Source organism: Cupriavidus oxalaticus, from assembly GCF_016894385.1.
GTDB lineage: Bacteria > Pseudomonadota > Gammaproteobacteria > Burkholderiales > Burkholderiaceae > Cupriavidus > Cupriavidus oxalaticus.
The window spans coordinates 1869196-1984538 of record NZ_CP069811.1 but is presented as its reverse complement, the minus strand read 5'-3'; the positions used below and the strand labels follow the sequence as shown (position 1 = coordinate 1984538).

Annotated in this window: 93 protein-coding genes and 1 pseudogene (2 of these 94 only partly in view); 68 read left to right on the top strand and 26 right to left on the bottom strand. The window is 67.5% G+C overall.

Features of this window, described 5'->3' with window-relative positions; all coding sequences use genetic code 11:
* A protein-coding gene (locus JTE92_RS08655) for a sensor histidine kinase (protein ID WP_084254780.1) crosses the window boundary here: on the bottom strand, positions 1 to 400 show its start. 923 nt of this gene lie to the left of the window's left edge; the window shows 400 of its 1323 coding nt (coding positions 1-400); the start codon lies at positions 398 to 400; the stop codon falls past the left edge of the window.
* Positions 401 to 409: 9 nt separating this feature from the next.
* Entirely contained in the window at positions 410 to 1714 is a 1305-nt protein-coding gene (cqsA, locus tag JTE92_RS08650; protein WP_063241293.1) for an alpha-hydroxyketone-type quorum-sensing autoinducer synthase, read from the bottom strand.
* A gap of 468 nt (positions 1715 to 2182) precedes the next feature.
* Between cqsA and JTE92_RS08645 the strand changes: the two genes are divergently transcribed.
* From JTE92_RS08645 to JTE92_RS08610, 8 genes are all read left to right on the top strand, one after another.
* Complete coding sequence (locus JTE92_RS08645) at positions 2183 to 3118, top strand: dioxygenase family protein (RefSeq protein WP_063241294.1); 936 nt, start codon at positions 2183 to 2185, stop codon at positions 3116 to 3118.
* A 41-nt stretch (positions 3119 to 3159) separates the two neighbouring features.
* The gene (locus JTE92_RS08640) at positions 3160 to 3909 is read left to right on the top strand and encodes an SDR family NAD(P)-dependent oxidoreductase (RefSeq protein WP_063241295.1); all 750 of its coding nucleotides are present in this window, start codon (positions 3160 to 3162) and stop codon (positions 3907 to 3909) included.
* Between the two features lie 49 nt (positions 3910 to 3958).
* Positions 3959 to 4843: a beta-keto acid cleavage family enzyme gene (locus JTE92_RS08635; RefSeq protein WP_063241296.1), complete on the top strand. Its 885-nt coding sequence runs from the start codon at positions 3959 to 3961 to the stop codon at positions 4841 to 4843.
* 42 nt (positions 4844 to 4885) lie between these two features.
* Positions 4886 to 5863: a quinone oxidoreductase family protein gene (locus tag JTE92_RS08630; RefSeq protein WP_063241297.1), complete on the top strand. Its 978-nt coding sequence runs from the start codon at positions 4886 to 4888 to the stop codon at positions 5861 to 5863.
* Positions 5860 to 6201: a cupin domain-containing protein gene (locus JTE92_RS08625; RefSeq protein WP_063241298.1), complete on the top strand. Its 342-nt coding sequence runs from the start codon at positions 5860 to 5862 to the stop codon at positions 6199 to 6201. Before JTE92_RS08630 ends, JTE92_RS08625 begins: the two co-directional genes overlap by 4 nt.
* 100 nt (positions 6202 to 6301) lie before the next feature.
* Positions 6302 to 7405 carry a porin gene (locus JTE92_RS08620; RefSeq protein WP_063241299.1) on the top strand — a complete coding sequence of 368 codons (1104 nt, stop codon included), beginning with the start codon at positions 6302 to 6304 and terminating at the stop codon, positions 7403 to 7405.
* A 41-nt stretch (positions 7406 to 7446) separates the two neighbouring features.
* Complete coding sequence (locus JTE92_RS08615) at positions 7447 to 8439, top strand: tripartite tricarboxylate transporter substrate binding protein (RefSeq protein ID WP_063241300.1); 993 nt, start codon at positions 7447 to 7449, stop codon at positions 8437 to 8439.
* 425 nt (positions 8440 to 8864) lie between these two features.
* On the top strand, positions 8865 to 9902 hold the full coding sequence (locus tag JTE92_RS08610; RefSeq protein ID WP_063241301.1) for a LacI family DNA-binding transcriptional regulator: 1038 nt from the start codon (positions 8865 to 8867) through the stop codon (positions 9900 to 9902).
* A gap of 29 nt (positions 9903 to 9931) precedes the next feature.
* Here the strand turns inward: JTE92_RS08610 and JTE92_RS08605 are convergent, their stop codons facing one another.
* The gene (locus tag JTE92_RS08605) at positions 9932 to 10840 is read right to left on the bottom strand and encodes a LysR family transcriptional regulator (RefSeq protein WP_063241302.1); all 909 of its coding nucleotides are present in this window, start codon (positions 10838 to 10840) and stop codon (positions 9932 to 9934) included.
* A gap of 141 nt (positions 10841 to 10981) precedes the next feature.
* Here JTE92_RS08605 and JTE92_RS08600 point away from each other — a divergent pair, with 141 nt between their 5' ends.
* The 3 genes from JTE92_RS08600 (at position 10982) to JTE92_RS08590 (ending at position 15113) form a co-directional block, all read left to right on the top strand.
* Positions 10982 to 12586, top strand: coding sequence for a sulfatase family protein (locus tag JTE92_RS08600; protein WP_063241303.1), 1605 nt, complete (start codon positions 10982 to 10984; stop codon positions 12584 to 12586).
* Positions 12587 to 12618: 32 nt separating this feature from the next.
* Positions 12619 to 13647 carry a Bug family tripartite tricarboxylate transporter substrate binding protein gene (locus tag JTE92_RS08595; RefSeq protein WP_232353430.1) on the top strand — a complete coding sequence of 343 codons (1029 nt, stop codon included), beginning with the start codon at positions 12619 to 12621 and terminating at the stop codon, positions 13645 to 13647.
* Between the two features lie 188 nt (positions 13648 to 13835).
* Positions 13836 to 15113 (top strand): YihY/virulence factor BrkB family protein, encoded by a 1278-nt coding sequence (locus JTE92_RS08590; RefSeq protein WP_063241305.1) that lies wholly within the window; start codon positions 13836 to 13838, stop codon positions 15111 to 15113.
* A gap of 57 nt (positions 15114 to 15170) precedes the next feature.
* Here JTE92_RS08590 and JTE92_RS08585 read toward each other — a convergent pair whose 3' ends face one another.
* The 3 genes and pseudogenes from JTE92_RS08585 to JTE92_RS08575 all read right to left on the bottom strand — a co-directional run bounded on the left by JTE92_RS08585 (position 15171) and on the right by JTE92_RS08575 (position 18853).
* Entirely contained in the window at positions 15171 to 16703 is a 1533-nt protein-coding gene (locus JTE92_RS08585) for a sensor domain-containing diguanylate cyclase (protein WP_063241306.1), read from the bottom strand.
* Positions 16704 to 16834: 131 nt separating this feature from the next.
* The gene (locus tag JTE92_RS08580) at positions 16835 to 17824 is read right to left on the bottom strand and encodes a LysR family transcriptional regulator (RefSeq protein ID WP_063241307.1); all 990 of its coding nucleotides are present in this window, start codon (positions 17822 to 17824) and stop codon (positions 16835 to 16837) included.
* A gap of 22 nt (positions 17825 to 17846) precedes the next feature.
* A pseudogene (locus tag JTE92_RS08575) lies at positions 17847 to 18853 on the bottom strand (Bug family tripartite tricarboxylate transporter substrate binding protein).
* Positions 18854 to 19014: 161 nt separating this feature from the next.
* Between JTE92_RS08575 and JTE92_RS08570 the strand changes: the two are divergent.
* The 6 genes from JTE92_RS08570 to JTE92_RS08545 all read left to right on the top strand — a co-directional run bounded on the left by JTE92_RS08570 (position 19015) and on the right by JTE92_RS08545 (position 27016).
* Complete coding sequence (locus tag JTE92_RS08570; protein WP_063241308.1) at positions 19015 to 19821, top strand: IclR family transcriptional regulator; 807 nt, start codon at positions 19015 to 19017, stop codon at positions 19819 to 19821.
* Between the two features lie 61 nt (positions 19822 to 19882).
* Positions 19883 to 22048: an acetate--CoA ligase family protein gene (locus tag JTE92_RS08565; protein WP_063241309.1), complete on the top strand. Its 2166-nt coding sequence runs from the start codon at positions 19883 to 19885 to the stop codon at positions 22046 to 22048.
* 92 nt (positions 22049 to 22140) lie between these two features.
* Positions 22141 to 23139 carry a Bug family tripartite tricarboxylate transporter substrate binding protein gene (locus JTE92_RS08560; protein ID WP_084254778.1) on the top strand — a complete coding sequence of 333 codons (999 nt, stop codon included), beginning with the start codon at positions 22141 to 22143 and terminating at the stop codon, positions 23137 to 23139.
* A 199-nt stretch (positions 23140 to 23338) separates the two neighbouring features.
* Positions 23339 to 24661, top strand: a complete 1323-nt coding sequence (locus tag JTE92_RS08555) for a DUF1254 domain-containing protein (RefSeq protein WP_063241310.1) — start codon at positions 23339 to 23341, stop codon at positions 24659 to 24661.
* A gap of 13 nt (positions 24662 to 24674) precedes the next feature.
* Positions 24675 to 26012, top strand: a complete 1338-nt coding sequence (locus JTE92_RS08550) for a DUF1254 domain-containing protein (RefSeq protein ID WP_063241311.1) — start codon at positions 24675 to 24677, stop codon at positions 26010 to 26012.
* A 2-nt stretch (positions 26013 to 26014) separates the two neighbouring features.
* Entirely contained in the window at positions 26015 to 27016 is a 1002-nt protein-coding gene (locus tag JTE92_RS08545) for a tripartite tricarboxylate transporter substrate binding protein (RefSeq protein ID WP_063241312.1), read from the top strand.
* A 37-nt stretch (positions 27017 to 27053) separates the two neighbouring features.
* Here the strand turns inward: JTE92_RS08545 and JTE92_RS08540 are convergent, their stop codons facing one another.
* The gene (locus JTE92_RS08540; RefSeq protein WP_063241313.1) at positions 27054 to 28307 is read right to left on the bottom strand and encodes an alkyl sulfatase dimerization domain-containing protein; all 1254 of its coding nucleotides are present in this window, start codon (positions 28305 to 28307) and stop codon (positions 27054 to 27056) included.
* Between the two features lie 351 nt (positions 28308 to 28658).
* Between JTE92_RS08540 and JTE92_RS08535 the strand changes: the two genes are divergently transcribed.
* The 7 genes from JTE92_RS08535 to JTE92_RS08505 all read left to right on the top strand — a co-directional run bounded on the left by JTE92_RS08535 (position 28659) and on the right by JTE92_RS08505 (position 35657).
* Positions 28659 to 29876, top strand: coding sequence for a CaiB/BaiF CoA transferase family protein (locus JTE92_RS08535; protein WP_063241314.1), 1218 nt, complete (start codon positions 28659 to 28661; stop codon positions 29874 to 29876).
* Positions 29873 to 30553: an enoyl-CoA hydratase/isomerase family protein gene (locus JTE92_RS08530; RefSeq protein WP_174544886.1), complete on the top strand. Its 681-nt coding sequence runs from the start codon at positions 29873 to 29875 to the stop codon at positions 30551 to 30553. Before JTE92_RS08535 ends, JTE92_RS08530 begins: the two co-directional genes overlap by 4 nt.
* A 13-nt stretch (positions 30554 to 30566) precedes the next feature.
* Positions 30567 to 31790 carry an acyl-CoA dehydrogenase family protein gene (locus JTE92_RS08525; protein WP_063241315.1) on the top strand — a complete coding sequence of 408 codons (1224 nt, stop codon included), beginning with the start codon at positions 30567 to 30569 and terminating at the stop codon, positions 31788 to 31790.
* Between the two features lie 31 nt (positions 31791 to 31821).
* The gene (locus JTE92_RS08520; RefSeq protein WP_063241316.1) at positions 31822 to 32976 is read left to right on the top strand and encodes an acyl-CoA dehydrogenase family protein; all 1155 of its coding nucleotides are present in this window, start codon (positions 31822 to 31824) and stop codon (positions 32974 to 32976) included.
* A 93-nt stretch (positions 32977 to 33069) separates the two neighbouring features.
* On the top strand, positions 33070 to 34101 hold the full coding sequence (locus JTE92_RS08515) for a Bug family tripartite tricarboxylate transporter substrate binding protein (protein ID WP_116386919.1): 1032 nt from the start codon (positions 33070 to 33072) through the stop codon (positions 34099 to 34101).
* A gap of 111 nt (positions 34102 to 34212) precedes the next feature.
* The gene (locus JTE92_RS08510) at positions 34213 to 35247 is read left to right on the top strand and encodes a porin (RefSeq protein ID WP_063241318.1); all 1035 of its coding nucleotides are present in this window, start codon (positions 34213 to 34215) and stop codon (positions 35245 to 35247) included.
* A 113-nt stretch (positions 35248 to 35360) separates the two neighbouring features.
* The gene (locus tag JTE92_RS08505; protein ID WP_232353431.1) at positions 35361 to 35657 is read left to right on the top strand and encodes a DUF2917 domain-containing protein; all 297 of its coding nucleotides are present in this window, start codon (positions 35361 to 35363) and stop codon (positions 35655 to 35657) included.
* On the opposite strand, the gene JTE92_RS08500 is transcribed toward JTE92_RS08505, so the two are convergent.
* Positions 35626 to 36558 (bottom strand): LysR substrate-binding domain-containing protein, encoded by a 933-nt coding sequence (locus tag JTE92_RS08500; protein WP_063241320.1) that lies wholly within the window; start codon positions 36556 to 36558, stop codon positions 35626 to 35628. The two genes, JTE92_RS08505 and JTE92_RS08500, sit on opposite strands and share 32 nt — an antisense overlap.
* A gap of 197 nt (positions 36559 to 36755) precedes the next feature.
* Between JTE92_RS08500 and JTE92_RS08495 the strand changes: the two genes are divergently transcribed.
* A complete protein-coding gene (locus JTE92_RS08495; RefSeq protein WP_063241321.1) occupies positions 36756 to 38054 on the top strand; it encodes an MFS transporter in 1299 nt (432 codons plus the stop codon).
* Positions 38051 to 38191, top strand: a complete 141-nt coding sequence (locus JTE92_RS08490) for a hypothetical protein (protein ID WP_157096937.1) — start codon at positions 38051 to 38053, stop codon at positions 38189 to 38191. The genes JTE92_RS08495 and JTE92_RS08490 overlap by 4 nt, the downstream gene beginning before the upstream one ends.
* 19 nt (positions 38192 to 38210) lie before the next feature.
* On the opposite strand, the gene JTE92_RS08485 is transcribed toward JTE92_RS08490, so the two are convergent.
* Positions 38211 to 38942 carry a GntR family transcriptional regulator gene (locus JTE92_RS08485; RefSeq protein ID WP_063241322.1) on the bottom strand — a complete coding sequence of 244 codons (732 nt, stop codon included), beginning with the start codon at positions 38940 to 38942 and terminating at the stop codon, positions 38211 to 38213.
* A 261-nt stretch (positions 38943 to 39203) separates the two neighbouring features.
* Between JTE92_RS08485 and JTE92_RS08480 the strand changes: the two genes are divergently transcribed.
* The 6 genes from JTE92_RS08480 to JTE92_RS08455 all read left to right on the top strand — a co-directional run bounded on the left by JTE92_RS08480 (position 39204) and on the right by JTE92_RS08455 (position 46761).
* The gene (locus JTE92_RS08480; protein ID WP_063241323.1) at positions 39204 to 40523 is read left to right on the top strand and encodes an NAD(P)/FAD-dependent oxidoreductase; all 1320 of its coding nucleotides are present in this window, start codon (positions 39204 to 39206) and stop codon (positions 40521 to 40523) included.
* Positions 40524 to 40618: 95 nt separating this feature from the next.
* Positions 40619 to 41947: an MFS transporter gene (locus tag JTE92_RS08475; protein ID WP_063241324.1), complete on the top strand. Its 1329-nt coding sequence runs from the start codon at positions 40619 to 40621 to the stop codon at positions 41945 to 41947.
* A 45-nt stretch (positions 41948 to 41992) separates the two neighbouring features.
* The gene (locus JTE92_RS08470) at positions 41993 to 42901 is read left to right on the top strand and encodes a dihydrodipicolinate synthase family protein (RefSeq protein WP_063241325.1); all 909 of its coding nucleotides are present in this window, start codon (positions 41993 to 41995) and stop codon (positions 42899 to 42901) included.
* Positions 42901 to 44409 (top strand): aldehyde dehydrogenase, encoded by a 1509-nt coding sequence (locus JTE92_RS08465; RefSeq protein WP_063241326.1) that lies wholly within the window; start codon positions 42901 to 42903, stop codon positions 44407 to 44409. Before JTE92_RS08470 ends, JTE92_RS08465 begins: the two co-directional genes overlap by 1 nt.
* A gap of 208 nt (positions 44410 to 44617) precedes the next feature.
* Positions 44618 to 45577, top strand: coding sequence for an aromatic amino acid DMT transporter YddG (yddG, locus tag JTE92_RS08460; RefSeq protein ID WP_169834850.1), 960 nt, complete (start codon positions 44618 to 44620; stop codon positions 45575 to 45577).
* Positions 45578 to 45621: 44 nt separating this feature from the next.
* Positions 45622 to 46761 carry a porin gene (locus JTE92_RS08455; protein ID WP_174544887.1) on the top strand — a complete coding sequence of 380 codons (1140 nt, stop codon included), beginning with the start codon at positions 45622 to 45624 and terminating at the stop codon, positions 46759 to 46761.
* A gap of 118 nt (positions 46762 to 46879) precedes the next feature.
* Here the strand turns inward: JTE92_RS08455 and JTE92_RS08450 are convergent, their stop codons facing one another.
* Entirely contained in the window at positions 46880 to 47500 is a 621-nt protein-coding gene (locus tag JTE92_RS08450; RefSeq protein ID WP_063241328.1) for a hemerythrin domain-containing protein, read from the bottom strand.
* A gap of 938 nt (positions 47501 to 48438) precedes the next feature.
* Here JTE92_RS08450 and fdnG point away from each other — a divergent pair.
* From fdnG to fdhE, 4 genes are read left to right on the top strand one after another with little or no spacing between them, the layout of a single operon-like run.
* Positions 48439 to 51531, top strand: a complete 3093-nt coding sequence (gene fdnG / locus JTE92_RS08445) for a formate dehydrogenase-N subunit alpha (protein WP_218017957.1) — start codon at positions 48439 to 48441, stop codon at positions 51529 to 51531.
* On the top strand, positions 51528 to 52418 hold the full coding sequence (gene fdxH, locus JTE92_RS08440) for a formate dehydrogenase subunit beta (protein WP_063241329.1): 891 nt from the start codon (positions 51528 to 51530) through the stop codon (positions 52416 to 52418). Before fdnG ends, fdxH begins: the two co-directional genes overlap by 4 nt.
* 13 nt (positions 52419 to 52431) lie before the next feature.
* Complete coding sequence (locus JTE92_RS08435; protein WP_063241330.1) at positions 52432 to 53097, top strand: formate dehydrogenase subunit gamma; 666 nt, start codon at positions 52432 to 52434, stop codon at positions 53095 to 53097.
* A complete protein-coding gene (gene fdhE, locus JTE92_RS08430; protein WP_063241331.1) occupies positions 53094 to 53993 on the top strand; it encodes a formate dehydrogenase accessory protein FdhE in 900 nt (299 codons plus the stop codon). Before JTE92_RS08435 ends, fdhE begins: the two co-directional genes overlap by 4 nt.
* Positions 53994 to 54013: 20 nt before the next feature.
* Here the strand turns inward: fdhE and JTE92_RS08425 are convergent, their stop codons facing one another.
* Positions 54014 to 54532, bottom strand: a complete 519-nt coding sequence (locus JTE92_RS08425; RefSeq protein ID WP_063241332.1) for a MarR family winged helix-turn-helix transcriptional regulator — start codon at positions 54530 to 54532, stop codon at positions 54014 to 54016.
* Between the two features lie 274 nt (positions 54533 to 54806).
* Here JTE92_RS08425 and JTE92_RS08420 point away from each other — a divergent pair, with 274 nt between their 5' ends.
* The 6 genes from JTE92_RS08420 (at position 54807) to JTE92_RS08395 (ending at position 61834) form a co-directional block, all read left to right on the top strand.
* The gene (locus tag JTE92_RS08420) at positions 54807 to 56828 is read left to right on the top strand and encodes an NADPH-dependent 2,4-dienoyl-CoA reductase (RefSeq protein ID WP_063241333.1); all 2022 of its coding nucleotides are present in this window, start codon (positions 54807 to 54809) and stop codon (positions 56826 to 56828) included.
* 42 nt (positions 56829 to 56870) lie between these two features.
* Positions 56871 to 58514, top strand: a complete 1644-nt coding sequence (locus JTE92_RS08415; protein ID WP_063241334.1) for an AMP-binding protein — start codon at positions 56871 to 56873, stop codon at positions 58512 to 58514.
* Between the two features lie 42 nt (positions 58515 to 58556).
* Positions 58557 to 59324, top strand: a complete 768-nt coding sequence (locus JTE92_RS08410) for a glucose 1-dehydrogenase (RefSeq protein ID WP_063241335.1) — start codon at positions 58557 to 58559, stop codon at positions 59322 to 59324.
* A gap of 17 nt (positions 59325 to 59341) precedes the next feature.
* Positions 59342 to 60160 (top strand): 2-ketocyclohexanecarboxyl-CoA hydrolase, encoded by an 819-nt coding sequence (gene badI / locus JTE92_RS08405; RefSeq protein ID WP_063241336.1) that lies wholly within the window; start codon positions 59342 to 59344, stop codon positions 60158 to 60160.
* Entirely contained in the window at positions 60157 to 60927 is a 771-nt protein-coding gene (locus JTE92_RS08400; RefSeq protein WP_063241337.1) for an enoyl-CoA hydratase-related protein, read from the top strand. Before badI (JTE92_RS08405) ends, JTE92_RS08400 begins: the two co-directional genes overlap by 4 nt.
* Positions 60928 to 61039: 112 nt before the next feature.
* Positions 61040 to 61834 (top strand): enoyl-CoA hydratase-related protein, encoded by a 795-nt coding sequence (locus JTE92_RS08395; protein ID WP_063241338.1) that lies wholly within the window; start codon positions 61040 to 61042, stop codon positions 61832 to 61834.
* Positions 61835 to 61943: 109 nt separating this feature from the next.
* On the opposite strand, the gene JTE92_RS08390 is transcribed toward JTE92_RS08395, so the two are convergent.
* The gene (locus JTE92_RS08390; RefSeq protein WP_198065809.1) at positions 61944 to 62840 is read right to left on the bottom strand and encodes a polysaccharide deacetylase family protein; all 897 of its coding nucleotides are present in this window, start codon (positions 62838 to 62840) and stop codon (positions 61944 to 61946) included.
* Positions 62837 to 63541: a GNAT family N-acetyltransferase gene (locus JTE92_RS08385; RefSeq protein WP_169834851.1), complete on the bottom strand. Its 705-nt coding sequence runs from the start codon at positions 63539 to 63541 to the stop codon at positions 62837 to 62839. Before JTE92_RS08385 ends, JTE92_RS08390 begins: the two co-directional genes overlap by 4 nt.
* A gap of 125 nt (positions 63542 to 63666) precedes the next feature.
* Here JTE92_RS08385 and JTE92_RS08380 point away from each other — a divergent pair, with 125 nt between their 5' ends.
* Together JTE92_RS08380 and JTE92_RS08375 are read left to right on the top strand one after the other, a co-directional pair.
* Complete coding sequence (locus tag JTE92_RS08380; RefSeq protein WP_063241340.1) at positions 63667 to 64605, top strand: GSU2403 family nucleotidyltransferase fold protein; 939 nt, start codon at positions 63667 to 63669, stop codon at positions 64603 to 64605.
* 338 nt (positions 64606 to 64943) lie between these two features.
* Positions 64944 to 65342: a VOC family protein gene (locus JTE92_RS08375; protein WP_063241341.1), complete on the top strand. Its 399-nt coding sequence runs from the start codon at positions 64944 to 64946 to the stop codon at positions 65340 to 65342.
* Positions 65343 to 65472: 130 nt separating this feature from the next.
* On the opposite strand, the gene JTE92_RS30770 is transcribed toward JTE92_RS08375, so the two are convergent.
* Entirely contained in the window at positions 65473 to 65970 is a 498-nt protein-coding gene (locus JTE92_RS30770; RefSeq protein ID WP_354006099.1) for a hypothetical protein, read from the bottom strand.
* 870 nt (positions 65971 to 66840) lie between these two features.
* Here JTE92_RS30770 and JTE92_RS08370 point away from each other — a divergent pair.
* Both JTE92_RS08370 and JTE92_RS08365 read left to right on the top strand, forming a co-directional pair.
* Positions 66841 to 67026, top strand: a complete 186-nt coding sequence (locus JTE92_RS08370; protein WP_063241342.1) for a hypothetical protein — start codon at positions 66841 to 66843, stop codon at positions 67024 to 67026.
* A gap of 234 nt (positions 67027 to 67260) precedes the next feature.
* A complete protein-coding gene (locus JTE92_RS08365) occupies positions 67261 to 68157 on the top strand; it encodes an EamA family transporter (protein WP_063241364.1) in 897 nt (298 codons plus the stop codon).
* A gap of 19 nt (positions 68158 to 68176) precedes the next feature.
* On the opposite strand, the gene JTE92_RS08360 is transcribed toward JTE92_RS08365, so the two are convergent.
* The 3 genes from JTE92_RS08360 to JTE92_RS08350 all read right to left on the bottom strand — a co-directional run bounded on the left by JTE92_RS08360 (position 68177) and on the right by JTE92_RS08350 (position 71484).
* Entirely contained in the window at positions 68177 to 68869 is a 693-nt protein-coding gene (locus JTE92_RS08360; protein ID WP_063241343.1) for a GntR family transcriptional regulator, read from the bottom strand.
* A gap of 126 nt (positions 68870 to 68995) precedes the next feature.
* Positions 68996 to 70597: an OpgD/OpgG family glucan biosynthesis protein gene (locus JTE92_RS08355; protein ID WP_063241344.1), complete on the bottom strand. Its 1602-nt coding sequence runs from the start codon at positions 70595 to 70597 to the stop codon at positions 68996 to 68998.
* A gap of 131 nt (positions 70598 to 70728) precedes the next feature.
* On the bottom strand, positions 70729 to 71484 hold the full coding sequence (locus tag JTE92_RS08350; protein WP_063241345.1) for a TerC family protein: 756 nt from the start codon (positions 71482 to 71484) through the stop codon (positions 70729 to 70731).
* A 196-nt stretch (positions 71485 to 71680) separates the two neighbouring features.
* Here JTE92_RS08350 and JTE92_RS08345 point away from each other — a divergent pair, with 196 nt between their 5' ends.
* The 9 genes from JTE92_RS08345 (at position 71681) to JTE92_RS08305 (ending at position 83664) form a co-directional block, all read left to right on the top strand.
* Positions 71681 to 72658, top strand: a complete 978-nt coding sequence (locus JTE92_RS08345) for a 2-dehydropantoate 2-reductase (protein ID WP_063241346.1) — start codon at positions 71681 to 71683, stop codon at positions 72656 to 72658.
* Between the two features lie 283 nt (positions 72659 to 72941).
* The gene (locus tag JTE92_RS08340) at positions 72942 to 73661 is read left to right on the top strand and encodes a GntR family transcriptional regulator (protein WP_029047003.1); all 720 of its coding nucleotides are present in this window, start codon (positions 72942 to 72944) and stop codon (positions 73659 to 73661) included.
* Between the two features lie 270 nt (positions 73662 to 73931).
* Positions 73932 to 75164 (top strand): formyl-CoA transferase, encoded by a 1233-nt coding sequence (gene frc / locus JTE92_RS08335; protein WP_063241347.1) that lies wholly within the window; start codon positions 73932 to 73934, stop codon positions 75162 to 75164.
* Between the two features lie 230 nt (positions 75165 to 75394).
* The gene (locus JTE92_RS08330) at positions 75395 to 76177 is read left to right on the top strand and encodes a fumarylacetoacetate hydrolase family protein (protein WP_063241348.1); all 783 of its coding nucleotides are present in this window, start codon (positions 75395 to 75397) and stop codon (positions 76175 to 76177) included.
* A 140-nt stretch (positions 76178 to 76317) separates the two neighbouring features.
* Complete coding sequence (locus JTE92_RS08325) at positions 76318 to 77880, top strand: Re/Si-specific NAD(P)(+) transhydrogenase subunit alpha (protein WP_063241349.1); 1563 nt, start codon at positions 76318 to 76320, stop codon at positions 77878 to 77880.
* 25 nt (positions 77881 to 77905) lie between these two features.
* On the top strand, positions 77906 to 79303 hold the full coding sequence (pntB, locus tag JTE92_RS08320; protein WP_063241350.1) for a Re/Si-specific NAD(P)(+) transhydrogenase subunit beta: 1398 nt from the start codon (positions 77906 to 77908) through the stop codon (positions 79301 to 79303).
* Between the two features lie 740 nt (positions 79304 to 80043).
* The gene (oxc, locus tag JTE92_RS08315) at positions 80044 to 81783 is read left to right on the top strand and encodes an oxalyl-CoA decarboxylase (protein ID WP_063241351.1); all 1740 of its coding nucleotides are present in this window, start codon (positions 80044 to 80046) and stop codon (positions 81781 to 81783) included.
* 42 nt (positions 81784 to 81825) lie between these two features.
* Positions 81826 to 83076 (top strand): formyl-CoA transferase, encoded by a 1251-nt coding sequence (gene frc / locus JTE92_RS08310; RefSeq protein WP_063241352.1) that lies wholly within the window; start codon positions 81826 to 81828, stop codon positions 83074 to 83076.
* Positions 83077 to 83226: 150 nt separating this feature from the next.
* Positions 83227 to 83664 (top strand): PAS domain-containing protein, encoded by a 438-nt coding sequence (locus JTE92_RS08305; protein WP_063241353.1) that lies wholly within the window; start codon positions 83227 to 83229, stop codon positions 83662 to 83664.
* Between the two features lie 214 nt (positions 83665 to 83878).
* Here the strand turns inward: JTE92_RS08305 and JTE92_RS08300 are convergent, their stop codons facing one another.
* A complete protein-coding gene (locus JTE92_RS08300; RefSeq protein WP_063241354.1) occupies positions 83879 to 84397 on the bottom strand; it encodes a hypothetical protein in 519 nt (172 codons plus the stop codon).
* A 54-nt stretch (positions 84398 to 84451) separates the two neighbouring features.
* Here JTE92_RS08300 and JTE92_RS08295 point away from each other — a divergent pair, with 54 nt between their 5' ends.
* Positions 84452 to 84628: a hypothetical protein gene (locus JTE92_RS08295; RefSeq protein ID WP_157096938.1), complete on the top strand. Its 177-nt coding sequence runs from the start codon at positions 84452 to 84454 to the stop codon at positions 84626 to 84628.
* Positions 84629 to 84761: 133 nt separating this feature from the next.
* Here JTE92_RS08295 and JTE92_RS08290 read toward each other — a convergent pair whose 3' ends face one another.
* Positions 84762 to 85067, bottom strand: coding sequence for an HAD family hydrolase (locus JTE92_RS08290; protein WP_063241355.1), 306 nt, complete (start codon positions 85065 to 85067; stop codon positions 84762 to 84764).
* A gap of 123 nt (positions 85068 to 85190) precedes the next feature.
* Positions 85191 to 86132: a LysR family transcriptional regulator gene (locus tag JTE92_RS08285; RefSeq protein ID WP_063241356.1), complete on the bottom strand. Its 942-nt coding sequence runs from the start codon at positions 86130 to 86132 to the stop codon at positions 85191 to 85193.
* A 290-nt stretch (positions 86133 to 86422) separates the two neighbouring features.
* Here JTE92_RS08285 and JTE92_RS08280 point away from each other — a divergent pair, with 290 nt between their 5' ends.
* The 6 genes from JTE92_RS08280 to fdhF all read left to right on the top strand — a co-directional run bounded on the left by JTE92_RS08280 (position 86423) and on the right by fdhF (position 95733).
* Positions 86423 to 87346 carry a LysR family transcriptional regulator gene (locus JTE92_RS08280; protein WP_063241357.1) on the top strand — a complete coding sequence of 308 codons (924 nt, stop codon included), beginning with the start codon at positions 86423 to 86425 and terminating at the stop codon, positions 87344 to 87346.
* Positions 87347 to 87447: 101 nt separating this feature from the next.
* Entirely contained in the window at positions 87448 to 88548 is a 1101-nt protein-coding gene (locus JTE92_RS08275; RefSeq protein WP_063242167.1) for an IS5 family transposase, read from the top strand.
* Between the two features lie 273 nt (positions 88549 to 88821).
* Positions 88822 to 89040 carry a hypothetical protein gene (locus JTE92_RS08270; RefSeq protein ID WP_063240681.1) on the top strand — a complete coding sequence of 73 codons (219 nt, stop codon included), beginning with the start codon at positions 88822 to 88824 and terminating at the stop codon, positions 89038 to 89040.
* A 657-nt stretch (positions 89041 to 89697) separates the two neighbouring features.
* Complete coding sequence (gene oxlT / locus JTE92_RS08265) at positions 89698 to 91017, top strand: oxalate/formate MFS antiporter (RefSeq protein ID WP_063240680.1); 1320 nt, start codon at positions 89698 to 89700, stop codon at positions 91015 to 91017.
* 180 nt (positions 91018 to 91197) lie between these two features.
* Positions 91198 to 92907 (top strand): NADH-ubiquinone oxidoreductase-F iron-sulfur binding region domain-containing protein, encoded by a 1710-nt coding sequence (locus tag JTE92_RS08260; RefSeq protein ID WP_063240679.1) that lies wholly within the window; start codon positions 91198 to 91200, stop codon positions 92905 to 92907.
* 9 nt (positions 92908 to 92916) lie between these two features.
* A complete protein-coding gene (gene fdhF, locus JTE92_RS08255) occupies positions 92917 to 95733 on the top strand; it encodes a formate dehydrogenase subunit alpha (RefSeq protein ID WP_063240678.1) in 2817 nt (938 codons plus the stop codon).
* A 102-nt stretch (positions 95734 to 95835) separates the two neighbouring features.
* On the opposite strand, the gene JTE92_RS08250 is transcribed toward fdhF, so the two are convergent.
* Both JTE92_RS08250 and JTE92_RS08245 read right to left on the bottom strand, forming a co-directional pair.
* Positions 95836 to 96129 carry a GYD domain-containing protein gene (locus tag JTE92_RS08250; protein WP_063240677.1) on the bottom strand — a complete coding sequence of 98 codons (294 nt, stop codon included), beginning with the start codon at positions 96127 to 96129 and terminating at the stop codon, positions 95836 to 95838.
* A gap of 239 nt (positions 96130 to 96368) precedes the next feature.
* A complete protein-coding gene (locus JTE92_RS08245; protein WP_063240676.1) occupies positions 96369 to 96890 on the bottom strand; it encodes a MarR family winged helix-turn-helix transcriptional regulator in 522 nt (173 codons plus the stop codon).
* Positions 96891 to 97029: 139 nt separating this feature from the next.
* On the opposite strand from JTE92_RS08245, the gene badH reads away from it, so the two are divergent.
* The 4 genes from badH to aliA are packed head-to-tail and all read left to right on the top strand — an operon-like array spanning position 97030 to position 101469.
* Positions 97030 to 97797: a 2-hydroxycyclohexanecarboxyl-CoA dehydrogenase gene (gene badH, locus JTE92_RS08240; RefSeq protein ID WP_063240675.1), complete on the top strand. Its 768-nt coding sequence runs from the start codon at positions 97030 to 97032 to the stop codon at positions 97795 to 97797.
* Between the two features lie 35 nt (positions 97798 to 97832).
* On the top strand, positions 97833 to 98615 hold the full coding sequence (badI, locus tag JTE92_RS08235) for a 2-ketocyclohexanecarboxyl-CoA hydrolase (protein WP_063240674.1): 783 nt from the start codon (positions 97833 to 97835) through the stop codon (positions 98613 to 98615).
* Positions 98616 to 98627: 12 nt separating this feature from the next.
* Entirely contained in the window at positions 98628 to 99779 is a 1152-nt protein-coding gene (gene aliB, locus JTE92_RS08230) for a cyclohexanecarboxyl-CoA dehydrogenase (RefSeq protein ID WP_063240673.1), read from the top strand.
* Between the two features lie 49 nt (positions 99780 to 99828).
* Positions 99829 to 101469: a cyclohexanecarboxylate-CoA ligase gene (gene aliA / locus JTE92_RS08225; protein WP_063240672.1), complete on the top strand. Its 1641-nt coding sequence runs from the start codon at positions 99829 to 99831 to the stop codon at positions 101467 to 101469.
* Positions 101470 to 101737: 268 nt separating this feature from the next.
* On the opposite strand, the gene JTE92_RS08220 is transcribed toward aliA, so the two are convergent.
* The 4 genes from JTE92_RS08220 to JTE92_RS08205 form a co-directional block, all read right to left on the bottom strand.
* Positions 101738 to 103162, bottom strand: a complete 1425-nt coding sequence (locus tag JTE92_RS08220; protein WP_084254740.1) for a diaminobutyrate--2-oxoglutarate transaminase — start codon at positions 103160 to 103162, stop codon at positions 101738 to 101740.
* 64 nt (positions 103163 to 103226) lie between these two features.
* The gene (locus JTE92_RS08215) at positions 103227 to 103964 is read right to left on the bottom strand and encodes a 4'-phosphopantetheinyl transferase family protein (RefSeq protein WP_063240671.1); all 738 of its coding nucleotides are present in this window, start codon (positions 103962 to 103964) and stop codon (positions 103227 to 103229) included.
* Positions 103951 to 104775, bottom strand: a complete 825-nt coding sequence (locus tag JTE92_RS08210) for a thioesterase II family protein (RefSeq protein ID WP_063240670.1) — start codon at positions 104773 to 104775, stop codon at positions 103951 to 103953. The genes JTE92_RS08215 and JTE92_RS08210 overlap by 14 nt, the downstream gene beginning before the upstream one ends.
* Positions 104772 to 104978 carry an MbtH family protein gene (locus JTE92_RS08205; protein ID WP_063240669.1) on the bottom strand — a complete coding sequence of 69 codons (207 nt, stop codon included), beginning with the start codon at positions 104976 to 104978 and terminating at the stop codon, positions 104772 to 104774. The genes JTE92_RS08210 and JTE92_RS08205 overlap by 4 nt, the downstream gene beginning before the upstream one ends.
* 262 nt (positions 104979 to 105240) lie before the next feature.
* Here JTE92_RS08205 and JTE92_RS08200 point away from each other — a divergent pair, with 262 nt between their 5' ends.
* Together JTE92_RS08200 and JTE92_RS08195 are read left to right on the top strand one after the other, a co-directional pair.
* Entirely contained in the window at positions 105241 to 106314 is a 1074-nt protein-coding gene (locus JTE92_RS08200; RefSeq protein WP_084254739.1) for a TauD/TfdA family dioxygenase, read from the top strand.
* Positions 106315 to 106440: 126 nt separating this feature from the next.
* Positions 106441 to 115343: the 5' portion of a non-ribosomal peptide synthetase gene (locus tag JTE92_RS08195; protein ID WP_084254738.1), read on the top strand. The gene runs 460 nt beyond the window's last position; 8903 of the gene's 9363 nt are visible here — the first part of the coding sequence; its start codon is at positions 106441 to 106443; the stop codon falls past the right edge of the window.

Below are 115343 nucleotides of genomic sequence, written 5' to 3'. Positions count from 1 at the left end.
CCATCGACCCGCCGTTCTCCAGGTACAGGAAGATGAAGGCGAACGGCATGCCTACCGTGATCGCAAACAATGCATAGGGCGGCAGCCAGCGCCGGTGCGAGAAGGCCCTGGCAAACAGCAGCGGCACGAACAGCGCGGTGCAGGCCAGCCGCAGCCACAGGTTCTCGTAGGGCTGCGGGAACACATAGGACCAGATCAGGTAGTAGAGCGGGTGCCCGATCACCCCCAGCGCGCCTACCATCTGGATCCGCCGCAGGCGGATGACGCTTTCCTCGTCGAGCAGGATGGCCCGCGCCGCGGTTTCGAACACCGACTGCCAGCTCCGGCGGGCAAGGCCGGCAAGTCCCGGCAGGCCGGAACGGCGCTTGCGGCCGCCTGAGTCGGCCAACTCTGCTTCCATCTCCAACGGCTACTCCTCGCGGGAGCTTGCGGCGAGCTCCTCTTTGGGATTGAGGGATTTGCGCCGGCTGCGGCGCGTCGATGACCATTCTTCCAGACGCACCTCGTCGCGGATACTGGCGAGAACGCTGACCAGCCGGTCGATTTCACCGGCGCTAAGTTTCGCATGCAGGGTAAGTCGCATCAATGCCCGATTCCTGGGGGTTGCCGGCGAGCAGAATACCGCGCCGAAGATGCCGCGTTGCTGCAGCGCGTTGCGCAGGACCATCACCTGCGGCTCGGTGCCGGCCTCCAGCCCGATGATCTGCTCGGAGCCGTCGCTGATGTTGTATCCCAGCGCACTGATCGCTGCGCGGGTTGTGCGGGTGATCGCATGCAGCTGTTCGCGCCGCTGGTCCGCCGCGGCGATGAAATCGATGGCGGCGTCGAACCACGCGATTTCGTGGCGCAGCAGGCCCGAACTGAAAATGGCCGGCCGCGACTCGACCGCGAAGAAGTCCTTGAACCTGCTGGAGCAGGTGACGAAGCCTGCGCGCCCGGCGAAGGCCTTGGCCAGCGAAGCGGTGCGGAAATGCACCCGCTCCGACAGCCCCAGCGCCGGCACCAGCCCACCGCCCGACGGCCCGTGGGTGCCGAGCGAGTGCGACTCATCCACGACCAGCACCGAACCCGACGCTTCCGCCACCGCGACATATTCCTCCAGCGGCGCCACGCTGCCAGTCGTCGAGTAGACCGCGTCGACCATGATCACGCCCGGCCCGAAGCGTTCGGCCTGGCGGCGCGCATGGGCCACGTCGTTGTGGCGGATCGGCACGGCCTGCGCGCCGGCGGCGGTGATGCCCTCCCACAGCGAGGCGTGGCCGTTCATGTCGATATAGACCGGCACGCCCGGCCCGGCGATGCATTGCACCAGGCCGACGTTGGCGGCCCAGCCGGACTGCGCGATCAGCCCGTCCTCGGCCTGCATCAGGTTGGCCAGCTTGCGCTCGACGTGCCGTTGCGGCGTCTCGCCGTACTGGAACACGGACGACATCAGCAGCTCGGGCTGCTCGTCCAGCAGCGCGCGGGCCTGCGCCTCCAGCAACGCCCGCTCGCCCAGCAGGCACAGGTAGTCGTTGCTGCTCAGGTGCAGCGCGTCGGGACCCGGCTTGCGCCCGTGCAGCAGGTGGTCGCCGCCCCAGAGCTTGCCCAGCCGGGCGTCGAAGTGCTCTGACATGCGGGCTGCGATCCACTGCGGCAGCGGCGGCGTGGCCACGCTGCGGGGGGAGCAGGGAACGGAGTGCGTCGGCTGCGGACGCTGGGCGGCGGAGAACATCGGTTTTCCTCGGGTCGGTGGGGCGGGTCGAAGGGGATCGCTGGCGGCATGGCCAGGGACTGGGCATTGCAGGCAAGTCGGGGCGTCCGCCCGTCAGCGATCACCGTGCCAAGTCCTCGGTGTCGATTGTGACCGGGCTTCCACCAGTTCAACGCTTGTTTGAGCGGGAAGGGCCACGCTGCCGTTGCATTGTGGCGCGGCCGGCGCTCGCTGGCATGTCCAGTTCACACCGCTTAGTGCCTGTTAAGGCACATATAGGCAGATATACCCCGAAATGCCACCTTCCGCCCGGGCGAGACCCGCCTAGGGTTTGTCCTGAAGGCGAGGCGTAGCGGCTTGTTTTGATTGTGATTTCCGGCGAGGCGAAGGGCGTCGGGCCGCCGCCTGGCCGAACTTTCGCCTTGACCTTCCGCGCTGGCCGCCGATAATGCTGCCAATCACTGCAAACGTTTGCAAAGGAGGCATGACATGGAGACATCGATCGCGCGGCAGGTATCGCCGGCCCCGCGCCCCACGCTGATAGACGACGAGCATTCGGTGACCGGCATCGTCCAGGCCGCGATGGCGGATACCGCCGATCCGCGCCTGCGCCAGGTCATGGATGCGCTGGTCCGGCACCTGCACGGCTTCGTGCGCGAGGTGCGCCTGACCGACGAAGAATTCGAGTTTGCGATGGGCTGGCTCGCCAGCCTCGGCCACGCGACGCACGCCACGCACAACGAGGTCGTGCTGGCGGCGGACGTGCTGGGCCTGTCGACGCTGGTGACCGTGATGAACAACAGCACCCGCGACGGCCGCACGCCCGGCGCCCTGCTGGGACCGTTCTACCGCGCCAACGCGCCGCGCTATGCCTGCGGCGACTGCGTGGTGCAGGACGATGCGCCCGGCCTGCCGCTGCTGGTCAGCGGCACCGTGCGCGGCACCGACGGCACGCCGCTGGCCGGCGCGCTGGTCGAGGTGTGGCAGGCCTCGCCGGTCGGCCTGTACGACAACCAGGACCCGACCCAGCCCGACCGCAACCTGCGCGGCTGCTTCCATACCGATGCCGATGGCGGCTACCGCTTCCGCACGGTGCGCCCGGCCGGCTATCCAGTGCCGACCGACGGCCCGGTGGGCGCGCTGCTGGCCGCGCAACAGCGCCATCCGTACCGGCCGGCGCATATCCATTTCATCGTCGCGGCGCCGGGATACCGGACGCTGGTGACGCAGGTGTTTGCCGACGAGGCCGACAAGCTGGCCTCGGATGTCACCTTCGGCGTGCACCGGCAACTGGTCGGCACGCTGCAGCTGCACGACCAGGGCCGCAGCCCGTGGGGCGAGGTGCCAGCGCCGTTCTACACGCTGGACTTCGACTTCACGCTGGAGCCCGGGCAGCAGACGTTTCCCAAGCCGCCGATCGACTGAACGCTGGCCGATTTCCTTTCACGCAGATTCCCACTCCGAACATGAGCGCATCTCCTCTTTCCGGCAAGGTTGCCGTCATCCTCGGCGGCTCCGGCAGCATCGGCCTTGCCACCGGTGAAACGCTGGCCTGCCTCGGCGCGAGCATCGTCCTGGCCGGCCGCGACGCCGACAAGGCGGCCAGCGCGGCGGCCGCGCTGCCGGCCGGCAACCACCTTGCCGCCGTCGCGGAAATCGCCGACAGCGCCTCGCTGCGCGCGCTGGCCGACGAAGTCATCAGCCATTACGGCCGCGTCGACATGCTGGTCAATACCGCCGGCTTTACGCGGGCGATCCCGCACGCCGACCTCGACGCGCTCGACGACGCGCTGATCGACGAGCTCTTCGCCATCAACTGGCGCGGCCAGTTCGCCGCGATCCGCGCCTTTGCGCCGCACCTGCGCGCCAGCGGCGACGGACTGGTGGTCAATGTCGGCTCCATCGCGGGGCGCAACGGGCAGGGCAGCAACGTGGCGTACTGCGCGGCCAAGGCGGGGCTCGACGTCATGGCGATGTCGCTCGGGCGCGCACTGGCGCCGCAGATCCGCGTGCTGAACGTCTCGCCCGGCGTGGTCGACAGCGCCTTCGTGCCCGGCCGCGACAGCGGCTTCAACGAGCGCGCCGCGAGGACGACGCCGCTGCAACGCATCGGCCAGGCGCAGGACGTGGCCGATGCCATCGCCGCGTGCGCAACCTCGCTGCGCTTTGCCACCGGCACCACCATCGTCGTCGACGGCGGCCGGCAGCTCGGCTAGGCCGGCGCCGCGCTCCTTTTTCCCCCTTGTTCTTCACCAACGTTCGCTCATGCACGCACGCAAGACCATCATCACCTGCGCGGTGACCGGCAATATCGTCACCCCCGAGCAGCATCCCGGCCTGCCGGTCACGCCGGCGCAGATCGCCGACGCCGCGCTCGAAGCCGCCGAGGCCGGCGCCGCCGCGGCTCATATCCACGTGCGCGATCCCGAAACGGGCCGCCCGTCGATGGCGCTCGAGTACTACGCCGATGTCATCGACCGCATCCGCACGCGCCACCGCACGCTGATCATCAACCTCACCACCGGTCCCGGCGGCCGCTTCGTGCCGAGCGAGGACGAGCCGCGCGTGGCGGCGCCGGGCACCACGCTGCTGCCGCCGGGCAAGCGCGTCGAGCACATCACCGCGCTGCGTCCGGATGTGTGCTCGCTCGATCTCAACACCATGAACTCCGGCGGCGACGTGGTCATCAACACACCCGCCAACGTGCGCAAGATGGCCGCCGCGATCCGCGCCGCCGGCGTCATGCCGGAGCTGGAGATCTTCGATTCGGGCGACCTCAACATGGCGCTCGATTTCATCCGCGACGGCGTGCTCGACGGGCCCGGCCTGTGGACCTTCGTGCTGGGCGTCAAGTACGGCTTCGCGCCCACGCCCGAGACGATCTTCTACGCGCGCAACATGCTGCCCCCCGGCGCGCACTGGTCTGCCTTCGGCATCGGCCGCGCCGAGTTCCCGATCGTGGCGCAGGCATGGCTGGCCGGCGGCCACGTGCGCGTGGGCCTGGAAGACAACATCTACCTGGAGAAGGGCGTGCTGGCCCCGAGCAACGCCGCGCTGGTCGCCAAGGCGCGCGACATCGTGCGCTCGCTCGGCGGCGAGATCGCGTCGCCGGTGGAGGCGCGCCGTACGCTGGGGCTGCGCGAAGCCTGAATCCCGCCAACCGTATTGCCGAACACTGAAAGGACAAACCTTATGAACACCATCCGTGTGAACCAGAAAGCCGCCGATATCGAAGCGCTGCAGCTCGAACTGCTCGGCGTGCCGCGCCCCGATGCCGCGGCGGACCAATGCATCATCGAAGTCGCCAGTGCCGGGGTCAATCCCAGCGACGTGAAGGCGACGCTGGGCCTGATGCCGCATGCGGTGTGGCCGCGCACCCCGGGCCGCGACTATGCCGGCCTGGTGGTCGACGGGCCCGCCGCGCTGCTGGGCCTGCAGGTGTGGGGCAGCGGCGGCGAGCTGGGTATCCGCCGCGACGGCACGCATGGCAAATACCTGAGCATCCAGGCCAGCGCGGTGCGCGCCAAGCCGGCCTCGGTGTCGCTGCTTGAGGCCGGCGCCGTGGGCGTGCCGTTCATCACCGCCTTTGAAGGCCTGCGCCGCGCCGGCATGCCGCAGGCCGGCAGCACCGTGCTGGTCTGCGGCGGCAACGGCAAGGTCGGGCAGGCCACCATCCAGATTGCCACGGCACTGGGTGCGCGCGTCTTTGCCGTCGAGCGCACGGCCGTGCCTTATCGCGGCCATGCCAGCGGCGAAGTGCGCATGATCGACGCCAGCCGCGAAGCGATCGCCGAGGTGGTGCGCGACGAGACCGGCGGCCATGGTGCCGATATCGTCTACAACACCGTCGGCAGCCCATATTTCGAGCAGGCCAACCGGGCGATGGCAACCGGCGCGACGCAGATTTTTATCTCGACCATCGAGAAGCCGGTGCCGTTCGACATCTTCGCCTTCTACCGCGGCCAGCATACCTACGTCGGCGTCGACACGCTGGCGCTGGACAGCGGCGCCTGCGCGCAGATCCTGGACCAGCTTGCGCCGATGTTTGCCTCGGGTGAACTGCGGCCGTTCCCGGTGCTGTCCGATTACACCTATGCACTGGCCAATGCCAAGGACGCGTACCGCGCGGTCCTGCAAGGCGCCACCGAGCGCGTGGTGCTCAAGCCATGAACACGACCCGGTTTGCCCAGGCGCCGGCGTATTTCCCGCCCAATCACGACGGCATGCATTGCCTGCGGCTGCAGGGGCACGAGGCCGGACCGTCGGAGGCACTGTGGCTCGGGGTCTCGGTGCTGCTGCCCGGCGGCCATACCGCGCTGGATGCTTCGCCGGTGGAAAAGCATTACGTCGTGCTCGAAGGGGAAGTCTGCGTGCGCACGCCGGACGAGGCCGTCACGCTGGGACAGTACGACTCGGTGCGCCTCGCGCCGGGCGAAGCGCGGCAGGTGTCCAATCCCGGCAACCGGCCCGCCTTGCTGCTGCTGGCGATGCCATATCCGAAGGTCTGATTTCTTGGGCTGGAATGCAAACGTTTGCAGCGCGGAAGTACATAGCGCTGACCACAAAAGTGACTACAAAAAGAATCACCACAACCACAGGGGTAGACCAATGACATCCGTTCCGAAGCGGTACCGCTTGCTGCTGCTGGCCATGGGCGCGGCCTGCAGCGGCCACGCCGGCGCGCAGTCGTCCGTGACGCTGTACGGGCGCCTGAACACCGCGCTGGAGTATTCCTATGCCAATACCGCGACCGACGGCGCGCGCCTTGGCGGCGTCGGCCGCCTGACCAACAACCGCTCCGTGTTTGGCATGCGCGGCGAGGAAGGGCTGGGCGGCAGCCTCAAGGCGATCTGGCAGATCGAGAGCAACGTCTCGCTCGACACCGGCCAGGGCCAGATCGCCGGGCGCAACTCGCGCATCGGGCTGCAGGGCAGCGCCGGCACGCTGTTCATGGGGCACTGGCAGACGCCCTATACCGAGGCGACCTCGACCTACGATCCGTATTACCCGACCACGGCGGGCTATATGGCGCTGATCGGCAACGGCTCCACGTCGAGTTCGGACAACGTGCAGGACACCAGCGCGTTCGACCGCCGGCAGAAAAACATCATCGTCTACAAGACGCCGTCGCTGGCGGGCTTCAGCGGCGCGGCCGCGTGGGGCATCAACGAGGAAAAGACCACGGTGCCGCGCAACCCGGGGCTGTACTCGTTCTCCGCCGCCTACGACAACGGTCCGCTCAACGTGGTGCTGGCCTATGAAATCCACCAGCACTACCAGACCGCGAACCGCAACGACGATGCGATGAAGGCGGGCGTTTCCTACAAGTTCCCGACTACCACCGTCGCGCTGCTCTATGAACGGCTGCATTACCGCACCGCCACGGGCGACCTGACGCGCAACGGCTACTACGCGTCGGTGGTGCAGAAGCTGGGGCCCGGCAGCGTGCGGGTCGGCTTTGGCCTCGCCAGCAACGGCGCCGGCAACGCCACCGAGACCGTCGGCTTCTTCCGCAGCGGCGCGGAGACGGGCGCGACGCAGGTCACGGTGGGCTACGACTACCCGTTGTCCAAGCGCACGGCGCTGTATGCGTACTACAGCCGCATCAACAACAAGCGCAACGCGATCTATGACTTCGCCATCAACGAGCTGGGCGTAAGCGCGGGCGCCGACCCGCAGACCGTCGCGCTCGGCATGCGGCATTTCTTCTGAGGCGCGGCCCACGCGTCCCACCGGTAATGAGGAGACAAGGAATGATTCGATCCATCCAGGGCGCCGTGCTGGCGCTGACTTCATCGTTGATGCTGGCGGCCGCCCCCGCCGCCTCCGCCGCCAGTATGCAGCCCCAGTACCCCAGCAAGCCGATCCGGCTGGTGGTGCCGTTTTCCGCCGGCAGCGCCACCGATATCCTTGCGCGCATCCTCGGCAGCAAGATGGCCGAGGGCGGCAGCTACCAGGTGATCGTCGACAACCGGCCCGGCGCGGGCGGCACCGTCGGCGCCACCGGCGTGGCCAAGGCGGCGCCGGACGGCTACACGCTGATCCTGGTGTCGGTCGGGCATGCGATCAACGCCACGCTGTATCCCAAACTCGGCTATGACACGGTGAAGGACTTCGCGCCGGTCTCGCTGGTGGCGAGCGTGCCCAACGTGCTGGTGGTCAATGCGGCCAGCAAGTACAAGTCGGTGCGCGACGTGGTGGCGGCGGCCAAGGCCACGCCGGGCGCGCTGAACTTTGACTCCGCGGGCTCCGGCAGCTCCACGCACCTCAGCGGCGAGATGTTCAAGATGCAGGCCGGCATCGACATCACGCATATCCCGTACAAGGGCACCGGCGAAGCGCTGACCGACGTCATGGCCGGCCGCGGCGACATGATGTTCGCGCCCACCGTCTCGGCCATGCCGTTCGTCAGGCAAGGCAAGCTGCGCGCGCTGGCGGTGACCACGCCGAAGCGGGCCAGTGCGCTGCCGGATATCCCGACCGTCGCGGAATCGGGCTTTCCCGCCTATGCCTTCGATTCGTGGTTCGGCGTCCTCGCGCCGGCCGGCACGCCGCGCGAGATCGTCGATGCCCTCAACGCCGAGATCGGCAAGGCGCTGTCATCGCCCGACGTGCGCGAGCGCCTGGCCGCGCAGGGCGCCGAGCCGCGGCGTTCGTCGCCGCAGGAGTTTGCCGCGTATATCCAGGCGGAAATCGGCAAGCTGGCGCCGGTGGTGCGGCAGTCAGGGGTCAGGGCTGGGGAGTAAGGGTTGCGCGGTGGCACAGACTTGCAGTTGTGTGCTCCCTCTCCCGCTTGCGGGAGAGGGGAGCAAGCAATGGGCAGGGATAGGTCTGTGGGCTCATCGGCGATGGCGCCAAGCGAGCGCAGCGGGGCGTTCTGTGCCCGGCCCCTTGATGGCCAAGCTTGCTGATGGTTTGCTCCCTCTCCCGCTTGCGGGAGAGGGTTGGGGTGAGGGCCGGCGTGACCACGGAGTGAAGCGCTGCACTTCGTGGAGGCTCCGGCCCTCAGGGCGAAACCAGGGCATATCAAATATCCGCCAGATGCCCAGCCGCAGCCCCGTCAAGATGACGCCAAAGTGAAGCCCCCACCTTCATTAACCACCCCCAGCAGCAATGCACCTTAAAATATCGCCTCCCCCATTCCCGGGCCGCCGCCCAGCCACCTGCCGTCATGCCCGAGCGCAAGCGCCTCACCCTGAAAGACCTGGCCGCCGAGATCGACGTGCATTACTCGACGGTCTCGCGGGTCATGAACCCGGCCACGCGGCACCTGGTGGCGCAGGACGTGGCGGCGCGCATCCTGGAAGTGGCTGAGGCGCGCGGCTTCCGCCCCAACCGCATCGCCGCGGGCTTGCGCACGCAGCGCTCCGGGCTGGTGGGCGTGGTGCTGCCCGATATCGCCAACCCGGTGTTCCCGCCGATCCTGGCGGGGATCGAGTCGGTGCTGGCGCAAAAGGGCTACGTACCCATCGTCGTCAACGCCGGCACCGACAAGAGCCGGCAGCGCTTCATCATCGACCAGATGATCGGCCGGCAGGTCGAAGGGCTGGTGCTGGCGACGGCGGAGCGCGAGGACGCGGTGCTCGACTACTGCATCCGGCAGCATATCCCGGTCGTCACGGTCAACCGCGGCGAAGAGACGGGACGGGTCTCGTGCGTGGTCAGCGACAACCTGCTGGCGATGCGGCTGACGGTAGACCACCTGGTCGGCCTCGGCCATCGCCATATCGCCCATATCGCCGGCCCGGCCGCGCTGTCCACCGGCTTCCTGCGGCGCGAAGGCTTTGTCCAGGCGGTCAGGCGGCACCGCCTGCGCCGCGACGCCTGGCACGTGATCGAGGCCGCCAGCTATTCGCGCGAGGCCGGCAAGCTGGCGTGCGCGCAACTGCTGGAAGCCTTTCCGGCAGTCACCGCCATCGCCGCCGGCAACGACCTGGTGGCGATGGGCTGCTACGACCTGCTGCGCGAACGCGGACTGGATTGCCCCGCCGACATCTCGGTGGTCGGGCACAACGACATGCCGTTCGCCGATGCGCTGACCCCGCCGCTGACCACGGTGCGCATCGCCGTCCATGAAATGGGCGAGGAGGCGGCGCGGCTGCTGCTGCGGCAGATCGACAAGCCGGGATCCGATGCCGTCACCGTGCAGCTGACGCCGCAGCTGATCGTGCGCGGCTCCACCGCCGCGCCGCGCGACGACGCGCCATAGGTGGGGAAGGGCGGGGGAGCGCGGCAGCGCTAGCGTGCCGCCGCCACCAGCGCCGCCATGAAGGCCTGCCGCAGCGGCGTCTGCTCGGCATCGCGATGCCGCAGCACGCCCACCGTGCCTTCGCGCCGGTACGGCAGCGGCAACGCCACCACCTGTCCCAGGGCGCGAAAGAACTCGGTCATCCTCCCCGACATCACCGCCAGCAATTCGCTCTGCTGCAGCAGCGCCACGTTTGCCAGGACCGTGGCGCTCTCGATGCGCACGGTCGGCGCCGGTTCGCCCGCCAGTGCCAGTTCGTAGTCCAGCTCGCGCCGGATCTGGCTGGTGGCGGGCGGGCCGATCCATGTATAGGCGCGCGTCTCGTCCCAGCGCAGCTTGCGCCGGCGCGCCAGCGGATGCGCCGGGCCGGCAATGACGCGGATGGTCTCGGGATAGAGCAGGTCGCAGCGCAGCGGCGCGTCGATGCCCTGCACCTCGGTGCGCCCGACCACGAAATCCAGCCGCCCTTCGCGCAGGGCCGGCAGCATGTCTTCCACGGTGCCCTCGGCAAGCGTCAGGTGCGCCTCGGGAAACGCCTCGCGGAATTGCCGGATCGCCGCGGGGAGCAGGTCGACCGCAACCGTCGGCGTCGCGCCGACCGCCAGTTGCCCGGCCGCGCCGTCCGCCATCACGCGGATGGTGGCCTGGGTGCGTTCGATCTCGCTGAGGATGGTGCGGGCGTGGACCACCAGCGCCTCGCAGAAACGCGTCGGCACCAGGCCGCGCGAATGCCGCTCGAACAGCGCGACGCCGAGTTCGCTTTCCAGCTCGGCCAGCCAGCGCGACAGCGCCGGCTGCGTCATGCTGAGCCGCTCCGCGGTATGGCTGACGTTGCGGGTTTCGTAGAGCGCCACCAGCACATGCAGTTGCCGGATGCGCAGGCGCTGGGTCCAGTCCATGATGGGGTTTCCGGTATGCCAAAGATGTTATAGCAGTGACCATTTTAATCATTTCCATGTCATCCCGGCCAATGCCATACTTTTCACACGTGGCGCCATGTCGCTTCGACAGCGTCCCCGACCGCCCCCTGAGCCCCCCATATGTCCGACCCGACACCGCGCCCCAATTTCCTGCTCTTCATCACCGACCAGCACCGCGCCGACCACCTCGGCATTTATGGCAACGATGTCGTGCGCACGCCCAATATCGACCGCCTCGGCGGCTGGGTGGCGCAGCGTTGCTACGTCGCCTCGCCGATCTGCATGCCCAACCGCTCGTCGCTGATGACCGGGCGCATGCCGTCGGCCCATGGCGCGCGCCACAACGGCATTCCGCTGCCGCTGTCGCAGGTGACCTTTGTCGAGCGGCTGCGCGAGGCGGGCTACCGCACCGGACTGGTCGGCAAGTCGCACCTGCAGAACATGACGGGGCTGCCGCCGGTATGGCCGCGCCCGCAGGATCCGCGCACCGAAGGCGAGGCGCGCCGGCCCGAGGCCGGGCGCTTCGACCAGGAATGGGCGCCGGCGTGGCGCGACGATCCGGGCTTCGACATGTCGCTGCCGTTCTATGGCTTCGGCGACGTGCAGCTGGTGATCGACCATGGCGACACCGCCGGCGGCCATTACCGCCGCTGGCTTGAACAACACCATCCGGAAGTGGCTGCGCTGTGCGGACAGCAGCACGCCATCCCGACGCCGGACTACGCGCTCTGCGCCGCGCGGCAAGCCTGGCGCACACGCGTGCCGGAGACGTTGTCGACCACCGCCTGGATCGGCGACCGCACCATCGACCTGCTGGAGCAATACGCCCGGGCCGACGCGCCGTTCATGATCCAGTGCTCGTTCCCCGATCCGCACCACCCGTTCACGCCCCCCGGCCGCTACTGGGACATGTACCGTCCCGAGGACATGGTGCTGCCCGCGTCGTTCCATGACGATCCCGCGCTGGCGCCGCCGCACCTCAAATGGATGCACGCGCAGCGCGATGCCGGCCGCGCGGTCAAGCACACGCCGGCGATGTTCGCCTGCACCGCGCGCGAGGCGCGCGAGGCGCTGGCGCTGAACTATGGCTCGATCGCGCATATCGACGACACCATCGGCCGGGTGATGGCCCGGCTGGCGGCCCTGGGGCTGGACCGCAATACCGTGGTGCTGTTCACCAGCGACCACGGCGATTTCTTCGGCGACCACCAGTTGCTGTGGAAGGGACCGCTGCACTACCAGGGCCTGATCCGCACGCCGCTGCTGTGGTCCGAGCCCGCTGCGCGGGCCGCGCAGGCCCCGGCCACGGCACCGGCCGTGCGCAGCCAGGCGTTGTGTTCCACCATCGACATCGCCCCGACCATCCTGGCGCGCGCCGGCTGCCTGCCCTACAACGGCATGCAGGGCTTGTCGCTGCTGCCCGCCATGGCGGGCGAGCCGCTGCCGCGCGAGGCCGTGCTGGTCGAGGAAGAGAACCAGCGCACGCTGTTCGATTTCCCGATGCGCACGCGCATGCGCACGCTGCAGACCGCGCGCTACCGGCTCAGCCTCTATGAGGGCGCGGACTGGGGCGAACTGTACGACCTGGAGAGCGACCCGGCCGAATCGCACAACCTGTGGCACGAGCCCGCGCTGGCGGGCGTGCGCCAGGAACTGCTGCACCAGCTGGTGCTGACGATGATCGGGCACAGCGATGCCAGCCCGAACCCGACCGCACTGGCCTGACCCATCGATAACGAGAGACACGGAGACAACGCATGACCCGCCCCATGGCTACCCGGCCCACTGGTTTGCCCACCGCCGCGCACCGGCCCCGACGGGGGGCCCTTGCCACCCTTGCCGCCCTTGCCGGCTACGCATTGCTGGCCGTCTTGCCCGCGCACGGGCAAGACGCCTACCCGTCGCGGCCGGTCCGCATCATCGTCAACTTTCCGGCCGGCGGGCCGCTCGATACCGTGGCCCGGCTGGTCGCGGAGCGCGCGGGCCGTGACCTGAAGCAGCCGGTGGTGGTGGAAAACCGCGCTGGGGCCGGCGGCAACGTCGGTGCCGAGGCCGCCGCGCGCGCTACCCCTGACGGCTACACGCTGCTGATGTCGACCGACACGCTGGTGACGGTCAACCCGTTCGCCTACCGCAAGATGTCGTTCGACCCGGTGCGCGACCTGCAGCCGGTGGGCCTGGCCGGCACCTTCAACCAGGTGCTGGTGACGCACCCGGCCATCAAGGTCGCGAGCCTGGACAAGTTCCTGGCCATGGCGAAGGCGCAGGACCTGTCGTACGCCTCGGCGGGGATCGCGTCGCCGGGGCATATCGCCTTCGAGATGCTGAAGGCGCGCACGCAGATCCAGGGCACGCACGTGCCATACAAGGGCAACGCCCCGGCGCTCAGCGACGTGCTCGCCGGGCAGGTGCCGGCCGGCTTCCTGGCGACGCCGACCGCGGTGCAGTACATCCGCAGCGGCAAGCTGGTGCCGCTGGCGGTATCCGGGCTGCGGCGCGATCCTTTGCTGCCCGATGTGCCCACCGTGGCGGAGACCGGCGTATCCGGCTTCGACGCCGAGTTCGCTTTCGTGATGCTGGTGCCGTCCGGCACGCCCGCGCCGATCCGCACGCGCTGGGAGCAGCAGCTGAAGACGATCTTCGCGGACGCGGGATTCCAGAAGAAGCTGCTGGCGCAAGGCGTCAGGCCGCAGGCCACCGACGGCGCCCAGGCCACGGCATGGCTGGCGGCCGGCAGCAAGCGCTGGGGCGAGCTGATCCGCAAGCTGGGGGTGTCGCTGGATTGACCGGAACCGGCCCGCCGGGTATTCCGGCAGGCACATGCCGCACAGGGGAGAAAAACGCGGCTGGTAATTCCGGAAGCGCCCGTTGCAGGAAGGAACGCGAGGAGGCCGCCGCAGGCGCCGCATTGCGGGCCCCGGTGCTCTGGAATGGGATTTGCTATTGCCATGCAGGACACGCGACAGGACCTCGCATGCTATCCCTTGGCCCCGTGTCGCCGCGCGCCGCCTTCGAGCTGATCCGCGAGAGCATCGACTCCTGGATCGACGACTATGCCCCGAGCATGGGCGCGGCGCTGGCGTACTACACCGTCTTCTCGATTGCCCCGCTGCTGATGATCGTCATCACCGTGGCGGGCGTGATATTCGGCGCCGAAGCGGCGCGCGGCGAGGTCGTCAGCGAGCTGAACGGGCTGATCGGCGCGGAAGGGGCACAGGTGGTCGAAGACATGCTGGTCGCGGTCAGCGAGCCGGCCGCCAGTACGGTCACCGCCATCCTGGGCGTGGTGGCATTGGTGGTGGGCGCAACCACGGTGTTCGCGGAACTGCAGTCGGCGCTCGACCGCATCTGGCGGGTACCGCAGCGCCAGAAGAGTTCGGGCCTGTTTGCGCTGCTGCGCGCGCGGCTGCTGTCGTTCGGCATGATCCTGGGCATCGGCTTCCTGCTGGTCGTTTCGCTGCTGCTCAGTGCCGGCATCTCGGCGATGGGGCGTGAGTGGGGGCCGCTGCTGGGCATCGACGAGGCGGTCGGGCATGTGCTGGACACCGTCATCAGCCTGGTGCTGACGACCGTGGTATTCGCGATGATCTACAAGATCATGCCGCGCACCAAGATCCGCTGGTTCGACGTCTGGCTGGGCGCCATCGTCACGGCGCTGCTGTTCACGCTGGGCAAGTTCCTGATCGGCCTGTACATCGGCAAGAGCGGCGTGGCCAGCGGGTATGGCGCCGCGGGGTCGCTGGTGGTGTTGCTGTTATGGGTGTACTACGCCGCGCAGATTTTCCTGCTGGGTGCCGAATTTACCTGGCATTTTGCCCAGCGCTTCGGCTCGCTGCGGCACAGCGGCCAGCCAGCGCCGCCGACCGCGCCGACCGCGCCGATAGGCGGGCGGGCGCCGGTCATGGTGGACGAGCATGCCCGGGGCGACGCGACACGCCATCCGGTAAAGACCGGCAACGACGGCGTGACGCCCATCGTGGCGCTCTATGTCGACGAGATCGTGAACGCTGCCGTCAAGGCGGGAGAGCAGGGGCAGGCGACGGCGGTCGACATCGCGGACGCCGCCGAGAAAGCCTTTACCCATTTCAGGACCGTAGCGGGGCCGGACAAGCAGGCCTTGCGGAACCGCCTGCGGGAACTGGCGCAGGCGCTGGTGGTGGCTGCCGAGGCGGGACATCATTCAGGCGATACCCGCGACCTGATCCAGTTCGGCGTGAGCTACGTCGAGGCTTACCTGCACCGGACGCACTGAGGGCACTGAGGGCACTGAGGGCACTGGCCGGGTCGCTGCAGCGCGGCTGGCGCCGCCTCAGATGGCCAGCGCCGGCGTGGCCTCGCCCAATACCACCACGCGGTTGCGGCCGTCGCGCTTGGCCAGGTAGAGCGCCTGGTCGCCGCCATGCAGGAAGGCGCGCAGGTCCGCGAACGGCTGGGCGTCCCCGCCTCTGGCCGAACTGGTGGCAACGCCGATGCTGACCGTCACCGCGCCGAGCGGGCTGCCCGCGTTCGGGATCTCCAGTGCCTGCACCGCATGGCGAATCGCCTCGGCGACCCTGGCGGCGCCGGCGGCCGCCGTGCCGGGCAGCAGGATCGCGAATTCCTCGCCGCCGTAGCGGCCGGCATAGTCGCCCGGCCGGCGGATCTGCTTCTGGATGCTGTCGCCGACCGCGGCCAGCGCATCGTCGCCGGCAAGGTGGCCGTAGCGGTCGTTGAACTGCTTGAAGTGGTCGACATCGACCATCAGCAGCGACAGCGGCCGGCCGTCGCGCCGTGCCCGCCGCCACTCCTTGTCGGCGGCGTCATCCAGCGCACGCCGGCTGCCCAGGCCGGTCAGGCCATCGGTATTCACCATCAGGCGCAGGTGCGCCTCCATGTCGAGGCGGCGCCGCCACTGGCGCGACAGCAGCACCGCCAGCGCCACGATCAGTGCATCGACCACGGCGATCAGCCCGGCAAACCACCATGCGCGCTTGTACCAGGGGGCCAGCACGTCGTGGACCGAGAGCCCGACCACCACCATCAGCGGGAAGTCGGGCAGGCGCCGGTAGCTGTACAGCCGCTGCACGCCGTCGACCGCGGCGACGCCGATAAAGCTGCCTTCGGTGCCGCGCAGCAGCGGCGCGAAGGAAGGGCTGGCCGAGATATTGCGGCCCACCGACGCATCGTCGTACGGGCGGCGCATGATGATGGTCCCGTCGGTGCGCAGCAGCGTCAGCGTACCGCCGGAGCCGACACTGACGCCATTGAACAGCTTGCGAAAGTAGTTCAGGCGCAGCGCGCCGACGACGATGCCGCGGAAAGCGCCGTCAGGCCCCGACACCCGGCGGCTCAGGCCGATGGACTTGCTCTCCGCGGTGACCTGTGGCTGGAACGGCTGGCTGAGGAAGATGCCGGCGTCGGCGTTGTGCACGTGGGCCTGGAAATAGTCGCGGTCCGCAAGGTTGATGGCGCGGGGCGGCCATTTTCGCGAATCGAGCACCAGGTTGCCGCTGGCATCGGTAGCCACCAGCGACCCCATGTCCTCGGCGTTGATCGAGCGGTCGAACAGCACGCGCTGGCGCAAGGCGGTCGGCAGTTGCATCACTTCCGGGTCCTGCATGGCATCGGCGACCCCGGCGAGGGCGAACTGGTAGATATGCAGGTTGCGCGAGATGCTGCGCTCCAGCGTGAGCGCCAGGTTGGCCGAGGCTTCGCTGGCGCTGGCCAGGGCGTCGCTGCGCATCTGGGCCAGTGCCGCGGCGCCCAGCCCGGCGATGGCAACCACCAGGGCGATGGTCATCGGGACGATCATCGCGGCGGGATTCAGGCGTACGCGCAGGCGTCGTCTTGCAAGGTCGATCATGGAAGCGGGCGCTGCCGGTGCATTTTTTGCAGCATTGTAGTGCCCGCGGGTGCCTCCATTGAACCGTGGGAAAAAATGTCACAACTGAGTTTAGCGGCCTGCAAATCGCATGGGGCGTGCCGGGCTCGCTTTCAAGTCACCAGATCGCCACTTGCAAGGGGCGCCGGCTCGCCCGCCGGCTGCGTCGCGCCGGGCCGCCGCAGTGGACTGTCCGGCATGTTGACCAGGTAGTGCGCCTCGCGCCGGAGCTGTGCGGCAAAGCCGGCGACGACGGGGGGCATCGGCGAATCGGCGCGGTAGATCAGGCACACGGTGTGGCTGGGCAGCACGTCCCCGATCGGCAGGACCGCCAGTCCGGTTGCAGCCGACGTGCGGGCTTGCATCAGCTGGCGCGCCACCATGCACAGCAGCTTCCGGTCCTGCAGCAGCGCCTGGATCATGCCAAAGGTATCGCAGCGCACCGCCACGCGCGGCAGCGGCAGGTTGCGCGCCCGGAAGGCATCCATGATGGCCGCGCCCGGGCCGTGCATGCCGGCGGTCGTCAGGATCCATTCGGAACCCACCAGCTCGCGCAGCGAGCGCGCATGGCGCAGCGGATGCTCCTGGTGCGCCACCACCACCGAGTCGTTGTTGTAGAGCGGCTCGCAGATAAAGTCGTGGTCGATGCCCTGGTCGGGAACCGGGCTCACCGCCATGTCGATCAGGCCGGCGCGCAGATCCTGCAGGTGCACCGCATACCGGCCGCTGTCGATGCACACCTGGACCTCGGGGTGCTGTCGCCGGAAGCGGTTCAGCGCCGCGGGCACGAGCAGGTGGGCCGGTCCGCCGGTGACGCCCAGGCGGACCGTGCCGGTGCGCGCGCCCAGCATCTGCGTCATCTCCTCGGTGGCCCTGCGCGCCTCGGCCGCGATCAGGCGCGCGCGGCGCAGGAACGCCTCGCCGTAGTGCGACAGCACCACGCCGCGGGTGGTGCGCGTCAGCAGCGGCACATGCAGCTCGTCCTCGAGCTGCCGGATGCTCTTCGTCAGGGCGGGTGCCGATACGTCGCGCGTCCTGGCCGCGGCACGGATGCTGCCGCCTTCCGCCACCGCGATGAAGTCCTGGATCTGGCTGAGCCGCATGGCAGGCGCTCCGGTGACGGCGTCAGTCCAGCGTGACCCCGGTATCGGCGGTCAGCTTCAGCACCACGGGCAGGTAGGCCGTGTAGGCGCTGGCCGCCTCGGACGGGGTGTTGCCGACGGGCTCGGCGCCCATGTCCTCGATCCGCTTCGAAAAAGCCGGGCTCTTCACCAGCGCGCTGACCTCGCGCCCCAGGCGGTCGATGATGGGCTGGGGTGTTTTGGCCGGCGCCATCAGCGTGATCGGCCCGGTCAGCCGGTAGGCGTCGTCGGGATAGCCGGCCTCGGCAAAGGTGGGCACGTCGGGCAGCGATTTGGCGCGGCGCGGTCCGGCCACGGCCAGCGGCCGCAGCTTGCCGCCGGCGAAGTGCTGCTGCAGCGCGGTGACCGAGCCCACCGTGACGTTGACCTGGCCGGCCAGCAGGTCGGTCACCATCGGCCCCTCGCCACGGTAGGGCACGTGCAGGATGTCGACACCATACTTCCTGGCCATATAGGTCTGGATCGTGTGCGGCTGGGTGCCCGGTCCCCAGGAACCCATGCGCAGCTTGCCGGGTTCCTTCTTCGCGTAATCGATCAGTTCGGCCACGGTCCGGGCGGGGACGGCCGCATTGACCGCCAGCACGGTGCGCGCGGTGGCGATGTCCGAAATCGGGCGCAGGTCGGTGCGCGGATCGTAGGGCAGCTTCTTGTACAGCGCCAGGTTCGACGTGATCGGACCGGGATGGTCAGCAGCAGGGTGTAGCCGTCGGGCGCCGCCTTGACCGCCTGGTCAGTGCCGATGATGCCGCCCGCGCCGCCCTTGTTCTCGACCACGATGGTCTGGCCCAGCCGCTTGCCGAGACCCTCCGCCAGCGCGCGCGCCAGCGTGTCGGTCAGGCCGCCCGCCGGGTAGGCCACCAACAGCCGCACGGGCTTGCTCGGATAACTCGGATAAGCATCCTCGGCGCTTGCGCCGAAGGGCTGCAGGCACAGGGCCGCGGCGGTGATCAGCACGGCACGCCGCCCGCGGGCAAGGGTGCGGTTCTCCATGTCTTGTCTCCTTTTCGAATCTGTGTCCGATGCCGGAGAACCTTAGGGGCGATACGCCGGAGGGGTCAATGCGATGGCCTATATTTCCAATATGTGGAAATTGATTCCGCTTTTTGACACTGGATGGCGCGCTGTCCAGACTGGGTAAATGGGAAAACGCCATGAACCTGCCGGTCGAACAATTCATCGCCGAACGCCGCCGCGAGGATCCGTCCTTCGGCGGCCTGCTGGCCAAGGGCTTCGCCCTGCTGCGCTGCTTTATCGACGAGCCGCGCCCGCTCGGCAACGGCGAGCTGGCGCAGCGGCTGCAGCTGCCGCGCGCCACCGTCTCGCGCATCTGCCGCACGCTGTTCGAGCTGGGCTATCTCGACTGGGATCCCAAGCTCGACAAGTACTTCGTCAGCGCCCAGGTGCTGGCGCTGGGCTATCCGTACCTGACCGGGCTGCAGGTGCGCCACGTGGCCCGTCCGCTGATGCAGGCGCTGGCCGACCGCATCGAAGGCGCGGTGTCGATGGGCGTGGCGCACCGGCTCGACGTGACCTACCTGCAGTCCTGCACCCACAACGAGGGCACCCCGGCGCGGCCGGGAACCGGTGCCGTGCGCTCGGTGCTGAGCACGGCCATGGGCCGGGCCTACCTGTGCACCTTGTCGAAGGCGCAGTTCGAAGGGCTGATGGCGGCCGCCCGCGACGAGCGGCCCGAGGAATACGCGTCGTTCTACGACACGCTGTGCCACAACGTGGCGCACTACCCCAAGCGCGGCTTCGCGCTCAACGAGGGCGACGCCGGCATCGGCGTGTACGGCGTGGGCGTCTATTCGCGCATCAGTTACCTGAATCGCCCGCTGCTGTTCAACTGCGCCGTGCCCGGCTCGCAGGTGAAGCGCGGCATGATGGAAAAGAAGGTGGCGCCGCTGCTGATGGAGATGGTCCGCTCCATCGAGGCCGCCACCGGCCTGCGGCAATAGCGTCGATAGCCCGCCAGGCCCGACCGATTCAAACCACAAGACAAGACCCGGAGACTGCCACATGGTTGACCTGAATTCCCTGCTGTACCCGCGTTCGATCGCGGTGGTCGGTGCTTCCACCCAGCCGGACAAGGTGGGCGGCATGCCGATCCGGCTGCTGCGCGAACTGGGCTACGCGGGACGCCTCTATCCGGTCAACCCGTCCGCCGCAGAAGTGCAGGGCCTGCGCGCCTATGGCTCGCTGGCGGACATCGGCGAGCCCGTCGACCTGGCGATCGTGGCGGTGCCCGCCAGCGCCAGCCAGGACGTGATGGCGCAGTTGGCCGGCAACGGCACGCGCGCGGCGGTGGTCTTCACTTCCGGCTTCGCGGAAGCCGGAGAGGGCGGCGTGCGCATGCAGGACATGCTGGCCCGCAGTGCGCGCGATGCGGGCGTGACGCTGCTGGGGCCCAACTGCCTGGGCGCGATGAATCTGCGCGAGCGCATGTTCGCCACCTTTTCGCCGATCCCGCTCAGCGGCGTGCCGCCGGTCGGCGAAGTCGGGCTGGTCAGCCAGAGCGGTGCCTTCGGTGCCTATGCCTATGCGCTGGCCCGCGAGGCGGGCCTGGGCCTGAGCCACTGGGTCACCACCGGCAACGAGGCCGGGCTGCAGGTGGCCGACGTGATCGAGTGGCTGGCCAATGACCCGAACACCCGCGTGATCCTCGCCTACATCGAAGGCTGCCGCGACGGCCAGCGCCTGCGCCAGGCGCTGGCCGCGGCGCGCGCGGCGGGCAAGCCGGTGGTGGTGACCAAGGTCGGCACCACCGCGGCCGGCGCGCGCTCGGCGCAGTCGCACACGGCCAGCCTGACCGGCGAGGATGCGGTCTACCAGGCGGTGTTCGATGCCTATGGCGTGCACCGGGCCCATACGCTGGAAGAGTTCTTCCGGCTTGGCTACGTGCTGTCGCGCGGGCGGCGGCCGGCGGCCTGGCAGCGCCCGGAAGGCAGCGGCGCCGCCGCCGTCACGCCGCTGGCGATCGTGACCGTGTCGGGCGGCGTCGGCATCATGATGGCCGATCGCGCCGAGCAGCTGGGTTTGCCGCTGCCGCCGATGCCGGATGACGCGGCCGGGGCGCTGCGCACCGCGATCCCGTTCGCCAGCACCGCCAATCCCATCGACGTGACGGGGCAGGTGGTGGCACAGCCGCGCGTGTTCATGGATGCCATCGCGGGCGTGGCGCGCAGCGGCGCCTATGGCTGCGTGGCGGCCTTCCTGGCCGGTGGCGCCAATGCGCCGCGGCTGTGGCCGGAACTGCAGCAGACCATCGGTGCGTTGAGCGAGGATGCGCACGCCGCACCGCTGCTGCTCGCCGGCATCGTCGACGACGACAAGCGGGCATGGCTGGAAGCACGCGGCTGCCTGGTGTTCAGCGAACCGGGCCATGCGGTCGAGGCGGTTGCCACGCTGGCGCGGGCGGCGGCGCTGGAGGCCGGCCGGGGTACGTCGCCGGAGACCGGGCCGCGGCGCGATGCGTTGCCGCGCGGCCTGCCGCCCGAAGCCGCGGCGCTGTCCGAATATGAGGCCATGCGCCTGCTCGCCGACGCCGGGGTGCCGGTGGCCCCGCACGGGCTCGCGCACGATGCGGACGAGGCGGTGCGCATCGCCGAAGGGCTCGGCTATCCCGTGGTGGTGAAGCTGTGCTCGCGCGAGATCCTGCACAAGAGCGATGTCGGCGGCGTGGCCCTCAACCTCGCCGATGCGCAGGCGGTGCGCGACGCCTTCGCCCGCATGGCGCAGGCGGTGGCGCAGGCGCGTACCGATGGCGGCGCGCCGGTGCCGTTCGAGGGCGTGCTGGTGGCGCGCATGGTGCGCGGCTGGGGCGAGGTGATGGTCGGCGTGCGGCGCGACCCGGTGTTCGGGCTGGTGGCGCTGGCGGGCATCGGCGGCACGGCGGTCGAGATCTTCCGCCAGAGCGCCTGCGGGCTGGCGCCGCTGTCGTGCGCACAGGCGCGCGCCATGCTGCGCGACAGCCGCGCCGCCGCGCTGTGCGAAGGGCATCGCGGCAACCCCGTGGTGGACCTCGATGCTGCCGCGCAGGTGCTGGCCACGGTATCGCAACTCGCCGCCGACCTGGGCGAGCGCCTGGACACGCTCGAGATCAATCCGTTCATCGTCACCGCGCAGGGGCTGGTCGCCGCCGACGCGGTGGTCACGCTTCGCCCGGACCGTCGCACCGCTTCATAGCGATGGCTCGCAACGCCGTGGACAGGATGCCCGCACAGACGGGCGCCGCCCCGCGGCAAGACGCAGTCCCTCGAACAAGACTGGAGACAAGCATGCAAAGGCACAAGCACTTGCCGGCGCGGCGCATCGCGCTGCGCGGACTCGGCGCACTCGCCGTGGCGCTCTGCGGGGCGGCAATCCCCGCGCACGCCGGCCCCTATCCCGACAAGCCGATCCGGCTGGTGGTGCCGTTCCCGCCGGGCGGCGGCACCGACGTGGTCGGCCGGCTGCTGGCGGCGGGCCTGTCGAAGGAACTCGGCAAGACCGTGGTGGTGGAGAACGTGGCCGGCGCCACCGGCACCATCGGCTCGGCGCAGGTCGCGCGCGCCGCGCCCGACGGCTACACGCTGGTGCTGGGCATCTCCGCCACGCATGCGATCGCACCGGCCATCTTCCCCAAGCTGCCCTATGACCCGCTGCGCGATTTCGTGCCCGTCAGCCGGCTCTTCTACGGCGGCAATGTGCTGATCGCCGGCCCCGGCTTTGCCGGCCGCGACCTGCCTGCGCTGATCGCCGCGGCCAGGCGGCCGGGCGCCGACCTGACCTACGGCTCGTGGGGCAACGGCTCCGGCGGCCATCTCGCCGGCGAAAGCCTCAACGTGCTGGGCGGCATCCACCTGCGCCACGTGCCCTACAAGGGCGTCAGCCCGATGCTGACCGACGTGATGGGCGGCACGCTGCCGGTGGCCATGTCCGATCTCGCCGGCACGCTGCCGCTGATCCGCAGCGGCAAGGTGCGGGCGCTGGCCGTCACCGGCTCCGAGCGCTCGCCCGCGCTGCCCGATGTGCCGACTTTTACCGAGACGGGCGTGGCGTTCGGCGTGGACAGCTGGTTCGCGCTGTTCGCCCCCGCGCGCACGCCGGCCGAGATCGTCGACAAGCTCGAACGCGCCACGGTTGCAGTGATGCGCGACCCCGCCATCAAGGCGCAGGCCGACACGCTCGGCATGCGCTACAGCCCGCAGCCGCGCAGCGCCTTCGCCGCGCAGATGCGCAGCGACGTGCCCGCCTGGGCCGCGCTGGTCAAGTCGAGCGGCGCGGCCCAGGAATGAGCCGCCAGGCGTTCCCACTATTCCCGCTAATGCCATTCAGTTAACTACTGTCGTTCCCGCGAAGGCGGGAACCCAGTGACTTTATCCCCGAAGGGGACGTGAAGACGCTGGATTCCCGCCTTCGCGGGAATGACCGTAGTGGTTGATACCTTAACTGAGCGGCATTACCGCTATTCCCGCCCATTTTCCGGAGCCCTGCATGAACCATCCCGCGCCACAGTTCTTCGCCGCACCCGTCTACAGCTCCAGCCAGGAAGCGCTGGTCGCCGCCGCCGCCATACCGCTGGCGATCTACGGCTATCCGCTGGTCGAAACGATCCGTACCTGCAAGGTGCAGACCGCGGTCAGCGAGGCCACCGGCTATGGCCGCGCCCCGGTCAACACGCTGTCGGCCAGCGAGCGCCAGTGGACGCATGAAGACCGCGACGTCGTCACGCCCGCCAATGACCTGCTCTACTTCTGCGGCTGGGCCAACCTGGCCGACGGGCCGGTCACGCTGCGCGTGCCGCCGCTGCCGCAGTGCGACCGCTACTACGTGGTGGAGCTGCTGGATGCCTACACCAACAACTTCGAGAACCTGGGCCCGCGCAACGTGCCGGCCGAAGGCGGCACGGTGACCCTGGTTGGCCCGGGCCAGCACGCCGAGGGTGGGCATGTGGTGGCCTGTCCGACCTCGCTGGTGTGGCTGCTGGGCCGCGTGCTGGTGCAGGGACCGGAGGACCTGGCCGCGGCGCATGCGTTCGAAAGCGGCTTTGCGCTCGACGCGCCGGGCAAGGCCATGCCGCAATGCGTGCGCGACTGGCGCGATACCGGCAACGAGGCGCTCGACTTCTTCCAGAACCTGTTCAACGCGCTGCGCGAATACCCGCCCACTGAACGCGAACTGGGCGTGTTCACGCTGCTGCGCAAGGCCGGCCTGAAGCTGGAGGGCGAGATCGACGTCACGGCCTTGCGCGCGGAAGTCCGCGCCGGACTGGAAAGCGCATATCGCCAGGCCATGCAGCTGATCGAGGCCCATACGCGCAGCCAGGGCCGCAAGAGCTGGGGCTACAGCCTGAAGCTGGGCGTCTATGGCGACGACTGGCTGCAGCGCGCCTGCACCGCGATGAAGGGCCTCGGCGCGTTGCGCGCCGACGAAGCGATCTATGCGATGGCCGATTTCGACGCCGACGGCGAGCCGCTGCAGGGCGCGCACGCATACGAATTGCGCTTCCCGCCCGGCATGCTGCCGCCGGCGCAGGCGTTCTGGTCGGTCTCGCTGTATGGCGAGGACCGCTTCTTCAGCGCCAACGAGATCGGCCGCTATGCCGTGGGAGACCGCACGCCGGGCCTGCGCATGGAGGCCGACGGCAGCCTGGTGATCCCGATCTCGCACCGGCGGCCCGAACAGGCCAACCAACAGGCCGACAACTGGCTGCCTGCACCTGCGGGCCCGTTCTACCTGATCCTGCGCCTGTACCATCCGGCGCCGGCCTTTATCGCGGGCGAGTACCGCATTCCGCCGGTGCGCCGGATTGCCTGAGGAGCGAGATGCCATGACGTCATCCCCCGAACATTCCCACACGGCCGCGCTGGCCCGCGAGGCCGTGCTGTACACGCTGCCGCTCTACGAAATGGCGCGCATGCGCGCCGCCACCTGCCCGCGCCGCCGGCGCGAAGGCGCGTTTGCCGACGCGCGGCCGGACGGCACGCTGCGCTGGGTCAACCAGTTCTTCCACACGCGCCAGCTGCTCGGCCCGCAGCACCGGCAGGTGGTCACGCCCAACAACGACACGCTCTACAGCAATGCCTGGCTGGACCTGTCGCAGGGACCGCTGCTGCTGGAGGTGCCGGACAGCGCCGGCCGCTACTACGTGCTCGGGCTGCTCGATTTCTACACTAACCCGTTTGGCTACATCGGCAGCCGCACCAGCGGCACGCAGGCCGGGCGCTTCCTGCTGCACGGCCCCGGCTGGCAGGGCGAAGCGCCGGCCGGCGCCACCGCCATCGCCTGTCCGACCGATGCGGTGTGGCTGCTGGGCCGGCTGCTGGTGGACGGGCCGGACGACCTGCCCGCGGTGCATGCGCTGCAGGACCGCCTCCGGCTGACGCTGCCGGACGGCAGCGACCCGGTGCGCGCGTACGATGTCGGCATGCAGCCCAACGAACACCTCGGCGCGTCGCCGCAGCAGGTGCGGCGCTACGCCGAAGTGGTGAACCGCGCGCTGCGCGAGAACCCGCCGCCCGCGGACGAGGCGGCGACTGTGCGGGCCTTCGCCGCGCTCGGCCTCGGCGCCGCGAGCGAGGGCGTGCCGCTGAAGGAAACGCAGGTGGCGCTGCTGGCCGCTGCCATGGAGCAGGTCCTGGCCGAACTGGCCCGGCCGATGCCTTCCGCACTGGGTGGAGGCTGGAGTTTGCCGGTCGAGATCGGCGCGTCGTTCGGCACGCGCTATGCCGAGCGCGCGCAGGTGGCGCGCAACTACATCGGCGCGCTCGGCATGGAAGAGGCCATGTACATCATCGCCGATTGCGATGCGCACGGCCGCCCGCTCGATGGCAACGCACCGCACGAACTGCTGTTCCCCGCCGGCAAGCTGCCGCAGGTGGGCGCGTTCTGGTCGCTGACCATGTACGACAAGGGCGACTGCATGCTGGTGGAGAACCCGATTGGCCGCTATTCGCTGGGCGACCGCTCGCCAAGCCTGCGCTACGAGCCGGACGGCAGCCTGCGCCTGCACCTGGGCGCCGCGGCCCCACGCGACGCGGCACGCCATGGCAACTGGCTGCCGGCGCCGGCAGGGCCCTTCTACGTGGCGCTGCGGCTCTACGTGCCGGGCGCGGCGCACCTTGGCAAGACCTTTTCTTACCCGAGCATCCAGGCCGCGGAGGCATGACGATGGCTGCTGACAAGATATCGCGCAGGGACGTGCTGGCCCGCATGCGTGACGTGATGCTGCTGGGCGCGGCGCCCGCGCTGGCGCCGCTGGCCGCGCTGGCGCAGGCGTATCCGGCGCGCACGGTGCGGCTGATCTCCCCGTATGGCCCGGGCGGGTCCAACGACACCTCGGCGCGGCTGCTGGCCGAGGCGCTGAGCCGCAAGTACGGCCAGCAGTTCGTGGTCGAGAACAAGCCCGGCGCCGGCACCCGGGTGGCCAACGAAACGCTGGCGCGCGCCGCGCCCGACGGCTACACGCTGCTGTGGGCCGCCGCGCCGTTTGCCATCAATGCGGCGGCCGGGCTGCCGCAGCAATACGACATCCACAAGGATTTCGTCGCGGTGGGGCCGCGCGTGCTCGGGCCGGTGTTCCTGATCGTCAAGGCGGATTCGCCGGCACGTTCGGTCGCGGATTTCGTGAAGCTGGCGCGCGCGAAAGCGGACGGCGTCACCTTTGCCTCGCCCGGTGCCGGGTCCGGGCCGCACCTGACGGCGGAACTGTTCGGCGCCCAGGCGAAGTTCAAGGTGCTGAACGTGCACTACCGCGGCGACGCCACGGCCTACACCGAGCTGCTGGCCGGCCGGGTGGATGCCACGCTGACCGCCATCACGACGGCGCTGCCGTTTATCAAGGCGGGCAAGCTGCGGGTGCTGGCGGTCGCGTCGGAGCAGCGCACGCCGGTCTATCCCGATGCGCCCACCTTGGTCGAGCAGGGCTATCCCGGCGTGACCGGCTACGGCTGGTTCGGCCTGATGGCGCCGGCCGGGACGCCCGCGGCGATCGTGCGCCAGCTCAGCCAGGATGCCAGCGCGGTGCTGTCCGACGCGGATATGCGCAGCAGGCTGGCGGCGCTGGGATTGCAGCCCGAGCCGGGCGACAGTGCCGGCTTTGCGCGCTTCATCGATGCGGAGGTGCGCAAGTGGGCGGCGGTGATCAAGGCCAGTGGCGTGGTGCTGGAGTAGCGGCACGCACGCCACATGCAAGCGCTCATGCAGGCGTTCAGTGGATGCCGAAGGTATCGGTGGCGCCATGTTCCAGCATGTCGGCGGCGGCGCCGTACAGGCTGCGCGACACATAGCTCCGGACCTGTCCGGCGCGCTGGCGCAGCCACCCGGCCTTGAGCCGGCGCGCCTCGGCCAGCGCGGGCGCATCGCCCGGCGCCAGCGCCAGCACGTCGATCACATGCAGCGCCAGCTGCGTGTCGCCGCGTTCGGCCAGGGCTTGCGCATGGCGGATCAGCGCGCCGTGGTCGACCACCGCCGCGGCGATCTCCGCGGCGGCATCCTGCGGCGCGGCCGGGTGCAGCGTGGTCGCGTTGCGGTCCCACCAGCCGTTTTCCGAACGGTAGATATCGCGCGCGATATAGCTGGGATCGCCGTACGTCGGCCGCATCCACGGCTGCTCGAACAGCTCCGCCGGTGGTTTCAGCGCGGCCAGCATCTGGCGCTCGTTGCAGCCGGCGTTCATCAGCCGCACTACCTCGGCGCGCAGCCAGCGCAGGGCGCTGGCGGTCTGGCCCAGCACGCGTTCGCACTCCGCCTGGCCATGTAGCGAGGGCCCGAACTCGCGCACCACGGTGCGCGGCTGCAGCGCGGCCATGCGCTCCAGCGTCTGCGCCCAGCGCACGGTATCGCGCAGCGTGCGGAACGGCGTGCCGACATTGGGGATGGAATCGATCACGGCCGGGCCGCCATACAGCACGCGCCGTCCCGGCAGCCAGACCGCGATGGCATCGTCGGTCTCCGAGGGCGCCCACAGCAGTTCGGCGCGGCGCTCGCCGTGGCCCAGCGTCAGGCCATCCGCGAAGGTCTCGGCCGGCGTGGTGTGGCCGAGCTTGCCCGCCAGCGCGCCGGCCGGGCGGCGGAACTGGATCTCCGCCATCCGCTCCTGCATGCGCGCGGTCTCGCGATAGCGCGCCTGGCGCGCCAGCACGTTGACGTGGGCCAGCACGCGCGGTGCCGGCTCGCCGCGCGCGGCGGCATGGTCGAGCCATTGCTGCAAGCCGGCGTTGTAGCCCATATGGCCGTGGCTGTAGCAGATCGCCAGCACCGGCAGGCTGGTCTGCGTGCGCAGCGCCTCGATCATGCCTGCGGTGATGCGGCCGCCCGGGCCGCTGTCGACCACCAGCAATCCGCCGCCGACGTCGGCGACGAAGCTCTGTCCCTGCCCGTGCAACAGCCAGACGCCGTCGTCGATCGGTTCGATCCCGGCGCCCGTCACCAGCGCGACGGGCCTGTCCTCGAAATCCTGCATGCGTGACTCCCTGAGCGAATGAATGGATGCGGCTTGCGCTGACGGCAATGTCGCGCAAGCAGCTGGCGCATGGGGATTGGGGAAACTCCCCGCAAGCTCACGCGTTTTGCCCGCCGGGCCAGCGCCGATGCGGTGCGGGAGCCGGCCACGCTGACGCGGTGTGAACCGGTGGTTAGCAGCCGGCGTTGCGCGGCAGTTCCCGGTTGTCGCGCGGCACGCTAGGGCGGCGGTGAAGCATGGGATGACCCGCGGTGCTAACCGTGGGTTTACGCCCCTGCGATCCTGGCATCTGCCGCAAATGGTGCCGCTGCCGCATGATTCCTCCGCATCAACGCAACGGGAGTGGATCGCATGGCAAGCCGGCAAGACCTGCCCCTGGCAGGCATACGGGTAGCGGAGTTCGGGCAGTTCATCGCGGCGCCGGGCGCGGCCATGATGCTGGCCGACCTGGGCGCCGACGTCATCAAGGTGGAGGCGCTGCGCGGCGACAGCGCGCGGCGCTTCGACGGCACCAGCCCGCAGAGCCCGATGTTCCTCGCGTACAACCGCGGCAAGCGCGGCATTGCACTGGACCTGCGCAGCAGCGGCGGCACGGAGGCGGCGCGCCGGCTGGCGCTGGCCAGCGACGTGGTGCTGCACAACACGCGCCATGGGGTGATGGAAGCGCTGGGCCTCGACGCCGACACCCTGCGCGCAGCGAAGCCGGAACTGGTCTATGCCGCGATCAGCGGCTTCGGCACGCGCGGACCGTCGCGCTCGCGCCCCGGGCTGGACATCGCCGCGCAGGCGGAAAGCGGCATGATGTCCGTCACCGGCGAGGCCGGCGGCCAGCCGCTGAAGGCGGGCTTCGCGCTGATCGACGCGGCCACCGCGCTGGCCGCTGCCAACGCCATCCTTGCCGCGCTGTTGCGCCGCCTGCGCACCGGCATGGGCGAGACCATCGAGACCTCGCTGCTGCAGGTCGGCGTGCAGCTGCAGGCGCAGTTGTGGGCGGAGTACCAGTGTTCGGGCGCGCTGCCGGTGCGCAGCGGCAACAGCCAGCCCAGGGCCGCGCCCGCGGCCGACGTGATCGCGGTGGCTGACGGCCACGTGGTGCTGTCGGCTTACCTGGACGAGCATTTTGTCCGCCTGTGCCAGGCCATCGGCCAGCCCGCGCTGGCGCATGACCCGCGTTTTGCCAGCAATGCGTTGCGCGTGCAGAACCGTCCCGCGCTGCTGGCGATCCTGCACGAGGCGCTGCGCCACCTCGGTGGCGATGCCGCGCGGGCGTTGCTGGAGCACCATCACGTCGTGGTCGGCGTGGTGCGCGACTACCACCAGGTGGGCGCCAGCGACGACGTGCGTGCCAGCGGCATCCTGCGCACGGTCGGCAACGGCGAGGGCGGCCAGCTGGAACTGCCGGGACTGCCGTTCACGCTGGCGAGCATGAACGCTGACGTCATGGCTGCGGTGCCGCGCCTCGGCCAGCACACTGCCGAGGTGCTGGCCGAGCTCGGCTACGACGCTGCACAAATCGGCGAGCTGGCCTGCGCCGGTGCCATCGGCTGCGAACAGCGGGAGGCGGCATGAGCGAAGCCCTGTCCACGGTGCCAGTGCTGCTGGTGCGCCACGCCGGCTGGACCGAGCTGGTGCTGAACCGGCCCGCGCAGCGCAACGCCATCGATGGTGCGCTGGCGCGCGCGCTGGCCGATGCCATCGACACCATCAACGCCGACACCGCAACGCGCGCCGTGCTGCTGCGCGGCGCCGATGGCGCCTTCTGTTCCGGCCTCGACCTGAAGGCCCTGCAGGCGGAACCCGAAGGCATGGCCGGGTTTGCGCGAGTGTGGGAGCGGGTACACCTGTCGCTGCGGGACAGCCGCAAGGCCTGGATCGTGGCGCTGGAGCGCCATGCGGTCAACGGTGGCGCGGCGCTGGCGCTGGCCGGCGACCTGCTCGTCTGCGGCACCGGCGCCTTCCTGCAGATCGGCGAAATCCGCCTCGGCATGGCCGCGCCGCGCAATGCGGCGTGGCTCGCGCTGCGGCACTCCGAAGCGGTGGCGGCGCGGCTGTGCCTGCTGGGCGACCGGGTGCCCGCCGCCGATCTTCTGCGGCTGGGCATCGCCACCGAAGTCACCGGCGACGCGCGGGTGCTCGACCGCGCGCGCGAGCTGGCCGCGACCATTGCCGGTTTCCCGGCCGACGGCGTCGCCGCGATCAAGAGCGGCATGCGCGCGGCCAGCACCCGCCGCGCACTCCATCACTGAAGCGAGACCCCGCATGAGCGAATCCGTTATCCCCGACAGCGAAGCCTCGCTGCGGGACTTCCGCAGCGAGGTGCGCGCGTTCGTCGCGCAGGCGCTGCCGCATGGCGTGCGCGAGAAGGTGCGCCTGGGCCTGGAAGTGAGCAAGGACGAGATGATCGACTGGCAGCGCCGGCTGGCCGAACGCGGCTGGCTCGCGCCGCACTGGCCGCGCGACTGGCAGGGCCAGGGCTGGAGCGCCGAGCGCCGCGCCGCGTTCCAGGAGGAACTGGTGCTGGCCCACGCGCCGGAGACCGGCGGCATCTCGATCGAGATGATCGGGCCGATCCTGATCCGCTATGGCACGCCGGCGCAGCAGCAATACTTCCTGCCGCGCATCCTCAACCTGGAGCACTGGTGGTGCCAGGGCTATTCCGAGCCCAACGCCGGCTCCGACCTGGCCTCGCTGAAGACGCGCGCGGTGCGCAAGACCCGCCCCGACGGCACCGAGGTGTACGTGGTCAACGGCAGCAAGATCTGGACCTCGTACGCACAGTACGCCGACTGGATCTTCTGCCTGGTGCGCACCGACACCGGGGCGCGCGCGCAGCAGGGCATCAGCTTCCTGCTGGTCGACATGCGCAGCCCCGGCATCGGCGTGCGGCCGCTGGTGGGCATCCACGGCTGGCACCTGTTCAACCAGGTGTTCTTCGATGACGTCGAGGTGCCCGTCGAGAACCGCGTCGGCGACGAGAACGCCGGCTGGGCCATTGCCAAGTCGCTGCTGGAGCACGAGCGCCTGAACCTGGCGCGCGTGGCCGAGAACCGGCGCCGGCTGGCCAAGGTGCGCGCCATCGCCGCCGAGCTGGAGGAGAGCGGGCAGCCGCTGCTGCTGCGGCCGTGGTTTGCGCGCCGGTACCGCGAGCTGGAGGTGCGTCTGGAAGCGCTGGCCGCGACCGTGCTGCGCTTTCGCCAGCGGGCGCGCGCCGGCGCACGGCTGGGCCCCGAGACCGGCATGCTCAAGCTGCTGGGCAGCCGGCTGATCCAGGACATCGAGAACCTGGCCGTCGACGCGCTCGGGCCCGGCACGCTGGCCTACGACCGCGCCGCGCATTTCGAGCCGGCAACGCCGCAGCCCGGGCAATCCGCCTATGCGGCGGCGGCATCGGCCCGGCGCTTCGTCACCCGCGGCTACACCATCGCCGGCGGCTCCAGCGAGATCCAGCACGAGCTGCTGGCCAAGCAGGTGCTGGGCCTCTAGCCCGCGCACCGCTGCAACAGGAATCAACCCCATGAGCAACCTTCAGGGCGATCAGGACGATCAGGACGATCGCCGCATGCTGCAGGAAAGCGTGCGGCGCTATGTCGAGCGTGACTACGGCTTTGCGCAGCGTGGCGCGGCGCTGGCCGAACCGGGCGGCTTCTCGCGCCGGCACTGGCAGGCTTTCGCGGAATTCGGCTGGCTGGCGCTGGGCCTGCCCGAAGCGTGCGGCGGCCTCGGCAATGCCGGCGACCAGGCCTTGCTGGCCGAGGAACTGGGCCGCGCGCAGCCCGCCGAACCGTGGCTGGCCAATACTGCGCTGTGCGCGCCGCTGCTGGCCGCGTGCGGCGATCCGACGCATGTGGCCACCGCCGCGGCGATGGCGCAAGGGCGCACGCTGCTGGCACTGGCCGCGTGGGAGCCGCAAGGGCGCCATGACGCCTTCGACGTCGGCACCACGGCGCGGCAGCACGGCGATGCCACCGGCCAGTGGACGCTGGATGGCCACAAGACGCTGGTCCTCGGCGGCGGCAGCGCCGATGTGTTGCTGGTGCTGGCCCGCACCGGCGGCGCGCGCCGCGACCGCGACGGCCTGACGCTGTTCGCCGTGCCCGCCGCCATGCGCGGCATCCAGGTCGAAGCGCTGCCGACCTACGACGGCCGCCAGACCGCGACGGTGACGCTGCGCCGCGCCGGCGTGCCGGACAGCGCGCGTATCGGCGCGGTGGACCGTGCCTGGCCGCTGGTCGAAGCCGCCATCGACCATGCCATCGCGATGGCTTGTGCCGAAGCGGTCGGGACCATGGCCCGCGCCTTCGAGCTGACGCAGGACTATGTGACGACGCGCGAGCAGTTCGGCCGCCCGCTGTCCGCCAGCCAGGTGATCCGCCACCGGCTGGTGGACCTGTATGTCAGCGTCGAGCAGGCGCGCGCCATCACCGAGGCGGCCGCCGCGGCGCTGCACGGCGATGCGCCGGCGCGCCGGCGCGCGGTCTCGCTCGCCAAGGCCTTCGTGTCGGTCGCGGGCCGGGCGCTCGGCGAGGATGCGGTGCAGCTGCACGGCGCGGTGGGCATGACCGACGAGATGGAGATCGGCCACTGCTACAAGCGGCTGGCAGCGCTGGCCAACCTGTTCGGCGATGCCGACTGGCATTACGAGCGGCTTGCGGAGGCCGATCCCGCCTGACCCTTTGCCCAGGGCGCCGGCGAGCGCCCGTTTCGCAACAAGCCGGCAACGTACCGGCACAGCGCGGCCAATGCGCCGCACGGAGACAGCAGCATGTTCAGCCATCAAACCGGCGCCCGCGGCGCCCGCGGCGCCCGCGGCGCCCGCGGCGCCCGCCGGGCCTGCTCGGCCCTCGCCGCGGCGCTGGCCCTGGCGGGCGCCACCGGCGCGCACGCCGAGGCCGCCTACCCGAACCGACCGATCCGCATGGTGCTGCCCTCGGGCGCCGGCACCGTGACCGACCAGACCGCACGGCTGGTCGCCGAACGCCTGACCACCGCGCTGAAGCAACCGGTCGTGATCGACAACCGCCCCGGCGCCAACGGCATCATCGCCAGCGAGACCGTGGCCCGCGCCATTCCCGACGGCTACACGCTGCTGTTCACCTATTCCGCCACGCTGACGGTGAATCCGTGGACCACGCCGTCGCTGCCCTATGACCCGGTCAGGGATTTCACGCCGATCGCGCGTCCCAGCGCGCCCGGCGGCAACCTGCTCGCCGTCGGCGCGAGCGTGCCGGTGCGCAACCTGCAGGAACTGCTGGCCTATGTGAAGGCCAGCAAGAGCGAGCTGGCGTACTGCTCGTGGGGCGTGGGCTCGGGCGGCCACCTGGCGATGGAGTACCTGAAGGCGAAGACCGGCATCCACCTGCGCCATATCCCCTACAAGACCGCGACCCAGTGCAGCAACGACCTGGCGGCCGGCCACGTGACCATCGGCATCACCGATTCCATCTCGTCCATTCCGCACCTGAAGGCCGGCCGCATCCGGGGCATCGCCGTGTCGGGCCCCGAGCGGCTGCTGCCGACGCCCGAGGTGCCGACCATGACCGAGCAGGGCGTGCCGTTCCAGCAGGCCAGCTGGGTCGCGCTGTTCGGGCCCAAAGGCTTGCCCGCGCCGATCGTCGCGCGGCTCAACGCCGAGGTCAATCGCATCCTGCAATCGCCCGAAGACCGCGAGCGTTTCGCCGCGATGAACCTGAAGCCGGCCACGCCGACCAGCGCGGCCGACCTGGCAAGGCTCGTCAGCGCGGACCTGGCGGCATGGGGCGACGTGGTGAGGGTGGCGGGACTGAAGGCGCAGTGAAGGCGCAGTGAAGGCGCAGTGAAGGCAGCACACGATGACAACAACGATGACAGACAACAACGATGACAACAACGAGGACGGGAGACAGGCAGCGTGAAGGCTAGACAGTGGATGGCAATGGGAATGGCTGGGGCGGCACTGGCCGCCGGCAGTGCGGCCGCGGGCACGATGCAGCTGTTCGGCGTGGCCGATGCCTCGATCGAATACGCCAGGGGGTCGGACAGCGTGGTGCGGATGCGGGAAGGCCAGCAAGCGGCATCGCGCTGGGGCATCCGCGGCATCGAGGACCTGGGGGGCGGGCTCAAGGCGAACTTCCTGGTCGAATCGGGCTTCAACATCGACACCGGCACCGAGTTCTTCGGCAACAACCGGCTGTTCGGGCGGCAGGCCTATCTCGGGCTGTCCGACGGCTGGGGCGAGTTCCGCCTCGGGCGCCAGTACACGCCGTCGTTCTATGCGCTGCTGCGGCTCGACCCGTTCCTGCTCAACGGTGCGGTGTCGCCGTTCAACCTGCTCAGCGCCACGGCGTCGCAGGGCACCGGGCACGTGGCCTATGGTGCCCGCTTCGACAACGCGGTGCAGTACTTCTCGCCCAAATGGGGCGGCTTCGCCTTTGGCGCAGCGGTGGCGCCGGGCGAGGTGCCGGGGTCGCCGCGCTCGGGGCTGAACTTCGGCATGAACGCGACGTACGAGGCCGGCAACGTCTACGCGTTCTACAGCTACCAGGGCATGTACACCGGCGCCAACGTGCCGGTGGAGCCGACGCTGACGTCGAATCACTTTGTCGGCGGATCCTATCGCTTCAAGCCGGTGGAAGTGGGCCTGCTGTACAGCATGGCGAGCAGCAACCGGCCCGAGACGCGGTCGGCACGCCACTATGGCGTGACCTTCAGCTGGACGGTGACGCCGCGCGACACCTTCAAGGCGGCGGCGGTCAAGCGGCAGATCCTGGGCGGCGGGGAACGGCCGCTGGCGATGACGGTGGGGTGGGACCACGACCTGAGCAAGCGCACCACGGCGTACCTGCGGGCGGTATGGGTGCATAACAGCGCGGGCGGCAGTACCAGCATCAACAGCATCGCGATCGATCCGGGCAGCGGCGACGATGCCAGGTCGGTGAGCGTGGGGTTGCGGCATCGGTTTTGAGGGCGGGGCAGGCGGCGTGCGTGGCATGCCGGCCGGGCATGCCACGCCGATGCAATGCTCATGGCAGGCCACCTCACCGGTTCGCACAATGGAAAGGCCAACCGGAGCCTTTCATGTCCTCATGCATGCTTTCCCTGGAAGCGGAATGCCGGCGCCTGCGGCTGCGCGCCGGCGCCGAACTGGTCTGCCGTGGAGGCAGCCTGTGGCTGACCTTCGAGGCGCGCGACCAGCCGTCGCCTGACGTCATGCTCGCGCCCGGCGAGCGCTACCGCCTGCATGGCGACGCCGACGTGTTCATCGCCGCGCTGCATGGCGCCGGCCCCGCGTTGTGCCAGGTCGAAGCACCGCCGCATTCTCGGCGCGCCGGCCCGCCATGGTTCACATGGCTGCGGGGCGGCCGGGCGTCCTGACGGTGTGTGCGGCTTCCCGGCAGATCCATTCGGCCACGCGCCTGACATCCTCGCGCGGCTGGTCCGAGGCATGGATCAGCCAGTACGCGTTCGGACTCGGCGGTGCCTGCAGCGCCGTCGGCACGATCACGAGCTGGCCGCCATCGACCAGCGGCCGCACCAGTTCCAGCCGCCCGAGTGCGATGCCCTGGCCCGCCAGCGCGGCATGGATGACCTGGTCGTACTGGTTGAAGCGCAGCATGCCGCGCTGGCTCGCCTGGTGGTACCCGCCCGGCTCCAGCCAGCTGCGCCACTGCAGCCATGGGCGGGGATCGTCGAATTCCAGCAGCGGCAGGCGCAGCAAGGGCTCATCGTGCGTGTCCGCCTCGCGCAGCAGCGAAGGGTGGGCGACCGGGGCGATATGCTCGCCGAACAGGCGCACGGCACCGGGCGGCGCCGCGGCGTCGCGGCAATAGCGCACGGCGAGGTCGATGCCCTCCGCACGCAGGTCGCTGAGGCGGTTGCTGGCGGACAGGCGCACGTCCAGCTGCGGATGCGTCTTCTGCAGGCTTCCCAGCCGCGGCAGCAGCCACAAGCCGGTCACGCCGATGCTGGCGGTGACCGTGACCGGCCGCTGGCCCTCGATGCGGCGTACCTCGGCGACCACGTCCTGCAACTGCTGCAGCGCGCTGTCGGCGCTGCGGAACAGCCGTTCGCCTTCGGCGGTAAAGGCCACGCCGCGATGCTTGCGCACGAACAGCGGCACCTTCAGCTGCGCTTCCAGCGCGTGGATCTGCCGGCTGACGGCCGACTGCGTCAGGCACAGGTCATCCGCAGCCTGGGTGATGCTCATGCGCCGGCCGACGGCGACGAACCCCTTGAGCAGGTCGAGCGGAAACAGCCGCACGAGCGGGACAGACATGCGAGGGCCTCCTGGCAGACACGGCGGACAGACGCGCGAAACCCCATTACAGCACGATCCGCAATGTCTTTGCCATGCGCAGCACGCATGGCAAAACGACAGAATGATCGCTTGAGGCACGGCGCGGGGGCGGCTGCAATAGAGCCATCCCGCGCCTGTTGGCGCGATCTTCCGCCACTGTCCGCCAAGGGGCCGTCATGACCACCCGCCTGCCGCATTCGTCCGCCGCCCTCGCTTCGCCGCAAGCCGCCACGCCGTGGTGGCGAACGTTGTGGGCCCTCGTGCTGGCCGGCGGGCTGCTGATGGGGCTGGCATTGGGCGTGCGCCACGTGCAGGGTTTGTTTCTGCTGCCCATCATCGGCGAGCGCGGATGGACCCGCGAGACCTTCGGCTTTGCGATGGCGGTGCAGAACCTGACCTGGGGACTGGTACAGCCCTTTACCGGCATGCTGGCCGACCGCTTCGGCTCATGGAAGGTGATGGCCGGCGGACTGGCGCTCTATGCCGTGGGGCTGTACGGGATGACGCAGGCGGATACGTCGCCGGGCTTCGTCTGGTCGGCAGGCGTGTGCATCGGCATGGCGCTGTCCGGCACGACCTTCGGCGTGGTGTACGGCGCGCTGAGCCGGATGACCGACGCCGCGCAGCGCAGCCGCGCGCTGGGCCTGGCCGGCGCCGTCGGCGGCATCGCGCAGTTCGCGCTGGTGCCCGCTACGCAGGGGTTGCTGGCCGGATCGGGATGGGCGGCCACGCTGCTGGTCCTCGCCGTGGCACTGGCGGTGGTGCTGCCGCTGGCGCTGCCTTTCCAGGATCGGGCCGCCGCCGCGCCGGCGCCCGGCGGCGATGAAGCCAAGGCGGCCGGCGAACTGCCGCTGCCGGCCGCGGTGCGCGAGGCCTTCAGCCATTCCGGCTTCTGGCTGCTGAACCTCGGCTTCCTGGCTTGCGGCTTCCAGCTGGCGTTCATCGCCAGCCACTTGCCCGCCTACTTGCTGGATCGCGGCATGCGCCCGGCCGACGGCATGGCCGCGCTCGCCATCATCGCGCTCGCCAATGTGGCCGGCATCTATGTGTTCGGACTGCTGGGCGGGCGCCACAGCAAGAAGTACCTGCTCGCCGGCATCTACCTCGCACGCACCTCGGCGATGGCTCTGTTCCTGCTGCTGCCGCTGAGCACGCCGCTGAGCACGCCCGCCTTGTACGTGTTCTGCGCGGTGATGGGCTTCCTGTGGCTGGGCACCGTGCCGCTGACCAACGGGATCCTCGCGCAGGTGTTCGGCGTGCGCTATCTCGCCACGCTGTTCGGCTTCGTGTTCTTCGGCCACCAGCTGGGATCGTTCTTCGGCGTATGGCTGGGCGGACTGGTGTTCGAGCTGACGCGCTCGTACGACCCGGTCTGGTTCGGCGCCATGGTGCTGGGCGTGCTGGCCGCGGCGCTGCACTGGCCGATCGACGACCGGCAGATCGTCAGGGCGGGCCTCGCGCCGGCGCGGACATGACGCCGCGCCGCGGACCGGCACTCGGTGCATGGCTGTCGGCGCTGGGCCTCGCGGCCATGTGTGCGGCGGCACTGGCGGCGTGGCTCGATCCGGCGCATGCGCTGGCGTGGGTGCAGCTGATGGCGCTGTGCCGCTAGCCGTGCCGTGCGGCAGGCATCAGAACGCCAGCGGCACCTCCACGCCAACCGGCGCAACGTACTCCGTCATCCGGCGGCGGGACAGGTCCATGTGCGCGCGCACGATGTCGCCGGCGGCTTGCGCATCATGGCGCGCGATCGCGTCGATGATCTGGTCATGCTGGCCGGCCGCCTTGCCGAGATCCGCCTCCATGTCGTGCGTGGTCGGATGGCGGTAGAAGATCTTGCCGAGCCGGGCATGGTCGATCAGGATCCGGCGCAGGCTGGGCATCAGGTAGGGGTTATGCGCCATCTTGCCGATCTGTAGGTGGAACTGGTCGTTGTACAGCACGCGGTTTTCGACATCGTTTTGTTCGATGGCCTCGCGGAATCGCTGCTGGATGGCCTTCAGTTCATCGATCTCGGCATGGGTCGCATGGATCGCGGCCAGTTGCGTGGTCGCAATGTAGATCAGCGGCGCGGCCAGGAAGAAGTTCCGCAGCGACTGGTGGTTCATCGACGACACGCGCGCCGCCCGGTTGGCCTCGAGCTCGATATATCCCTCGGCCGCCATCTGCCGCATCAGTTCACGAACGGGCGGGCGGGACAAGCCGAACTCTTCGCTTAGCGCCAGTTCGTCCACCACGGCGCCCGGCGCCATCTCCATGCTGACGATGCGCCTGCGCAGGGCTTCGCTCAGCAGCGCCTTCCGGTCCACGGAGGGATCGGCCAGCTGGGACTCGTTCTCGGCGGCTGCCTTTGTCTTCGCCATTTTCATCGCCTTTGTCTATCAATCGTAGACATTTTATAGCAGCCGGCGGGGTGGAGCAGCGTCGGCACGACTTGCCGGGATAAATATGCCTCATAAGTATCTCGTATGACATTTTGCTGCCGTGTTTACCCTGATGGCGGCATGCCTATCGTATGAATATTCTATGTCTACAATTTGTAGACAGTTACCACGACGACTACGACACGCGCTTTGGCGCCGGAGCGCGAGCGGTGGAGACAAGGGCGACAGCGAGTTTTCGAGATGACCAAAGTAACTTCCATTCCCGCCGACGATTCGACATGCGGCTGGTTTCATCTGAGCCAGCCACGCAAGCCGATGCCATCGCATTCGGGAGAGACCAGGGCGCGGTGGGTGGTAATCGGTGCGGGATTCACCGGCCTCGCCGCGGCCCGGCAACTGGCGCTCAACTTTCCGGGCGACAGGGTGGTGCTGGTGGAGGCCCAGGAGGTGGGATTGGGCGCGTCCGGGCGAAATGCGGGCTTTGCGATCGACCTGCCCCATGACATCGGGGCCGACGACTATATCGGCGAGATCGAAACGGCAAAGACCAGCCTGAAGCTGAACCTGACCGGGCAGCAGATCCTCCGCTCGCTGGTGGAGGCACACCGGATCGACTGCCAGTTCCGGAACTCCGGGAAATACCAGGCAGCGATCGAAGACCGCGGTGTCGCGGTACTCGAAGCGTATCGCCGGGGTCTCGACAAGCTTGGCCAGCCATACGAGATGATCGAAGGCGAGGCATTGCCGGAGCACATCGGCACATCCTACTATCGCAAGGCGCTGTTCACCCCCGGCACCGCGCTGATCCAGCCGGCGGCGCTGGTGAAGGGTCTGGCCAACAGCCTTCCTGCAAACGTGGAGCTCTACGAGCACACGGCCATCACCGACGTGGACTACGGTGAAAAGATCGTGCTGTCGCACCGGCAGGGCCGCATCGTTGCGGACCAGCTGATCCTGACGAATAACGCCTTCGGCATGCGCTTCGGCTTCCTGCAAGGGACCATGCTGCCGATCTTCACCTATGCAAGCCTGACCCGGCCGCTGACGCAGGCCGAGCAGGCGCGCCTCGGCGGCAAGCCGTTCTGGGGCCTGATCCCGGCGGACCCGTTCGGGACGACGCTGCGCCGCACCCACGACAACCGCATCCTGGTCAGGAACAGCTTCAGCTTCAATCGCGACGGACGCAGCCAGCAGAAATACCTGGACCGCTTTGTCAGGACCCACCGCGAATCCTTCGAGCGCCGGTTCCCGATGCTGCCCGGCGTCGAATTCGAATACACGTGGGGCGGCTCGCTGGCGCTCTCGCGCAACCACATGGGCCATTTCGGCCAGCTCGCTCCCAACGTGTACGGCGCGCTTTGCTGCAACGGCCTGGGCGTGACGCGCGGCACGGTGACCGGGACCTTGCTGGCGGATTACCTGGCGGGCGAGCGCAATGACCTGATCGACTTCCTGCTGTCATCGCCGGGGCCGAACAGGAATCCGCCCGAGCCGTTCCTGTCCATGGGCGTGAACGCCAATCTCTGGCTGGGACAGCGGCGGGCGGGCAGGGAGATCTGATCGTCTATCCATGGGTTCCAGGACCCTCGGCTTTCATCAAAAAGACTCGGCTTCCGCATGTCACCAGGCGGTCCGGGCATTGCAGGAGACAAGGCGTGGCAAACAATGTATCGATCGAAGACGTGCCGTTGAACGGCTTCCACCAGCTGCTGAGCGTGCGCTCCGGCGGCGGCTGGGTGCTGGACGGCTATGTCCTGAGCATTATCGGCGTGGCGATGGTGCCACTGTCTTCCGCGCTCGAACTGAGCAGTTTCTGGCAAGGCATGATCGCGGCCTCCGCCTTGCTTGGCATCTTCTTCGGGGGATTTCTTGGCGGCCTGCTGACCGGGCAGCTGGGCCGGCAGAAGCTGTATTTCTTCGGGCCGACGATCTTCGTGCTGTGCTCGGTGGCGCAGTTCTGGGCGGATTCGGGCGTGGCGCTGTTTTTCTTCCGCTTCCTGATCGGCGTGGGTGTCGGCTTTGAATATCCGGTGGCCGGGTCGCTGCTGGTGGAATTCATGCCGAAGAAGTACCGCGGCCCGCGCCTGGCGATGCTGACCATCCTGTGGTTCGCCGGTGCCGCACTCGCCTATATCGTCGGCAACATGGTCCTGGACAGCGGGCGGCCCGACGCATGGCGGCTGGTCCTGGCCAGTCCGGCGGCAATCGGCGTGGTGCTGCTGCTGTTGCGCATCGGCACGCCTGAATCGCCGCGCTGGCTGCTGAGCAAGGGGCGCACCGCGGAGGCCGAGCGCGTCATCAGGAAGGTCTATGGCCCGTCGTTCTCGCTACGGAACCTGCCGGAGCAGCCGGCCGAGAAAAAGGTATCGCTCCTGAGCCTGCTGCACTCGGGCTACGGCAAGCGCATGTTCTTCGTGTCGGTGTTCTGGAGCTGCTCGGTCATTCCGGTCTTTGCCGTGTATGCGTTCGCGCCGACGGTATTGCAGGCGCTCAACCTGAAGGGCGCGTGGGCATCGTATGGCTCGGTGGCCATCACGCTGCTGTTCGTGGTGGGCTGCATCATCGCCACGCGGCTGATCAATGTCATCGGCCGGCGCAGCATGCTGATCCATAGCTTCCTGTGGTCCGGCCTTGCGCTGCTGGGGCTGGGCGTGTTCTCCGACGGTGCCGAGTTGCTGGTGCTGGTCCTGTTCGGCGCGTATGCGGTCTTTATCGGCGGCGCCCAGGTACTGCAGCTGGTCTATCCGAATGAACTGTTCCCCACCGAGATCCGCTCGGCCGCGGTCGGCATGGGCGCCTCGCTGTCACGCATCGGCGCAGCCGTCGGCACGTGGCTGGTGCCCATCTCGCTGCAAAGCATCGGCATCGGCAACACGATGTTCGCTGCCGCCGGTGTGACGCTGCTCGGCCTGCTGGTATCGCTGGCGCTGGCTCCGGAAACGCGCTCGCTCAGCCTGCAGGAAGCGGCATCACTGAATCGCTAAGCCGCTCCCCCTTACCAAACTCCTTCCTGACTCCACGGAGAAACCATGAAATTCGAAGGCATCTATACCCCTGCCATTACGCCTTTGACGGCGGCAGGCAAGATCGACAACACCGCCTTTGCGGAAGTCCTCGAATCCCTGATCGAAGCCAAGGTCCACGGCATCATCATCGGGGGCTCGACCGGCGAATACTACGCACATACGGCGCAGGAGCGCCTCGACCTTGCCGCGCTGGCCAGGGAGGTCATCGGCACGCGCGTGCCGCTGGTTGTCGGCACGGGCGCGGTGCGCACCGAGGATTCGGTCGAGTATGCGAAGGCGGCCAGGGCCATTCGCGCCGATGCCATCCTGGTTGGCTCGCCGCCGTACGCGCTGCCCACCGAGCAGGAAAACGCCGCGCACGCGCTCGCCGTCGACCGCGCCGCCGGGCTGCCCGTCATGCTCTACAACTACCCCGGCCGGATGGGCGTGTCGATGGGCCGTGAGTTCTTCCGCACGGTCTCGGCGGCTTCCGGCAACTTCGTGGCCATCAAGGAGAGCTCGGGCCAGGCGGCACAGCTGCATATGCTGGCCACGGAGTTCAGGAACATCGATATTTCGTGCGGCTGGGACGACCAGGCGCTGGAGTTCTTTGCCTGGGGCGCGCGCAGCTGGGTCTGCGCCGGCTCGAACTTTATCCCGCGCGAGCATATCGCGCTCTACGAGGCCTGTGCTGTCGAGAAGGATTTCGACAAGGGCCGCCGCATCATGGCTGCGATGCTGCCGCTGATGGACTTCCTGGAGGGTGGCAAGTTCGTGCAGTCCATCAAGTTCGGCTGCCAGCTCGCAGGCCTGCGCCCGGGCGGCGTCCGTGCGCCGCTGCAGGGGCTCGACGAAGACGAGCAGCACGCGTTGCAGGCGATCGTTGCCAGGCTCAGGCAGGATGTCGCTGCGGTCGTCGAGGGGAAGGTCTGATGGCGCGGCTACTGACAGCAGCGGAATATGCCGCGATCGCCCGGGATATCGCACTGCCGACGCAGGCGTTTGTCGATGGCGCCTGGGTGCCCGCGGTGTCGGGCGCGACGTTCCAGACCACCAATCCCGCAACCGGCGAAGTGCTGGCCAGTATCGCGGCCTGTGATGCGCGCGATGTCGACATCGCGGTAGCGAAGGCCAAGGCCGCATTCGAGGACGGGCGCTGGCACCGCCGCTCCCCGTCCGAGCGCAAGGCCGTGCTGCTGCGCTTTGCCGACCTGGTGGAGCGGCACGCGCATGAATTGGCGGTGATGGAAAGCCTCGACAGCGGCAAGCCGATCCGCGAATGCCAGAACACCGACATTCCCGAGACCATCCATACGATCCGCTGGCACGCCGAACTGATCGACAAGATCTACGACAGCACGGCACCGGTCGGGGCGGGCGCGTTGTCGCTGGTAGTGCGCGAGCCCATCGGCGTGGTCGGCCTCGTGCTGCCCTGGAACTTCCCGCTGCTGATGCTGGCGTGGAAGATCGGCCCTTCGCTGGCCGCGGGCTGCTCGATCATCGTCAAGCCCGCCAAGGAAACCACGCTGACGGCATTGCGCGTGGCCGAGCTTGCGCATGAGGCCGGTGTGCCCGCCGGCGTGTTCAATGTGCTGCCTGGCGGCGGCAAGGAGGTGGGCGAGCCGCTGGGGATGCACATGGATGTCTCCATGGTCAGCTTCACCGGTTCGACGGCTACCGGCCGGCTGTTCCTCAGGTACGCGGCGGATTCGAACCTGAAGCGCATCGTGCTTGAGTGCGGCGGCAAGAATCCCGCGGTGGTGCTGAGCGATGTCGGGGATCTCGATGTCGTCGCGCAGCACGTGGTCAACGGTGCCTTCTGGAACATGGGCGAGAACTGTTCGGCCTCGTCTCGCCTGATCGTCCATGCCGACATCAAGGATGCGCTGTTGTCGCGCATCGGTGTCCACATGCGCGAATGGAAGATGGGCAATCCCCTCGATCCGGAGCATCGGATCGGTGCGCTGGTCAGCGAAGCCCATTTCGGCAAGGTGCGCTCGTATCTGGAGCAGGCCGGCATCGAGCAGCTGCGCGTGGCCTTCGGCGGCGGCACGGCGGGCGGCATTTTCGTCGAGCCGACGGTGGTCGACGGCGTGGGCCAGGACAGCAAGCTGTTCAGGGAAGAGATCTTCGGTCCCATCCTTTCGGTCACGACCTTCAACAGCGTGGACGAAGCCATCGCGCTGGCGAACGACTCCGTCTACGGACTCGCGGCCTCGGTCTATACGAGCAACCTGAATCACGCGATCCGGCTGTCGCGGGAAATCCGTGCGGGCGTGGTGACGGTGAACTGCTTCGGCGAGGGTGACATCACCACGCCGTTCGGTGGCTACAAGGAGTCGGGCTTCGGCGGCCGGGATAAATCGATCTGGGCGCATGACCAGTACACCGAGCAGAAGACCATCTGGATCGACGTACCGGGCCAGGCAGGCCACGGCTGAGTGAAATGGCGCTCGCGCGATGCCGGCCGCATCGCAATACGCGTATCATGCGCGGCTCGCCGGAGTCGGCGCCGGCATCCTGTCCTCCACCGTAATACGGTTCAGTTAACCACCGTCGTTCCCGCCTGCGCGGGAATGACGGTAGTGTTTGATGCCTTAACTGAACGGCATTAGTCCCTCCACCGTCCCTTATAAGGTCATCATTTCAATGCAAGCAGGTGTCATCCGAAGCAGGCGTCAGGCAACACTCATCGGGCTTGTCGCGATCCTGTTATGGAGTTCGATCGTCGGCCTGATTCGTGGCGTCAGTGAAAGCCTTGGCGCAACCGGCGGCGCGGCCATGATGTATACCGTTGCCTCCGCCTTGCTCTGGTTGACCGTCGGTTTCGCCAGGCCGAGTGAATTTCCCCGGCGCTACCTCGTCTGGGGAAGCATCCTGTTCGTTTCCTACGAACTGTGCCTGTCCCTGTCCATCGGCTATGCCAACAGCGCCAGGCAGGCCATCGAGGTCGGCATGGTCAACTACCTGTGGCCGAGCTTCACCATGTTGTGCGCCATTGCGTTCAACGGCCAGAAATCGAACCTGCTGATCGTTCCCGGTTTCTCGATTGCCATTCTTGGCATCTGCTGGGTACTTGGCGGCGACCAGGGACTGGACTTTGCCGGGATGGCGGCAAATATCCAGGACAACCCGCTCAGCTACGGGCTGGCCTTCTCGGGCGCCGTGATCTGGGCCGCCTATTGCACCGTGACCAGCCGGATCGCGGGCGGCAAGAATGGCATCACGCTGTTCTTCATGCTGACGGCACTGACCCTGTGGATCAAGTATTTCACCGGCGACGGCGGCGCGATGGTGTTCAGCTATCAGGCCATCCTGTATCTGGCGCTGGCTGCCTCCGCGATGGGGTTCGGCTATGCGGCGTGGAACGTCGGCATCCTGCACGGCAACGTCACGGTGCTTGCAGGCGCCTCCTATTTCATCCCGGTCCTCTCCGCTGCGCTGGCGGCCATGCTGTTGCGCACGCCGCTGTCGATCGCGTTCTGGAAGGGCGCATCCATGGTCTGCGCCGGCTCCGTCCTGTGCTGGCTCGCCACGCGCGGACAACGTTCCAGAACACCGGCCGCGCCGGAACCGGGCACAGCGCGTGAGCGTGCCCGTGGGCAGTGAAATCCATGCATAAACAGGACAAGAATATGTCCGGGGAGACAAAGATGAAGATTCGGTTGTCCGCCTTGCTGTGTGCGTTGTCCGCGCCGGCATTCGCACAGGGCTCGGTGACCTTGTATGGGGTGCTCGACGAGGGCCTCAACTATACGAGCAACGTCGGTGGCCACGGCATGGTGGAGATGGCAAGCGGATTTCCGCATGGCAGCCGCTGGGGTCTCAAGGGGACGGAGGACCTGGGCGGCGGCGTCAAGGCCGTGTTCCAGCTTGAGAACGGGTTCGACGTGGATAGCGGCCGCGCGTTCCAGGGCGGGCTGCTGTTCGGACGCCAGGCATACGTGGGCCTTTCCAGCGACAGCGTGGGTGCGCTCACCGCCGGCCGGCAATATGATTCGGTGGTCGACTTCCTGGCGCAGAATTCCGCGGGTGGCACGTGGGGCGGCTACATGTTTGCCCACCCGTACGATAACGACAACCTGATCAACACATTCCGCGTCAATAACACCATCAAGTACACCAGCCCCACGCTGGGCGGCCTGAAATTCGGCGCAACGTACAGCTTCAGCGATGACGCCAGCTGGTCGAATAACCGCCAGTACAGCGTTGGCGGCCAATATGCCAATGGCGGGTTGGTCGTGTCGGCGGCCTATCTGCGGGCCGACAATCCGTCTGCCACGTCCTACGGTGCCATCAACAACAGCGGTGACCAGAACCTGCTGGGCAGCAGGCTGAGGATCTATGGTGCCGGGGCCACCTACTCCATCGGCAAGGCAGCGCTGGGAGCGGTGTACTCCAATACCGATGTGGAAAATCCGCAAAGCTCCGGCTATGTCGGGCCGATCGTCCCGCCGGTGGGGACGCTGTCTTCACTCAGGTTCCAGAACTTCGAGGTCAACGCCAAATACCAGTTTGGCGCCTCGTACTGGGCGGGGGTGATGTACACCTATACGCGCGCCAGCGTCAATGCGGCATCCGGCAAGCAGCATCCCGCTTACCATTCGATCGGCATGATGGCGGATTACCAGCTGTCGAAGCGGACCGATGTCTATCTGCAGGGGATGTACCAGCGCGTGGGCGGCGACGCCACCGGTACGATCCTCGATACCGCTTATATCGCCGGTGCGGCCAATGTCTCCTCCAATCGGAACCAGCTGTTGCTGAGGACCGGCATCCGGCATTTCTTCTGACGCCGATTAGCTGGTCATGGGTATTGGGAGTGCGATCGCGTGCGGATATGACAAAACACTCGTCGCGCAACAACTCGATGTCGATCGTCTTGCTAGTGGTCGGCGAAGCGATCGACGTTCAGTGCATGGACGCGTTTGCTTCGCTGTCGATCTGATCGCGCAAGTTTTTGAAGTGCTTCTCCACATTGGCGCCGAATAGCGGATCGGCACTGGCCGGGTCGGTGGCGGCGACCTGCGCCCAGTCCGCTTCGGTCAGGAATCGGACGGCGCGCGGCATGACCTGTTTCTCCTCGGTGGACAGGTGGTTGCGGTAGTACACCAGGTACATGGCGGCGGCCGCTTCCAGTGCCGCTCGCGAGGTGACGACTTCGCTCTGGGCTTCACGCAGGCGCTCGAGCAATTCCGCGCCAACCGTGGCGATCACGCGATGTTCCTGCAATAGCCGGCTGATGATGATCCGCGTGCCCGGATCCCGCTCCACGAGCAAGGCGTAGGCGACATCCTCGCGGGGGTGGTGCACGCAATCGCCATAGTTGCGCAGGTAATGGATGATCGTCGCCATCAGGCCGTAGTCGGGCTGCTCGCCCTGATGGAAGGTGCTGACCTGCTTCTCCAGCAGGTCGAGCAGTGACGCGAAATGGATATGGTCGGTATGCCACGCGGCAAGCGGTGCCGGGCTCGGGGCGGAAAGTGAGGCGGAAGCCGAGGTCGGAAGCGGGGTGACGGGTGGGGTGGCCATGGCGCCTCCTGGGAAGCTGGGCAAGCTACGATATCGGGACTCACAGAACCTTCATTGACACAATAGTTTCCCTGCATGATTTGGGTCTGACGCAGATCAATGCGGCGCTAAGCGCCTGGGATCGCGTAAGAGGCGGAAGCCTTATCCGTCGCACATTTATCCGGTTTACCCGGCGATCGAAAGGGCCTGCGGAGGCCTTGCGAAACTCTCTAGCACGGCGTGGGCAGGGGACATGTCGGATGTGGCGCAATTCTCTTAAAGGATGGCGCAATTTTGGCGCGGTTTATGAAACTGCGCCATCCATTGAGGAAAATTTGGCGCAGTAGGGGTTTTTTCATGCCATAAGTGCCATGGTAGGCACAAAAAGGTGCGCGCAGTGCGACGGTTCAACGTGTGTGGCCGCCGCCGGCTGGACAGCTTTGCGCGCGAGCCGATGCAGGTGCCGCATCCTTTCCAGGGACAGCCGGGCTTCGTGCACACGCCGGTCTGATGAGATAGCCGCCGCGCTACTTAAGCAATCTCTTATAGACCGGCAAAGAATCGCTGAATTTACCTTAAGTGGGCGGACGGATATCTTTGGGCGAAAGGCGTTGGTCCTGCCGCACGATTCTCCGGGTCGCTGTGCGCATGCCTACCGCCTTGCGATCAGCATTGCGGCCAAGGCGACGAGTCAGCTCAAGATGTAATGCCGTTCAGTTAACCACCGTCGTTCCCGCGAAGGCGGGAACCCAGTGACTTCATCCCCGAAGGGGACGTGATCCCCAAGGGGACGTGAAGACGCTGGATTCCCGCCTTCGCGGGAATGACGGTAGTGTTTGATGCCTTAACTGAACGGCATTACAGCTCAAGATGTCTCTTGCATGAGTCGCGGAACAATCAGCACAGAGGCTGCGGCAGACATGTCAGCAAGCCCGGCAAGGCGAGGAGACATGACAAGCATCACCAGTATCGGACGCCGGCGGTTCCTCAAGATTCTCGGCGCAGGCCCCGTTGCCGCCACGGCCGCGGCCCTGGGCATGGGTGCCGGCATGGGTACGGCCTGGGCGCAGGCCCCGGCCGGCGTGCGCCCCTACAAGCTGCTGCGTGCGAAAGAGACGCGCAACAATTGCACCTATTGCTCGGTCGGGTGCGGCCTGCTGATGTATTCGCTCGGTGACGGCGCAAAGAATGCGAAACCGCGCATCTTCCACATCGAGGGCGATCCCGATCACCCGGTCAGCCGTGGCTCGCTATGCCCCAAGGGCGCGGGCCTGCTGGACATCGTCCATTCGAAAAACCGGCTGCTGTATCCGGAATACCGCGCGCCGGGATCGAAGGAGTGGGTGCGCATCAGCTGGGACGAGGCGAACAAGCGCATCGCCCGCCTGCTGAAGGACGATCGCGACAAGAACTTCATCGCGCGCAACGAGAAGGGACAGTTGGTGAACCGCTGGCTGAGCTCGGGCATGCTCGCCTCGTCGGCGGCGTCCAACGAAACGGGGGTGCTGGACTTCAAGTTCGCACGCTCCCTGGGCATGCTGGCGCTGGACTGCCAGGCGCGCCTGTGCCACGGGCCAACGGTTTCGGCGCTGGGTCCGTCCTTCGGCCGCGGCGCGATGACGAACCACTGGGTGGACATCAAGAACGCCAATGTCGTCATCGTCATGGGCGGCAACCCGGCCGAGGCCCACCCGGTCGGCTTCAAATGGGTGATCGAGGCCAAGATCAAAAACAAGGCCAAGGTCATCGTCATCGATCCGCGCTTCAGCCGCACAGCCGCGGTAGCCGATATCTTCTCGCCGATCCGGGCGGGGTCGGACACGGCCTTCCTGATGGGCATGGTCAACTGGCTGCTGCAGCACGACAAGATCCAGCATGACTATGTGCGCGCCTACACCAACGCGTCGCTGATCGTGCGCGAGGATTTCGGGTTCGACGAAGGGCTGTTCTCGGGCTTCGATGCCGAGAAGCTCGCCTATGACAAATCCTCCTGGAACTATGAACGCGACGGGGCGGGAAACGCGAAACGCGATCCCTCGCTGCGTCATCCGCGCTGCGTGCTGAGCCTGCTGAAGCAGCACGTCTCACGCTACACGCCGGAGAAGGTCGAGGAGATCACCGGCGTCAGGAAGGCCGACTTCCTGCAGATCGCCGAGATCGTCGGCTCGTGCTCGGCGAAGGACAAGACGCTGACCTGGCTTTACGCGCTGGGCTGGACGCACCACACCGGCGGCGCGCAGATCATCCGCGGCGCGGCGATGATCCAGCTGCTGCTGGGCAATGTCGGCATGTCCGGCGGCGGCGTGAATGCGCTGCGCGGACATTCCAACATCCAGGGCTATACCGACCTTGGCCTGCTGTCGCTGCGGCTGCCGGGCTACATGGACCTGCCCACCGACAGGCAGCAGACGCTCAAGCAATACCTGGCCGATACCACGCCGAAAGCCGTGCTGCCCGACCAGGTGAACTACTGGAAAAACCTGCCCAGGTTCTTCGTCTCGTTGCAGAAGAACCTGTTCGGCAAGCACGCCACCGCGGAAAACGACTGGGCCTTCGACCTGCTGCCGAAATGGGACCGCAGCTACGACATGCTGGCCTATTTCGACCTGATGTATGAAGGCAAGGTCAACGGCTATGTGGTCCAGGGGTTCAACCCGCTGGCAGCGATGCCCGACAAGAACAAGTCATCGGCCGCGCTGTCGAAGCTGAAGTTCCTGGTGGTCATCGACCCGCTGGTGACCGAGACCTCGAACTTCTGGCGCAACGAGGGCAAGTTCAACGACGTCAGGACCGAGGAGATCATGACCGAGGTCTTCAGGCTGCCGTCGAACTGCTTTGCCGAGGAAGACGGGACCGTCGTGAATTCGGGCCGCTGGCTGCAATGGCACTACGCGGGCCAGCAGCCGCCGGGCGAGGCGCGGCATGATCCGGCCATTCTCGGCGGCATCATGATGGAGCTGCGGCGGCTGTACGAAAAGGAAGGCGGCGCCTGCCCGGAACAGGTATTGCACATGACCTGGGACGAGGAGACCTATCACGATCCCTACAGCCCCCATCCCGAGGAAATGGCCAAGGAAGCCAACGGCTACGCGCTGGCCGACGTATTCGACGACACCGGGAAACAGATCCTGCGCAAGGGCCAGTTGCTGGATTCGTTCGCGCAACTGCGCGACGACGGCACGACCTCGAGCTACTGCTGGATCTTCGCCGGTTCCTGGACCGAGGCGGGCAACCAGATGGCCAGGCGCGACAACACCGACACCGGTCTTGGCAACACGCCGGGCTGGGCCTGGTCCTGGCCCGCGAACCGCCGCATCCTCTACAACCGGGCCTCGATGGACGAGATGGGGAACCCCTGGGACCCCAAGCGCCAGATCCTGCATTGGAACGGCGAGAAATGGGTGGGCGCCGACGTGCCCGACTTTCCGCTCACCGCGGCACCCGGCACGCCAGCCGGCCCCTTCATCATGCTGCCCGAAGGCGTGGGGCGCCTGTTCTCGGCCGCAGGCATGGTCGACGGCCCCTTTCCCGAGCATTACGAGCCGGTCGAGAGCCCGATCGCGAAGAACCCGCTGCACGCAAAGGTGACCCACAACCCGACCGCACGCATTTTCCAGAACGATGCGCAGCGCATGGGCAACCGCACCGAGTTTCCCTATGTCGCCACGACCTATTCGATCACGGAATTGTTCCGCCACTGGACCAAGCACTCGCATCTGAACGCCATGCTCCAGCCCGAGCAGTTCGTCGAGATCGGCGAGAAGCTGGCTGCGGACAAAGGCATCGCCCATGGCGACACGGTGAAGATCACGACCAGGCGCGGCTACATCACGGCCAAGGCCGTGGTGACCAAACGCATGCGCACGCTTCAGGTGGCCGGGCAGGCGGTCGAGCAGGTTGGCATCCCCTGCCATTGGGGCTTCGAGGGCGCGACGCGCAAGGGCTATCTCGCCAACACGCTCGCGCCTGGCGTTGGCGATGCCAATTCACAGACGCCGGAATTCAAGGCATTCCTCGTAAATATCGAAAAAATGGCGGGAGCCCAGGCATGAACTCGCAGAACATCATCCGTCGCTCGGCCTCGTCGGAGCTGACACCGGCCCCCCGGATCCGCGACCATCAGATGCAAGTGGCCAAGCTGATCGACGTGTCCACCTGCATTGGCTGCAAGGCGTGCCAGGTTGCCTGCAACGAATGGAACGACCTTCGCGGCGACGTGCAGGAGAATGTCGGCGTCTACGACAACCCGCGCGACCTGTCGCCCGACACCTGGACCCTGATGCGCTTCACCGAGCATGAGGACCAGGCGGGGAAGCTGGAATGGCTGATCCGCAAGGACGGCTGCATGCATTGCGAGGATCCCGGCTGCCTGAAGGCCTGCCCGGCCCCCGGCGCCATCGTGCAATATGCGAACGGCATCGTCGACTTCCAGTCCGACCTGTGCATCGGCTGCGGCTATTGCGTCGCCGGCTGCCCCTTTGACGTGCCGCGTATTTCCAAGAAGGACAACAAGGCCTACAAGTGCACGCTGTGCTCGGACCGCGTCTCGGTCGGGCAGGAGCCTGCGTGCGTCAAGACCTGCCCGACCGGCGCCATCGCCTTCGGCTCGAAGGCGGAGATGCAGTCGCTCGCGGCCGAGCGCGTGGCCGAGCTGAACGAGCGCGGCTATGCCAGGGCCGGACTGTATGACCCGGCGGGGGTTGGCGGCACCCACGTGATGTATGTGCTGCAGCATGCCGACGACCCGAAGCGTTACGCGGGCTTGCCGAAGGATCCGGAGATCAGCACGGTCGTTTCGGGCTGGAAGGATGGCCTGCAACCCACCGCCGCCGTGGTTGGCGCGGCGGCGGTGGTGGGCATGGCGGCGCATTTCATGGCGGTTGGCCCCAACACCACCGAACCGGATGGGCACGATGCCCCGGATGATGGTGCAGCCTAGGCGGAGAGCGGAGATGGCGACCAACAACGACATGATCTTGCGCACGAGATTCGCCGAGCGGCTGTGTCACTGGGCGATTGTGTTCTGCTTCTTCCTGGCGGCGGTTTCAGGTATCTCGTGGTTCTTCCCGACAGTGAGCTGGATGAGCGGCTTCCTTGGCACGCCCCAGATGGCGCGGCTGCTCCACCCGTTCCTCGGCATCGCGGTGTTCGTCGGGCTTTGCTACATGTTCGGGCGCTTCGTGGGCTACAACCTGCCCGCGCGCACCGACGCGATCTGGTTCCGCCGCGTCCGGGACGTGCTCCTGAACCGGCATGGTGGCGAACCGCTGCGGATAGGCAAGTACAACGCCGGCCAGAAGATCCTGTTCTGGCTCATCATGGCTTCGATACTGGCCCTGCTGATCACCGGGCTGATCATGTGGCGCGCGTATTTCGCCGAGTATTTCCCGATTCCCGTGCTACGCCTGGCGATCCTGGCCCATTCCGTCGCGGGGATCGGCCTGATCCTGCTGATCGTGGGCCATATCTACCTGGCCATCTGGGTCCGGGGGTCGATCACGGGCATGGTGACGGGCTATGTTTCACGCGCCTGGGCCAGGCAGCACCATGACCGCTGGTATGGCGAGGTGAAGGCGAAAGAGGGGAAAAAGGTGGAAGCGAAGGGGAGCGGGTCATGAGCCAGCATCCGACGCCGCCAGACGGGCTGCCATCGGGCGAGGCATCGCGGCCATCCCCGCCATCCCCGCCATCTCCGTCATCCCCCCATTTCGCGCCGTTGATCCAGCCAGACCTTGCCGGTCTTTACAGCCGCCGCGCCGCGCGCCTGCGTACGCTGGCCGAAGGCCACGATCAGGCCGATTATCTGCGTCTGGCCGCCCGCGTGGCAGAGGTGCAGGCATCGCTTGTGCCCGAAGCCGGCGGATCCGGACCGCCCGGCGCCGGCGCCATGCTGCAGCAGCGGCATTGGGGCATTCTGCTTGACCGGTTGATTGAGCGGCTTGCGCCCGATGTTCCCGCCCCGGTGGCCACGCATCTTGCGGCGCTGCGCGACCTTGCGGACGCGGAACGCCTGTACATGGCCCAGGCGCTGAACATGGGCCGTTTTGATGCCGTCCCGGCAGCGATCGCACCCTTTCTTTGGGCCATGCTCTCGCTGCAACGCGCCAGCGCCGTACGCGCCGCGCCTGTGCCCGGCAGCGGTCCTGCCGAGCACGCGTCTTGCCCGCTCTGCGGCAGTGCGCCCGTGGCCAGCCTGATCCTGACCGGCGATCGTCAGGGAATGCGCTATCTGCATTGCGCGCTCTGCGAGAGCGCCTGGCACATGGTGCGGGCGAAATGCACCAACTGCGGCGCCGCCGCGGACCTTGACTACCTCAGCTTCGACACCGCCGACGCCACGGTACGCGCCGAAAGCTGCGGCGTGTGTCACGGATACCTGAAAGTCATCTCACTGGAGCGCGACCCGCAAGCCGAGGCCGTCGCCGATGATCTTGCCACGCTGACCCTGGACCATGCCGTGATGGAGGAGGGGTATCAGCGCACCGGGTTCAATCCGTTCGCACTGCCGGCATGAGGACGGGATGCCGCCCGCTTCTAGCGGGCTTGTGCGGCGTCGGTGTCAGCGGTGGCGTCGCCCTCGGCGCCGTCAAGGTGCACATCGGCCATGCCGCCATTGAGCTGGTTCAGAAAGTGCACCAGCGCAACCTTGTCGTCGAACCGGAAGCTCACCAGGGCCTGGCGATAAAACTCATAGATCCTGGGCTGCAGGCTTGACCAGAACGCGCGGCCCTTCGGGGTCAGCACCACATTCTTGGCGCGCCGGTCGACCGTATCGGCCACCCGCACCACGTGTTCGTCACGCTCCAGGCGCTTGAGCACGCCATCCAGGCTTTGCCGGCTGACCACCAGGTACTCGGCGAGCTCCGAGAACGACATCCCTTGCGCGGCTTGCGGCCGCGTCAGCGCGCCCAGCACTGACCACTGCACCGTCGTGATGCCCAGGTACTTGATGGTCTGCCGGTCCAGCGTATTGCCCGCCTGAAACAGCCGGAAGAACAGGCGGTTGTGGACGGACGAGACGGACTGGTCGTAAGAGGGGTCGGAATCGGTCATGGCTCGGATCTGCGGGGTCACGCGGCTCGGGCAGGCGGGATGGCGACATTCTACGGCCGAGTGCGCAACCCGCGTCCGGGGCGCCAATTGCGCCGGGTAATTATCTTTCCCTCAATGTATGACATGTAGATTGCATGATTTGTCGTACAATCTGCCGTTTTTACGTAAATATATATCAAGTACTTGACGTATATTAGCGACCTGCCTAGTATGTGCTCACGCAACCCACCAGCACAACCCACCAGCACAACCCACCAGAACAAGCGAGGACCCCATGGAGACACCCGATAAGATCCTGACGCCGCTGGCGATAGGTAACCACGTCATTCCAAACCGGATGGTGATGGGCGCAATGCATACGCGTCTGGAGACGCTGGACCGGCCGCACGAGCGCCTTGCCGCTTTCTATGCGGCGCGCGCCAGGGGCGAGATCGGGTTGATCCTGAGCGGCGGCTTCTCGCCGAATCCGGAAGGGGTCATGGAGGCGGGCGGGCCGCTGTTCAACAGTGCCGACCAGCTCGACGAGCATCGCGCCGTGACCAGCGCCGTGCACAAGGCGGGCGGCAAGATCGTGCTGCAGATCCTGCATGCCGGCCGCTATGCCAAGGTGCCGGAGTGCGTGGCGCCGTCGCCGGGCAAGGCGCGCATCAATACCTTCCCGCCGCACGCGCTGACCACGGACGAGGTCTGGAAGACGATCGCCGACTTTGCCCATACCGCGGCGCTGGCGGTCGAAGCCGGCTATGACGGTGTCGAGATCATGGGGTCCGAGGGGTACCTGATCAACGAATTCACCGCCGCGCCGACCAACCGGCGTGACGATGCCTTCGGCGGCAGCTTCGCCGCGCGCATCCGCTTCCCGCTCGAGGTTGTACGCGCGGTGCGGGAGCGGATCGGCCGCGAACCGATGCTGGTGTACCGCATTTCCGCGATCGACCTGGTCGAAGGCGGCATGACCGGGGAAGAAGTGGCGGAATTCGCCCAGCAGGTCGAAGCCGCCGGCGCTGACCTGATCAACACCGGGGTGGGCTGGCATGAGTCGGCGGTGCCGACCATTGCCGCCACAGTGCCGCGGGCCGCCTGGAGCGAGGCCGTGAGGAACGTCAAGCAGGCCGTGAGCATTCCCGTCATGGCCTCGAACCGGATCAACGCGCCCGATGCCGCGGAGCAGGTGATCGCCGCCGGCATTGCCGACCTGGTGTCCATGGCGCGGCCGCTGCTGGCGGATCCGGATTTCGCGCGCAAGGCACGGCTTGGCCTCACCGACGAGATCAATACCTGCATCGCGTGCAACCAGGCCTGCCTGGACCGCATCTTCACGGAGCGCACCGCGACGTGCCTCGTCAATCCGCGCGCCGGCAGAGAGATCGAGTTTCCCATTGGGGTCGTGTCCGCGCCGAAGCGGATCGCCGTGGTGGGCGGAGGGCCGGCCGGGATGGCGTTTGCAATCAACGCCACGGAGCGCGGCCATAGTGTCACGCTGTTCGAAGCGGATGCCCGGCTCGGCGGCCAGCTCAACCTGGCGAAGATGGTGCCCGGCAAGGCCGAGTTCCACGAGATGCTGCGCTATTTCCGCGTCCGGCTGGACAAGCTGAAGGTCACGCTGCGGCTGGGCGAGGCCGCCACGCCCGAGGCGCTTGCCACGGGCGGGTTCGATGAAATCGTGCTGGCCACGGGCGTGTCGCCGCGTGTGCCGGACTTCGCCGGCGTGGATCATCCCAAGGCCGTTTCCTATCTCGACGTGCTGAGCGGCAAGGTCACGCCCGGCCAGCGCGTGGCAATCATCGGCGCGGGCGGGATCGGCTTCGACGTTGCCGAGTTCCTGCTTGGCGATGCCGAGGAATCGCTCGATCCGCAGGCCTTCTTCCGTGCATGGGGCGTGGATCCGAAGAGCGTCACGCCGGGTGGCCTGATCGCGGCGGCCGACCCGGAGGCGCCGCGCCGCAGCGTCTTCATGTTCCAGCGCAAGGACGAGCCCCTCGGCAGGCGCCTGGGCAAGTCCACTGGCTGGATCCTGAAAGCGAAACTGCGCAAGGCCAATGTCGCCATGACGGCAGGCGCGACCTATGACGCCATCGATGACGAGGGCCTGCACTACACGGTGCAGGGCAAGCTGCATGTGCTTGCCGTCGACCACGTCGTCCTGTGCGCGGGACAGAACTCGAACCGCACGCTGTACGACCAGCTGGTGGCACGTGGTCTCAAGCCGCGCCTGATCGGGGGCGCCGACGTTGCCAGCGAGCTTGACGCGCTGCGCGCCATCGACCAGGCCACCCGGCTTGCTGTCGCCCTCTGAATTCCACCCTCCGACTCCGCCAGCCATCCGCAGGAGACACCCGTGCTGACCAAATACGACCAGGGCCTGGACAAGTGCCAGGCCAATTTCCAACCGCTGACCCCGCTGCATTTCCTCAAGCGCGCCGCGGATGTGTTCCCGGAGCGCGCCGCCGTGATCTATCAGGATCGGCGCTACACCTGGCGGCAGTATGCGCAGCGCTGCGAGGCGCTGGCCCGGGCGCTGATCGCCGCCGGCATCGAACGCGGCGACACGGTATCGATCCTCGCGCCGAACGTGCCGGAAATGCTCGAGGCGCACTTCGGTGTGCCGCTGTCCGGCGCCGTGCTGAATAGCATCAATATCCGCCTCGACGCACCGGCCATTGCCTTCATTCTCCAGCACTCCGAGACGCGGCTGCTGCTGGTCGACACCCAGTTTGCCGCCGTTGCCCGCGAAGCCGTCCGCCAGTCCGGCCGCGAGATCCAGGTCGTCGACATCATCGATCCGTCTTCCGGCTGCGACGAGCGCCTCGGCGCGATCGACTACGACGCCTTCCTGGAGACCGCCGCGCCTGACACGGCCCTGCGCTATCCGGCCGACGAGTGGGATGCCATTGCGCTGAACTACACGTCCGGTACCACCGGAAATCCCAAGGGCGTGGTCTACCACCACCGCGGTGCCTACCTGAACGCGCTGGGCCAGTCCATCAATGCCGAGATGCCCGGCAGCAACCCGGTCTACCTGTGGACGCTGCCGCTGTTCCACTGCAACGGCTGGTGCTTCGCGTGGGCCATGGCGGCGATGGGAGGCACCAGTATCTGCCTGCGCAAGGTGATGGCCGGCGACATCTACGCAGCCATTGAAGCGCACGGCGTGACCCATTTCGGCTGCGCGCCGACCGTGCTTGACTTCCTGGTGGACGGCACGCCGGCCAGCTGGGTCAAGCCTGCTCGGCCGATCCGGATCATGTGCGCGGGGGCCTCGCCGCCGACGGCGGTGCTGCGCAAGGTGTCGGCGCTAGGTTTTTCCTTGCTGCATGTGTATGGCATGACCGAGATGCACGGCGTCAACACGCTGTGCCAGTTGCAGCCGGAGTGGCGCGAGGAAGGCGAGGACGGCTTCTTTGCGCATCTGTCCCGGCAAGGGGTACGCAGCGTGGTGATGGAAGACATGGTGGTGGTCGACCCCTCGTTTGCACCGGTGCCCCGCGACGGCCACACCATGGGCGAGGTGATGTTCCGCGGCAACCTGGCCATGAAGGGCTATCTCAAGAACCCGGAGGCGACGGCGGAAGCGTTTGCCGGCGGCTGGTACCACAGCGGCGACCTCGCCGTGGTGCATGGCGACGGCTATATCGAGATCAAGGACCGGGCCAAGGACATCATCATTTCCGGCGGCGAGAACATCTCTTCGCTCGAAGTCGAAGAGGTGCTGTACACGCACCCGGCCATCCAGACCGCGGCCGTGGTGGCAGTGCCCGACGCCAAATGGGGCGAAGTCCCGTGCGCGCTGCTGGAGCTGAAGCCGCAGTTCGCGGGGGCCCTGAGCGCGGAAGAGGTGATCCGCTACTGCCGCGAGCGGCTGCCCGGCTTCAAGACGCCGCGCCACATCGTCTTTGAAACGTTGCCGCGCACGGCGACCGGCAAGCTCCAGAAGTTTGTCCTGCGCAAGCTGGCCGCCGCAGCGGTATCCAGCCGGACCTAATCACGAATTCACTCAGCACGAATTCACTCAGGAGATAGCAGTATGCGAGGTCTGAACGACAAGGTGGTCGTCATCACCGGTGCGGCCGGTGGGATCGGCAAGGCGCTGTGCCAGCGGTTTTGCGAGGAAGGGGCGCGCGTGGTCGCCGTCGACGTCAATGCCGACGCGCTGGAGCAGCTCGGCGCATCGCTCAAGCCAGCCGGTGCGAGCATTACCGCGGTCAAGGTCGACATCACCGACCACGGCGCGGTGAAGCAGGCGATCGACACCGTTGCGCAAGAACTCGGCGGCATCGACGCGCTGGTCAACAACGCAGGCTGGGACGTTGCCGCGAAGTTTCTCGAAACGACGCCGGAGTTCTGGAGCAAGGTGATCGCCATCAACCTGGTGGGGCCGCTGAACCTGCACCACGCCGTGCTGCCGTGGATGGTCAAGGCCAAGCAGGGCAAGATCGTCAACATCTCGTCGGATGCCGGCCGCGTGGGCTCGTCGGGCGAGTCGGTGTACTCGGCCTGCAAGGGCGGCGTCATTGCCTTCAGCAAGACCATTGCACGCGAATGCGCCCGCAGCAATATCAACGTCAACGTGGTGTGCCCCGGCCCCACCGACACGGCATTGCTGCAGTCCTTCCTCGGCGAAGGCGAGTTCGGCCAGAAGATCTATGAAGGCCTGAAGCGCGCCATCCCGTTCAACCGGCTCGGGCAACCCGCCGACATTCCCGGCATCGTCAGCTTCCTTGCCAGCGACGACGCGAACTTCATCACCGGCCAGGTCATCAGCGTGTCCGGTGGCCTGACCATGCACGGCTAAAAGGATAAGCGCACACCATGAGCCAATACACCGATATCCTTTACGAAGTGCGTGCCGGCGTGGCGCGCATCACCATCAACCGCCCGGAGAAGTACAACGCGTTTCGCGGCAAAACCTGCGACGAGCTGATCGATGCCCTGAACGCCGCCTCGTGGGACAAGTCCGTCGGCGTGGTCGTGCTGACGGGCGCCGGCGACAAGGCGTTCTGCACCGGCGGTGACCAATCAGCGCATGATGGCGGCTACGACGGGCGCGGCGTGATCGGCCTGCCCGTCGAGGAACTGCAGGGCATGATCCGCGAATGCCCGAAGCCGGTGATCGCGCGCGTCAACGGCTATGCCATTGGCGGCGGCAATGTGCTGGTCACGTGCTGCGACCTGGCCATTGCCTCGGAGACCGCGCAACTGGGCCAGGTGGGGCCGAAGGTTGGCTCGGTCGACCCGGGGTTTGGCACGGCGCTGCTGGCGCGTGTCGTGGGCGAGAAGCGGGCCCGCGAGATCTGGTTCCTGTGCCGGCGCTACACCGCGGCGGAGGCCCTGGGCATGGGCCTGGTGAATGCCGTCGTGCCGCACGACCAGCTCGACGCGGAAGTCGAAAAATGGTGCCAGGAAATCCTCGCCATGAGCCCCACGGCCCTGGCCATCGCCAAGCGCTCGTTCAACGCCGACACCGATTCGATCCGCGGCATCGGCGGACTGGGCATGCAGGCACTCGCGCTGTACTACCAGACCGACGAATCGCAGGAGGGCGTGCGTGCGTTCCTCGAAAAGCGCAAGCCGCGCTTTCGCGACGTCTACGAAGGCAAGCACAAAGCCGCTGACGGAGGCGAGGCATGACCATCAGCCTGCGCTTTGATGGCGAGCTTGCCGTGCTGACGCTCGATCGGCCGGTCGCGCTCAACGCTCTGAACGTCGACATGCTCAAGACCTTGTCGGGCCATGTTGACGACATCGAACAGTATCGTGCGCGCGGTGTTGTTGTCGTCGGCGGGGGCGATCGCGCCTTCTGCGCCGGCGCCGACATCGCGGAATTGCAGCACCGCACGCCGCAGCAGCACCTGGACGGCTCGGTGTTCGGGCAGGTGGCGTTCTCCAAGCTGGCTGCGCTGAGCATGCCCAGTGTTGCGGTCATCCGTGGCCTGGCGCTGGGGGGCGGCCTCGAGCTTGCCATGGCATGCAGCTACCGCGTGGTGTTGGCCGGCGCGAAACTCGGGCTGCCGGAGATCAAGCTCGGCTTGATCCCCGGCTACGGCGGCACGCAGCGTCTGCCAAGGCTGGTCGGCACGACAAGGGCGCTGGACCTGATTACCACCGGCCGAATGATTGCCGCAGACGAGGCACTGGAGATCGGCCTGGTCGACCGGCTGGTCGAGGGCGGCGACCCGGTCGCTGTGGGCAAGGCGCACCTGGTTCTCGTCTCGGAAGGCCGGCCATCGGCTGTCCACCTGGCGCGCGAGGCGGTGCTGGCTGCCGCCCGGCTGGATCTGGATGCCGGACTGCGCGCTGAGGCGGAATTGTTCGCTCGCGCAACGCGCACCGACGATGCGCGGGAAGGGATCGAAGCATTCCTCGCCAAACGCGCGCCGCAGTTCACCGGCAAATAACGTATCAACTGCAGGAGCGGGGCGCCGATGGTGCCGCCACGGCGCTCGACGCCCGCGCAGCTAGTGGCGGCCAGAGCGCAACCGGCGCCATTCCATGTAGGAGGGTCAATCCATGACATTCGAGAACATCAAGGTCACGACAGGCGCGGCCGTCGCGCGCATTACCCTGGCCCGGCCGGAAAAGCTGAACAGTCTCGATGAGGCAACGATGATCGAGCTGCACCGTGCCGTCGACCTGGTCGCCAATGACCAGGCATCACGCGTGCTGGCAATCACCGGGACGGGCCGCGCATTCTGCGCCGGCCAGGATCTGGCCGATCCGGCGATGCAGGTCGTGAACGGGAAGCTGCCCGATATCGGCACCCATGTCGAGCGGTACTTCAAGCCGCTTGTCATGAAGCTGCAAAGCCTGCCAGTCCCAAGCGTTGCGGCTGTCAACGGCCTGGCTGCGGGCGGCGGGGCGTCGCTCGCGCTGGCCTGCGATGTCGTGGTTGCGGCAAAGTCGGCCTACTTCCTGCAGGCGTTCTCGAAGATCGGGCTGTCACCCGACACCGGCAGTACCTGGTTCCTGACGCAACGGGTCGGCATCGCCCGGGCCATGGGCCTGGCGCTGTTCGCGGACAAGCTGCCGGCAGAGAAGGCCGCCGCATGGGGACTGATCTGGGATGTGATCGAGGACGCCGCATTTGCCGCCGGCGTTGACGCACTCCTTGAAAGGATGGCATCCATGCCGACCAAGGCCATGGTGCGAACGCGACAGTTGATGCTTGCCGCCGCGGTGCATTCGCTTGAACAGCAGTTGTCGATGGAGGCCACCTTTATCCGGGAGCTCGGCTGGAGCCAGGACTACCAGGAAGGCGTTCATGCGTTCAGCGAGAAGCGCCAGCCCACGTTCTCGGGCACCTGAGTTGGTGCTGTCGCATCTCTATGTGGCGGACTATGTCTGATGCTGGCGGGCGAACTCGTTGCCGGATGGCAGCTGGCGCAGGCTGCTGGTTTGCCAGGTATTCCTGCAGCTACGCGGGATGCTCGTTCAGCCAGTGCCTGGCGATGTCCTCCCGGCGGCAGATCCACACGGCGTCATGGCCGCGTACGTCGTCAAGGAACCGTGCCAGGGCCATGGCGCGCGCCGGATGGCCGCTGATGCGGGGATGCAGTCCGACGCTCATCATCTTCGGCGCGCGCGCACCCTCGTGCCACAACTGGTCAAATGCGTCCCGCAGCGTGCGGTAGAAATCTTCCCCCGAGGCAAAGCCGTCAGGCAGCAGATAGCGTGCGTCGTTGTTGATCAGCGTATACGGGATGGCCAGCAGCGGCGGGGCGCTGCAGAGCCAGTACGGCAGGTCGTCGTTGTAGGCATCCGAGCTGTAAAGGAACCCGCCTTCCTCATGGACCAGGCGCCGGGTGTTGGCGCTGACCCGCCCGGTGTACCAGCCTACCGGCCGCCTGCCGCAGGTGCGTTCGATTGCCGCGATTGTCAGGCGGATATGGCGCCGCTCCTCATCTTCCGGGACGTCCCGATAATCGATCCAGCGATAGCCATGCCCCGCAACCTCGTGTCCTGCGGCACTCAGTGCCTGTCCGATGCGCGGATTGAGTTCCAGCGCGAGACCGGCCGCGAACGCGGTCAGCGGCAGGCCGCGCTCGGCGAACAGATCCAGCAACCGCCAGACGCCGGTACGCGCTCCATACTCGTACATGCTTTCGACGCTCCAGTCGCGCTCGGCCTCGCGCGGCGGCCGTCCGGGCAGTTCGTGCAGGTACGCTTCGGAGCGCACATCGCCGTTGAGGATGCACGATTCCGCGCCTTCCTCGATGTTCAGCACAAACTGCACCGCCACGCGCGCGCCGCCGGGCCAGCGTGGATCGGGCGGGGAGCTGCCGTAGCCGGCGAGGTCGCGCGCCAGCATCATCCCAGCTCGAAGGTCGTAATGCCGAAGATGCGCTTGTGCACCAGGCCTGGCGCAGGCCCGAGATACATGCGCGCGCAGCCGAAGACTTCCGCCATGCCGTGCCGATGGGCGAGCGCCATGGCTGCGGGGTGGTTTTCCGGGACATCGAGGAACAACGGGCCACCCGACGCAAAGGCGGCCAGGCGTGTGTAGAGCGCTTCGGCCGCGTCGGCGTCGTCGGCAAACAGCGGCCCGATCTTGCAGCCTTCGCCGCACCGGCGCACCACGCCGAATCCGCCCAGCCGGCCCTGCCGCAGGCACCCCAGCGCAAGCCCCTCCTCCTGCCGGATCCATCCGCGCAGGAAGGCCTCGCGCGCGGCGGGAAAGCACGTGCGGTCGTATGCCAGCACGTCGTCGAAGGGCACCTCATCCAGCGGGACGATCGCGTCATCCGGGCGCGACGAGTCCGGCGAGTGGGACGAGTGGGGCGGGCTATCCGGTACCTCGGCACGAAAGCGCAGATTGCGATGGGAGAAAACGAAGCCACCCCTTGTCCAGCGGGTTTTGAAAGGTCGTCGCGATCCACGCTCGCCAATGGCCCCGGAGATTGGACGACCAGCGACGAGAGCTTTCCCGGTCGGTGATACCGCATCGGCATGATTAACACATTGCCAGGTTCCTAGGTTCACCAGACGAATAATGTCAAACAGATGGAGGTGCATCCCGCTCCACAATTGCGCACCGATGGGGTTGCAATAGCGGCGTAGTGCTCCCTGCTCATGCTTCAAGCGGCACACCCCAAGTTTCAGTATAAAATAGTGATATGGGAGTTTTATACTGAAACGACATGGACTCTTGGATCGAGCTGGATGAGGATGCACTGCGGCAGTACATCGACGCCAAAGCAGTATTCCAATCGTGGGAATCCGCGCGCGCCAAAGCCGCGGAAGTCCGCGGCGGCATGCTGTGGCGAACTGCGAAAGGCCGCGAGTACCTTATTAGAACTAGCGTCGACAACAAGCAGCAAAGCTTGGGTGTGCGTTCCGAGAAGACCGAGGAGATGTATTCCCGTTTCGTCACGCGTAAGGAAGCCGCCGAGACTAGGTTGAAAACTCTCACCGACGAGCTTGACCGACATCGTCGCCTCAACCGCGCGGTCCGGGTCGGTCGCGCGCCAGACATCCTCGTATCCATCCTTCAAGTAATGGCTCGACTCAATATCGGCGAGCATTTCATCGTCATCGGGACACACGCCTTATACGCTTATGAAGCAGCGGCCGGAGTTCGCCTGAAAGAACGCGCGCTCGCAACACGCGACGTCGACCTCCTCTGGGATACGCGCAAGCGCCTCCAGTTTGCTTCCCGAATGAAGAACTTGGAGCTATCAATGCTTGACGTGCTACGAAAGGTAGATAGCACGTTTGAGATTCGGGATGATCAACTTTTTACGGCAGTGAACGCAAAGGGATTCGAGGTGGACATCTTGCGCCGTGAGGCGGCAGACCTTGATCCACACCCGCTTCAACTGACCGACAATGAAGACGACCTCTGGGCTGTCCAGGCGCGACGCGCAAATGTCTTGCTGGGATCCGCTCCATTCTCGACACCCATCGTTTCAGTGACCGGACGGATGGCTCGAATGACAACGATTAGTCCAACCACGTTTGTTGAATTCAAGCGTTGGATGGCATCGACCGCGGATCGTGATCCACTCAAGGTTTCCCGCGACAGGCTACAGGCATCGATCGTCGAAGAACTCGCCGACCGCTTCCAGCTAGGAGGTTAGGAAGCGGCCCGTTGGCCCGACCGGCTGTCGCGGTACTGCAGCGCGGGCCTCGACCGCCGACTGGGGTGTTTAGGCTAACGACATCCGAGAATGAAGCGTATTACTCAGGAGTATTTCTAAAACTACGCCAGAGCCGTGGCATACGGTGCAGCCATTCTTCAGGCAAAGTAAGGCCACCCATGCTGCGGCTCAGCGTCACCGCCCGCGTCGAAGCTGACGGGAGCCTAATGGCAGTGTTCGGCCATGAAGGGACGGACGATGACGTTGGCCAAATCGTCCTCAACTGAGCTCGAAATGTTCTGTGAGGCCCACACCACCCGTCAAGAGGAGTTGTCGATATGTCTAAATCTGCCCCCGATCTGCGTTCGTTTTCTTTCGTCCTCGCAGTACCCGACCTTGAGCGAAGCGCTTCATACTTTCGCGACGCACTCGGCTTTCGCCTCGAATGGCCAGAAGGCTCTGACTGGCAACTCGTATCGAGAGATGGTGTGCGCATTATGATGGGTCATTGCCCGGATGCAATCGCGCCTTCGGCAACGGGCGACCACAGCTATTTTGGCTATCTCAACGTCAGCGACGCCAATGCACTTCACGACGAATTTTTGAGCAAGGGTGCCATCATTTTGCAGCCTCCCGCCGATAAACCGCACGGTATGCGAGAGTTCGTCGTAGCGACGCCTGATGGGCATCGAATGATGTTCGGCCAAGATTTGTCTGTGACGAAACCGGAGGAGTAACCCTAACGTCGGTCCCAGCCCTCAACCATATCGAAGCGATCGGCTTGGAGTTGTCCACCACCGTGCCTTCGCACATCTATGCGGTCCCGATAGCGCTGTATGATGGAGCGCTACCGACCCGCATAGGCGGTTACACAGCCGTGACGGGCCTACTGGGGACGAGGTGGCGCCTGACGCAAATTTTTTTGTGACTTGGTACCTCGACGACATTGGGGCCAAGACTGGGTCTGCGATCAGACCCGCGGGCAGCCGCCCGGCGTTCGCACGCGTTGCTGCAATCCAGGTCTCGATCACGTTGTTGCGAACGTCGACGACCGCATATTGAATGTAGTCGACGCGTAAACGCAGGCGTCTTGCGTGTCGGCGCCGGGCACGTCGACGATTGCGCGCAGACGCCGGGTTCATCGCTGGGGCTTCCATCCATCATCCTCATTTCAAGACATCCGATGTTTGGCAAGAGGGAGACCGAGCAGCTCGACAAACTCGTTGTGAGCCGCTCCGCGTCCTCGGTCTCCCACCAACGACCTCTTTGAGGCGGATACGTTTTGCCCATCGCGTGTTCAAAGGTCGACGAAAAATCCAGATTGAGCGCTCTGTCTTCTTCGTGAACATCGGCGGGCAACGTCACGTTGGCCAGCTTGTCATCAGCGCGCTCTCGCGGCACATCCTTGTCGGAACATTAAGGCCTCGCCAGATTTAGCCAAGAAGGTGGGGTAACAGCTTTCGCAAGAAAAGTTGGTTGCTCGCCCACTCCTCTGACGGTTCGGGTAAGTCTTCGCCGGCAGGTGCCGCCGCCGCTGGAATTGCTTCTGTCGATTGCCTCCGTGGCACAGGTGTCGCTCCTAAGCCTATTTCTGGGGCACCCAGAGCCCAGCGACGGTTAGCCAGGTACGACGGGGCCATCAAAGCATCGACGTGATCGTGCGAGTGAGGATCCGTCGCTCGTCCCACGCTTGCATGACGCGGCCAGGGGATATCCGGCATTGAGTGAGAGATCATTTTCTGCGCTCGCGCGCGACCTTGGGGGGGCACCGCCCTGTATCTCTAAGCATGCGCCAGAGTTGGCCAGGCTAGTTGTGGACGCTTATCGCCCCTACAGGGCGTTGAGGCGCGCCATACTGGATGCCGCGTCAAACGTTCGGGTCCGCGATGCTGTCATCGAGCTTCGTGCGCTGGGACGCACACCTCGCCTCGACACAGTATGTGCACACTTGGCGTAGAAAGCCCAACCCAAGCGATGAAGGCGGTCGTTAACTCCCACCTTAAGTGATTTTTGATGCTCGATTTGGCCTTGACTTCCCCTGAAGAACCATAACGTGACCGAACTTCGTCGGAACCAAAAAGCGTCCTTCTGGCCATGAAATGCTTTTTTTCCACGATGTGCCGTTGCTTTCCCGCATACGTACTATCACCTAATGCTGCGTGGCAACAATTCCTTTGCTACAATTCGGGAAAACCCCATGAGGGTAATCCCTCGAAGCAAGCAAGGAAGGAAGCCATGAACACCCAATCCGACATCAAGCTGACCGATCAACTGGAACGTGACCTCATCGACCATGAGCTGGGCAAGCAAAGCCTGGGCTTCATGCAGGACGTCAAGCGCGCCATCGCCGCCGTGCAGGGAGTCATCGCCCGCCTGCAGTCGCAAGCCCGCAACGCCAAGGTGGCCTACGCCAACGGCTAAGCAGTTTCCAGCGGTATTGCAGTGCCCGCGGCCCTTGGTGGCTGCGTTGTAGAACCGGCCAGACGCGCGCCCGCCACGGGCAAGACGCGGCCGGTTTTGTTTTGCCTGCTCGTTTCACGCACCGCAGGCCGACATGCCTTGTGAGCAACTTTCGCAAGGCTTGCCAGACCTTTTCGTTTTGTCGCGGCGCGGCCGGAGGCTATCTTGGATGCCTTTGCAGAACCGTCCGCGACCATGCCCCCGCTTGTCATCGGGTGCCTGCTGATCACCTACGTGGTCTGGGGCACGACCTACCTGGCGATCCGCTTTACGCTGGAGAGCTTTCCGCCGCTGTTCATGACGGGTACGCGCTTTCTCTGCGCGGGCCTGCTGCTGACCGCCTGGCTGGCGTGGCGCGGCACGCCGATGCCGTCGTGGCGGCTGCTGCGCAACTGCGCTGTGCCGGCGCTGTTCCTGCTGGTAGGCGGCATGGGACTGACCGCGATTGCCGAGCAGACCATCTCTTCCGGGGCGACTACGGTAATGATCGGCTCGATGCCGATCTTTGCGCTGATCTGGTCAGCCTGCTTCGGCCAGCGCCCGAAGTGGTATGAGTATGTGGCGATTGCGATCGGCAGCGTGGGCATCGTGGTGCTGACCGCCGGGGCGGAATTCCGCGTCAGCACGGGCGGCGTGGCGGCGCTGATGCTGGCGGTGGCGAGCTGGTCGTTCGGCTCGCAACTGGTGCGGCGGCTCGAGCTGCCGCAAGGTGCGGCGGCCTTTGCCGCGGAGATGCTGATCGGCGGGGTAGTGCTGATGGTGCTGTCGGCGCTGCGGCAGGAGCCGTGGCCGGCGTCGCTGGTGTCGCTGGGATCGATCAGCGCGCAGGCGGGCTGGGCCTGGGTCTACCTGGTGGTGGCGGGTTCGCTGGTGGCGTTCTCTGCCTATATGTATCTGGTGGCGACGGTCAGCCAGACGCTGTCGACGAGCTATGTCTATGTCAATCCGCCGGTGGCGCTGGCGATGGGCGCCTGGCTGGGCGGGGAGCTGGTCGCGCCGCAGACGCTGTACGCGGTGGTGTTGATCCTGCTTGCCCTGGCCGTGCTGGGCGTGGGCACGCTGCGCACGGCGCGGGCGCAGGCGGCTGCGTGAAGCGCCCTGGCCCGGCGGCTCAGCTGCCCGATTGCTCCTCGATCCAAAGCGACAGCCTCACCTTGTAGGCTTGCTGGATATGGCGCCGGGCGATCTGCTCGGCCTGCGCCGGATCACGTTTTTCGAGCGCTTCGACCAGGGCGGTGTGCTCTTCATAGGAGCTGCGCGCGCGGCCGGGCACCGCCAGGGTGGTGCGCCCCAGCAACGCCATGGATTCATGCAGCGACCGCAGGTTCTTCAGCAGGTAGCGGTTGTGGGCGCAGCGGTGGAGGGTTTCGTGGAACAGCCGGTTGTTCTGCGCCAGCCGGTCCGGATCGTCGGCGAACGCCAGGTCGCGCTCGACGATATCGCGCAGCAGCGAAATCTCCACATCGGTGGCATGGCGTGCGGCCAGCGCCGCGGCGGTGCCTTCCAGCACCTCGCGCATCACATACAGCTCGCTGACCATGCTGGCGTCGAGCTGGGTCACCATCATGCCCCGGTTGGGCTCGTTGACCACCAGGCCTTCCGATTCCAGCCGCGACAGCGCTTCGCGCACCGGCGTGCGCGACAACCCCAGCGATTCCGCCAGTTCCACTTCGCGCAGCCGGGTGCCGGGAGAGAGCTGCCCGGCCTGGATGGCGGCGCGCAGTTGCTGGTAGGCGCGCTCCGAGCGCGGGAGCGATGCAGCCTGGCCGCCGTCGGCGGCACCGGCAAACTCTTGAGAAATCATGTGAGGCTGGCTGGTGCGGTTTGACTGTCGTAGCCAGCCATCATACCCGCTCAAGCGCGCCTGACATCACGGCGCCGCAATATCCTGCAAAGCGGCGCCCGCTGGCGGCTGCGCGCCGGGGCAGGCCTACGACTGGAACGGGTGGTACTGGTACAGCCATGTCTCGGACAGCGGCTTGCCGTTCAGGCGCAGGAACAGGCGGATGTCGACCGGCTCCTTGCCGTCTGCGGCCAGGTCGAACTGCGCGCGCCAGTGGCCGGGCACGTTGTTGGGCACCGCCTCGGTGAAGACATAGGAGAAGGTGCCGCGCGAGGCGGTCAGCACCGCTTCGGGCTTGACGCCGAACGGCAGCTTTTCCAGCGGCGCCCCCTTGAACTCGACCATGAACTTGCGCACGCCCTTGGGCCGCGGCTGCCCGGGCTGGCCGCCGTTGCCCAGGCGCGTGGCCACGCAGCGCGCCAGCGGCGACGGGTTCGGTTCGTCGGCCTGCCAGTGCAGGCGATAGCGCAGGCGGTAGCTGGCGCCAGCCTTGGCGGGCGCCTTGGGCACCCACATGGCCACGATGTTGTCGTGGATCTCGTCGTCGGTGCGCAGTTCGACCAGTTGCACGGCACCGGCGCCCCAGCCGTCGCGCGGCTCGACCCACAGGCTCGGACGGCGTTCGTAGTTGACGCCGTCCTGGTAGTGGTCGAACAGGCGGTCGCGCTGCAGCAGGCCGAAACCCTTGGGGTTGTCGTCGGAGAATGCCGATGCCGTGGTCTGGGGCGGGTTGTTGAGCGGGCGCCAGATATGCTCGCCGGCCCCGTTCCAGATAGCCAGGCCGTCGGAGTCGTGGACTTCCGGGCGCCAGTCGGCGATGCCCTTGATGCTTTCCGAGAACCAGTACATCGAGGTCAGCGGTGCCAGGCCCAGCCGCGCCACGTCCTTGCGCAGGAACAGCGCGCATTCCACGTCCATGATCACGGCCTTGGCGCGCCGCATCACGAAGCGGTAGGCGCCGGCGATGCTGGGGCCGTCGAGCAGGGCGTAGACCGTGACGGTATCGCTGTTGCCTTCCGGGGTCTCGAACCAGAAATGGGTGAAGGCCGGGAACTCCTCGGATTTTCCGGCCTCGGCCACGTCGATGGCGATGCCGCGCGCCGACAGGCCGTACTGGTACAGGTCGCCGATGGCGCGGAAATAGGAGGCGCCCAGGAAGGCGACCCAGTCGTTCTTGCGCCAGTCGCGCGTCTTCTGGTCACCGAGGCGGCTTTCCTGGAAACGGAAGCCGGCGAAGCCGCTGCCCGGCGGCAGCTTGTGCGCGGGGCTGTCGGCGGGCATGTCGAAGTAGGCGTCGTCATAGACGATCTCGCGGGCGCGGCCGGCGCCGTCCTTGCCGCGCACGATCACATGCATGCGCACCGGGGTGCGGAAGTAGGTGCCGAGGTGGAAGAAGGTGACCGGGAATTGGCCCGGACCCTTGGCAAACAGCGCATCGTCGGTGCGGAACCGGATCTTGCCATGGGCATCGTAGTCGATGCGCGACAGCACGTCGGCAGGGGGCGAGGGCGGGGGCGCATAGGGCTTGGTAGCCAGGGCACGCGCCCGTTCGATCAGGGCGTCGAAGCCGAACGGCTGGGCCTCGCCGAGCTTGATCCGGCTGGCCGCCAGCACCGATGGGGTGATGCCCAGCGCGGCCAGGGCGGCGGAGGCGGTGGCGGAGACCAGCAGGGTTCGGCGATTCATCATGTGGCGAAAACGTCCTTTTTTTGTCCATAGGTTGAGCAGAACTCTAAAAGACGGCGTTTCCGGGGAAAAGTTCGGACACCGTCTGTTACAGCATGCCGTGGCACATGCATCACATTATGCCGCTGCTGCGCTCAAGGGGCCTCGCCGCGCGCGCGACGCGCCTGGCGCCGCTGCCGCGCCAGCATGTTCAGTCCTTCCACCGCGGCCGAGAACGCCATCGCCGTATAGATATAACCCTTGGGCACATGGTGGCCGAGCCCTTCGGCGATCAGCGTCATGCCGATCATCATCAGGAAGGCCAGCGCCAGCATCACGATGGTCGGGTTGCGGTTGATGAAGTTGGCCAGCGGCGTGGCGGCGAACAGCATCGCCATGACCGCGGCGATCACCGCGACGAACATGATCTGGACATGCTCGGTCATGCCGACCGCCGTAATGATGCTGTCGATCGAGAACACGAGATCCAGCAGCAGGATCTGGCCGATCGCGGCGCTAAAGCTGTGCACCACCTTGCCGGTGCCATTGCTTTCGCCTTCCTCGTCCGCGGTGACGTGGTGATGGATCTCGCGGGTGGCCTTCCATACCAGGAAGGCGCCGCCGGCGAGGAGGATGATGTCGCGCCACGACAGCCCCTGGCCCAGGATCGTGAAGACCGGCTCGGTCAGCTTGACGATGATGGCGATGGTGGCCAGCAAGCCGAGGCGCATCAGCAGCGCCAGGCTGATGCCGATCTTGCGCGCCTTCTCGCGCATCTCGAGGGGCAGCTTGTTGGTCAGGATCGAAATGAAGATCAGGTTATCGATCCCCAGCACGATTTCCATGGCCACCAGGGTGGCCAGCGCCGCCCAGGCGGCGGGGTCCTGCAGCAATGCCAGCGACGATTCCATGAACGGGCTCCGGTGTCAGTCAGCAACCGGCGCCCGGGCATCGTTCCAGGCGCACGAAGCTTCATGTTAGCGCAGCGCCGCTTGCCCAAATGTGTCCGCGAAGATAAAGGTTGTTTTGCGCGTTAGTGGAATATAGTATGTGATATATCAAACTATCCAAATCCAGTATCCAATCGAGCCATCAAGGAGACAGCAAATGAAAGTGTGTATCTACGGCGCAGGCGCCATCGGCGGCTATGTCGGGGCGCAGCTTGCGCGCGCGGGGGCCGATGTCAGCTTCGTCGCGCGCGGCCCGCACCTGGCGGCGATGCAGGAACACGGCGTCCGGCTGCTGATCGACGGCGAGGAGCGCGCGGCCCGGGTGCGCTGCACCAGCGATCCGCGCGAGTTGGGGCCGCAGGACTATGTCTTCATTACGCTGAAGGCGCATTCGGTGCCGGGGGTGGTAGACCTGATCCAGCCGCTGCTGGGTCCGGAAACCGCGATCGTGACCGGCGTCAATGGCATTCCTTACTGGTATTTCTACAAGCACGGCGGCGAGCAGGCGGGGTCGACGCTGGAAAGCGTCGATCCGGGCGGCCGGCAATGGCGCGGCTTCGGGCCGGAGCGCGCGATCGGCTGCGTGGTCTATCCGGCTGCCGAGATCGTCGCGCCCGGCGTGATCAAGCACGTGTATGGCAAGAAATTCCCGCTGGGCGAGCCGGACGGCAGCCGTTCGGCCCGCGTGACCCGGCTCAGCGAAATGATGATGGCGGCCGACCTGGAGGCGCCGGTGCGCGACAACATCCGCGACGAGATCTGGCTGAAGCTGTGGGGCAACCTGTGCTTCAACCCGATCAGCGCGCTGACCCATGCCACGCTCGATGTCATTACCTCCGATCCTGCCACGCGCGCGCTGTCGCGCCAGATGATGGTGGAGGCGCAGGGCATTGCCGAGCGCTTCGGGGTCAGGTTCCGCGTCGATGTGGAGCGGCGCATCGACGGCGCGGGAGCGGTGGGCGCGCACAAGACCTCGATGCTGCAGGACCTGGAGGCGGGGCGCGCCATGGAAATCGATCCGCTGCTCACGGTGGTGCAGGAAATGGGCCGGCTGGTCGGGCAGCCGACGCCGATGTGCGACGCCGTGCTGGGTTTGATCAAGCAGCGCGACTCGATGGCCAAGCTCGCCGCGTAAGCGCCAGCGGCAGTGGGCGAGGGGAGAGGCCAGGGGTCAGGCCCTCCCGCCACGAGCGGACGGGCGTCAATGTTGCGCCTGGCCCGCTTTTGGGCAGGAAATGGCAGGACGATTGTGATATACCATATACGACAGACCGCGCACGCTGACGATGCCGATGCATGACCGCAACGTATTGCTCGATGCATTTTCGTAATGAGTCGAGCGTTTTGCTAAGCTGTGCGGAAATGTGGCGGGCAGCCATTCCGGCCGCCGCGCCACCAGTCTCACACGAGCATATTCCATGTCTGCGCAACCACAATCCATCGTCCAGCCCAACGGGCTGACCTTGTCCGTGCAACCGATCAACGCCGGCGCCAGCCTGCGCGACCAGGCCTATGCCATGCTGCGGCAGGCCATCGCCGATGCCGACATCTACCAGTCGCACGACGAGATCCGGCTCGACGAACGGGTGCTGAGCGAAGCCATGGGCGTCAGCCGCACGCCGATCCGCGAAGCCATGACGCTGCTGGAGCAGGAAGGCTTCCTGCGCACCGTGCCGCGCCGGGGCATCTACATCATGCGCAAGACCAAGCGCGAGATCGTCGAGATGATCCAGATGTGGGCGGCGCTGGAGAGCATGGCGGCCCGCCTTGCCACGCAGAATGCCACCGACCAGGAAATCGCCCAGCTGCGCCGCATGTTCGACAGCTTCCGCGATTCGACCCCGGCGGAACATATCGAGGAGTATTCCGACGCCAATATCGCGTTCCACCAGGCGATCGTGCAGCTGTCCAGGTCGCAGATCATCATGGACACGATCCGCAATATTTTTATCCACGTGCGCGCGATCCGGAAGATGACGATCTCGCAGAGCGACCGGGCGGCACGGTCGATCGTGGATCACCTGCGCATCATCGAGGCGCTGGAGAAGCGCGATACCGAACTGGCCGAGCGGCTGGTGCGTCAGCATTCGCTGGACCTCGCGGACTACGTGGAAAAGCACTGCGACTTCCTCGACTGAGGCGCGGGGGCTCGGGCAAAAACGGCGGACTTCGGTCCGCCGTTTTTGCTTGGTGCCGGCGCCTATGCATTTCGCTAAATGATATGTGATATATCAATATGAAAATTCAGCCTTGGTACGCTGAATCAAGTTCCCTTTTCTACACTTTTGCTGCGCCGCATCGTCGATATTTCTTCTGCATCCGCCAAACTTCCCTTGCTCTCTTCTGATATATCACATACCGTATGTCATCAAGAGCTACAAAATCAGCGGTTAAAAGGAGACTTCGCAATGGAAACCAAGGCACTGCAAGGTGTTCGCATCCTGGACATGACCCATGTCCAGGCAGGCCCCTCGGCCACGCAGCTGATGGCGTGGCTGGGGGCGGACGTGATCAAGGTGGAGATGCCCGGCCGCGGCGACATTACCCGCAGCCAGCTGCGCGACGTGCCCAACGCCGACAGCCTGTATTTCACCATGCTCAACTCCAACAAGCGCAGCCTGACGCTGAACATGAAGACGCCCGAAGGCAAGGCGCTGCTCGAAGACCTGGTACAGCGCAGCGACGTGCTGATCGAGAACTTCGGGCCCGGCGTGCTGGCGCGCGCCGGCTTCGACTGGGAGCACCTGCAGGACCTGAACCCGCGGCTGGTCTATGCCTCGATCAAGGGCTTCGGCCCGGGGCCGTATGCCGACTGCAAGGCGTATGAAAACGTGGCGCAGTGCATGGGCGGCTCGGCCTCGACCACCGGCGATGCCGAAGGCGTGCCGACCGTGACCGGTGCGCAGATCGGCGACTCGGGCACCGGCATCCATTGCGTGGTCGGCATCCTGGCCGCGCTGCTGCACCGGGAGCACACCGGCCGCGGCCAGCGGGTGGAGGTGGCGATGCAGGATGCGGTGCTGAACCTGTGCCGCGTCAAGCTGCGCGACCAGCAGCGCCTGGACAACGGCCCGCTGCGCGAATACCCCAACCAGGAATTCGGCGACCACGTGCCGCGCGCCGGCAATGCCTCGGGCGGCGGCCAGCCGGGCGCGGCGCTGCGCTGCGCGCCGGGCGGCCCCAACGACTATGTCTACGTCATCATCCAGCCGCAGGGCTGGGAGCCGCTGATGCGCCTGTGCGGCCGCGAGGAGCTGATCACCAACCCGGACTACGCCACGCCGGAAGCGCGGCTCAAGCACCTGGCCGACTGCTTCGCCGTGATCGAGAAATGGACCGGCAAGCTCAGCAAGTTCGACGTGATGGCCGCGCTCAACGAGGTCGATGTGCCGTGCGGCCCGATCCTGTCGATGAAGGACCTGATCGAGGACCAGTCGCTGTACCAGCGCGGCTACCTGGTCGAGCTGGAGCATCCGCAGCGCGGCAACTACGTGCAGCTGGGCTGCCCGATCACGATGTCGGCATCGCCGGTGGAGGTGGAGCGCTCGCCGCTGCTGGGCGAGCATACCGAGGAGATCCTCGAATGGCTGGGCCGCACGCCCGCGCAGATCGCGGCGATGAAGCTGGCCGGCGCGGTATGAGGCGGTAGCCCGGGAGCGGGCGTGTGAGTGTACCGATGTCATTCCCGCGCATACCCCTCCGGGGCACGTGGGCGGGAATCCAGCGTCTCTTGAAGTCACTGGGTTTCCGCCTGCGCGGGAACGACGGGCGGACGCGCCAGCCCTGATCTCACTCCCATTTCCCTTTACAAGATCCTGCAACCGATATCGGCGCAGGCAGGCCCGCCTTTGCCTGCGCAAGGAGCATTGCCGTGCAAACCTGGATACGCTTTCGCCGCGCCGACGGCGGCATCGGCCATGGCCGTCTCGATGGCCCTGACCAGAATCGCGTGGTCGAATACGACAGCGACGGTTTCAACCATCCCGAGCCCACCGGCGCCGTGCACGAACTCGCGGCGCTGGCGCTGGTCGCGCCCTGCGCGCCCGGCAAGGTCGTGGCGCTGTGGAACAACTTCCACGCGCTCGCGCGCAAGCTGGAAAAGCCGGTGCCGACGCACCCGCTGTTCCTGATCAAGCCGGCATCGTCGCTGGCCGGCCCCAACGACGCGGTGCAGCGCCCCAAGAGCTACGACGGCAAGATCGTCTACGAGGGCGAGCTTGGCATCGTCATCGGCAAGAAGGCACGCAATGTGCCGGTGTCGGAAGCCGGCGACCATATCTTCGGCTACACCATCGTCAACGACGTGACCGCGGCCGAGCTGATCACCGCCGATCCCAATTTCCCGCAATGGACGCGCGCCAAGGGCTTCGACACCTTCGGCTGCATCGGCCCGGCCATCGTCACCGGCTTTGACTGGCGCGCCGCCAGCGTGGTGACGCGGCTCGACGGGGTGGAGCGGCAGAACTACCCGCTGTCGGACATGATCTTCTCGCCGGAAGAGCAGGTCAGCCGCATTTCGCAGGACCTGACGCTGATGCCCGGTGACGTGATTGCCGTCGGCACCTCGCTGGGCGTGGGGTCGATGAAGGACGGCGCCGTGGTGGAGGTGTCGATCGCGGGCATCGGCGCGCTGGTCAACCACGTGCGCGGCTGACGGTGCCTGCTTCACGCAACGCCTTCCCGCCCGTCGTCCCCGCGAAGGCGGGGACCCAGTGGCTTTAGCAAGACGCTGGATTCCTGCCTGCGCGGGAATGACCCGGGCATACAAACGGATATCACTAAGTGGTGAAACCCATGCCAATGACGATCGGTGTGCCCCGCGAGGTCCACCCGGGCGAGCGGCGCGTTGCCGCCACCCCGGACTCGGTCAAGGAACTGCTCAAGCTCGGCTACCAGGTCGTGGTAGAGACCGGCGCGGGCCAGGAGGCTTCGTTCTCGGATGACGACTACCGCGCCGCCGGCGCCGCCATCGTCGATGCGGCGAGCCTGTGGGCCTCGGTCGACGTGGTGGTCAAGGTGCGCCCGCCGCAGGTCCACCCCAGCCTGGGCGTGGAAGAGGCGGCGCTGCTGAAGAAGCATGCCACGCTGATCGGCTTTGTCTGGCCGGCGCAGCAGATGCCGATGCTGGAGCGGCTGGCCCAGCGCGGCGCCACCGTGCTGGCGATGGACTGCGTGCCGCGCATCTCGCGCGCGCAGAAGCTGGATGCGCTCAGCTCGATGGCCAATATGGCGGGCTACCGCGCGGTGATCGAGGCCGCGCATGCCTTCGGCCGGCCCTTTGCCGGCCAGATCACCGCCGCGGGCAAGATCCCGCCGGCGCGCGTGCTGGTGATCGGCGCTGGCGTGGCGGGGCTGGCGGCAATCGGTGCAGCGCGCAGCCTGGGCGCGGTGGTGCGCGCCTTCGACACGCGGCCGGTGGTGCGCCAGCAGATCGAGAGCCTGGGCGCCGAGTTCCTGACCGTCGAGATCGAAGAGGACGGCAGCGGCAGCGGCGGCTACGCCAAGGAGATGAGTCCCGCATTCATCGAGGCGGAAATGCGCCTCTTCGCCGAGCAGGCGCGCGAGGTCGACATCATCATCACCACCGCGCTGATTCCGGGCAAGCCGGCGCCGAAGCTGCTGGAAGCCGGGACCGTCGGGCTCATGCGTGCCGGCAGCGTGGTGGTGGACCTGGCCGCCGAGCAGGGCGGCAACTGCGTGCTGACCGTGCCGGGCGACAGCGTGCGCCGTGACGGCGTGACGATCATCGGCTATACCGACCTGCCGAGCCGGATGGCGGCGCAGTCGAGCCAGCTCTACGCCACCAATATCCGCCACCTGCTGACCGAGCTGACGCCGGGCAAGGACGGGCAGCTCGTGGTCAACATGGACGACGAGATGATCCGCGGCGCCACGGTGCAGCACCAGGGCGCGGTGACCTGGCCGCCGCCGCCGCTGACGGTGGCGATCCCGCAGCAGCAGGCGCCGGCCGCGTCGCCGCCGGCGGAGGTGGAAGCAACCCCGCCGCGCCAGCGCACCGGCATGACGCTGGCCGCGCTGGCGCTTGCAGCGATTGCCCTGCTCGCCCTCGGGGCGGTGGCGCCGCCCGCGTTCATGGCGCACTTCACCGTGTTCGTGCTGGCGATCTTCGTCGGCTACCAGGTGGTGTGGAACGTCACCGCCGCGCTGCATACGCCGCTGATGAGCGTGACCAATGCCATCAGCGGGATCATCGTGGTGGGGGCGCTGGTGCAGCTGGGCAAGCCGTCGCTGCTGACGGCGGTGATCGCGGGCTGCGCGGTGCTGGTTGCGACCATCAATATCGCCGGCGGCTTCCTGGTCACGCAGCGCATGCTGAAGATGTTCCAGCGCGACTGAATACAAGGGCAAAGGAGACCGAGCCATGCCTTCCGGAATCAGCAATATCGCTTACCTTGGCGCCAGCGCGCTGTTCATCCTCAGCCTGAGCGGGCTGAGCCATCCTGCCACCGCCAGGCGCGGCAACCTGTTCGGCATCGCCGGCATGGTGATCGCGGTGGTGACCACCGTGCTGGCCGGCACGCCCGACGGCGTCCCCATCATCATCGGCGCGATGCTGGTGGGCGGCATCGCCGGCGCGGTGCTGGCCAGGCGCGTGGAAATGACGCAGATGCCGCAGCTGGTGGCGGTGCTGCACAGCTTCGTCGGCCTGGCCGCGGTGCTGGTCGGCTACGCCAGCTACCTGGAGCCGACCACGCTCGCCGGCGCGGAGAAGGTGATCCACGAGGTGGAGACCTACCTCGGCATCCTGATCGGCGCGGTGACGTTCACGGGCTCGATCATCGCCTTCCTCAAGCTGCAGGGCACCATGGGCGGCAAGCCGATGCTGCTGCCGGGCCGCCATGTGCTCAATGCCGGTGCGCTGCTGGTCTGTATATGGCTGGGCTACAGCTTTCTGAGCGCGCCCGATCCGCAGCAGGGGCTGGTGCCGCTGGCCGCGATGACGGTGATCGCGCTGCTGGTCGGCGCGCACCTGGTGCTGGCCATCGGCGGCGCCGACATGCCGGTGGTGGTGTCGATGCTGAACAGCTACTCCGGCTGGGCGGCGGCGGCGACCGGCTTCATGCTGGGCAACGACCTGCTGATCATCACCGGCGCGCTGGTGGGATCGAGCGGCGCCATCCTCAGCTACATCATGTGCAAGGCGATGAACCGCAAGTTCCTGTCGGTGATCCTGGGCGGCTTCGGCGCGGTGCAGGCGCAGGGTGCGGCGGCGGAGCAGGGCGAGGTGCTGCCGGTGTCGAGCGAGGAAGTCAGCGGCCTGCTCAAGGATGCCAACGAGGTCATCATCGTGCCGGGCTACGGCATGGCGGTGGCGCAGGCGCAGGGCACCATCAGCGAGATCGCGCGGCGGCTGCGTGCACAGGGCGTCAACGTCCGCTTCGGCATCCACCCGGTGGCCGGCCGCTTGCCCGGGCACATGAACGTGCTGCTGGCCGAGGCGCGCGTGCCGTACGACATCGTGCTGGAAATGGAAGAGATCAACGACGACTTCGAGAAGGCCGACGTGGTGCTGGTGGTCGGCGCCAACGACATCGTCAATCCGGGGGCGCTGGAAGATCCCGCCAGTCCGATTGCCGGCATGCCGGTGCTCGAGGTGTGGAAGGCCAAGACGGTGGTGGTGTCCAAGCGCAGCATGGCGGCGGGCTATGCCGGCGTGGACAACCCGCTGTTCTACAAGGACAACACGCGCATGTGGTTCGGCGATGCCAAGGGCAGTGTGGACGCCTTGCTGCGCCAGCTGGAGGAAGCCCCTGCCTGAGCGGTGGTCCGCCGCTCAGGGAACCATCGGACGTTCGCCAGGGGGCTCCCTGCGTTGCCAATGCCAATGCATGCGAGTGCCGTAATGTATAAGCGGTCGTGAATGCACTCGATAAAAAACTTTAAGCCAGCGCGAATTTAGCTTCGGTTAGCATCAATTTGCTGCCGGTTTGCTCCCCTCTCCCGCCTGCGGGAGAGGGGTCGGGGGTGAGGGCCGGCGCTCGTCAAGCATGCTAGCGCGTCACTTCGTGGACGCTCCCGCCTTCTCCCCCAACCCCTCTCCCACTGCGCGGGAGAGGGGAGCGATTCTCTTCAACGGGCAGAATTGCCGCTAATTTTTTGGTATGTAATATATCTAAATGGTGGATGCCTGAATCTCCTAACGCCAGCACATCGGCGGGCAATCTCTTGCCGCAAGCGCATGAATCGCGAAATTCAGGAGTTAGGCTCCTTTAATAGCAGTTGATTGCGAAATTGCTGCGCCGCACGACGAAAGTTTGAGAAATCAGGGGAAATTCTTCTTGCGTCGTTCTGATATATCACATACCGTATGTCATCAAGACCGGTCGAATGCGCCGGCAAAGGTTGAAGCAAGGGGACAGCCCCGCGCACCACGAACACAAGTCGAACGAGGAGACCAAGCATGTCCGAAGTCGTAGCAAAGCGGGCCGAGAGCACCACCGCGGAAGCCTGAAACAGAAGAATTCCAACCCCAGTCAATTTGCATAGAAGGAAGCAACCATGGCAGAAGTCGGAAACGAGCTGCAGCGTCACGCCGCGGAAGAGCATCAGGCACAAACCGATGGTTTTCATCTGGTCATCGACGCGCTGAAGCTGAACGGCATCGAAAACATCTACGGCCTGCCCGGCATTCCGGTCACCGACCTGGCTCGGCTGGCGCAGGCAAACGGCATGCGCGTCATCAGCTTCCGCCACGAGCAGAACGCAGGCAACGCCGCAGCGATTGCCGGCTTTCTGACGCAAAAGCCAGGCGTTTGCCTGACCGTGTCTGCGCCAGGGTTCCTGAACGGGCTCACGGCGCTGGCGCATGCGACCACCAACTGCTTCCCGATGATCCTGATCAGCGGCTCGAGCGAGCGCGAGATCGTCGATCTGCAGCAGGGTGACTACGAAGAGATGGACCAGCTGGCCATCGCCCGTCCGCACGCCAAGGCTGCCTTCCGCGTGCTGCACGCCGAAGACATCGGCGTCGGGATCGCGCGTGCCATCCGTGCCGCCGTGTCGGGCCGCCCGGGCGGTGTGTACCTGGACCTGCCGGCCAAGCTGCTGGGCCAGTCGATGGAAGCCGAGAAGGGCCGCAAGTCGCTGATCAAGGTGGTGGATCCGGCCCCGCGCCAGCTGCCTGCTCCGGACTCGGTCGACCGTGCCGTCGCGCTGCTGAAGAGCGCCAAGCGCCCGCTGATCCTGGTAGGCAAGGGTGCTGCGTACGCACGCGCCGAAGCGGATATCCGCACGCTGGTCGAGAAGACGGGCATTCCGTACCTGCCGATGTCGATGGCCAAGGGCCTGTTGCCCGATACGCACCCGCAATCGGCCTCCGCCGCACGCTCGTATGTGCTGGCCGAAGCCGACGTGGTGCTGCTGGTCGGCGCCCGCCTGAACTGGCTGCTGTCGCACGGCAAGGGCAAGACCTGGGGCAAGCCGAAGCAATTCATCCAGATCGACATCGCGCCGACCGAGATGGACAGCAACGTCGCCATCGCCGCGCCGGTCGTGGGTGACATCGGTTCGTGCGTGTCGGCGATCCTCGACAAGGTCGGCGACGACTTTGCCAGGCCGGGCGCCGACTGGCTGAACGCGGTGGCTGACCGCAGGGACACCAACCTGGCGAAGATGGCCGAGACCCTGGCCAGGTCCAGGGACGCCTCGCCGATGAACTTCCACGGTGCGCTCGGCGTGCTGAAGGATGTGGTCAAGGCCAACCCGAACATCTCGTTCGTCAACGAAGGCGCCAACACGCTGGACTACGCCCGTGCCGTGATCGACATGTACGAGCCGCGCAAGCGCCTGGACGTAGGCACCTGGGGCGTGATGGGCGTGGGCATGGGCTACGCGGTCGCCGCCGCGGTCGAGACCGGCAAGCCGGTGCTGGCGCTGTGCGGTGACAGTGCGTTCGGCTTCTCGGGCATGGAAGTCGAGACGATCTGCCGCTACAACCTGCCGGTCTGCATCGTCATTTTCAACAACAACGGCGTCTACAAGGGGATCGACGTGAATCCGACCGGCGGCAGGGATCCGGCGGTCACGACGTTCGTCCCGGGCGCGCGCTACGACAAGATGATGGAAGCGTTCGGTGGTGTCGGTGCCAATGTCACCACGCCGGCGGAACTCGAAGCCGCGGTAAACGAAGCGCTGCGCTCGGGCAAGCCCACGCTGGTCAACGCCGTCATCGACCCGGCTGCCGGCACCGAAAGCGGTCGCCTGACCAATCTGAATCCGCAAAGCTCGGCCAAGAAGTAATCGATCCGAATTTCACCCCTCTGATCCAATAGGAGAACGAAAGTGAACCTCCCACTGAACGGCATCAAGATCATCGACTTCACGCACGTCCAGGCCGGCCCCGCGTGCACGCAGCTGCTGGCATGGTTCGGCGCAGACGTCATCAAGGTGGAGCGCCCCGGTTCCGGCGACGTGACGCGCACGCAGCTGCGCGACATCCCGGATGTCGACGCGTTGTACTTCACCATGCTCAACTCCAACAAGCGCAGCCTGACGCTGGACACCAAGAAGCCCGAAGGCAAGAAGATCCTGGAGCAGCTGATCCGCGAGTCGGACGTGCTGGTCGAGAACTTCGGCCCGGGTGCGCTGGACCGCATGGGCTTCTCGTGGGAACGCATCAACGAGCTGAACCCGAAGATGATCGTGGCCTCGGTCAAGGGCTTCAGCGACGGCCATCACTATGAAGACCTGAAGGTCTATGAAAACGTGGCGCAGTGCGCGGGCGGTGCGGCGTCGACCACGGGCTTCTGGGATGGTCCTCCCACCGTTTCCGCAGCGGCGCTCGGCGATTCGAACACCGGCATGCACCTGGCCATCGGCATCCTGACCGCGCTGATCGGCCGCGACAAGACCGGCAAGGGCCAGAAGGTGGCCGTGTCGATGCAGGACGCCGTGCTCAACCTGTGCCGCGTCAAGCTGCGCGACCAGCAGCGCCTGGACCGCCTGGGCTTCCTGGAAGAGTATCCGCAGTACCCGCATGGCAGCTTCAGCGACGTGGTGCCGCGCGGCGGCAACGCTGGCGGCGGCGGCCAGCCGGGCTGGGTGCTGAAGTGCAAGGGCTGGGAGACCGACCCCAATGCCTACATCTACTTCACCATCCAGGGCCATGCCTGGGAGCCGATCTGCAAGGCGCTCGGCAAGCCGGAATGGATCGACGATCCCAACTACGCCACCGCCAAGGCACGCCAGCCGCATATCTTCGATATCTTCAACACCATCGAGGAATGGCTCGCCGACAAGACCAAGTACGAGGCGGTGGACATCCTGCGCAAGCATGACATCCCGTGCTCGCCGGTGCTGTCGATGAAGGAGATCGCGGCCGATCCGTCGCTGCGCGCCAGCGGCAGCATCACCGAGGTGCCACACAAGGAGCGCGGCACGTACCTGACGGTGGGCAGCCCGATCAAGTTCTCCGACCTCAAGCCGGAAATCACGGGTTCGCCGCTGCTGGGCGAGCATAGCGAAGAAGTGCTGGCCGGCCTGGGGTACGGCACGGACGACATCAAGCGCCTGCGCGAGTCCCAGGTGATCTGACGCCGCCTGCCCGGCACATGTGCCGGGGCGTACGCCGGGGCCGCGCCAGTTGCGCCGCCCCGGCGTTTTTGCTTGCAGCGCGGCCGCGTGCCGCGCTACCTTGATGGCAACGTACCCCAACCGGCAATGACCGACAGAGAGGGAATCCCCATGCCAGAACCCATCGACTACGCGCAGCTGGTGTCCGCCATCGGCGACGCCATCATCATCTCCGACGCCAAGGGCGCCATCACGCTGTGGAATCCGGCCGCCGAGCGCATGTTCGGCTACACCCAGGCCGAGGCCATGGGCCAGTCGCTCGACCTGATCATTCCCGAACGCCTGCGCGGGCGCCATTGGGAGGGCTATGACAAGACCATGGCCACCGGCATCACGCGCTACGGCCATGACCTGCTCAAGGTGCCGGCCGCCGACAAGAACGGCAAGGCCATGTCGATCGCCTTTACCGTGGCGCTGCTCAAGGATGACGCGGGTGCCATCACCGGGATCGTCGCCGTGATCCGCGACGAGACCGTGCGCTTCCAGGAAGAGCGGGCGCTGAAAAAGCGGCTGGTCGAACTGGAGAGCCAGGTCAAGGAACAGGCCTGAGCGCGCTGTACCCGGGGGGCGGCTTGCCGGCCGCTTTCCGCATTTCGCTTTCGTCCCCGCTCCGGCGTCGGCAACGCCGTTGCAGGCTGGCCGCGGGGCACGCGCACGCAGAGGCCGACGAACAGTGCTTGCCTGGCCGGCACGATCCCATACAGCCGCCGCGTCAGTTCCTGGATGAGTCCGGCGTCGATGCGTAAGTTTTGCAATCGCGGACTCACCGCTTGCGCGCTGCATGCCGCAGCAGCAGTGATCCCAGCGGCAGGGCCAGCCCGAAGGCCAGGTAGACCAGCGCCAGCATGCGCGGCGACAGCCGCCGCTCGAAGCCTGGCGTCAGGCGGTGCGGCGTGTACTTCAGGTCGACCAGGCAGGCCAGGCCTGCCACGCCGAGACCGCCAAGCGCGAGGGTACGCAAGGCGCCACACGCATGGTGCCGAGACACCGCGGTTTCATAGAACACGGCCCAGAACACCGACATTGCATGATGGATCACATAGCCCAGCACGGTATGCCGGACCGACGGACCGTTGGCATGCATGGCGCGCTCGCCCCAGATCCAGTGGCTGACCGCATTGACCGGCGCGAAGGCGCTGCCGCAGTCGACGGTTCCGCCGCAGGCGAGCATGCAGGTGGACACCAGGCTGGCGCAGGTCCCCGAAATCGCGGCGCGACGCAGGATGGTCGGCGCAGCCGCCGGGTGTTGGTGCCCGGTACCGGCGGCTTTATCGGCCGGCATGTCCGTGCGGCGTTGATGGCGAGCAGATTCCATGTGGTGGCGGGCAGGCGGCACATGCCTGAGCTGGGTGCAGCGGAAGCGCCGCACGGCGGCGTCACTGCGATGTCAAGCGAATTTCGTGCCGTCATCCAGGTGGATTCCGCTCGCATCACGGCCGTTGCGGATTGGCTGCGGGTGGTCGCCGGCGTCGATGCGGTGGTCAACCCGGTCGTCCCCGGATCAGGCGGTTGATCCGGAGGACCGCGGATGACGTTGCTACGTGAGCCCCGCGGGGAACGTCCATGCCAGCGTCGGGCCGGCAGTACGCGTCGGAATAAAAAAGGCGAGGCCGCCAATGCGCCTCGCCTGTAACCGATCGGACCGCTCAGTTGAGATGGCCGACCGCGCGCAGGTACTCGTTCTTTTTCTCGAAGATCAGCCCACTGAGGAAGGCCGCATCATAGGCGGCGAGCAGGTGGGCGTGGTGCTCTTCGATATAGCGGGCGACGCGGGCCTTTTCGCATTCGATGCCGCACAGCCATTCGTACATTTCGGCGTCCCAGCGGAAACTCAGGTCCAGTTCGATGAAGGCTGCGTTATAGGCCGCGAGCTGCGTCTCGCGCGGGATGGGCTGGTTGTCGGTGCCGACCGTGATGGCTGCGGGGCGGCTGTCAGTCTGGACCTGGTTCATGGCTTGTCTCCTCGATGCGCTGTAGCGGTGGGGTTGAGACAAGCATAGGGAGGGCGAACGATTTACGATAATTAAAGTTTCATCGACTAATCATAAGTAATCATTTATGGATTGGGCGAGGAGCTAGGCTTCCACGCGAATCAGGCCTTCCACACCCGTAATCCGCTGGATCAGTCCGGCGCCTTCCTCCATCAGGAACTGCTTGAACGCCAGCGCCACCGGGGGCAGCCGCTTGTTCTTGCGATGCACGACGTACCAGTTGAGCATCACCGGAAAGCCCTCGATATCGAGCACCGCCAGCTTCCCCGCCTGCAGTTCGAGCCCGACCGTGTGCGCCGACAGGAAGGCGATGCCCATGTTGGCGATCACCGCCTGCTTGATGGTCTCCGTGCTCTTGATCTCCATGGCGATGCGCAGGTTGGACAGCCGTCCGGCAAAGCCTTCCTGCATCGAATTCCAGGTATCAGACCCCTTTTCACGCGAAACGAAGGCCTCGTCGGCCAATGCCGCCAGCGGGACGTTGCGCTTGCCGACCAGCGGATGGCTGGGCGCCGCGACGATGACGTAAGGGTGGGGCGCGAAGGCTTCATTGATGGTGTCCATGCCTTCCGGCGGACGCACCATCACCGCGAGGTCGGTCAGGTTGCCGGCCAGCTGGTGCAGCAATTCCTCGCGGTTGTGCACGGCAAGATTCAGCGTCACGCCCTCATGGCGCTCCATGAATTCCGCCAGCAGCCGCGGAAAGAAATAATCGCCGGCGCTGATCACCGCCACGTTGAGGCGCCCGCCGGAGATGCCCTTGAGCTGCGACATGGCGTCTTCGGCCTCGCGGAACTGCTGGATGATGCTGCGGCTGTAGTGCAGCATCTCGTGCCCGGCCGGCGTCAGGTAGATTTTCTTGCCGAGCTGCTCGAACAGCGGCAGGCCGACATGGTGTTCCAGCTGCCGGACCTGGGTCGACACGGCCGGCTGCGTCAGGTGCAGCTCCTCGGCGGCGCGCGAAAAGCTCATGTGGCGGGCGACGGTTTCAAAGACCTTCAGTTGCCGCAGCGTGGCGTTCCTCATTCAATCGTTCCGTGCAATATATAAACGGTCATCAATACAAACGATAAAAAACTTTATGCAGTCCTGATCTTAGATTCAAGTAGCATCAATCCCGGTTTTGCTTGCCGCCATGTCAGGCACCGATCTCAAAATCGATACCCCATCACAACGATGGCTGCACACAGCCACGCCCCCATCAAGGAGACTGCCATGACCGGACCGCATGCATCGGTGCCCGCACCGCGACATCCCGCCGCGCCCGACCACGGGTTGCGCCTGAGCCACACCGTCGCGTGTCAGGGAGGGCGGCCATGAACATCTCGCTGCCCCAACTGAAGGCCTTTGCCGCGGTGGCACGGCACAAGAGCTTTACGCGCGCGGCCGCCGAGCTCGGCCTGACGCAGTCCGCGGTGAGCCGCAGCGTGCGCGAGCTCGAAGAAGAAATCGACCAGCGCCTGTTCGACCGCACCACGCGCCAGGTGGAACTGACCGAAGCCGGCCTGCACCTGTCGCAGCGCATCTGCCACCTGATCGAGGAGGTCGAGCAGACGCTGCGCGACAGCCAGAGCGCGAGCCGTCCGTGCCAGGGCCTGGTGCAGATCGCGTCGGACCCGGTGCTCAGCTCGATGTCTCTGCCGGCGTGGCTGGCAGGCTGCCGGCAGGCCTGGCCCGCGATCGCGATCCACCTGAAGGACCGCTCGCAGGAATCGGTGCTGCAGAGCGTGCGCAGCGGCGAGGTCGACTTCGGCATCACCACCGATCCGCACGCCGCCGATGACCTGTACTGCGAGCCGCTGTGCATCGACCCGTATCACGCCGTGCTGCCCGCGCAGCATCCGCTGGCCGCGCGCGACACGGTAGGGTGGGGCGAGCTCAGCGATGCCAGCGTGCTGACGCTGGACCAGCAGTGCGGCATGCAGCCGGCGGTGGAGAAGGCGCTCAGCAGCTACCACGTGCGCACCAGTTCGCTGCAGCTGCTCGGGCACTTTGCCGCGGTGTTCGGCATGGTTGCGCTGGGGCTTGGCATTGGCGTCGTGCCGTCGCGCGCGCAGGCGGGCGGCCTGAACCCGGCCGCCGTGATGCGGCCATTGCGGCCGCAGGTGACGTCGACCGTCATGCTGGTGCGGCGCAAGAGCCGGTCGCTGAAGCCAAATGCCGCCGCCATCTGGGAAGCGTTGCACGGGCTGGAGTATGAAGCCCCGACCGCTTCGCGCCGGGATCCCGCCACCGTCTGATGGCACGCGACAGTTAACAGGCTGCTGAAATACCTCCAGCGGAAGTCAGCGCGACAGCCGGGTGAAGCGTTGATTTGAGGATCCCATCCAACCTCACATTTATGCGCGGCGCAGACACCTTCTCCGAAAGCCTGTTCACCATGCGGAGGCTGGATGATTTCGTGCCAAAGTCCCACCCGCTGCGCTCGATCCGCACTATGGCCAACCTGGCGCTGGTGAAGATGAACCGGTTGTTCGCGCAGATGTACGAGGCCGACATTAAGGGCGGCCGGCCCAGCATCGCGCCGGAGAAGTTGCTGCGGGCCATGCTGCTGCAGGTGCTCTACAGCATTCGCTCCGAACGCCAGCTCATGGAGCAGACGCAATACAACCTGCTGTTTCGCTGGTTCATCGGGCTGTCGATGGACGATACAGTTTGGGTGCCCACGGTCTTTACCAAGAACCGCGAACGGCTGATCAAGCATGATGCGGTGATCGAGTTCTTCAACGAAGTGCTGGCCATCGCGCAGAAGAAGGACTGGCTGTCGGGCGAGCACTTCAGCGTCGACGGCACGCTGATTCAAGCGTGGGCGGGCCACAAGAGCTTCGTGCGCAAGGATGGCGGCGACGAAGACGACAACGACGGCGCCAACTTCAAGGGTCGCAAGCGCGGCAACGACACGCACGAGTCCAAGACCGATCCCGATGCCAGGCTCTACCGCAAGGGCAAGACCGCCAGTGCACTGCGCTACATGGGTCATACCCTGAGCGACAACCGCCACGGCCTGGTGGTGAGCGCGATGGTCACCAATGCGGACGGACATGCCGAGCGCGAGGCCGCCAAAGTCATGCTAAATGATGCCAGGCAGGTGGCTGAGGACCTGGATGTGGAAGTCACCGTGGGCGCGGATAAGGGCTACGACGCCGAAGAATTCATTCAGGCATGCCTGGAGATGAAGGTGACGCCCCACGTGGCACAGAACACCTCGGGGCGGCGCTCGGCCGTTCCGGACGAGATCGCCAACAGCACCGGTTATGCGATCTCGCAGCAGAAGCGCAAGTTGATCGAACAAGGCTTTGGCTGGGCCAAGACCGTGGGGCGCATGCGCCATGTGATGGTGCGCGGCCTGAAGAAGGTTGACCAGATGTTTGTGCTGAGCATGGCCGCCTACAACCTCGTGCGCATGCGCTCGCTGGGACAAATCCGTCCGCAGTTGCCGTAATCGCGGTAATGAGGCCGGAATCAGGTACCAAATCGCTGATAAAGTCGATGCAGTGACGTTCGGCTTCCGGATTGTGAAAAATCACAAACCAATCAGCCTTGCAGGGGAAGCTTCGCCGCTTGCGCGGCGAGTACTTCAGCAGCCTGTTAAAGCAACCGCCGCTGTTGTATTGGAGCAAAACCTCTATTGATATATTACATACAGGATATTTACACATAGTGCGGCGCAGCATATAATGAAAACTCCTGACTACAACGCAACTGGAGTTTTCAAATGGAAGTCGCACTGCTCTTCGTCCTTGGCCTGGCCGCGCTTGCCGGCGGTGTTGCCATGACCATCCTGCTCGCTACGCGCCTGCCGATGGACGTGCTGGTGACCGCGCAGGAACATGGCCGCTTTGCCGGACTGGGATCGGACCAGGCAAGCGACGGCATGGGCCGCGCACGCCAAGCGCGTGCCGTGCCCGCTGCCGGCGAACTGGCCTACGCCTGATCCGCGCTGCGAGCGCATGCTGACAAGGATGTAGCGGCCGGCATCCCTTGTCGCCCAAGCCTTTCGTCGCAAGCGAGGCTTGACGATCCCACGGCCGCCATCTCTCCCTCCTGCCGTGCGCTGTCCTGCGCGCGATCCTGCTGCTGAACCGCTCTGGCGTTCCGCCACGCCTTCCCCGCTGGCGCTTGCTTCCCGCTGTCTTCCCCTCTGTCCCTTGTCAGAACCCAGCACCCGGCATTCCAGCCTGTCGAGCCAAGCGGAAGTCACGTTGTTTCAAATGTATCAAACTAGGGACTTTCCCCAACTGAGCGCTTTCCCGATTTCCCTGTGCCCCAATCCCCGGCATGCTGATGGTTGCCACCGGCGCGGGATTGATGCGCCGACTCAAGGCAACTGCTTGATTTCCAAGGATTCCCGGTACCAGCGGCACGGCCGTTGACGCGTCGCGGGCAATAGTGGCGCCGCAGCATCGGCCATGCCGGCGTGGATTGCGGACAGGTTTGCTGCAGAGCCGCAACGAATGCGCTTGACTTGTGTGATATATCACATACCGTATAGCACTAGAGCGGCTAAGCTGTTCGAGACCGAGAGTCACGCAGAGGCGTCTTCAGGCGCCCAATCTTCCACCTTGGCGGCTTGCCGCTATAAGGAGACATCATGGAACTGCAGCAAAGGGAGTCCACGTCGCGCTTTGCGTCGCCGTGGGTGCAATTGGTCTTTGGCGTGATCTGCATGGCGATGATCGCCAACATGCAGTACGGCTGGACGCTGTTCGTCAACCCGATCGACGACAAATACCACTGGGGCCGCACCGCGATCCAGGTGGCATTCACCATCTTCGTCGTGACGGAAACCTGGCTGGTACCGATCGAGGGCTACCTCGTCGACAAGTACGGCCCGCGCCCGGTAGTGGTGGGCGGCGGGTTGCTGTGCGCCATCGCGTGGGCGCTGAACTCGGTGGCGTCCTCGCTGCCGATGCTGTACTTCGCGGCCGCAATCGGCGGCGTGGGTGCCGGCGCGGTCTACGGCACCTGCGTGGGCAATGCGCTCAAGTGGTTCCCCAACCGGCGCGGGCTGGCGGCGGGCATTACCGCAGCAGGCTTTGGCGCTGGTTCCGCGATGACCGTGGTGCCGATCGCCAACATGATCAAGACCTCGGGCTATGAAGCCACCTTCCTGTGGTTCGGGCTGGGGCAGGGCCTGATCGTCTTCATCCTCGGCCTGGCCCTGTATCCGCCGTCGGCCAGGATCCTGAGCGAGGTCAAGACCACGCTCAAGGCCGCCGCGACCTACAACGCCACGCCGCGCCAGGTGCTGAAGTCGCCGATCTTCTGGATCATGTACGCCATGTTCGTGATGATGGCCGCCGGCGGGCTGATGGCCACCGCGCAGTTGGGCCCGATCGCCAAGGACTTCGGCCTGCATGACTCGCCGGTGTCGATCCTCGGCCTGACGCTGCCCGCGCTGACCTTCGCGCTGACCATCGACCGCGTGCTCAACGGCCTGACCCGCCCGTTCTTCGGCTGGATCTCCGACCATATCGGCCGCGAGCGCACCATGTTCTTCGCCTTCGCGGTGGAGGCGGTCGGCATCCTGCTGCTGTCCAAGTACGGCCACAACCCGGTGGCGTTCGTGGTGCTGACCGGCATCGTGTTCTTTGCCTGGGGTGAGATCTACAGCCTGTTCCCGGCCACCTGCGGCGATACCTTCGGTCCCAAGTTCGCCGCCACCAACGCCGGCTTGCTGTACACCGCCAAGGGCACGGCTGCGTTGCTGGTGCCGTTCTCCAGCGTGATCACCGCCGCCACCGGCGACTGGCACGCGGTGTTCATGCTCGCCTCCGGCATGGCGGCGCTGTCGGCGGTGCTGGCGCTGTTCGTGCTCAAGCCGATGCGTGAAGCCCATGCCCGCAAGTATGTCCACGCCAATACCGCGGCGCCGATGGGCTATCGTGCCGTGCAGGAAGACCTGACCTGATGAAGAGAGCCTTGCGGCGCCCGTGGGCGCCGGCAGTATCCGGGGCGGGCGGCCGCGATCCCTGCACGGCCGCCCGCTCCGGTAGCACAATACGAGAAAAATGAAGCACGACAGGAAGGTGGCCCGCACCGCACCTTCCTGATCGGCCATCCGACATCCACAAAAGATCCAGGCAGCGCCATGAACCAGGTTGTCATCCCCCTCGAGGCGACAGGGCTCGGCCGGCAGCGCAAGCGCCGCCAGCCCAAGGGCCGCCAGGTCGACGCGGCCGCGCTGGCCGAAGTGCGCGTGGCGCTGGGCGACATGCCGCGCCGCCGCGACCTGCTGATCGAGCACCTGCACCGCATCAACGACCGCTACGGCCAGCTTGCCATGCCGCACCTGGTGGCGCTCGCGAGCGAGCTGAGGCTGTCGATGACCGAGGTGTACGAGGTCGCCAGCTTCTACCACCATTTCGACGTGGTCCGCGAGGACGCGGATGGACAGATCGCCGCGCCGCCCGCGCTGACAGTGCGCGTGTGCGAAGGCATCGCCTGCGAGCTGGCAGGTGCCCGGGCCCTGATCGACAAGCTGCCCGCGTTGCTCGGCACCGACGTGCGCGTGGTTGCCGCGCCCTGCATCGGCCGTTGCGAGAAAGCGCCGGCGGCGCTGGTGGGGCAGAACCCCGTGGACGGTGCGACCGCCGATACGGTTGCCGCCGCGGTGCAGGCCAGGGCCGTGCGTCATGAGCCCGAGCCCCATATCGGCTACGGCGCGTACCGTGCAGCCGGCGGCTATGGGCTGCTGCAGTCGCTTGCCGACGGCACCCTCGATCCCGCCGCCGTGCTCTGCACGATGGAAGATTCCGGCCTGCGCGGCCTGGGCGGCGCGGGCTTTCCCGCCGGCCGCAAATGGCGCATCGTGCAGAAGGAACCGGCACCGCGCCTGATGGCCGTGAATATCGACGAAGGCGAGCCAGGCACCTTCAAGGACCGTGTCTACCTCGAGCGCGATCCGCACCGCTTCCTGGAAGGCATGCTGATCGCGGCGACGGTGGTCAACGTGTCGGCGATCTACATCTACCTGCGCGACGAATATGCCGGCTGCCGCGCGCTGCTGGCCGAGGCACTGCGGCAGCTGCGCGACGACCCGCCCATTCCGGGCCTGCCCGCGATCGAGCTGCGCCGCGGTGCCGGCGCGTATATCTGCGGCGAAGAGTCGGCCATGATCGAGTCGATCGAAGGCAAGCGCGGCATGCCGCGGCTGCGCCCGCCGTATGTGGCGCAGGTCGGCCTGTTCGGCCGGCCCACGCTCGAGCACAACTTCGAGACCCTGTACTGGGTGCGCGACATCATCGAGAAGGGGGCGGAGTGGTTCGCCTCGCAGGGGCGCAACGGGCGCAAGGGTTTGCGCTCGTTCTCGGTATCGGGGCGCGTGAAGAAGCCGGGCGTTCACCTGGCGCCAGCGGGCATCACCGTGCGCGAGCTGATCGACGAATACTGCGGCGGCATGCTCGATGGCCATGCGTTCTACGCCTACCTGCCGGGCGGCGCGTCGGGCGGCATCCTGCCCGCGTCGATGGGCCATATCCCGCTCGATTTCGACACGCTGCAGCCGTACGGCTGCTTTATCGGCTCGGCCGCGGTGGTGATCCTGTCCGACCACGACAGCGTCACGCAGGCGGCGCGCAACCTGATGCACTTCTTCAAGCATGAGTCGTGCGGGCAATGCACGCCGTGCCGCACCGGCACGGCCAAGGCGCTCGACCTGATCCATCAGCCGAAGTGGGACCTCGCAGCGCTGGACGACCTGTCCGCGGTGATGCGCGATGCATCGATCTGCGGACTGGGGCAGGCCGCGCCCAATCCCGTCGACTGCGTGATCAGGTACTTCCCGCACGAACTTGGGTGAGAGACTGACATGAACGCACTGACCCGCGCCGAACGCGCGCTTGTCGAATCCGCCGAGCCGGCCGTCACCTTCACGCTCAACGGCCGCGAAGTCACCGCTCAGCCCGGCGAAAGCCTGCTCAAGGTGGCGCAGCGCGAAGGCTTCGACGTCCCGCACCTGTGCTACAAGGACGGCCTGGAACCGGCCGGCAACTGCCGCGCCTGCATGGTCGAGATCCAGGGCGAGCGCGTGCTGGCCCCGTCCTGCTGCCGCTATCCCGCCGACGGCATGCAGGTGCAGACCGAATCCGAACGCGCCCGCCGCGCCCAGCGCACCGTGCTGGAGCTGCTGCAGTCGGACATGCCGGAAACGGAATACACGCGCCACAACGAGCTAGACCAGTGGGCAGCGAAGCTGGAGGTCGGCAAGCCGCGCTTTGCCCCGCGCGAACGCGTGGCGGCAGACCTGTCGCACCCGGCCATCGCCGTCAACCTCGATGCCTGCATCCAGTGCACCCGCTGCCTGCGCGCCTGCCGCGACGAGCAGGTCAATGACGTCATAGGCCTGGCCCTGCGCGGCGATGAAGCCCGCATCGTGTTCGACATGGACGACCCGATGGGCGCCTCCACCTGCGTCGCCTGCGGCGAATGCGTGCAGGCCTGCCCGACCGGCGCACTGATGCCGGCGCGCGACGTGGCCCTGGCCGTTCCCGACAAGCAGGTCGAATCGGTGTGCCCGTATTGCGGCGTGGGCTGCCAGCTCACCTACAACGTCAAGGACAACCGCATCCTGTTCGTGGAAGGCCGCGACGGTCCCGCCAACCACCAGCGGCTGTGCGTGAAGGGCCGCTACGGCTTCGACTACGTACAGCACCCGCAGCGGCTGCCCGTGCCGCTGGTGCGCCGCGCAGGCGTGCCCAAGCGCGGCGATTTCGTCATGGACCCGGACCACGTGATGGACGTGTTCCGCGAAGCCAGCTGGGAAGAGGCGCTGGCGCTCGCCGGCGGCAGGCTCGCGCAGATCCGCGACACGCACGGCAAGCGCGCGCTGGCGGGCTTCGGCTCGGCCAAGGGCAGCAACGAAGAGGCCTACCTGTTCCAGAAGCTGGTGCGCACCGGCTTCGGCAGCAACAACGTCGACCATTGCACGCGGCTGTGCCATGCCTCGTCGGTGGCGGCGCTGCTGGAAGGCATCGGCTCGGGCGCGGTGTCCAATCCGGTGATGGACGTCGACAAGGCCGAGGTCGTGATCGTGATCGGTGCCAACCCGACCGTGAACCATCCTGTCGCAGCCAGCTGGATCAAGAATGCCGTGAAGAACGGCACCAGGCTGATCGTGGCCGATCCGCGCCGCTCCGACCTGGCGCGCTTCGCCTGGCGCTTCCTGCAGTTCACGCCCGATGCCGACGTGGCGCTGCTCAACGCGATGATGCATGTGATCGTCAGCGAGGGCCTGGTGGACCGCGACTTCATCGACAGCCGCACCATCGGCTTCGACGAACTGCAGCGCAATGTCGCCGCGTACAGCCCCGAGCTGATGGCGCCGATCTGCGGCATCGACGCCGGGACCATCCGCGAAGTCGCCCGGCTCTATGCCACCTCGAAGGCATCGATGATCCTGTGGGGCATGGGCATATCGCAGCACGTGCATGGCACCGACAACGCGCGCTGCCTGATCGCGCTGGCGCTGATGACCGGCCAGATCGGCCGGCCCGGCACGGGGCTGCATCCGCTGCGCGGGCAGAACAACGTGCAGGGCGCGTCCGACGCGGGGCTGATCCCGATGATGTATCCCGACTACCGGCGCGTCGACGATCCGGTGGCGATCGCCAGCTTCGAGGCGCTATGGGGCATGCCGCTCGACCGCCAGCCGGGCCTGACCGTGGTGGAGGTCATGCAGGCGATCGAGCGCGGCGAAGTGCGCGGCATGTACATCATGGGCGAGAACCCGGCGATGTCCGACCCCGACGCCGAGCATGCGCGCGAGGCGCTCGCGTCGCTCGATCACCTGGTGGTGCAGGACATCTTCCTGACCGAGACGGCTTACCTGGCGGACGTGGTGCTGCCGGCATCGGCGTTCCCGGAAAAGACCGGCACCTTCACCAACACCGACCGCACCGTGCAGCTCGGGCGGCAGGCGCTCGATCCACCCGGGCAGGCGCGGCAGGACCTGTGGATCATCCGGCAGATGGCGGCGCAGCTCGGCCTGGACTGGCACTACGACAGCGTCGTGGACGTGTTCAACGAGATGCGCAAGGCGATGCCGAGCATCGGCGGCGTGACCTGGGAACGGCTGGAGCGCGAACATGCGGTGACGTATCCGTGCACGGAAGAGGGCGATCCGGGCGAGCCCGTGATTTTCACGGACGGCTTCCCGACCGCCACCGGCCGTGGCCGCTTCGTGCCCGCCGACATCATTCCGGCTGCGGAGCGCCCTGATGTGGACTACCCCATGGTGCTGATCACCGGGCGCCAGCTGGAGCACTGGCATACCGGCAGCATGACGCGTCGCGCCGGCGTGCTCGATGCGATCGAGCCGGACCCGGTGGCGCTGGTGCATCCGCTGGATCTCGATGCACTGGGCGGCAAGCCCGGGGATGTGGTCACGCTGTCGTCGCGCCGCGGCGAAGTCACGCTGTATGCGCGCGCCGATGCCGGCACGCCGCGCGGCGCCGTGTTCGTGCCGTTCTGCTACTACGAAGCGGCGATCAACAAGCTGACCAACGCGGCGCTGGACCCGTTCGGCAAGATTCCCGAGTTCAAGTATTGCGCGATCAGGATGACGCTGGGCGGGCAGGTGCCGGTGCAGTCGAGCTATGGGGGCGGGCAGATATTGGAGGCTGTTTAGGGTTTGAGGGCTGTGGCTATTGACGCGCCGGCCCTCTCCCCCGGCCCCTCTCCCGCGCGCGGGAGAGGGGAGCAAACAAGTGGGCGGGGACGTTCAGGGATCTCAACCCATCTTGCCGAGGATCGCCTGCATCTCGTCGGCATCGAACGCCCGCAGCGTCTGCGTGCGCACATTACCCAGCGCCCCGACCGCCAGGCCGAACGCGGTCATGCTGGCGTCATCCTGGGCCTCGACGGTCAGCACGACGTCGTATTTGCCCAGTGTCCAGTAGATGTCTTTCATCTGCACCCCGAAGCGCGCGCCCATCTCGCGCACCGCGGCGGCGCGCTTGGTGGTGTCCTTGACAGCGCGGATGCCCTGGTCGGTAAAGTTGGCTAGCACGATATAGCGGGTCATGGCGGGATCTCCGGTAAAGGATCGATCGAACGCCGTCCCGGCTGCGCGTACGCAACCCATGGCAGCAAGCCGGGGCAGTGGTTCAGGACCTCCCGGCGCAGCACCGGGGCGCCTGAGCAATCCCATGCCGATGCATATCGCGCGCCAGCGGCCATGGCGCGCCGCGTAGCGGGAGATGCCGCAGTGCCGGCCGCCGCGTGGCGGCCCGGTGTGTATCAGCCCTGATACCGCGGCCCGCCTCAGTCCTGCGTCGGGCCGCTTTCGCCACCTTCCGGCGTATCCAGCGCGCGCATGTTGTCCAGCAGCTTCAGCAGGTAATGCAGCGTATGCGTCAGGTCGTTGGTCGAGAACCCGTCCAGCGCCTGCTCGTAGTACTGCCGGATCTTCGGCTGCGCCTGGTGCAGCCACACTTCGCGGCCCGGCTCGCTCATCCGCACCAGCCGCGAGCGGCGGTCGCGCCCGTCCGGCGCCAGCGTCACATGACCGTCCCGTTCCATCCGGCTGACCAGCCCGGACAGGTTCTGGCGGCTCACCATCAGGTAGCGCGCCAGGTCGCCGACGCTCATGCCATCGGCGGCTTCCGGACGCGACAGCGCGCCCAGCACTGCCCACTGCTGCGTTGTCAGGCCTTCGGCTTCGACCGCTCGCGATCCTGTTTTATGCAACATGTTTGCGCATTGGTAGAGGCGGAAGAACAGCCGGTTGGCCAGTTCCGCGCGGGCGCTGGTAGGGAGTTCGCCTTTCTTTTCGGGGTTAACCATAGTCATTTCCACGGTATTGATGCCTTGCGCCAGCCGTCGACCGCTCCTATTATACGTCAATATATTTACGTAAATGACGGGGCAGGTGGCGGCGGCACCGCCGGCACGATAGCACCGGAACCCTGAAAGGAGAACGGCTGTGCAAGGACTCGAAGGCAAGACGGTCATCGTGACCGGCGGTGGTGGTGGTATCGGCGGCGCAACCTGTTTGCGCTTTGCGCGCGCCGGGGCGGCGGTCGGCGTGCTCGACCTGGACCCGGAGGCAGGCGAACGCGTGGCGGCGCAGATCCGCGATGCCGGCGGGCGCGCGTTGTCCGTGCGCTGCGACATTACCGATCGCGCCAGCGTCGACGCCGCGGTGGCTGCGGTGGAGCAGGAGCTGGGCCCGATCGACGTGCTGGTCAACAACGCCGGCTGGGACGTGTTCCGTCCCTTCGTCAAGACCGAGCCGGCGCAGTGGGAGCGGCTGATCGCGATCAACCTGACCGGCGCCCTGCACATGCACCACGCGGTGCTGCCGGGCATGGTGGCGCGCAAGCGCGGGCGCATCGTCAATATCGCCTCCGATGCCGCGCGCGTCGGCTCTTCCGGCGAAGCGGTGTATGCCGCCTGCAAGGGCGGGCTGGTGTCGTTCTCCAAGACCATCGCGCGCGAGCATGCGCGCCACGGCATCACCGTGAACGTGGTGTGCCCGGGGCCGACCGAGACCGCGCTGTTCGAAGACTACAAGCAGGGCGCGGGCAACCCCGAGAAGCTGGTGGAAGCCTTCACCCGCTCGATCCCGCTGGGCCGCATCGGCCAGCCCGACGACCTGCCCGGCGCGGTGCTGTTCTTCGCCGGCGACGACGCCGCCTTCATCACCGGACAGGTGCTGAGCGTGTCGGGCGGCCTGACCATGAACGGCTGAGCGCAACCCATCCCAAACAGACAACGGAGACGACCATGCAATACGAAGACATCCGCTATGAAGTGCGCAACGGCGCGGCCTGGATCATCATCAACCGCCCGGAAAAGATGAACGCCTTCCGCGGCCGCACCTGCGACGAACTGATCCATGCCATCAACCGCGCCGGCTACGACCGCGAGATCGGCGCAATCGTGCTGGCCGGCGCCGGCGAGAAGGCCTTCTGCACCGGCGGCGACCAGTCCGCGCACGAAGGCCAGTACGACGGCCGCGGCACCATCGGCCTGCCGATGGAAGAGCTGCACAACGCCATCCGCGACGTGCCCAAGCCGGTGATCGCGCGCGTGCAGGGCTATGCCATCGGCGGCGGCAACGTGCTATGCACGATCTGCGATTTCACCATCGCCTCGGACAAGGCCGTGTTCGGCCAGGTCGGGCCGAAGGTCGGTTCGGTCGATCCCGGCTATGGCACGGCCTTCCTCGCGCGCGTCGTTGGCGAAAAGAAGGCGCGCGAGATCTGGTACCTGTGCCGCCGCTATCCCGCCGCCGAAGCCCTGGCGATGGGGCTGGTCAACGCCGTGGTGCCGCACGAGCAGCTCGATGCAGAAGTGCAGAAGTGGTGCGACGAGATCCTGGAGAAGAGCCCGACCGCGATCGCCATCGCCAAGCGCTCGTTCAACATGGACACGGCCCACCAGAGCGGCATCGCCGGCATGGGCATGTATGCGCTCAAGCTGTACTACGACACCGAGGAATCGCGCGAGGGCGTCAAGGCCTTCCAGGAGAAGCGCAAGCCCGAGTTCCGCAAGTATGCGAAGTGAGCGGAGGCGGCCATGAATCCCTACCTTGACGAAGACCTGTCGGCGCTGGCCGACCATGCCCGCCGCTTTGCCGACGCGCGCGTCGCGCCCGGCTACCTCGAGCGCGACCGTACCCGCGTGCTCGACCGCGCGCTGATGCGCGAGATGGGCGAGATGGGCTTTATCGCGCCCGAACTGCCGGAGCAGTATGGCGGGCAGGGCATGGGCTCGCTCGCGGCCGGCGTGATCCACGAAGCCGTGGCGCGCGCTGACCTGAGCCTGTCGTACATCAACCTGCTGGCCTCGCTGAACGGGCAGATCCTGGCGCACCATGCGCGCCCGGAGATCGCCGGCCCGTGGCTGCAGCGCCTGACGCGCGGCGAAGCGCTGCTGGCGATCGCGCTGACCGAGCCGCGCGGCGGCTCCGATGCGGCCAGCCTGCGCCTGCGCATGGAGCGCGATGGCGACCACTATGTGCTCAACGGCGAGAAGACCTCGATCTCCGCCGCCGACCAGGCCGATGCCGCGGTGGTGTTCGCGCGCAGCGGCCCGGTCGAGGCGGGCGCGCGTGGCGTGTCGGCGCTGCTGGTGCCGATGGACCTGCCGGGCATTACCCGCAACCGCTTCGACTGCCATGGCCAGCGCGCCATCGGCCGCGGCTCAATCTTCTTCGAGAACGTGCGCGTGCCGGCGAGCCACCTGCTGGGCAAGGAGGGCGAGGGCTTCGTGCAGGTGATGCAGGGCTTCGATTTCTCGCGCGCGCTGATCGGCCTGCAGGTGCTGGCCGTGGCGCAGGTGGCGCTGGACGAGACCTGGGCCTACGTGGCCGAGCGCCAGGCCTTCGGCAAGCCGCTGTCGGCGTTCCAGGGGGTGTCGCACCCGCTGGCCGACTTCGAGACCCAGGTGCAGGGCGCGCGCCTGCTGTGCCTGCAGACGCTGTGGCTGAAGGACCGCGGCCTGCCGCATACCGCCGAAGCCGCGATGTGCAAGTGGTGGGCGCCCAAGCTGGCGTATGACGTGGTGCACCAGTGCCTGCTCTCGTTCGGCCACGGCGGCTATGACCGCGGCCCGATGGAGCAGCGCCTGCGCGACGTGCTCGGCTTCCAGATCGGCGACGGCACCGCGCAGATCATGAAGACCATCATCGCGCGCACGCGCGCGGGGCGCGAGGCGGTACCGGCCTGACGCGCGCCCGTCGCAATGACGGGCCGCACACAACAACGAGGAGACCGCCATGGATTTCGACGCCGTACTGATCGCGCCGCGCCGTGCCGCCAGCATTGCCGCCGGGCACTGGCAGGACCGTACCATCAACGACTATCTTGCCGCCTGCGTGCGGGACCGTCCCGACGCGCCCGCGCTGACGGCGCTCAGCATCGATCGTCAACACGTGACGCGCTTCACCTGGCAGGAGCTGGCGCGCATGGCCGACCGGGTGGCGGTGGGCCTTTCCCGCCTTGGCATCGTCGCGGGCGACGTGGTCTCATGCCAGCTGCCCAACGGCTGGCACCTGAGCGTGCTGTACCTGGCATGCGCGCGCCTGGGCGCGGTGCTCAACCCGGTCATGCCGATCTTCCGCGAGCGCGAGCTGTCGTTCATGCTGGCGCACGCGCAAAGCAAGGTGGTGGTGGTGCCGAAGCTGTTCCGCGGCTTCGACCATGCGCAGATGCTGCGGGGTTTGCGCGATGCGTTGCCAGCGCTGCGCCATATCGTCGTGGTGGATGGCGATGGCGACGACAGCTTCGAGGCGCTGCTGAGCGGCCCGTGCTGGGAAGACGCCACCGATGCCGCCACCATCCTGCAGTGCAGCCGCCCGGGTCCGGACGACGTCACGCAGCTGATCTACACCTCCGGCACCACCGGCGAGCCCAAGGGGGTGATGCATACCGCGAACACGCTGTTCTCCAACATCGTCGCCTATGCCGGCCGGCTCCATCTCACCGGCGACGACGTGGTGCTGATGGCCTCGCCGATGGCGCACCAGACGGGCTTCATGTACGGCCTGATGATGCCGGTGTTGCTGGGCGCGCATGCGGTGCTGCAGGACATCTGGGACCCCGCGCGCGCCGCCGCGCTGATTCGCGACGAGGGCGTGACCTTCACCATGGGTTCCACGCCGTTCCTCACGGACCTGGCGCGCGTGGTGGCCGAGTCCGGCGTGCCGGTGCCAAGTTTGCGCATCTTCCTGTGCGCGGGCGCGCCGATTCCGGGTGCGCTGGTCGAGCAGGCACGGCAGGCGCTGGGCGCGAAGATCGTATCGGCATGGGGCATGACCGAGAACGGCGCGGTCACCACGACGCTGCCGGAAGACAGCGACGAACGCGCGTCGACAACCGACGGCCGTCCGTTGCCCGGTGTAGCGATCCGCGTGGTCGACGGCACCGACGCGGACGTGCCTGTCGGCGAAACCGGCCGGCTGCTGGTGCGCGCCTGCTCCAACTTTGGCGGCTACCTGAAGCGCCCGCAACTGAACGGCACCGATGCCGACGGCTGGTTCGACACCGGCGACCTGGCGCGGCTCGATGCCGATGGGTACCTGCGCATTGCCGGCCGCAGCAAGGATGTGATCATCCGCGGCGGCGAGAACATCCCCGTGCTGGAGGTCGAGACCCTGCTGTACCGCCATCCCGCGGTGGCGCAGGTGGCGATCGTCGCCTATCCCGACGAACGGCTGGGCGAGCGTGCCTGCGCCTTCGTGGTGCCGCGCGCCGGGCATGACTTCGACCATGCGGCGATGGTGGACTGGCTCAAGGGGCAGAAGATGGCGCTGCAATACATCCCGGAAAAGCTCGTCGTGCGCGATGCCTTGCCGGCGACGCCGGCGGGGAAGATCCAGAAGTTCAGGTTGCGCGATCTGTTGCGGGATGCGCTGTAGCACTACGCCGTAGCCGTTGGTTTGCTCCCCTCTCCCGCGCGCGGGAGAGGGGCCGGGGGTGAGGCCAGGCCGTTGTTATGCCGACTCGCTGCACTCCGTCGACACTCCGGCCCTCACCCCCACCCCTCTCCCACTTCGCGGGAGAGGGGAGCGTTCACCAGTGTTTGCAGCCAGTCCATGCGGCATCATCGAACCACTGCCGGGTTGCTCCCCTCTCCCGCGAGCGGGAGAGGGGCCGGGGGTGAGGGCCGGCGCGTGCCAAGCACGCTTACCGCAACGCCCGCGTCGCCGCCCCAAGCGCCTCGCCAAACAACTCCCCCACCAGATCCACCTCAGCCTCGCCAATCACCAGCGGCGGCAGGAACCGCACCGTCGCCCCATGGCGCCCGCCAAGCTCGACGATCAGCCCGCGCTGCAGGCATTCGCGCTGCACGGCACGCGCGAAGTCGCCATCGGCGGGGCAGGCGCCGACCACGTCAGGCTCGGCACGTTCATCCACCAGTTCCACCCCAAGCATCAGCCCGCGCCCACGCACCTCGCCAATTGCGGCAAAGTCCGACTGCAGCTGGCGCAACTGCGCCGCCAGCCGCTGGCCCATGCTCTCGGCATGCGCCACCAGCCCCTGCGCAGCGATGGTGCGGATCGTGGCCGAGCCCGCCGCCATCGCCAGCTGGTTGCCGCGGAAGGTGCCGGCATGCGCGCCCGGCTGCCAGGCGTCGAGCGCGCCGTCGTAGATCACCACCGACATCGGCAGCCCGCCACCGATCGCCTTTGACAGCACCAGCACGTCGGGCACGATGCCGGCATGCTCGAACGCGAAGGTGCGCCCGGTGCGGCCAAGGCCAGTCTGCACTTCGTCCAGCACCAGCGCGATGCCGTGTTCGCGCGTGATGCGGCGCAGTTCGCGCAGCCAGCGTGCCGGCGCGGGAATCACGCCGCCTTCGCCTTGCACCGCTTCCACCACCACCGCTGCCGGCGGCAACACGCCGGACTCGGGATCGGACAGCATCTGCCCGATATAGCGCAGCCCGGCATCGATGCCGGCTTCGCCGCGCAGGCCGAACGGGCAGCGGTAGTCATACGGGTACGGCAGGAACTGCACGCTGGCGCCGAGCGCGCCCAGCGGCGCCTTGGGCCCCAGGTTGCCCATCAGCGCCAGCGTGCCATGCGTCATGCCGTGGTAGCCGCCGGCAAAGCTCAGCACGGTGTGCCGGCCGGTGGCGGTCTTGGCCAGCTTGAGCGCAGCCTCGATGCCGTCGGCACCGGTCGGGCCGCAGAACTGGATGCGCGCGCGCGCGGCGAACTCCGCCGGCAGCAGCCCGAACAGGTCGTCGATAAAGCGGTCCTTGACCGGCGTGGCCAGGTCCAGCGTATGCAGCGGCAGGCCGCTGTCGAGCGTGTCGCGCAGCGCGCGCACCACCGCCGGATGGTTGTGGCCGAGCGCGAGCGTGCCGGCGCCGGCCAGGCAGTCGATGAAGAGCTGGCCGCTGGTGTCGCGCAGGTACACGCCGTAGCCCTGTTCCAGCGCCAGCGGGATGCGGCGCGGATAGGAGCGGGCGTTGGATTCGCGGGCGCACTGGCGTTGCAGGTACGCGTTGTCGTCGAGGCGGATCGGCGCTTGCCGGGCAAAGGCGCCGGCCGAGAACGGCGCGGGTTGGCCGTGGGCGAGCGTGGCGAGCGAGGGAGGCGTCATGGTGTCATTCCTGGCGGAGGGCGTTGATACAGGGGCGTTGGAGGCGTTGACTGCAAGGACCGGATCAAGGGCTGGCGCTGGCGGAGCGCGAAGGGTATTGCCGCTGCACGACGCGCACGGCCGCCAGCGGCGTGGCCAGGCACGCCACATGGCGCGGGCCGCCGCCGGCATCGTGCAGATACCAGACACCGGCGCCGGCGCGCGCCAGCGGCGGCACGCATTCGGCGCTGCCGGGCAGCGCCACGCGCACCGCCAGCGGCGACGCCGACAGGCCGGTGCCGACCGCCTTGCTGCACGCTTCCTTGGCGGTCCATAGCCGCAGGAAGCCGAGCATGGCGTGCTCCGGCTGCCGCTGCGCCAGCCCGGCGAGCCAGTGCATTTCATCGGGCGCGCAGGCGACGGCGGCGCTGTCGCGCCAGTCCGCCCAGGCCATGCCGGCGCGCCAGGCTTCGATGTCGATGCCGACCGGCACGCGCGACAGCGCGATCACCGCGCGCGTGCCGCTGTGGCTGACGTTGAAGTGCAGGGGCAGGTGCTCCGCGGCCGTGGCCAGCACGGGCTTGCCGAAGGCGTTGGCGGCCAGCGGCACGTCGGCGGGAGACAGGCCCAGGCAGCCGCCCAGCAGCGTGCGCAAGGCCGCGCGCGCCGCGGTAAAGCGGTTGCGGTCGGCGGCCTGCCGAAACGCTGTGGCGCGGGCGTGCTCGCCGGCAGAAAGCATCGCTGGATCCACCGGCGCGTCGGCCGCCACGTGCCACACGTGGATGTCGCCGTGCGCCGGCGCGGCGAGGTCAGGCAAGCGCATGGCCGGCTTCTCCGCTGGGCGCCGCGGTGCCAAGCACGGCCTGCGCGACGGCGTCCAGCACCGCGGGCGCCGCTTCGTGCAGGAAGAAGTGCCCGCCCGCGAAGACTTGCTGGCGGCAATCGTGCAGGGTCTCGTCGCGCCAGGCCGCCAGCATCGCCGGCGGCGCATGAACGTCGTCCTGGCCGCCCAGCACGGTGATCGGGCAGCCCAGGCGCGGGCCGGCGCGGTAGCGCCAGCGCTCGCACAGCGCGATGTCGGCACGCAGCACCGGCAGGAAAAATGCCAGCGCTTCCGGGGTTTCGCGGATCTCCGCCGGCATGCCGCCCATCGCGGCGATGACGTCGGCGAAGGCCCCGTCAGGCAGCGTGCTGAACGGCGGCCGCGCCGACGGCAGCGCCGGCGCGCCGCGCCCGGACACCACCAGCGCCGTGGGAGACAGGCCGTGCACGGTCTCGAGCACGCGTGCGGTTTCGAAGCCGAGCAGGGCGCCCATGCTGTGCCCGAACAGCGCAAAGCGCGGCGCCCCGGTGCGCGCCGCACGCACGATCGCCGCTGCCAGGGCCGTGGCCAGTTCTTCGATCGAGGCCGCATGCGCCTCGCCCGTGCGCAGGCCGCGTCCGGGCAGGCATACCGGCGCCAGCTCGACCTGCGCGGGCAGCACGTCGCGCCAGCCGTGGTACGCGGTATGGCCGGCGCCGGCATAGGGCAGGCAGTACAGGCGCACGCGCGCAGCCTCGGCATGCGCGGCATCGCCTGCCCGGGCGGGCATCACGGCAAACCAGCGCTCGCGCACCGGCTGCGGCGCGCTCATGCGCCGGCCAGCGCGCGCTGCAGGCTGAGCGGGCGCATGTCGGTCCAGACCGTGTCGATATGGGCCAGGCACTCATCGCGGCCGCCCTGGAAGCCGGTGCTTTCCCATCCGGCCGGTACGGTCTTGTAGTCGGGCCAGATCGAGTACTGGCCTTCCTCATTGCGGACGACATGGAAATGCGTGTCGGGGTGGTCCCAGCTCATTGCAGTGCTCCTTCAGTTGGTGTGGAACGCCATCGCGTTGCAGGCAGCGCGTGCTGCCACGAGGTCATGGCGGACATGCGAGGCAACTCGTAAAGCAACATCGTAAATGATAATGATTTGTATTTCTATTCGTAAATAATTCCGCTACACTCGCTTCACACTTTCAATGTGCAGACATTGTTCGCGTGGCTGCCCCCGTTGGCCTTCCTCGACTCCCGGGCCGCAACCGGCCGCGCGAACGCACCCGTAGAGGCAACAGGATATGGACACGACCAGTACCATCGCCGACCTCCAGGCGGCCCATCGCGCCGCTGCCGGCGTGGCTACCGCCGCCGCCACCGCCACCGCCAGCACCACCGCCAGGGCAAGCGGACTTCCTACCGCCCCGCTGTTCGCGCACGGCGCGCTGCCGCTGGTGGTCACGCCAGACGGCGGCACCGACTGGCGCGGCCAGTTCCATGCCATGGCGGCGATTGCCGCCGAGCAGCTGCCGCGCATCGGCGGCGTGCTGTTCCGCGGCTTCCGGTTCGATGACGACGCCGCGTTCCGCGCCTTCGCCAGCGCCTTCGGCCATCCGCTGCTGAGCTACGAGTTCGGCTCCACGCCGCGCTCGCAGGTCAGGGAGGGTGTCTATACCTCGACCGAATACCCGGCGCACCAGGTGATCCCGCTGCATAACGAGCAGTCGTACACGCTGCAGTGGCCGATGAAGATCTGGTTCCACTGCGTGCAGCCGAGCGAAACCGGCGGCGAGACGCCGATCGCCGACAGCCGCCTGGTCTACCAGCGCCTCGACCCCGCCATCCGCGAGCGCTTTGCGCAACGCCGGCTGATGTATGTGCGCAACTACGGCAACGGCCTCGACCTGAGCTGGCAGCGCGCCTTCAACACCGAAGACCGCGCGCAGGTGGAGCGCTTCTGCCGCGCGCAGCGGATCGGGTTCGAATGGAAGCCCGACGGCGAGCTGCGCACGCGCCAGCTGTGCCAGGCGGTTGCGCGCCATCCGGTGACCGGCGAGATGGTGTGGTTCAACCAGGCCCACCTGTTCCATGTGTCGAACCTTGCGCCGCATGTGCGCGAGGCCTTGCTGGCCGTGGTCGGCAGCGTCGACGAACTGCCGCGCAACGTCGTCTACGGCGACGGCGCGCCGCTGGAAGACGATGCGCTGGCATCGATCCGCGCCACGCTGGACCAGTGCACGGTGCGCTTCCCCTGGCAGCAGGGCGACGTGCTGATGCTCGACAACATGCTCGCCGCCCACGGGCGCAGCACCTTCACCGGCGCGCGCCGCGTGATCGTCGCCATGGCCGAACCCGCGCCGCCCGGACTGGGCTGAGGCGCGTTTCCCGCCTGATCACTCCTGGCCGGGCAGGTTGCGCCTGCCCGGCGGGGACCCGTCATCTCCAACGTTTTCGCCATGTCGTCTTCCGAAGCTCCCTTGCCGGCCGAAACTGGCGCCCTGATGCGAACCCTGCGCGCCGAAGGCGTGCGCCTGCGCCTGCAGGACGGGCGCTGGCGCGTGGCCGCCGACAGCGCGGCCGGCACCGATGCGCAGCAGGCCGCGGCCGGGCTGCTGGCCACCCGCGCCGCCGAGGCCGATGCCTGGCTGGCCGCGCATCCCGGCTACTTCGACCACTATCCCGCCGGTCCCGGCCAGCTCGCGCTGCTCGCCTTCCATCGCCGCCATCCGCACAGCGCCGCCTACAACATGGTGTTCGCAATCGAGGTGCCGGCCGGCCTGCGTTTCGGGCTGCTCAAGCAGGCGGTGCGCCACGTGGTGGACTGCCATGAGGCGCTGCACAGCGGCTTTATCGAGGAAGACGGCGAGATCGTGATGGCGCGCCCCGCAGGCTTTGCCGCGGAGATCTCGCTGACGCGCGCCGACGGCCTCGATGAAGCCGGCCTGCAAGCCTGGTTCGAGCGCGAGGCCGACGAGCCCTTCGATCCTGACGCCGGACAGGTCTGCCGCTTCCGCTTCCTCGTATCGCGCCAGGCCGATGGCAACGACCGCATGTGGATGTGTGCGGGCATGCACCATATCGCCGGCGACTACCTCGGCTTCGAACTGGTCTGCGACCAGATCTTCGCCACCTACGAGGCGCTGTGCGCCAACCAGCCGCCGATGGCCTCGCAGGCAGGGCGCTACCGCGACTGGCTGGTGCGCCAGCGCCAGCTGCTGGCCGGGCCGCGCGGCGCCTCGCTGCGCGCGCACTGGGAGGGCGTGCTCGAAGACGCGCCCGCCGCACCGGCATTGCCCCGCACCCTGGAAGCCGAGCCGCGCCATCGCGGCGCCGAGATCGAATTCCACCTCACGCCGCAGCAGACGACAGGCCTGCGCGAACTGGCAACGCGGCTGGAGGCGAGCGTCTTCGTGGTGATGCTGGCACTGTTCAAGACCGTGCTGCATCGTGCCAGCGGCGAAGACGACTTCCTGGTCGGCACGCCGACCGCGGGCCGCTCCGGCGCGCAGTCCGCCGACCTGATCGGCTTTACGCTGAACACGGTGCCGCTGCGCGCCAATTTCTCCGCCAATCCGGCCTTTGCCGCGGTGGTGCGCGACTGCGCCCGGCAGATGCGCGGCGCGTTGCGCCACCAGCAGTATCCGCTGGCGCGCATGGGCGGGGAGGGGCCGCTGTTCCGGCATATGACCACCTTCGTGCCGGTCGGGCCGCGCAACGTGCTGGGCCGCTACCTGCTGCGCGAATACCTTGCCACGCAGCGCGGCGCGGCCAACGACATGAACCTGCGCTGGCAGGACGAAGGCGCTCGCCTGCGCGGGCAATGGCGCTATGACGCAGACCGGTTCGACGCGCAGTCCGTCCAGCGCCTGATCGCCGCGCTGCGCGCTGCGGTGGATGCGGTGCTCGACAACGCCGATGCGCGTGTCGGCGACCTGCCGCTGCATGAGGCGGCGCTGCTGTCCGATATGCGTGCAGACGGCATCGAACGGCATCCCACCGCACTGGCGGCCTTCGAGGCCGGTGTGCACGCACATCCCGAGCGGCTCGCCGTCGATGCCGCCGATGCGCGATGCAGCTACGCCGCGCTCGATTGCGCCGCGAACGCGCTCGCCGCGAGGCTGCGCGGCGGCGGTGTCCGCCCCGGCGATGTGGTCGGCCTGCTGCTGCCGCGCGGCGCGCGCATGGCTGCCGCCATGCTTGGCGCGTGGAAGGCGGGCGCCGCCTTCCTGTGCCTGGACGCCGGCATGCCCGCGGCACGGCTGGCGCAACTGGCCGCCGATGCGGACCTTGCCGCCGTGGTGGGCGAGGGCGAGCGGCCGCAGTGGCTGGCGCAATCCGTGCCAGGCGCCGCCTGGCATGCTGCTGCCCTCGCGAGCGACCACGCGGCCAGCGCTGCCGCATGGCCCGCCGCGGCTCCGGCACAGCCCGCCTACCTAATCTACACGTCCGGCTCGACCGGTACGCCCAAGGCCGTGGTGGTCACGCAAGGCAACCTCGCGCACTACGCCGCCGGCGTGCTGCGTGCGCTGGCGCTGCCGGCAGGGTCGTCGCTGGCGTCGCTGTCCTCGGTCACGGCCGACCTCGGCCACACCGCTTGGTTCGGCGCGCTGCTCGGCGGCCACACGCTGCGCGTGCTGGACGACGCGCTGGCCGAAGACCCCGAAGCGCTCGCCGCAGCCCTGGCAGCGCGGCCAGTCGATTGCCTGAAGATCGTCCCGTCGCACTTGCGCGCGCTGCTGGCCATTGCCGATCCGGTGCGGCTGCTGCCGCGCCAGTGCCTGGTGTTCGGCGGCGAGGCGCTCGACGCGGCGCTGGTGGCGCGCGTGCAGGCGCTGCGCCCGGCATGCCGCGTGCTCAATCACTACGGCCCGACAGAAACCACGGTCGGATGCCTGACGCATGCGGTGCCTGGCGCGGCTGCGTCGGGGGCAATTCCCGTCGGCCAGCCGCTTGCCGGCGTCAGCGCCTACGTGCTCGACCGCCACCTGAACCGCGTGCCGCGCGGCGCGGTGGGCGAGCTCTATATCGGCGGCGCCGGCGTCGCCAGCGGCTACCTGCGCCGCCCCGCGCTGACCGCCGGGCGCTTCGTGCCGGATCCGTTCCAGCCGGGCGGCCGCCTGTACCGCACCGGCGACCGCGTGCGCATGGACGAAGACGGCGCCATCGCCTTCCTCGGCCGTGCCGACGCACAGGTCAAGATCCGCGGCTTCCGTGTCGAGCCCGGCGAAGTCGAAGCCTGGCTGCGCCAGGCGCCGGGCGTGCGCGATGCGGTGGTGCTGGCGCAGCCGTCGCCGGCAGGTGAAGGGCTGCGGCTGGTTGCCTACCTGGTGCCCGACGCCGGCCTGGATCTCGATATCCTGCGCACCGCCATGGCCGCCGCGTTGCCGGCGCCGATGCTGCCAGCAGTGTTCGTGCCGTGCGACGCCTTCGCGCGGCTGCGCAATGGCAAGGTCGACCGCAAGGCGCTGCCTGCCGTGCCAGGCGAAACCGTGGCACCGTTGCAGGCGGCACCGCGCGACGAGACCGAGGCCACGCTGGCAAGCCTGTGGGCCGGCGTGCTCGGACGTGAAACGGTGGGCGCCGACGACAACTTCTTCGCGCTCGGCGGCGACTCCATCCTTGGCCTGCAACTGGTCGCGCAGGCGCGCAAGGCGGGCCTGCCGCTGACGCCCAAACTGCTGTTCGCGCATCCCACGCCGGCGGCGCTGGCCGCTGTGCTGCGCGCGAGCGCGGCGCCTGCCGACACGCCGGCGGCTGCCATCGAACAGGTGCTGGCAGGCCTGTGGCGCGAGATCCTGCAACGCGGGCAGATCGACCGCGATGCGGACTTCTTCGCGCTCGGCGGTGATTCCATCCTGGCACTGCAGATCGTTGCCAGGGCGCGCGCGCAGCAGCTGGTGCTCGCGCCGAAGGACCTGTTCGCGCACCCGACGCTGGCACGGCTGGCGGCCCACCTTGCCGAGCGCGCAAAACCCGCCGGCGCGGTCGCTATGCCCACGGCCGCGCAGCCCTTTGCGCTGAGCGGCTGCGATGCGCAGGCGCTGGAGCGTCTGCGAGCCGAAGCGGGCAATATCGAAGATGCCTATCTTCTGTCTCCGCTGCAGGAGGGATTGCTGTTCCATCACCTGCGCGACGGCGGCAACGGTGCCTACGTCAACCAGCTGGTGCTGCAGATCGACGGCCCGCTCGACACAGCGCGCATGGCCGCCGCCTGGCAGGCGCTGCTGAACGACCACCCGATCCTTCGCACTACCTTTGCTGCGGCAGGCGGCGCAGGCGGTGCAGGCGACGACCGCGCGCTGCAATGCGTGCATGCACGCGCCACGCTGCCGGTGACAGTGGAAGACTGGCGCGGTGCCAATGCCGACGCGCAAGCGGCGCAGCTGGCGGAGTGGTGCCGCGCCGACCGCTCGCGCGGCTTCGACCCGGCCGTGCTGCCGCTGATGCGGCTGGCACTGCTGCGCACCGCCGATGCGGGCTGGTGGCTGGTCTGGAGCCGGCACCACCTGATCGTCGATGGCTGGGGCTCGGTGCAACTGCTCGACGAGGCGCTGGCCCGCTATGCCGATCCGGCGCATGCCCCGACGCCGCGCCGGCCTTACCGCGACTACATCGCCTGGCTGGCGGAACAACCTGCGACCGCGCGGCAGGCATTCTGGCGCGAGGCATTCGCCGGCCTGGCCGGGCCGACCGTGCTGCCGGGCATTGCGCCGGCTTGCGCGGAGGGCCAGTCCGTGCCGCTATGCCGCGACCTCGTGCTGCCCGCCGGCCTCGACGCCAGCCTGCGCGCGCTGGCCGCCGCGCACCGCGTCACGCTCAATACCGTGATGCAGGCGGCGTGGGGCATCGTGCTGTCGCGCCACGCCGGCAGCGACGATATCGTCTTCGGCGTGACCTCGGCCGGCCGCCCCGCGGGGCTGGAAGGCGCCGAGCGCATGCTGGGCGTGTTCATCAACACGCTGCCGTTGCGGCTGCGTCCGCAAGGCGCGCTGGCGGTGGCGGACTACCTGCAGGCGACCCAGCACGCCGCCGTGGCGATGCGCGAGTTCGAGCACGCGGCACTCGCCGAGATCCAGGCCCAGATCCAGGTCGAATCTGGTATCGGCGGCGCGCTGTTCGACACGCTGATGGTGTTCCAGAACCTGCCCGACCTGGGCGACCGCGCGCGCGAGGTGGCCGGCCTGTGCCTGCGCCAGCACGACAACATCGAGCAGACCCACTACGGCCTGACGCTGGAGGTCATGCCCGACCGCCGCTTCACCATCCGCTTCACCTGCGACGCCGCGCGTGTGCAGGCGCAACGGCTGGCGCAATGGATGGACGCCTACGCCGCCGTGCTGGCGTCGCTGGCCGCCGGCGCCGCGCACGTGGGCGCCGTCGACCTGCTCGATGGCGCCACGCGTGCCAGGCTGCAGGCATGGAGCGTAAGTGACGACACCAGCGTGGCGCCCGCCGCGCTGCAGGACGATTACGTGCAGCGCGTCGCGCGCCAGGTGGCCGCGCATCCGCAGCGTGTGCTGGCGCACTGCGGCGCCGCAGCGCTGACCTATGGCGACTGGTGGCAGCGCGCCGGCCGCGTCGCCGGCGGCCTGCGCGCCGCCGGCGTGCGCCCGGACGATCTCGTCGCGGTGCTGCTGCCGCGCGGGCTGGACTGGCTGGTCGCGCTGGCCGGCATCCTGCGCGCCGGCGCGGCGTGGGTGCCGCTCGACGTCAGCCATCCCACGGCGCGCTGGCAGCAGGTGCTGGCGCAGGCCAGGCCAGCGCAGGTCCTGGCGGATGCCTCCGGCGTGGCCGCGCTGGACGCCGCCGGCGTTGCCGGAGCCACGACGCTGTCCTCATTGGAAGCCGGGGATACGCCGGCAGCAGACGTGCCCGCGTATCCCGCCCAGCTCGCCTACGTGCTGTTCACCTCCGGCTCGACCGGCGTGCCGAAGGGCGCGATGGTCACCCGCACCGGCATGCTCAACAACATGCTGGCCAAGGCCGTGCCGCTGGGGCTGGGCGAGGGCGACGTGATCGCCCAGACCGCGCCGCCGTGCTTCGATATCTCGGTCTGGCAGGCGCTGGCCGCGCCGGTGTTCGGCGCGCGCGTGGAGATCATCGCTGACGATGTGGTGCGCGATCCCGCCGCGCTCACCGCACTGCTGACGCAGCGCGGCGTGACGCTGTTCGAGCCGGTGCCGTCGCTGCTGCAAGCCATGCTCGATTGCCAGGAGGCAGAAGGCCGCGACGCGCCGCTGCCTGCGCTGCGCTGGGTGCTGCCCACCGGCGAGGCGTTGCCGCCCGCCACCGCGCACGCCTGGCTGGCGCGCTATCCGCGCGTGCCGCTGATGAACGCCTACGGACCGGCGGAATGCTCGGACGACGTGGCATTCCATTCCCTGCGCGCCGACGCGCTGGCGCAGGCGGCGGACACCGTGCCGATCGGCCGCCCCACCGCCAATGCCGTGCTGCAGGTGCTCGATGCCGACGGCAATCTCGCCGCGCCCGGCGTGGTGGGCGAGATCGCGGTGGCCGGCGCGGGCGTGGGCCGCGGCTACCTGGCCGACCCGCGCCGCACCGCGGCGGCGTTCGTGCCCGACCCGGCCGGCGCGCCGGGGAGCCGTCGCTACCTGACCGGCGACCTCGGGCGCTGGCGCGAAGACGGCGTGCTCGAATACATCGGCCGCAAGGACTTCCAGGTCAAGCTGCGCGGCTACCGCATCGAGCTGGGCGAGATCGAAGCCGTGCTGGCCGCGCATCCGGCGGTGCGCCAGGCGCTGGTGACGGTGCACCGCGCCGCCGGCACCGAATGGCTGACCGCGTACTGGCAGCCGCAAGCCGGCCATGCGCAGTCCGCGGACCGCGCCGTGGAAGCCGAGCTGTCCACGAGCGTCGCCGCGCGGCTGCCGGCCTACATGGTGCCGGCCGCATGGGTGTGCATGCCATCGTGGCCGCTCAATGCCAACGGCAAGGTCGACCGCAAGGCGCTGCCCGCGCCAGAGGTCATGGCGCAGGATGGCGCACCGCCGGCCACGTCCACCGAGCAAGCCGTGGCCGATATCTGGGAAGCGCTGCTGCCGGGCGTCCGCGTCGGCCGCGACAGCCATTTCTTCCGGCTGGGCGGCCATTCGCTGATCGCCACGCGCGTGGTGGCGCGGCTGCGCGCCGCCGGCCATGCGCAGGCCACGCTGCGCGATGTCTTCGAGGCGCCGGTGCTGCGGGACTTCGCCGCGCGGCTGGATGGCGCCGCGCCAGCGGTGGCAATGGTGGCGATGCCCGCGCTGGTCCCGGTGCCGCGTACCGCGCGCATGCCGGTATCGCTGGCGCAGCAGCGGCTGTGGCTGGTCGAGCGCCTGCAGCGCAACGCCGGCGCCGCCTACAACATGGCCGGCGCGCTGCGCCTGCGCGGGCCGCTGGATGCGGCCGCGCTGCGCCAGGCGCTGGCCGCGGTGGCGGCGCGCCACGAGATCCTGCGCACCGCCTATCCCGATGATCCCGACGACGATGGCGACCCCTACGCACGCATCGGCGGCGCCGCCGACATCGGCCTGCCGGTGATCGACCTGCGGGCGCTGGCACCCGAAGCACGCGAAGCGGCGCTGCGCGAGGCCATGCGGGAACACGCATCGCGCCCGTTCGACCTCGGCCGCGCGCCGCTGTGGCGCACCACGCTGCTGCGCTGCGCGCCGCAGGAACACGTGCTGCTGGTCGCCATGCACCACCTGGTGTCGGACGGCTGGTCGGTCGGCCTGCTGGTCAACGAGATCACCCACGGCTACCGCCGCGCGTTGGCGCCGGAGCAGGTCGCGCCGCTGCCGCCGCTGGCGCTGCAATACGCCGACTATGCCGCGTGGCAACGCGACTGGCTGCGCGGCGCCGCGCTGGAGCGGCTCGCCGCCTACTGGCGAGGCGCGCTTGCCGGCGCACCGGCGGCGCTGGCATTGCCGGCCGACCGCGCCCGCCCGCCGGTGGCGCGCACGGAAGGCGATGCCGTGGCGCTGCGGATCGACGGCGAGCGCATGGCGCAGGTGCATGCGCTGGCGCGCGCCGAGCAGGTCACGCCCTTTATCGTGCTGCTGGCGAGCTTCCAGTGCTGGCTGCACCGCGCGACCGGCATGGACGACCTGGTGCTCGGCACCGATGTCGCCGGCCGCCACGACGCCGCGCTCGAGCCGCTGATCGGCTTCTTCGTCAACGTGCTGCCGCTGCGCTCGCGCCGCATCGCCGGCGCCAGCTTCCGCGACGTGCTGGCGGCATGCCGGCGCGATGTGCTGGCCGCCTTCGAGCATGACGGCCTGCCATTCGACCGCATCGTCGAGGCTGCGGGCGCGCCGCGCGACCGCAGCCGCAACCCGCTGGTGCAGGCGCTGTTCGTGCTGCAGAACACGCCGGCAGGGCAGTTCGGCATGCCCGGCGTGGAGGCGGAGATGCTGCCGCCGGTCGAGCGCACGTCGAAGTTCGACATGGCGCTGTTCCTGGAGCCCGAGAGCACAGAGGAAGCGGCGCCGCTGCGCGGCGACTGGGTCTTTGCCAGCGCGCTGTTCGAATCCGCCACCGTGGCGCGCTTTGCCGCCGAATGGCTGGCCACGCTGGAGGCGCTGCTGCGCGCGCCAGACCAGCCCGCCGACCGCGCCACCGCACCCGTCCCGGGCGCCGCGCGCCCGCCCCAACCGAAACCCGAGGAGTCCCGAACCATGGAAACCAGCCAACGCATGGCGGCCAAGCTCGACCAGCTCAAGTCGCTGGCCCGGCCACGCCCGGCCGCCGCTGCTCCCACTGCTCCCACAGCTCCCACAGCTCCCACAGCTCCCACAGCTCCCACAGCTCCCACAGCCGCCGTGGTGCCGCAGGCTGCCGCAGCCGACCCGGCCAGCCAGGTGCGGCTGCGCCCGCTGCGCGCCGGCGCAGTCTTCCCCATCGTGATCGAGCCGGCGGTGCCGGGCCTGGACCCGGTGGCGTGGGCCGCGCGCTCGCGCGAGCTGGTCGCCGCGACGCTGCACCGCCACGCCGGCATTGTCTTCCGCGGCTTCGACCTGCCCAACCCGCAGGCCTTCGAAGCCTTTGCCGAAGCCATGCACCCGGGCCTGTACGGCAGCTACGGCGACCTGCCCAAGAAGGAGGGCGGGCGCAACACCTACCGCTCCACGCCTTACCCCGAGCGCCAGATGATCCTGTACCACAACGAAAGCGCGCACCTGGAGCGCTGGCCGCGCAAGCAGTGGTTCTTCTGCGAGCTGCCCTCGGCCGTGGGCGGGGCCACGCCGATCGTCGACTGCCGCGAACTGCTGCGCCGCCTGCCGCCCGCGCTGGCGGAGGCATTCGCCCGCAAGCAGCTGATGTACGTGCGCACCTTCACGCCGCGGCTGGACGTGGACTGGCGCGATTTCTACAAGACCGCGGACCGCGCCGAGGTCGAGGCGCG

Bases quoted from the DNA above. Each gene is read 5' to 3' on its own strand.
- fdhE (WP_063241331.1), top strand. From the start codon at position 53,094: ATGAGCCAGCATCCGACGCCGCCAGACGGGCTGCCATCGGGCGAGGCA.
- JTE92_RS08340 (WP_029047003.1), top strand. From the start codon at position 72,942: ATGTCTGCGCAACCACAATCCATCGTCCAGCCCAACGGGCTGACCTTG.
- JTE92_RS08220 (WP_084254740.1), bottom strand. From the start codon at position 103,162: ATGACGCCTCCCTCGCTCGCCACGCTCGCCCACGGCCAACCCGCGCCG.
- JTE92_RS08385 (WP_169834851.1), bottom strand. From the start codon at position 63,541: ATGCACCTCCATCTGTTTGACATTATTCGTCTGGTGAACCTAGGAACC.
- JTE92_RS08620 (WP_063241299.1), top strand. From the start codon at position 6,302: ATGACATCCGTTCCGAAGCGGTACCGCTTGCTGCTGCTGGCCATGGGC.
- JTE92_RS08295 (WP_157096938.1), top strand. From the start codon at position 84,452: ATGCCTGAGCTGGGTGCAGCGGAAGCGCCGCACGGCGGCGTCACTGCG.
- aliB (WP_063240673.1), top strand. From the start codon at position 98,628: ATGAATCCCTACCTTGACGAAGACCTGTCGGCGCTGGCCGACCATGCC.
- JTE92_RS08555 (WP_063241310.1), top strand. From the start codon at position 23,339: ATGAACCATCCCGCGCCACAGTTCTTCGCCGCACCCGTCTACAGCTCC.
- JTE92_RS08495 (WP_063241321.1), top strand. From the start codon at position 36,756: ATGACCACCCGCCTGCCGCATTCGTCCGCCGCCCTCGCTTCGCCGCAA.
- JTE92_RS08465 (WP_063241326.1), top strand. From the start codon at position 42,901: ATGGCGCGGCTACTGACAGCAGCGGAATATGCCGCGATCGCCCGGGAT.
- JTE92_RS08390 (WP_198065809.1), bottom strand. From the start codon at position 62,840: ATGATGCTGGCGCGCGACCTCGCCGGCTACGGCAGCTCCCCGCCCGAT.
- JTE92_RS08345 (WP_063241346.1), top strand. From the start codon at position 71,681: ATGAAAGTGTGTATCTACGGCGCAGGCGCCATCGGCGGCTATGTCGGG.
- JTE92_RS08325 (WP_063241349.1), top strand. From the start codon at position 76,318: ATGCCAATGACGATCGGTGTGCCCCGCGAGGTCCACCCGGGCGAGCGG.
- JTE92_RS08515 (WP_116386919.1), top strand. From the start codon at position 33,070: ATGTTCAGCCATCAAACCGGCGCCCGCGGCGCCCGCGGCGCCCGCGGC.
- yddG (WP_169834850.1), top strand. From the start codon at position 44,618: ATGCAAGCAGGTGTCATCCGAAGCAGGCGTCAGGCAACACTCATCGGG.
- JTE92_RS08505 (WP_232353431.1), top strand. From the start codon at position 35,361: ATGTCCTCATGCATGCTTTCCCTGGAAGCGGAATGCCGGCGCCTGCGG.
- JTE92_RS08420 (WP_063241333.1), top strand. From the start codon at position 54,807: ATGGAGACACCCGATAAGATCCTGACGCCGCTGGCGATAGGTAACCAC.
- fdhF (WP_063240678.1), top strand. From the start codon at position 92,917: ATGAACGCACTGACCCGCGCCGAACGCGCGCTTGTCGAATCCGCCGAG.
- JTE92_RS08395 (WP_063241338.1), top strand. From the start codon at position 61,040: ATGACATTCGAGAACATCAAGGTCACGACAGGCGCGGCCGTCGCGCGC.
- JTE92_RS08545 (WP_063241312.1), top strand. From the start codon at position 26,015: ATGGCTGCTGACAAGATATCGCGCAGGGACGTGCTGGCCCGCATGCGT.
- JTE92_RS08210 (WP_063240670.1), bottom strand. From the start codon at position 104,775: ATGAGCGCGCCGCAGCCGGTGCGCGAGCGCTGGTTTGCCGTGATGCCC.
- JTE92_RS08525 (WP_063241315.1), top strand. From the start codon at position 30,567: ATGAGCGAATCCGTTATCCCCGACAGCGAAGCCTCGCTGCGGGACTTC.
- JTE92_RS08205 (WP_063240669.1), bottom strand. From the start codon at position 104,978: ATGAGCTGGGACCACCCCGACACGCATTTCCATGTCGTCCGCAATGAG.
- JTE92_RS08580 (WP_063241307.1), bottom strand. From the start codon at position 17,824: ATGCGGCTCAGCCAGATCCAGGACTTCATCGCGGTGGCGGAAGGCGGC.
- JTE92_RS08635 (WP_063241296.1), top strand. From the start codon at position 3,959: ATGCACGCACGCAAGACCATCATCACCTGCGCGGTGACCGGCAATATC.
- fdxH (WP_063241329.1), top strand. From the start codon at position 51,528: ATGAACTCGCAGAACATCATCCGTCGCTCGGCCTCGTCGGAGCTGACA.
- JTE92_RS08200 (WP_084254739.1), top strand. From the start codon at position 105,241: ATGGACACGACCAGTACCATCGCCGACCTCCAGGCGGCCCATCGCGCC.
- JTE92_RS08450 (WP_063241328.1), bottom strand. From the start codon at position 47,500: ATGGCCACCCCACCCGTCACCCCGCTTCCGACCTCGGCTTCCGCCTCA.
- cqsA (WP_063241293.1), bottom strand. From the start codon at position 1,714: ATGTTCTCCGCCGCCCAGCGTCCGCAGCCGACGCACTCCGTTCCCTGC.
- pntB (WP_063241350.1), top strand. From the start codon at position 77,906: ATGCCTTCCGGAATCAGCAATATCGCTTACCTTGGCGCCAGCGCGCTG.
- JTE92_RS08640 (WP_063241295.1), top strand. From the start codon at position 3,160: ATGAGCGCATCTCCTCTTTCCGGCAAGGTTGCCGTCATCCTCGGCGGC.
- JTE92_RS08275 (WP_063242167.1), top strand. From the start codon at position 87,448: ATGCGCGGCGCAGACACCTTCTCCGAAAGCCTGTTCACCATGCGGAGG.
- JTE92_RS08535 (WP_063241314.1), top strand. From the start codon at position 28,659: ATGGCAAGCCGGCAAGACCTGCCCCTGGCAGGCATACGGGTAGCGGAG.
- JTE92_RS08300 (WP_063241354.1), bottom strand. From the start codon at position 84,397: ATGCCGGCCGATAAAGCCGCCGGTACCGGGCACCAACACCCGGCGGCT.
- JTE92_RS08615 (WP_063241300.1), top strand. From the start codon at position 7,447: ATGATTCGATCCATCCAGGGCGCCGTGCTGGCGCTGACTTCATCGTTG.
- JTE92_RS08250 (WP_063240677.1), bottom strand. From the start codon at position 96,129: ATGACCCGCTATATCGTGCTAGCCAACTTTACCGACCAGGGCATCCGC.
- JTE92_RS08590 (WP_063241305.1), top strand. From the start codon at position 13,836: ATGCTATCCCTTGGCCCCGTGTCGCCGCGCGCCGCCTTCGAGCTGATC.
- oxc (WP_063241351.1), top strand. From the start codon at position 80,044: ATGGCAGAAGTCGGAAACGAGCTGCAGCGTCACGCCGCGGAAGAGCAT.
- JTE92_RS08410 (WP_063241335.1), top strand. From the start codon at position 58,557: ATGCGAGGTCTGAACGACAAGGTGGTCGTCATCACCGGTGCGGCCGGT.
- JTE92_RS08370 (WP_063241342.1), top strand. From the start codon at position 66,841: ATGAACACCCAATCCGACATCAAGCTGACCGATCAACTGGAACGTGAC.
- JTE92_RS08280 (WP_063241357.1), top strand. From the start codon at position 86,423: ATGAACATCTCGCTGCCCCAACTGAAGGCCTTTGCCGCGGTGGCACGG.
- JTE92_RS08260 (WP_063240679.1), top strand. From the start codon at position 91,198: ATGAACCAGGTTGTCATCCCCCTCGAGGCGACAGGGCTCGGCCGGCAG.
- oxlT (WP_063240680.1), top strand. From the start codon at position 89,698: ATGGAACTGCAGCAAAGGGAGTCCACGTCGCGCTTTGCGTCGCCGTGG.
- JTE92_RS08485 (WP_063241322.1), bottom strand. From the start codon at position 38,942: ATGGCGAAGACAAAGGCAGCCGCCGAGAACGAGTCCCAGCTGGCCGAT.
- JTE92_RS08490 (WP_157096937.1), top strand. From the start codon at position 38,051: ATGACGCCGCGCCGCGGACCGGCACTCGGTGCATGGCTGTCGGCGCTG.
- JTE92_RS08350 (WP_063241345.1), bottom strand. From the start codon at position 71,484: ATGGAATCGTCGCTGGCATTGCTGCAGGACCCCGCCGCCTGGGCGGCG.
- JTE92_RS08455 (WP_174544887.1), top strand. From the start codon at position 45,622: ATGAAGATTCGGTTGTCCGCCTTGCTGTGTGCGTTGTCCGCGCCGGCA.
- JTE92_RS08630 (WP_063241297.1), top strand. From the start codon at position 4,886: ATGAACACCATCCGTGTGAACCAGAAAGCCGCCGATATCGAAGCGCTG.
- JTE92_RS08480 (WP_063241323.1), top strand. From the start codon at position 39,204: ATGACCAAAGTAACTTCCATTCCCGCCGACGATTCGACATGCGGCTGG.
- JTE92_RS08290 (WP_063241355.1), bottom strand. From the start codon at position 85,067: ATGAACCAGGTCCAGACTGACAGCCGCCCCGCAGCCATCACGGTCGGC.
- JTE92_RS08625 (WP_063241298.1), top strand. From the start codon at position 5,860: ATGAACACGACCCGGTTTGCCCAGGCGCCGGCGTATTTCCCGCCCAAT.
- badI (WP_063241336.1), top strand. From the start codon at position 59,342: ATGAGCCAATACACCGATATCCTTTACGAAGTGCGTGCCGGCGTGGCG.
- JTE92_RS08600 (WP_063241303.1), top strand. From the start codon at position 10,982: ATGTCCGACCCGACACCGCGCCCCAATTTCCTGCTCTTCATCACCGAC.
- JTE92_RS08380 (WP_063241340.1), top strand. From the start codon at position 63,667: ATGGACTCTTGGATCGAGCTGGATGAGGATGCACTGCGGCAGTACATC.
- JTE92_RS08375 (WP_063241341.1), top strand. From the start codon at position 64,944: ATGTCTAAATCTGCCCCCGATCTGCGTTCGTTTTCTTTCGTCCTCGCA.
- JTE92_RS08540 (WP_063241313.1), bottom strand. From the start codon at position 28,307: ATGCAGGATTTCGAGGACAGGCCCGTCGCGCTGGTGACGGGCGCCGGG.
- JTE92_RS08595 (WP_232353430.1), top strand. From the start codon at position 12,619: ATGACCCGCCCCATGGCTACCCGGCCCACTGGTTTGCCCACCGCCGCG.
- JTE92_RS08570 (WP_063241308.1), top strand. From the start codon at position 19,015: ATGAACCTGCCGGTCGAACAATTCATCGCCGAACGCCGCCGCGAGGAT.
- JTE92_RS08565 (WP_063241309.1), top strand. From the start codon at position 19,883: ATGGTTGACCTGAATTCCCTGCTGTACCCGCGTTCGATCGCGGTGGTC.
- JTE92_RS08585 (WP_063241306.1), bottom strand. From the start codon at position 16,703: ATGATCGACCTTGCAAGACGACGCCTGCGCGTACGCCTGAATCCCGCC.
- JTE92_RS08520 (WP_063241316.1), top strand. From the start codon at position 31,822: ATGAGCAACCTTCAGGGCGATCAGGACGATCAGGACGATCGCCGCATG.
- JTE92_RS08530 (WP_174544886.1), top strand. From the start codon at position 29,873: ATGAGCGAAGCCCTGTCCACGGTGCCAGTGCTGCTGGTGCGCCACGCC.
- badI (WP_063240674.1), top strand. From the start codon at position 97,833: ATGCAATACGAAGACATCCGCTATGAAGTGCGCAACGGCGCGGCCTGG.
- JTE92_RS08510 (WP_063241318.1), top strand. From the start codon at position 34,213: ATGGCAATGGGAATGGCTGGGGCGGCACTGGCCGCCGGCAGTGCGGCC.
- aliA (WP_063240672.1), top strand. From the start codon at position 99,829: ATGGATTTCGACGCCGTACTGATCGCGCCGCGCCGTGCCGCCAGCATT.
- JTE92_RS08285 (WP_063241356.1), bottom strand. From the start codon at position 86,132: ATGAGGAACGCCACGCTGCGGCAACTGAAGGTCTTTGAAACCGTCGCC.
- JTE92_RS08305 (WP_063241353.1), top strand. From the start codon at position 83,227: ATGCCAGAACCCATCGACTACGCGCAGCTGGTGTCCGCCATCGGCGAC.
- JTE92_RS08360 (WP_063241343.1), bottom strand. From the start codon at position 68,869: ATGATTTCTCAAGAGTTTGCCGGTGCCGCCGACGGCGGCCAGGCTGCA.
- JTE92_RS08270 (WP_063240681.1), top strand. From the start codon at position 88,822: ATGGAAGTCGCACTGCTCTTCGTCCTTGGCCTGGCCGCGCTTGCCGGC.
- JTE92_RS08470 (WP_063241325.1), top strand. From the start codon at position 41,993: ATGAAATTCGAAGGCATCTATACCCCTGCCATTACGCCTTTGACGGCG.
- JTE92_RS08550 (WP_063241311.1), top strand. From the start codon at position 24,675: ATGACGTCATCCCCCGAACATTCCCACACGGCCGCGCTGGCCCGCGAG.
- JTE92_RS08425 (WP_063241332.1), bottom strand. From the start codon at position 54,532: ATGACCGATTCCGACCCCTCTTACGACCAGTCCGTCTCGTCCGTCCAC.
- JTE92_RS08500 (WP_063241320.1), bottom strand. From the start codon at position 36,558: ATGTCTGTCCCGCTCGTGCGGCTGTTTCCGCTCGACCTGCTCAAGGGG.
- frc (WP_063241347.1), top strand. From the start codon at position 73,932: ATGGAAACCAAGGCACTGCAAGGTGTTCGCATCCTGGACATGACCCAT.
- JTE92_RS08365 (WP_063241364.1), top strand. From the start codon at position 67,261: ATGCCCCCGCTTGTCATCGGGTGCCTGCTGATCACCTACGTGGTCTGG.
- JTE92_RS08245 (WP_063240676.1), bottom strand. From the start codon at position 96,890: ATGGTTAACCCCGAAAAGAAAGGCGAACTCCCTACCAGCGCCCGCGCG.
- JTE92_RS08560 (WP_084254778.1), top strand. From the start codon at position 22,141: ATGCAAAGGCACAAGCACTTGCCGGCGCGGCGCATCGCGCTGCGCGGA.
- JTE92_RS08610 (WP_063241301.1), top strand. From the start codon at position 8,865: ATGCCCGAGCGCAAGCGCCTCACCCTGAAAGACCTGGCCGCCGAGATC.
- JTE92_RS08400 (WP_063241337.1), top strand. From the start codon at position 60,157: ATGACCATCAGCCTGCGCTTTGATGGCGAGCTTGCCGTGCTGACGCTC.
- JTE92_RS08645 (WP_063241294.1), top strand. From the start codon at position 2,183: ATGGAGACATCGATCGCGCGGCAGGTATCGCCGGCCCCGCGCCCCACG.
- JTE92_RS08605 (WP_063241302.1), bottom strand. From the start codon at position 10,840: ATGGACTGGACCCAGCGCCTGCGCATCCGGCAACTGCATGTGCTGGTG.
- JTE92_RS08355 (WP_063241344.1), bottom strand. From the start codon at position 70,597: ATGATGAATCGCCGAACCCTGCTGGTCTCCGCCACCGCCTCCGCCGCC.
- JTE92_RS08215 (WP_063240671.1), bottom strand. From the start codon at position 103,964: ATGCGCTTGCCTGACCTCGCCGCGCCGGCGCACGGCGACATCCACGTG.
- JTE92_RS08435 (WP_063241330.1), top strand. From the start codon at position 52,432: ATGGCGACCAACAACGACATGATCTTGCGCACGAGATTCGCCGAGCGG.